The 112,459-nt window shown below is 70.1% G+C and carries 106 protein-coding genes and 2 pseudogenes (1 of these 108 running past the window's edge); 39 read left to right on the forward strand and 69 right to left on the reverse strand.

The window, feature by feature from the left end; translation table 11 throughout:
* Positions 1-129, reverse strand: the 5' end (the start) of a protein-coding gene (locus ACFPQ9_RS19970) for an ATP-binding protein (protein WP_380854657.1). 1,989 nt of this gene lie to the left of the window's left edge; the window shows 129 of its 2,118 coding nt (coding positions 1-129); the start codon lies at positions 127-129; its stop codon lies beyond the left edge, outside the window.
* A 241-nt stretch (positions 130-370) separates the two neighbouring features.
* On the opposite strand from ACFPQ9_RS19970, the gene gabT reads away from it, so the two are divergent.
* Both gabT and ACFPQ9_RS19980 read left to right on the forward strand, forming a co-directional pair.
* Positions 371-1,705, forward strand: coding sequence for a 4-aminobutyrate--2-oxoglutarate transaminase (gene gabT, locus ACFPQ9_RS19975; RefSeq protein WP_380854659.1), 1,335 nt, complete (start codon positions 371-373; stop codon positions 1,703-1,705).
* Between the two features lie 471 nt (positions 1,706-2,176).
* Positions 2,177-2,731, forward strand: a complete 555-nt coding sequence (locus ACFPQ9_RS19980) for a phosphatase PAP2 family protein (protein WP_380854661.1) — start codon at positions 2,177-2,179, stop codon at positions 2,729-2,731.
* Here ACFPQ9_RS19980 and ACFPQ9_RS19985 read toward each other — a convergent pair.
* From ACFPQ9_RS19985 to ACFPQ9_RS20020, 8 genes are all read right to left on the reverse strand, one after another.
* A complete protein-coding gene (locus ACFPQ9_RS19985) occupies positions 2,719-4,512 on the reverse strand; it encodes a chitinase (protein ID WP_380854663.1) in 1,794 nt (597 codons plus the stop codon). The genes ACFPQ9_RS19980 and ACFPQ9_RS19985 overlap by 13 nt on opposite strands.
* 172 nt (positions 4,513-4,684) lie before the next feature.
* On the reverse strand, positions 4,685-5,128 hold the full coding sequence (locus ACFPQ9_RS19990; RefSeq protein WP_380854665.1) for a hypothetical protein: 444 nt from the start codon (positions 5,126-5,128) through the stop codon (positions 4,685-4,687).
* 128 nt (positions 5,129-5,256) lie between these two features.
* Complete coding sequence (locus ACFPQ9_RS19995) at positions 5,257-6,684, reverse strand: NAD(P)/FAD-dependent oxidoreductase (RefSeq protein WP_380854667.1); 1,428 nt, start codon at positions 6,682-6,684, stop codon at positions 5,257-5,259.
* Positions 6,685-6,706: 22 nt separating this feature from the next.
* On the reverse strand, positions 6,707-7,507 hold the full coding sequence (locus ACFPQ9_RS20000) for an ABC transporter permease (protein WP_380854669.1): 801 nt from the start codon (positions 7,505-7,507) through the stop codon (positions 6,707-6,709).
* A complete protein-coding gene (locus ACFPQ9_RS20005; RefSeq protein ID WP_380854671.1) occupies positions 7,508-8,434 on the reverse strand; it encodes an ABC transporter permease in 927 nt (308 codons plus the stop codon).
* Positions 8,434-9,579: an ABC transporter ATP-binding protein gene (locus tag ACFPQ9_RS20010; protein ID WP_380854673.1), complete on the reverse strand. Its 1,146-nt coding sequence runs from the start codon at positions 9,577-9,579 to the stop codon at positions 8,434-8,436. The genes ACFPQ9_RS20005 and ACFPQ9_RS20010 overlap by 1 nt, the downstream gene beginning before the upstream one ends.
* 7 nt (positions 9,580-9,586) lie before the next feature.
* Positions 9,587-10,834 (reverse strand): polyamine ABC transporter substrate-binding protein, encoded by a 1,248-nt coding sequence (locus tag ACFPQ9_RS20015; RefSeq protein ID WP_380854675.1) that lies wholly within the window; start codon positions 10,832-10,834, stop codon positions 9,587-9,589.
* A gap of 83 nt (positions 10,835-10,917) precedes the next feature.
* Positions 10,918-12,453, reverse strand: a complete 1,536-nt coding sequence (locus ACFPQ9_RS20020; RefSeq protein ID WP_380854677.1) for a gamma-aminobutyraldehyde dehydrogenase — start codon at positions 12,451-12,453, stop codon at positions 10,918-10,920.
* 167 nt (positions 12,454-12,620) lie between these two features.
* On the opposite strand from ACFPQ9_RS20020, the gene ACFPQ9_RS20025 reads away from it, so the two are divergent.
* Complete coding sequence (locus ACFPQ9_RS20025; protein WP_380854679.1) at positions 12,621-13,205, forward strand: NADAR family protein; 585 nt, start codon at positions 12,621-12,623, stop codon at positions 13,203-13,205.
* A gap of 148 nt (positions 13,206-13,353) precedes the next feature.
* On the opposite strand, the gene ACFPQ9_RS20030 is transcribed toward ACFPQ9_RS20025, so the two are convergent.
* The gene (locus ACFPQ9_RS20030) at positions 13,354-13,758 is read right to left on the reverse strand and encodes a DUF4190 domain-containing protein (protein ID WP_380854681.1); all 405 of its coding nucleotides are present in this window, start codon (positions 13,756-13,758) and stop codon (positions 13,354-13,356) included.
* Between the two features lie 696 nt (positions 13,759-14,454).
* Here ACFPQ9_RS20030 and ACFPQ9_RS20035 point away from each other — a divergent pair.
* Together ACFPQ9_RS20035 and ACFPQ9_RS20040 are read left to right on the forward strand one after the other, a co-directional pair.
* Positions 14,455-15,516, forward strand: a complete 1,062-nt coding sequence (locus ACFPQ9_RS20035; protein ID WP_380854683.1) for an adenosine deaminase — start codon at positions 14,455-14,457, stop codon at positions 15,514-15,516.
* Positions 15,517-15,571: 55 nt separating this feature from the next.
* Positions 15,572-16,312: a glycerophosphodiester phosphodiesterase gene (locus tag ACFPQ9_RS20040; RefSeq protein WP_380854685.1), complete on the forward strand. Its 741-nt coding sequence runs from the start codon at positions 15,572-15,574 to the stop codon at positions 16,310-16,312.
* On the opposite strand, the gene ACFPQ9_RS20045 is transcribed toward ACFPQ9_RS20040, so the two are convergent.
* A complete protein-coding gene (locus ACFPQ9_RS20045) occupies positions 16,257-17,936 on the reverse strand; it encodes a sigma-70 family RNA polymerase sigma factor (protein ID WP_380854686.1) in 1,680 nt (559 codons plus the stop codon). The two genes, ACFPQ9_RS20040 and ACFPQ9_RS20045, sit on opposite strands and share 56 nt — an antisense overlap.
* A 263-nt stretch (positions 17,937-18,199) precedes the next feature.
* Between ACFPQ9_RS20045 and ACFPQ9_RS20050 the strand changes: the two genes are divergently transcribed.
* Entirely contained in the window at positions 18,200-19,363 is a 1,164-nt protein-coding gene (locus ACFPQ9_RS20050) for a serine hydrolase domain-containing protein (RefSeq protein ID WP_380854688.1), read from the forward strand.
* On the opposite strand, the gene ACFPQ9_RS20055 is transcribed toward ACFPQ9_RS20050, so the two are convergent.
* The gene (locus ACFPQ9_RS20055; protein WP_380854690.1) at positions 19,353-19,880 is read right to left on the reverse strand and encodes a hypothetical protein; all 528 of its coding nucleotides are present in this window, start codon (positions 19,878-19,880) and stop codon (positions 19,353-19,355) included. The two genes, ACFPQ9_RS20050 and ACFPQ9_RS20055, sit on opposite strands and share 11 nt — an antisense overlap.
* 124 nt (positions 19,881-20,004) lie before the next feature.
* Here ACFPQ9_RS20055 and ACFPQ9_RS20060 point away from each other — a divergent pair, with 124 nt between their 5' ends.
* Positions 20,005-21,354 carry a diacylglycerol/lipid kinase family protein gene (locus tag ACFPQ9_RS20060; protein ID WP_380854692.1) on the forward strand — a complete coding sequence of 450 codons (1,350 nt, stop codon included), beginning with the start codon at positions 20,005-20,007 and terminating at the stop codon, positions 21,352-21,354.
* Between the two features lie 20 nt (positions 21,355-21,374).
* Here ACFPQ9_RS20060 and ACFPQ9_RS20065 read toward each other — a convergent pair whose 3' ends face one another.
* Both ACFPQ9_RS20065 and ACFPQ9_RS20070 read right to left on the reverse strand, forming a co-directional pair.
* Complete coding sequence (locus tag ACFPQ9_RS20065) at positions 21,375-22,565, reverse strand: polyamine ABC transporter substrate-binding protein (protein WP_380854694.1); 1,191 nt, start codon at positions 22,563-22,565, stop codon at positions 21,375-21,377.
* A gap of 220 nt (positions 22,566-22,785) precedes the next feature.
* Positions 22,786-24,225 carry a gamma-aminobutyraldehyde dehydrogenase gene (locus tag ACFPQ9_RS20070; protein WP_380854696.1) on the reverse strand — a complete coding sequence of 480 codons (1,440 nt, stop codon included), beginning with the start codon at positions 24,223-24,225 and terminating at the stop codon, positions 22,786-22,788.
* Between the two features lie 180 nt (positions 24,226-24,405).
* Between ACFPQ9_RS20070 and ACFPQ9_RS20075 the strand changes: the two genes are divergently transcribed.
* From ACFPQ9_RS20075 to ACFPQ9_RS20105, 7 genes are all read left to right on the forward strand, one after another.
* On the forward strand, positions 24,406-24,924 hold the full coding sequence (locus ACFPQ9_RS20075; RefSeq protein ID WP_126903147.1) for an Lrp/AsnC family transcriptional regulator: 519 nt from the start codon (positions 24,406-24,408) through the stop codon (positions 24,922-24,924).
* Between the two features lie 19 nt (positions 24,925-24,943).
* A complete protein-coding gene (locus ACFPQ9_RS20080) occupies positions 24,944-26,317 on the forward strand; it encodes an aspartate aminotransferase family protein (protein ID WP_380854698.1) in 1,374 nt (457 codons plus the stop codon).
* A 214-nt stretch (positions 26,318-26,531) separates the two neighbouring features.
* Positions 26,532-27,272 (forward strand): ABC transporter ATP-binding protein, encoded by a 741-nt coding sequence (locus tag ACFPQ9_RS20085; protein ID WP_380854700.1) that lies wholly within the window; start codon positions 26,532-26,534, stop codon positions 27,270-27,272.
* Complete coding sequence (locus ACFPQ9_RS20090) at positions 27,254-28,717, forward strand: hypothetical protein (protein ID WP_380854702.1); 1,464 nt, start codon at positions 27,254-27,256, stop codon at positions 28,715-28,717. Before ACFPQ9_RS20085 ends, ACFPQ9_RS20090 begins: the two co-directional genes overlap by 19 nt.
* Positions 28,718-28,803: 86 nt before the next feature.
* Positions 28,804-29,223 carry a VOC family protein gene (locus ACFPQ9_RS20095; RefSeq protein WP_380854704.1) on the forward strand — a complete coding sequence of 140 codons (420 nt, stop codon included), beginning with the start codon at positions 28,804-28,806 and terminating at the stop codon, positions 29,221-29,223.
* Positions 29,224-29,260: 37 nt separating this feature from the next.
* Positions 29,261-30,382 carry an LOG family protein gene (locus ACFPQ9_RS20100; protein WP_380854706.1) on the forward strand — a complete coding sequence of 374 codons (1,122 nt, stop codon included), beginning with the start codon at positions 29,261-29,263 and terminating at the stop codon, positions 30,380-30,382.
* 185 nt (positions 30,383-30,567) lie between these two features.
* Entirely contained in the window at positions 30,568-31,215 is a 648-nt protein-coding gene (locus ACFPQ9_RS20105; protein ID WP_380854708.1) for an LAETG motif-containing sortase-dependent surface protein, read from the forward strand.
* Between the two features lie 215 nt (positions 31,216-31,430).
* Here the strand turns inward: ACFPQ9_RS20105 and ACFPQ9_RS20110 are convergent, their stop codons facing one another.
* The 7 genes from ACFPQ9_RS20110 to rlmN form a co-directional block, all read right to left on the reverse strand.
* The gene (locus tag ACFPQ9_RS20110) at positions 31,431-33,218 is read right to left on the reverse strand and encodes a DEAD/DEAH box helicase (RefSeq protein ID WP_380854710.1); all 1,788 of its coding nucleotides are present in this window, start codon (positions 33,216-33,218) and stop codon (positions 31,431-31,433) included.
* Between the two features lie 86 nt (positions 33,219-33,304).
* Positions 33,305-33,508, reverse strand: a complete 204-nt coding sequence (locus ACFPQ9_RS20115; protein WP_031013754.1) for a cold-shock protein — start codon at positions 33,506-33,508, stop codon at positions 33,305-33,307.
* A gap of 151 nt (positions 33,509-33,659) precedes the next feature.
* A complete protein-coding gene (locus tag ACFPQ9_RS20120; RefSeq protein ID WP_380854713.1) occupies positions 33,660-34,454 on the reverse strand; it encodes a maleylpyruvate isomerase family mycothiol-dependent enzyme in 795 nt (264 codons plus the stop codon).
* A gap of 24 nt (positions 34,455-34,478) precedes the next feature.
* Positions 34,479-35,498: an ABC transporter ATP-binding protein gene (locus ACFPQ9_RS20125; RefSeq protein ID WP_380854715.1), complete on the reverse strand. Its 1,020-nt coding sequence runs from the start codon at positions 35,496-35,498 to the stop codon at positions 34,479-34,481.
* Positions 35,499-37,166 (reverse strand): ABC transporter permease, encoded by a 1,668-nt coding sequence (locus tag ACFPQ9_RS20130; protein ID WP_380854717.1) that lies wholly within the window; start codon positions 37,164-37,166, stop codon positions 35,499-35,501.
* A complete protein-coding gene (locus ACFPQ9_RS20135) occupies positions 37,142-38,227 on the reverse strand; it encodes a thiamine ABC transporter substrate-binding protein (RefSeq protein ID WP_380854719.1) in 1,086 nt (361 codons plus the stop codon). The genes ACFPQ9_RS20130 and ACFPQ9_RS20135 overlap by 25 nt, the downstream gene beginning before the upstream one ends.
* Before the next feature lie 222 nt (positions 38,228-38,449).
* Positions 38,450-39,556: a dual-specificity RNA methyltransferase RlmN gene (rlmN, locus tag ACFPQ9_RS20140; RefSeq protein ID WP_380854721.1), complete on the reverse strand. Its 1,107-nt coding sequence runs from the start codon at positions 39,554-39,556 to the stop codon at positions 38,450-38,452.
* A gap of 289 nt (positions 39,557-39,845) precedes the next feature.
* Between rlmN and ACFPQ9_RS20145 the strand changes: the two genes are divergently transcribed.
* Complete coding sequence (locus ACFPQ9_RS20145) at positions 39,846-40,379, forward strand: hypothetical protein (protein ID WP_380854723.1); 534 nt, start codon at positions 39,846-39,848, stop codon at positions 40,377-40,379.
* Between the two features lie 592 nt (positions 40,380-40,971).
* Here ACFPQ9_RS20145 and ACFPQ9_RS20150 read toward each other — a convergent pair.
* The 6 genes from ACFPQ9_RS20150 to rpsB all read right to left on the reverse strand — a co-directional run bounded on the left by ACFPQ9_RS20150 (position 40,972) and on the right by rpsB (position 46,298).
* Positions 40,972-41,421: an SRPBCC family protein gene (locus ACFPQ9_RS20150; protein ID WP_380854725.1), complete on the reverse strand. Its 450-nt coding sequence runs from the start codon at positions 41,419-41,421 to the stop codon at positions 40,972-40,974.
* Between the two features lie 132 nt (positions 41,422-41,553).
* A complete protein-coding gene (locus tag ACFPQ9_RS20155) occupies positions 41,554-42,708 on the reverse strand; it encodes a phosphatidate cytidylyltransferase (RefSeq protein WP_380854727.1) in 1,155 nt (384 codons plus the stop codon).
* Positions 42,708-43,265: a ribosome recycling factor gene (frr, locus tag ACFPQ9_RS20160; protein WP_380854729.1), complete on the reverse strand. Its 558-nt coding sequence runs from the start codon at positions 43,263-43,265 to the stop codon at positions 42,708-42,710. Before frr ends, ACFPQ9_RS20155 begins: the two co-directional genes overlap by 1 nt.
* Before the next feature lie 177 nt (positions 43,266-43,442).
* Positions 43,443-44,201, reverse strand: a complete 759-nt coding sequence (gene pyrH, locus ACFPQ9_RS20165; RefSeq protein ID WP_380854731.1) for a UMP kinase — start codon at positions 44,199-44,201, stop codon at positions 43,443-43,445.
* A gap of 195 nt (positions 44,202-44,396) precedes the next feature.
* Positions 44,397-45,233 carry a translation elongation factor Ts gene (tsf, locus tag ACFPQ9_RS20170; RefSeq protein WP_380854733.1) on the reverse strand — a complete coding sequence of 279 codons (837 nt, stop codon included), beginning with the start codon at positions 45,231-45,233 and terminating at the stop codon, positions 44,397-44,399.
* Between the two features lie 159 nt (positions 45,234-45,392).
* Positions 45,393-46,298: a 30S ribosomal protein S2 gene (gene rpsB, locus ACFPQ9_RS20175; protein WP_380854735.1), complete on the reverse strand. Its 906-nt coding sequence runs from the start codon at positions 46,296-46,298 to the stop codon at positions 45,393-45,395.
* Between the two features lie 326 nt (positions 46,299-46,624).
* Between rpsB and ACFPQ9_RS20180 the strand changes: the two genes are divergently transcribed.
* Positions 46,625-47,221: a murein hydrolase activator EnvC family protein gene (locus tag ACFPQ9_RS20180; protein WP_380854737.1), complete on the forward strand. Its 597-nt coding sequence runs from the start codon at positions 46,625-46,627 to the stop codon at positions 47,219-47,221.
* A 64-nt stretch (positions 47,222-47,285) separates the two neighbouring features.
* Here ACFPQ9_RS20180 and ACFPQ9_RS20185 read toward each other — a convergent pair whose 3' ends face one another.
* From ACFPQ9_RS20185 to ACFPQ9_RS20200, 4 genes and pseudogenes are all read right to left on the reverse strand, one after another.
* Positions 47,286-47,843, reverse strand: a complete 558-nt coding sequence (locus ACFPQ9_RS20185; RefSeq protein WP_380855303.1) for a TetR/AcrR family transcriptional regulator — start codon at positions 47,841-47,843, stop codon at positions 47,286-47,288.
* A gap of 94 nt (positions 47,844-47,937) precedes the next feature.
* A complete protein-coding gene (gene whiG / locus ACFPQ9_RS20190; RefSeq protein ID WP_107902371.1) occupies positions 47,938-48,780 on the reverse strand; it encodes an RNA polymerase sigma factor WhiG in 843 nt (280 codons plus the stop codon).
* Positions 48,781-49,085: 305 nt separating this feature from the next.
* Positions 49,086-50,288 (reverse strand): DNA-processing protein DprA, encoded by a 1,203-nt coding sequence (gene dprA / locus ACFPQ9_RS20195; RefSeq protein ID WP_380855306.1) that lies wholly within the window; start codon positions 50,286-50,288, stop codon positions 49,086-49,088.
* 287 nt (positions 50,289-50,575) lie between these two features.
* A pseudogene (locus ACFPQ9_RS20200) lies at positions 50,576-51,217 on the reverse strand (ATP-binding protein); the annotation flags it as partial.
* Between the two features lie 71 nt (positions 51,218-51,288).
* Here ACFPQ9_RS20200 and ACFPQ9_RS20205 point away from each other — a divergent pair.
* From ACFPQ9_RS20205 to ACFPQ9_RS20250, 11 genes are all read left to right on the forward strand, one after another.
* Positions 51,289-52,350 carry a hypothetical protein gene (locus ACFPQ9_RS20205; protein ID WP_380854739.1) on the forward strand — a complete coding sequence of 354 codons (1,062 nt, stop codon included), beginning with the start codon at positions 51,289-51,291 and terminating at the stop codon, positions 52,348-52,350.
* 78 nt (positions 52,351-52,428) lie between these two features.
* Positions 52,429-54,069, forward strand: a complete 1,641-nt coding sequence (locus ACFPQ9_RS20210) for a recombinase family protein (protein WP_380854741.1) — start codon at positions 52,429-52,431, stop codon at positions 54,067-54,069.
* 235 nt (positions 54,070-54,304) lie between these two features.
* Positions 54,305-54,514, forward strand: a complete 210-nt coding sequence (locus ACFPQ9_RS20215; protein WP_380854743.1) for a hypothetical protein — start codon at positions 54,305-54,307, stop codon at positions 54,512-54,514.
* Positions 54,498-55,001: a DUF6879 family protein gene (locus ACFPQ9_RS20220; RefSeq protein ID WP_380854745.1), complete on the forward strand. Its 504-nt coding sequence runs from the start codon at positions 54,498-54,500 to the stop codon at positions 54,999-55,001. The genes ACFPQ9_RS20215 and ACFPQ9_RS20220 overlap by 17 nt, the downstream gene beginning before the upstream one ends.
* On the forward strand, positions 54,998-55,831 hold the full coding sequence (locus ACFPQ9_RS20225; protein ID WP_380854747.1) for a helix-turn-helix domain-containing protein: 834 nt from the start codon (positions 54,998-55,000) through the stop codon (positions 55,829-55,831). The genes ACFPQ9_RS20220 and ACFPQ9_RS20225 overlap by 4 nt, the downstream gene beginning before the upstream one ends.
* 307 nt (positions 55,832-56,138) lie before the next feature.
* Positions 56,139-56,351, forward strand: a complete 213-nt coding sequence (locus ACFPQ9_RS44695) for a DUF7848 domain-containing protein (RefSeq protein ID WP_465269582.1) — start codon at positions 56,139-56,141, stop codon at positions 56,349-56,351.
* Between the two features lie 659 nt (positions 56,352-57,010).
* Positions 57,011-57,205 carry a helix-turn-helix domain-containing protein gene (locus tag ACFPQ9_RS20230; protein ID WP_380854748.1) on the forward strand — a complete coding sequence of 65 codons (195 nt, stop codon included), beginning with the start codon at positions 57,011-57,013 and terminating at the stop codon, positions 57,203-57,205.
* Entirely contained in the window at positions 57,202-57,447 is a 246-nt protein-coding gene (locus tag ACFPQ9_RS20235; protein ID WP_380854750.1) for a hypothetical protein, read from the forward strand. The genes ACFPQ9_RS20230 and ACFPQ9_RS20235 overlap by 4 nt, the downstream gene beginning before the upstream one ends.
* 165 nt (positions 57,448-57,612) lie before the next feature.
* Positions 57,613-58,488: a hypothetical protein gene (locus ACFPQ9_RS20240; protein ID WP_380854752.1), complete on the forward strand. Its 876-nt coding sequence runs from the start codon at positions 57,613-57,615 to the stop codon at positions 58,486-58,488.
* Positions 58,489-58,756: 268 nt separating this feature from the next.
* Positions 58,757-59,449 carry a hypothetical protein gene (locus ACFPQ9_RS20245; protein ID WP_380854754.1) on the forward strand — a complete coding sequence of 231 codons (693 nt, stop codon included), beginning with the start codon at positions 58,757-58,759 and terminating at the stop codon, positions 59,447-59,449.
* Entirely contained in the window at positions 59,446-59,688 is a 243-nt protein-coding gene (locus ACFPQ9_RS20250; RefSeq protein ID WP_380854756.1) for a hypothetical protein, read from the forward strand. Before ACFPQ9_RS20245 ends, ACFPQ9_RS20250 begins: the two co-directional genes overlap by 4 nt.
* 4 nt (positions 59,689-59,692) lie before the next feature.
* Here ACFPQ9_RS20250 and ACFPQ9_RS20255 read toward each other — a convergent pair whose 3' ends face one another.
* Positions 59,693-59,851 carry a hypothetical protein gene (locus ACFPQ9_RS20255; protein ID WP_380854758.1) on the reverse strand — a complete coding sequence of 53 codons (159 nt, stop codon included), beginning with the start codon at positions 59,849-59,851 and terminating at the stop codon, positions 59,693-59,695.
* Positions 59,852-60,175: 324 nt separating this feature from the next.
* Between ACFPQ9_RS20255 and ACFPQ9_RS20260 the strand changes: the two genes are divergently transcribed.
* From ACFPQ9_RS20260 to ACFPQ9_RS20280, 5 genes are all read left to right on the forward strand, one after another.
* Complete coding sequence (locus ACFPQ9_RS20260) at positions 60,176-60,385, forward strand: hypothetical protein (RefSeq protein ID WP_380854759.1); 210 nt, start codon at positions 60,176-60,178, stop codon at positions 60,383-60,385.
* The gene (locus ACFPQ9_RS20265; RefSeq protein WP_380854761.1) at positions 60,385-60,606 is read left to right on the forward strand and encodes a hypothetical protein; all 222 of its coding nucleotides are present in this window, start codon (positions 60,385-60,387) and stop codon (positions 60,604-60,606) included. The genes ACFPQ9_RS20260 and ACFPQ9_RS20265 overlap by 1 nt, the downstream gene beginning before the upstream one ends.
* A gap of 3 nt (positions 60,607-60,609) precedes the next feature.
* The gene (locus tag ACFPQ9_RS20270) at positions 60,610-61,041 is read left to right on the forward strand and encodes a hypothetical protein (RefSeq protein ID WP_380854763.1); all 432 of its coding nucleotides are present in this window, start codon (positions 60,610-60,612) and stop codon (positions 61,039-61,041) included.
* Between the two features lie 515 nt (positions 61,042-61,556).
* Positions 61,557-62,252 carry a hypothetical protein gene (locus ACFPQ9_RS20275; protein ID WP_380854765.1) on the forward strand — a complete coding sequence of 232 codons (696 nt, stop codon included), beginning with the start codon at positions 61,557-61,559 and terminating at the stop codon, positions 62,250-62,252.
* Positions 62,249-62,563, forward strand: coding sequence for a hypothetical protein (locus ACFPQ9_RS20280; protein WP_380854767.1), 315 nt, complete (start codon positions 62,249-62,251; stop codon positions 62,561-62,563). Before ACFPQ9_RS20275 ends, ACFPQ9_RS20280 begins: the two co-directional genes overlap by 4 nt.
* A gap of 501 nt (positions 62,564-63,064) precedes the next feature.
* Here ACFPQ9_RS20280 and ACFPQ9_RS20285 read toward each other — a convergent pair.
* From ACFPQ9_RS20285 to proS, 15 genes and pseudogenes are all read right to left on the reverse strand, one after another.
* Positions 63,065-64,114, reverse strand: a pseudogene (locus ACFPQ9_RS20285) (ATP-binding protein); the annotation flags it as partial.
* Entirely contained in the window at positions 64,115-64,504 is a 390-nt protein-coding gene (locus tag ACFPQ9_RS20290; protein ID WP_380855309.1) for a YraN family protein, read from the reverse strand.
* 167 nt (positions 64,505-64,671) lie between these two features.
* A complete protein-coding gene (locus ACFPQ9_RS20295) occupies positions 64,672-64,980 on the reverse strand; it encodes a DUF2469 domain-containing protein (protein ID WP_003993268.1) in 309 nt (102 codons plus the stop codon).
* Positions 64,981-65,036: 56 nt separating this feature from the next.
* The gene (locus tag ACFPQ9_RS20300) at positions 65,037-65,549 is read right to left on the reverse strand and encodes an NUDIX hydrolase (RefSeq protein ID WP_380854769.1); all 513 of its coding nucleotides are present in this window, start codon (positions 65,547-65,549) and stop codon (positions 65,037-65,039) included.
* Positions 65,539-66,312, reverse strand: coding sequence for a signal peptidase I (gene lepB / locus ACFPQ9_RS20305; RefSeq protein WP_380854771.1), 774 nt, complete (start codon positions 66,310-66,312; stop codon positions 65,539-65,541). Before lepB (ACFPQ9_RS20305) ends, ACFPQ9_RS20300 begins: the two co-directional genes overlap by 11 nt.
* 194 nt (positions 66,313-66,506) lie before the next feature.
* Positions 66,507-67,469 carry a signal peptidase I gene (gene lepB, locus ACFPQ9_RS20310; RefSeq protein ID WP_380854773.1) on the reverse strand — a complete coding sequence of 321 codons (963 nt, stop codon included), beginning with the start codon at positions 67,467-67,469 and terminating at the stop codon, positions 66,507-66,509.
* Positions 67,357-68,448, reverse strand: coding sequence for a signal peptidase I (gene lepB, locus ACFPQ9_RS20315; protein ID WP_380854775.1), 1,092 nt, complete (start codon positions 68,446-68,448; stop codon positions 67,357-67,359). Before lepB (ACFPQ9_RS20315) ends, lepB (ACFPQ9_RS20310) begins: the two co-directional genes overlap by 113 nt.
* Positions 68,441-69,241, reverse strand: coding sequence for a signal peptidase I (gene lepB, locus ACFPQ9_RS20320; protein ID WP_380854777.1), 801 nt, complete (start codon positions 69,239-69,241; stop codon positions 68,441-68,443). Before lepB (ACFPQ9_RS20320) ends, lepB (ACFPQ9_RS20315) begins: the two co-directional genes overlap by 8 nt.
* A gap of 60 nt (positions 69,242-69,301) precedes the next feature.
* Positions 69,302-69,652: a 50S ribosomal protein L19 gene (gene rplS / locus ACFPQ9_RS20325; protein WP_018531094.1), complete on the reverse strand. Its 351-nt coding sequence runs from the start codon at positions 69,650-69,652 to the stop codon at positions 69,302-69,304.
* A gap of 133 nt (positions 69,653-69,785) precedes the next feature.
* Positions 69,786-70,619, reverse strand: a complete 834-nt coding sequence (gene trmD, locus ACFPQ9_RS20330; protein WP_380854779.1) for a tRNA (guanosine(37)-N1)-methyltransferase TrmD — start codon at positions 70,617-70,619, stop codon at positions 69,786-69,788.
* Positions 70,619-71,161: a ribosome maturation factor RimM gene (gene rimM, locus ACFPQ9_RS20335; RefSeq protein WP_380854781.1), complete on the reverse strand. Its 543-nt coding sequence runs from the start codon at positions 71,159-71,161 to the stop codon at positions 70,619-70,621. The genes trmD and rimM overlap by 1 nt, the downstream gene beginning before the upstream one ends.
* An 82-nt stretch (positions 71,162-71,243) precedes the next feature.
* The gene (locus ACFPQ9_RS20340; RefSeq protein ID WP_003973401.1) at positions 71,244-71,483 is read right to left on the reverse strand and encodes an RNA-binding protein; all 240 of its coding nucleotides are present in this window, start codon (positions 71,481-71,483) and stop codon (positions 71,244-71,246) included.
* 2 nt (positions 71,484-71,485) lie between these two features.
* Positions 71,486-71,905 carry a 30S ribosomal protein S16 gene (gene rpsP / locus ACFPQ9_RS20345; protein ID WP_093910092.1) on the reverse strand — a complete coding sequence of 140 codons (420 nt, stop codon included), beginning with the start codon at positions 71,903-71,905 and terminating at the stop codon, positions 71,486-71,488.
* A gap of 364 nt (positions 71,906-72,269) precedes the next feature.
* Positions 72,270-72,866 (reverse strand): hypothetical protein, encoded by a 597-nt coding sequence (locus ACFPQ9_RS20350; RefSeq protein WP_030953381.1) that lies wholly within the window; start codon positions 72,864-72,866, stop codon positions 72,270-72,272.
* 261 nt (positions 72,867-73,127) lie between these two features.
* Entirely contained in the window at positions 73,128-74,543 is a 1,416-nt protein-coding gene (proS, locus tag ACFPQ9_RS20355) for a proline--tRNA ligase (RefSeq protein WP_380854785.1), read from the reverse strand.
* Between the two features lie 199 nt (positions 74,544-74,742).
* Here proS and ACFPQ9_RS20360 point away from each other — a divergent pair, with 199 nt between their 5' ends.
* Positions 74,743-75,600: an SAM-dependent methyltransferase gene (locus ACFPQ9_RS20360; protein WP_380854787.1), complete on the forward strand. Its 858-nt coding sequence runs from the start codon at positions 74,743-74,745 to the stop codon at positions 75,598-75,600.
* Between the two features lie 31 nt (positions 75,601-75,631).
* Here ACFPQ9_RS20360 and ftsH read toward each other — a convergent pair whose 3' ends face one another.
* From ftsH to nsdA, 6 genes are all read right to left on the reverse strand, one after another.
* Complete coding sequence (gene ftsH, locus ACFPQ9_RS20365; protein ID WP_380854789.1) at positions 75,632-77,569, reverse strand: ATP-dependent zinc metalloprotease FtsH; 1,938 nt, start codon at positions 77,567-77,569, stop codon at positions 75,632-75,634.
* Between the two features lie 93 nt (positions 77,570-77,662).
* Positions 77,663-79,216: a signal recognition particle protein gene (gene ffh / locus ACFPQ9_RS20370; protein ID WP_380854791.1), complete on the reverse strand. Its 1,554-nt coding sequence runs from the start codon at positions 79,214-79,216 to the stop codon at positions 77,663-77,665.
* Positions 79,217-79,301: 85 nt separating this feature from the next.
* Positions 79,302-81,764 (reverse strand): [protein-PII] uridylyltransferase, encoded by a 2,463-nt coding sequence (locus tag ACFPQ9_RS20375; RefSeq protein WP_380854793.1) that lies wholly within the window; start codon positions 81,762-81,764, stop codon positions 79,302-79,304.
* A 28-nt stretch (positions 81,765-81,792) separates the two neighbouring features.
* Positions 81,793-82,131 carry a P-II family nitrogen regulator gene (locus tag ACFPQ9_RS20380; protein ID WP_003997576.1) on the reverse strand — a complete coding sequence of 113 codons (339 nt, stop codon included), beginning with the start codon at positions 82,129-82,131 and terminating at the stop codon, positions 81,793-81,795.
* Positions 82,128-83,474, reverse strand: coding sequence for an ammonium transporter (locus tag ACFPQ9_RS20385; RefSeq protein WP_380854795.1), 1,347 nt, complete (start codon positions 83,472-83,474; stop codon positions 82,128-82,130). Before ACFPQ9_RS20385 ends, ACFPQ9_RS20380 begins: the two co-directional genes overlap by 4 nt.
* A gap of 334 nt (positions 83,475-83,808) precedes the next feature.
* Complete coding sequence (gene nsdA, locus ACFPQ9_RS20390; protein ID WP_380854797.1) at positions 83,809-85,302, reverse strand: transcriptional repressor NsdA; 1,494 nt, start codon at positions 85,300-85,302, stop codon at positions 83,809-83,811.
* Positions 85,303-85,760: 458 nt separating this feature from the next.
* Between nsdA and ACFPQ9_RS20395 the strand changes: the two genes are divergently transcribed.
* Entirely contained in the window at positions 85,761-86,417 is a 657-nt protein-coding gene (locus tag ACFPQ9_RS20395; RefSeq protein WP_380854799.1) for a bifunctional DNA primase/polymerase, read from the forward strand.
* Between the two features lie 82 nt (positions 86,418-86,499).
* On the opposite strand, the gene ftsY is transcribed toward ACFPQ9_RS20395, so the two are convergent.
* Entirely contained in the window at positions 86,500-87,711 is a 1,212-nt protein-coding gene (ftsY, locus tag ACFPQ9_RS20400; protein ID WP_380854801.1) for a signal recognition particle-docking protein FtsY, read from the reverse strand.
* 105 nt (positions 87,712-87,816) lie between these two features.
* Between ftsY and ACFPQ9_RS20405 the strand changes: the two genes are divergently transcribed.
* Positions 87,817-88,788, forward strand: a complete 972-nt coding sequence (locus ACFPQ9_RS20405; protein WP_380854803.1) for an LLM class flavin-dependent oxidoreductase — start codon at positions 87,817-87,819, stop codon at positions 88,786-88,788.
* Positions 88,789-88,906: 118 nt separating this feature from the next.
* Here ACFPQ9_RS20405 and ACFPQ9_RS20410 read toward each other — a convergent pair whose 3' ends face one another.
* The 4 genes from ACFPQ9_RS20410 to ACFPQ9_RS20425 all read right to left on the reverse strand — a co-directional run bounded on the left by ACFPQ9_RS20410 (position 88,907) and on the right by ACFPQ9_RS20425 (position 95,220).
* Positions 88,907-90,322 carry a sugar porter family MFS transporter gene (locus ACFPQ9_RS20410; RefSeq protein ID WP_380854805.1) on the reverse strand — a complete coding sequence of 472 codons (1,416 nt, stop codon included), beginning with the start codon at positions 90,320-90,322 and terminating at the stop codon, positions 88,907-88,909.
* A 184-nt stretch (positions 90,323-90,506) separates the two neighbouring features.
* The gene (smc, locus tag ACFPQ9_RS20415) at positions 90,507-94,118 is read right to left on the reverse strand and encodes a chromosome segregation protein SMC (protein WP_380854807.1); all 3,612 of its coding nucleotides are present in this window, start codon (positions 94,116-94,118) and stop codon (positions 90,507-90,509) included.
* A gap of 236 nt (positions 94,119-94,354) precedes the next feature.
* The gene (locus ACFPQ9_RS20420) at positions 94,355-94,558 is read right to left on the reverse strand and encodes a hypothetical protein (RefSeq protein WP_030048901.1); all 204 of its coding nucleotides are present in this window, start codon (positions 94,556-94,558) and stop codon (positions 94,355-94,357) included.
* Positions 94,559-94,938: 380 nt separating this feature from the next.
* Positions 94,939-95,220, reverse strand: coding sequence for an acylphosphatase (locus ACFPQ9_RS20425; protein ID WP_380854809.1), 282 nt, complete (start codon positions 95,218-95,220; stop codon positions 94,939-94,941).
* Between the two features lie 152 nt (positions 95,221-95,372).
* Between ACFPQ9_RS20425 and ACFPQ9_RS20430 the strand changes: the two genes are divergently transcribed.
* Positions 95,373-96,530 (forward strand): CAP domain-containing protein, encoded by a 1,158-nt coding sequence (locus ACFPQ9_RS20430; RefSeq protein ID WP_380854811.1) that lies wholly within the window; start codon positions 95,373-95,375, stop codon positions 96,528-96,530.
* 71 nt (positions 96,531-96,601) lie between these two features.
* On the opposite strand, the gene ACFPQ9_RS20435 is transcribed toward ACFPQ9_RS20430, so the two are convergent.
* Together ACFPQ9_RS20435 and ACFPQ9_RS20440 are read right to left on the reverse strand one after the other, a co-directional pair.
* Complete coding sequence (locus tag ACFPQ9_RS20435) at positions 96,602-97,033, reverse strand: DUF7144 family membrane protein (RefSeq protein ID WP_380854813.1); 432 nt, start codon at positions 97,031-97,033, stop codon at positions 96,602-96,604.
* A gap of 199 nt (positions 97,034-97,232) precedes the next feature.
* Complete coding sequence (locus ACFPQ9_RS20440) at positions 97,233-97,823, reverse strand: flavodoxin family protein (RefSeq protein WP_380854815.1); 591 nt, start codon at positions 97,821-97,823, stop codon at positions 97,233-97,235.
* A gap of 107 nt (positions 97,824-97,930) precedes the next feature.
* Between ACFPQ9_RS20440 and ACFPQ9_RS20445 the strand changes: the two genes are divergently transcribed.
* On the forward strand, positions 97,931-98,332 hold the full coding sequence (locus ACFPQ9_RS20445; protein ID WP_380854817.1) for a winged helix-turn-helix transcriptional regulator: 402 nt from the start codon (positions 97,931-97,933) through the stop codon (positions 98,330-98,332).
* On the opposite strand, the gene mutM is transcribed toward ACFPQ9_RS20445, so the two are convergent.
* The 8 genes from mutM to recG form a co-directional block, all read right to left on the reverse strand.
* Positions 98,305-99,165, reverse strand: a complete 861-nt coding sequence (gene mutM, locus ACFPQ9_RS20450) for a bifunctional DNA-formamidopyrimidine glycosylase/DNA-(apurinic or apyrimidinic site) lyase (RefSeq protein ID WP_380854819.1) — start codon at positions 99,163-99,165, stop codon at positions 98,305-98,307. The two genes, ACFPQ9_RS20445 and mutM, sit on opposite strands and share 28 nt — an antisense overlap.
* Before the next feature lie 81 nt (positions 99,166-99,246).
* Positions 99,247-100,035 (reverse strand): ribonuclease III, encoded by a 789-nt coding sequence (gene rnc, locus ACFPQ9_RS20455; protein WP_380855312.1) that lies wholly within the window; start codon positions 100,033-100,035, stop codon positions 99,247-99,249.
* Positions 100,036-100,054: 19 nt separating this feature from the next.
* Positions 100,055-100,228 carry a 50S ribosomal protein L32 gene (rpmF, locus tag ACFPQ9_RS20460; RefSeq protein WP_003951102.1) on the reverse strand — a complete coding sequence of 58 codons (174 nt, stop codon included), beginning with the start codon at positions 100,226-100,228 and terminating at the stop codon, positions 100,055-100,057.
* Between the two features lie 2 nt (positions 100,229-100,230).
* Entirely contained in the window at positions 100,231-100,875 is a 645-nt protein-coding gene (locus tag ACFPQ9_RS20465; protein ID WP_380854822.1) for a YceD family protein, read from the reverse strand.
* Between the two features lie 138 nt (positions 100,876-101,013).
* Complete coding sequence (locus tag ACFPQ9_RS20470) at positions 101,014-102,159, reverse strand: cell division initiation protein (protein ID WP_380854824.1); 1,146 nt, start codon at positions 102,157-102,159, stop codon at positions 101,014-101,016.
* Positions 102,160-102,220: 61 nt separating this feature from the next.
* A complete protein-coding gene (coaD, locus tag ACFPQ9_RS20475) occupies positions 102,221-102,700 on the reverse strand; it encodes a pantetheine-phosphate adenylyltransferase (RefSeq protein ID WP_380855315.1) in 480 nt (159 codons plus the stop codon).
* A gap of 26 nt (positions 102,701-102,726) precedes the next feature.
* Positions 102,727-103,329: a 16S rRNA (guanine(966)-N(2))-methyltransferase RsmD gene (gene rsmD, locus ACFPQ9_RS20480; RefSeq protein WP_380854826.1), complete on the reverse strand. Its 603-nt coding sequence runs from the start codon at positions 103,327-103,329 to the stop codon at positions 102,727-102,729.
* Between the two features lie 79 nt (positions 103,330-103,408).
* Entirely contained in the window at positions 103,409-105,616 is a 2,208-nt protein-coding gene (gene recG / locus ACFPQ9_RS20485; RefSeq protein ID WP_380854828.1) for an ATP-dependent DNA helicase RecG, read from the reverse strand.
* A gap of 190 nt (positions 105,617-105,806) precedes the next feature.
* On the opposite strand from recG, the gene ACFPQ9_RS20490 reads away from it, so the two are divergent.
* Together ACFPQ9_RS20490 and ACFPQ9_RS20495 are read left to right on the forward strand one after the other, a co-directional pair.
* Entirely contained in the window at positions 105,807-107,642 is a 1,836-nt protein-coding gene (locus ACFPQ9_RS20490; RefSeq protein ID WP_380854830.1) for an HSP90 family protein, read from the forward strand.
* On the forward strand, positions 107,642-110,587 hold the full coding sequence (locus tag ACFPQ9_RS20495) for a tetratricopeptide repeat protein (protein ID WP_380854832.1): 2,946 nt from the start codon (positions 107,642-107,644) through the stop codon (positions 110,585-110,587). Before ACFPQ9_RS20490 ends, ACFPQ9_RS20495 begins: the two co-directional genes overlap by 1 nt.
* 5 nt (positions 110,588-110,592) lie before the next feature.
* Here the strand turns inward: ACFPQ9_RS20495 and ACFPQ9_RS20500 are convergent, their stop codons facing one another.
* Entirely contained in the window at positions 110,593-112,245 is a 1,653-nt protein-coding gene (locus ACFPQ9_RS20500; protein WP_380854834.1) for a DAK2 domain-containing protein, read from the reverse strand.
* Positions 112,246-112,459 lie beyond the last annotated feature (214 nt).

Consider the following 112,459-nt stretch of genomic DNA (forward strand, 5'->3'; position numbering starts at 1 on the left):
CGAGCCACCGGGCACCGGCGCCGCCGACGGCACGGGCGGCGCCGAGGGCCTCGGTGGTACAGCGGAGCGTGTTCGCGGCACAGGAGTCGCGTGTGTGCCCCGCGCGTCCCGCGTCCCGTCGCTGTCCATCGCCCTTGCCCCCTGACCAGCCGTTCCGTCCGTGCCATCCACCATCAGCGAGTCAATCTAGTGCCCTCCGAGGGGGAGTTCACCGCTTACACGGCCGGGTGTCTTCACGGACGCCATGTCCACCACGGACAACCGGCGCCGCCGACAACGCCCACATGGAGCATGCCCACCCCCCACTCCCCGCCCTAGCCTGCGAGAAAAGAAGCAAGACAAGCGTCAGCAAAACCCCCAGGAGCCCCTCATGAGCGCAGTTCCGCAGGAGCGCCGCGTCGTCACCGCCATCCCCGGTCCGAAGTCGCAGGAGTTGCAGGCCCGCCGTACCGCCGCGGTCGCGCAGGGCGTGGGCTCCGTGCTGCCCGTCTTCACCGCGCGCGCGGGCGGCGGCATCCTCGAGGACGTCGACGGCAACCGGCTCATCGACTTCGGTTCGGGCATCGCGGTGACCAGCGTCGGCGCCTCCGCCGAGGCCGTCGTACGCCGGGCGTCCGCCCAGCTCGCGGACTTCACCCACACCTGTTTCATGGTCACGCCGTACGAGGGGTACGTCGAGGTCGCCGAGGCCCTCGCCGAGCTGACGCCGGGCGACCACGCCAAGAAGTCGGCCCTGTTCAACTCGGGCGCCGAGGCCGTCGAGAACGCCGTCAAGATCGCCCGTGCCTACACCAAGCGCCAGGCCGTCGTCGTGTTCGACCACGGCTACCACGGCCGGACCAACCTCACCATGGCGCTCACCGCCAAGAACATGCCGTACAAGCACGGCTTCGGCCCGTTCGCGCCCGAGGTCTACCGCGTCCCGGTCGCCTACGGCTACCGCTGGCCGACCGGTGCGGAGAACGCCGGCCCCGAGGCCGCCGCGCAGGCCATCGACCAGATCACCAAGCAGGTCGGCCCGGACAACGTCGCCGCGATCATCATCGAGCCGGTGCTCGGCGAGGGCGGCTTCATCGAGCCGGCCAAGGGCTTCCTGCCCGCGATCCGCCAGTTCGCCGCCGACAACGGCATCGTCTTCGTCGCCGACGAGATCCAGTCCGGCTTCTGCCGTACCGGCCAGTGGTTCGCGTGCGAGGACGAGGGCATCGTCCCCGACCTGATCACCACCGCCAAGGGCATCGCCGGCGGTCTGCCGCTGGCCGCCGTGACCGGCCGCGCGGAGATCATGGACGCGGCGCACGCCGGTGGCCTCGGTGGCACGTACGGCGGTAACCCCGTCGCCTGCGCCGGTGCGCTCGGCTCCATCGAGACGATGAAGGAGCTGGACCTCAACGCCAAGGCCAAGAACATCGAGGCGATCATGAAGGCCCGCCTGGGTGCCATGGCCGAGAAGTTCGACATCGTCGGCGACGTCCGCGGCCGTGGCGCCATGATCGCCATCGAGCTGGTCAAGGACCGCGCCACCAAGGAGCCGAACCCGGAGGCCACCGCCGCCCTGGCCAAGGCCTGCCACGCCGAGGGCCTGCTGGTCCTGACCTGTGGCACCTACGGCAACGTGCTGCGCTTCCTGCCCCCGCTGGTCATCGGCGAGGACCTGCTCAACGAGGGCCTCGACATCATCGAGCAGGCCTTCGCCCGCATCTGAGGTCACAGCGAAACCACTGGTGGGAGCAGGGGTTCCCACCCCTGCAACCCCATGCGCCCCAGCCCTGACGACTCCGTCGATTCCGGGGCTGGGGCCGCCTTAGTCAGAGCGTGTGAAGAAGGTGTGCGAGGTGGATGTCAGGACGCGATTCCGTCTGTCTAACGCCTTCGCCCTGTCGTAGGTTCTAACCAGATGAGAGATACACCCCGCCCAGAGGGGACTCTGGGCGACATCAGGCCGCGGCCTCCCCAGCTTCGACCTGGTCGTGCCCTCGCGCACACACCCGGAGCTTCCGGCTCCGGATCTCCTCACCGATCGGACAGTCGCCCGCCCCAAACCCCCCGGGGCGCGCGGCCTTCCGATCCGGACGGCCGCCTCGGAACTACCCCCCCTGTTCCGGGGCGGCCGACCTCCCTCTTTCTCCTTCTCGGGCTTCCGGCCCTTCTCTTCGCGCTCATCACCTGGCAGGTGATGGCCGACGGCCGGCTGGTCGACCTCGACGAGGCGGCCAGCCGGGCCCTGACACACCCCGACCGTCTCTCCGAACTTCTCGCGGACCTCGGCAACGTGCCGGTCGCGGTGCCGGTCCTCGCGGTCGTCCTGGTGTACGTCACCCGGCGGCATCGCCGCACCGGTACAGACCACTGGTGGCGGCCGGCCGTCGCCGCGGCTGTGCTGATGGTCCTGGTCCCGGCCCTGGTCGTCCCTCTCAAGGTGTGGACCGACCGCCCCGGCACCCCGGCCGTGCCGCCCGCCACCGGCTACTACCCGTCGGGCCACACGGCCACGGCGGTCGTCGCGTACGGCGCCGCGGCCCTGCTCCTCCTTCCCTGGCTGCGCTCCGCGCCCGCCCGCCGCACCGTCCTCACCGTCTGCGCCGTCCTCAACCTGTGCGTCGCCTTCGGTCTGGTCCGGCGCGGCTACCACTGGCCACTGGACGTGGTGGCGAGTTGGTGCCTCGGCACGGTGCTCATCACGCTGCTCTGGCTGTACCTCGCCCGCGGCAGTCGTTCTCAGCCGAAGTAGCCGTCGAACGTCCGCTGGAACTCCCAGTTCGAGTAGCGGTCCCAGTTGATCGACCACGTCATCAGGCCGCGCAGCGTCGGCCAGGTGCCGTGGGTGCTGTACGAGCCGCAGTTGGTCTTCTTGGTGAGGCAGTCGAGCGTCTTGGTGACCTCGGCCGGGGGGACGTGGCCGTTGCCCGCGTTGGTCGACGCCGGCATGCCGATGGCGACCTGGTCGGGGCGCAGCGGCGGGAAGACGTTGTTCGCGTTGCCGGCGACCGGGAAGCCGGTCAGCAGCATGTCGGTCATGGCGATGTGGAAGTCGGCGCCGCCCATGGAGTGGTACTGGTTGTCCAGGCCCATGATCGGGCCCGAGTTGTAGTCCTGGACGTGCAGCAGCGTCAGGTCGTCGCGCAGGGCGTGGATGACCGGGAGGTACGCCCCCGCCCTCGGGTCCTGGCCGCCCCACTGGCCGGTGCCGTAGTACTGGTAGCCGAGCTGGACGAAGAAGGTCTCCGGGGCCATCGTCAGCACGAAGTCGTCACCGTACTTGGCCTTCAGGGTCTTCAGGGCCGAGATCAGGTTCACGATCACCGGGGTCTTCGGGTTCTTGAAGTCCGTGTCGTCGGCGTTCAGGGAGAGCGAATGGCCCTCGAAGTCGATGTCCAGCCCGTCGAGGCCGTACTCGTCGATGATCTTCGAGACGGACGACACGAAGGTGTCCCGGGCCGCCGCGGTCGTCAGCTGCACCTGGCCGTTCTGGCCGCCGATCGAGATCAGGACCTTCTTGCCGGCCGCCTGCTTGGCCTTGATCGCCGCCTTGAAGTCGGCGTCGGACTCGACGTTCGGGCACTCGGCCACCGAGCAGCGGTCGAAGCGGATGTCCCCGGAGGTGACCGAAGTGGGTTCGCCGAAGGCCAGGTCGATGACGTCCCAGCTGTCGGGGACGTCGGCCATGCGGGTGTAGCCGGAGCCGTTGGCGAAGCTGGCGTGGAGATAGCCGACGAGGGCGTGCGCCGGGAGGTCGGAGCCTCCGTCGTCCGGTCCCGCGATGGTCGTGGCGGTCACCGTGGCCGACTTCGCCGATTCGCCCGCGTCGTTCACCGCGGCGACCTGGAAGCCGTACGCGGTGGAGGGTGAGAGCCCGCCGACGGTCGCCGAAGTGCCGGTCACCGTCTGGACCTTGGCGCCGTCGCGGTAGACCGCGTAGCTCGTCGCGCCCGCCACCGGTGACCAGGACAGGGCGATGCTGGTCGCGGCGATCGTGCCCGTCTTCAGACCGGTCGGCGCCGCGGGCGGCTGTCCGGCGTCCACGCCGGGGCCGACCAGGGAGATGTCGTCGGCCTGGTAGGCGCCGGTGCCGTACCAGCCGTGGGTGTGGATGGTGACGCGGGTGGTGGACGGGCCGGTGCGGAAGGTGGTGGTGAGCTGCTGCCAGTTGGGGGCCGACTGGGTCCAGGTGGAGACGTCGGTGGTGCCGGTGCCGCTCGCGCCGAGGTAGACGTAGGCGCCGCGGACGTATCCGGACAGCGTGTACTGGGAGTCCGGTTTCACGGTCACCGTCTGCGCACACCGGGCGTTGTCGGACCCGGCCGGGGTGGCCTGGAGCGCCGACGTGCCGCTGCGGACGGGGGAGTTGACGGTCGTACCGGCCGTGCAGGTCCAGCCGTCGAGGCCGGACTCGAAGCCGCCGTTGCGGGCGAGGTCCGCGTCGGCCGCACGGGCGGCCGACGAGAGCGCGGTGAGACCGGGCAGGGTCAGTGCCGCGGCGAAGAGGAAGGCGAGGGATCTGGAGCGGTCCACAAGTGCCTCCGGGGCTGGGGGATTTGGAGGGGTGGAGCGCACTCAACTTGGTCCAGACCAATCCGGTTGTCAAGATATTCGGCGGCCGGGCAACGCCGTTAGGGGCGCGGGGAACTGCGCGACCAGCCATGATGCACCCGCAGCCGACGGACCACCCATCGCGGCACCTCCCTCAGTCGTCGGCCAAGCCGGCGGCAGCCTCATGCATGGCCAGCTCGAGCAGCGCCGGATCCGTCAGGGTCCCCGTGCCGTCCGGCGCGACCAGCCAGCGCACCCCGCCGGTGGAGCGGCCCGGGTACGGCACGACGATCCACGTGCCCGCCCCCGCCGTACGAATGCCCGTGCCGAGCCAGCGGGCGGCCGTGCCCGGCGGCACGAAGAAACCCATCCGGGAGTCGCCGAAGTCGACCAGGACCGGTCCGAGTTGGTCGATGATGCGGGTGAGGACATCGAGCGTGGGGTAGCCGAGCTCACCCGGCAGGATGAGCACGTCCCAGGCCTTGCCGGCGGGCAGCAGCGTGACCCCGAGGGGATTGCGCTCCCACTCCCAGCGGCAGGCCTCGGGATTCGGTGCCACGGACGCCAGCCACTCGACCGCCGTTTTCGCCCCTGTCATGACGGTGACCTCCCTTTCTGTCGTGGACGCCGTTCGCGTCACGAGGGAGAGGGAGGTCACCCGGCGGGCATTACGCGAGTTCTCGCGACCAGTTCAAAGTGTTCCAGGTCACATTCGCTCACGGCTCGTCAGCTGTCGAAGCCCAGCCCCAGCCTGTCCATCGCCTTCAGCCACAGATTGCGCCGCCCGCCGTGCGCGTCCGCACGGGCCAGCGACCACTTGGTGAGGGCGATACCGGTCCAGGCGAAGGGCTCGGGCGGGAACGGCAGCGGCTTCTTGCGGACCATCTCCAGCTCGGTGCGCTCCGTGCGCTCCCCCGCCAGCAGGTCCAGCATCACGTTCGCGCCGAACCGGGTCGCACCGACACCGAGCCCCGTGAAGCCGGCCGCGTAGGCCACCTTGCCCTGATGGGCCGTGCCGAAGAACGCCGAGAAGCGCGAGCAGGTGTCGATCGCGCCGCCCCACGCGTGCGTGAAGCGCACGCCCTCCAGCTGCGGGAAGCAGGTGAAGAAGTGCCCGGCGAGCTTGGCGTACGTCTCCGGGCGGTCGTCGTACTCGGCGCGCACCCGGCCGCCGTACGGGTAGATCGCGTCGTAGCCGCCCCACAGGATGCGGTTGTCTGCGGAGAGGCGGAAGTAGTGGAACTGGTTCGCCGAGTCGCCGAGGCCCTGGCGGTTCTTCCAGCCGATCGACGCGAGCTGCTCGTCGGTGAGGGGCTCGGTCATCAGGGCGTAGTCGTAGACCGGGACGGTGTAGGCCCGTACGCGCTTGACCAGGTTCGGGAAGATGTTCGTGCCGAGGGCGACCTGGCGGGCGCGGATCCGGCCGTACGGGGTGCTGACGGCCATGCCGGCGCCGTACGGCTTCAGGGTGAGGGCGGGGGTGTGCTCGTGGACGCGGACGCCGAGGTCCTGGCAGGCCCGCTTCAGGCCCCACGCCAGCTTGGCCGGGTTGACCATGGCGACGCCCCGGCGGTCGTAGAGGCCGGCCTGGAAGGTCGGTGAGTCGACCTGCGCCCGCACGGCCTCGGCGTCCAGGAACTCGATGCCGTCGGCGAGGCCCTTCTCGCGCAATTCCTTGTACCAGTCGCGCAGCTCCGACGCCTGGTACGTCTCGGTGGCGACGTCGATCTCCCCGGTGCGCTCGAAGTCGCAGTCCAGGGAGTAGCGGGCGACCGCGCTCTCGATCTCGTCGAGATTGCGGGTGCCCAGCTCCTCCAGCTTGTGGATCTCGTCCGGCCAGCGGGCGAGCCCGTTGGGCAGCCCGTGGGTGAGGGAGGCGGCGCAGAAGCCGCCGTTGCGGCCGGAGGCGGCCCAGCCCACCTCACGGCCTTCGACCAGGACGACGTCCCGCTGCGGGTCGCGCTCCTTGGCGATGAGCGCGGTCCACAGTCCGCTGTAGCCGCCGCCGACGACCAGCAGGTCACAGGTCTCGGCGGTGGTGAGGGCGGGCTCGGGGTGGGGTCGGCCGGGGTCGTCCAGCCAGTACGGGACCGGCTGGGCTTCGGAAAGGGATGTGTTCCAGTTGGTGCCACGACTCATGGCGCTTGGGGCCATGATTTCAACTCCCTACAGGGGTTTATGCCTTTTGCTTGGTACGGCGATTACTGATGGCCATGGAGACCAGGACGAACAGTACGGCGATGATGAACATGGCCGTACCGATGACATTGATCTGAACGGGCGTTCCGCGCTGGGCCGAGCCCCAGACGAACATCGGGAAGGTGACGGTGGAGCCCGCGTTGAAATTGGTGATGATGAAATCGTCGAAGGAGAGCGCGAAGGCGAGCAGCGCGCCCGCCGCGATACCGGGGGCGGCGATCGGCAGGGTGACCCTGACGAACGTCTGGACCGGGCCGGCGTACAGGTCCTGCGCGGCCTGCTCCAGTCTCGGGTCCATCGACATCACGCGTGCCTTGACGGCGGTGACGACGAAGCTCAGGCAGAACATGATGTGCGCGATGAGGATCGTCCAGAAGCCGAGCTGAGCACCCAGGTTGAGGAACAGGGTGAGCAGCGAGGCGGCCATGACGACCTCGGGCATCGCCATCGGCAGGAAGATCAGCGAGTTCACGGCGCCGCGGGCGCGGAAGCGGTAGCGGACCAGCGCGAAGGCGATCAGGGTGCCCAGCAGGGTGGCGCCGATCGTCGCCCAGAACGCGATCTGAAGGCTGACCGACAGCGAACCGCACATGTCGGAGACCCCGCACGGGTCCTTCCAGGCGGCCGTGGAGAACTCCTGCCATTCGTAGTTGAAACGCCCCTTCGGTTTGTTGAAGGAGAAGATCGTCACGACGACGTTGGGCAGCAGAAGATAAGCAAGCGTCAGCAGTCCCGCGATGACGACGAGATTGCGCTTGAGCCAGTTGACGACGGTCATTTAAACCAGATCCTCCGTGCCGGACCTGCGGATGTAGAACGTCACCATGACGAGGATGGCGGCCATGAGGATGAAGGAGAGGGCCGCGGCCGTCGGATAGTCCAGGATCCGCAGGAACTGCGTCTGGATGACGTTGCCGACCATGCGGGTGTCGGTGGAACCCAGCAGGTCCGCGTTGACGTAGTCACCGGCCGCCGGGATGAAGGTCAGCAGGGTGCCGGAGACGACGCCCGGCATCGACAGCGGGAAGGTGACCTTGCGGAAGGTGGTGACGGGCTTGGCGTACAGGTCGTTCGCCGCCTCGTGCAGACGTGGGTCGATGCGCTCCAGCGAGGTGTAGAGCGGCAGGACCATGAACGGCAGGAAGTTGTACGTCAGACCGCAGACCACCGCCAGCGGCGTGGCCAGCACACGGTCGCCCTCGGTCATGCCGAGCCAGGTCGTGACGTCCAGGACGTGCAGCGTGTTCAGGGCTCCGACGACCGGGCCGCCGTCCGCGAGGATCGTCTTCCAGGCGAGGGTCCGGATCAGGAAGCTGGTGAAGAACGGCGCGATCACCAGGATCATGATCAGGTTCCGCCAGCGGCCCGCGCGGAAGGCGATGAGGTACGCCAGCGGGTAGCCGAGGAGCAGACACAGGATGGTCGCCGAGCCGGCGTAGAGCACCGAGCGCAGGAACTGCGGGTAGTACTCGGACAGGGCGTCCCAGTAGGTCGCGAAGTGCCAGGTGACCTTGTAGCCCTCCTCCAGGGAGCCCGTCTGCACGGACGTGGAGGCCTGGTAGATCATCGGCAGCGCGAAGAAGATCAGCAGCCAGAGGATGCCGGGGAGCAGCAGCCAGTACGGCGTCCAGCGGCCCCTTTTGCGCGGCGGCCTGGGCTCTTCCGGAGTCGGCGCCAGGGGTGGCGCCTCGGTGACTGTCGCCATCAGACCGCCGCCTCGTCCTGGATGCCGGCGTCGATGTCCTGGGCGGCGTCGAGGCCGAAGGTGTGCGCCGGGTTCCAGTGCAGGACGACGTCGGCGCCGGGCACGAGCCGGGTGTCGCGGTCGATGTTCTGGGCGTAGACCTCGAACTCGGGACAGACGGGGCTGTCGACGACGTACTGCGTGGAGACGCCGATGAACGAGGAGTCCGCGATCTTGCCGGATATGCGGTTGCGGCCCTCGGGTATCTCGCCCGCGTCCTCTGCGGGGATGAGGGAGATCTTCTCGGGGCGCACGCCGACCAGGACCTTGCCGCCGGTCGTCGTCGGTGCGCTGCACCGCGCCGCGGGCAGGACCAGCTTGCCGCCGCCCGCCTTCAGCACGATGTCGTCGCCGTTCTTGGTGTCGACCTCGGCCTCGATGAAATTGGAGGTGCCGAGGAAGTTGGCGACGAAGGTGGTGCGCGGGTTCTCGTAGAGGTCGGTCGGGGAGCCGAGCTGCTCGACGCGGCCCGCGTTCATCACGGCGACCGTGTCGGCCATCGTCATGGCCTCCTCCTGGTCGTGCGTGACATGGACGAAGGTGATGCCGACCTCGGTCTGGATGCGCTTGAGCTCCAGCTGCATCTGGCGGCGCAGCTTCAGATCGAGGGCGCCGAGGGGCTCGTCGAGGAGGAGCACCTTGGGGTGGTTGATGAGCGCGCGGGCGACGGCCACGCGCTGCTGCTGGCCACCGGACAGCTGGTGCGGCTTCTTGCGGGCCTGTTCCCCGAGCTGCACCAGGTCCAGCATCTCCTCGACCTGCTTCTTCACCGACTTGATGCCGCGCCGGCGCAGGCCGAAGGCGACGTTCTCGAAGATGTCGAGGTGCGGGAAGAGCGCGTAGGACTGGAAGACCGTGTTCACGGGCCGCTTGTACGGCGGGAGCGCGGTCACGTCCTGTTCGCCGAGATGGACGGTGCCGCCGCTGGGCTCCTCCAGACCGGCGATCATGCGCAGGGTGGTGGTCTTGCCGCAGCCGGAGGCGCCGAGCAGGGCGAAGAAGGAGCCCTGGGGCACGGTCAGGTCGAGCGGGTGCACGGCGGTGAAGGAGCCGTAGGTCTTGCTGATGCCGGAGAGGCGGACGTCGCCGCTGGTGTCGTTGGTCATGGTGTGGTCACGCCCCTGTGAGCTTCGCGAACTTCTCTTCGTAGGCCGTCTCTTCCTTCGAGCTCAGTGAGCGGAAGGCGCGGGAGGCGGCCTGCATGGCCTTGTCGGGGAGGATCAGCGGGTTGTTCGCCGCGTCCTCGTCGATCTTCGCGAGCTCTTCCTTCACGCCCTCCACCGGACAGACGAAGTTGATGTAGGCGGCGAGCTCCGCGGCGGCTTTCGGCTCGTAGTAGAAGTCGATGAGCCGCTCGGCGTTCGTCTTGTGACGGGCCTTGTTGGGGACGAGCATGTTGTCGCTCGACGTCATGTAGCCGCTGTCCGGGATCAGGAAGTCGATGTCCGGGCTGTCGGCCTTCAGCTGTACGACGTCACCGGCCCAGGCCAGACAGGCAGCGAAGTCGCCGCTGCTGAGGTCGGAGGTGTAGTCGTTGCCGGTGAACCGGCGGATCTGCTTGTTGTCGACGGCCTTCTGAAGCCGGGCGACGGCGGCGTCGTAGTCGTCGTCGCTGAACTTCGCGGGGTCCTTGTCCATGTCGAGCAACGTCATCCCGATGGTGTCGCGCATCTCGGTGAGCAGCCCGACCCGGCCCTTGAGCTTGGGGTTGTCGAGCAGGTCGGAGAGAGTCTTCACCTCGACGCCGTCGAGCGCCTTCTTGTTGTAGGCGATGACGGTCGAAATGCCCTGCCAGGGATACGAGTACGCCCGTCCCGGGTCCCAGTCGGGGTCGCGGAACTGCTGCGAGAGGTTGGCGAAGGCGTGCGGCAGGTTGGACGGATCCAGTTTCTGGACCCACCCGAGGCGTATCAGGCGGGCGGCGAGCCAGTCGGTGAGGACGATGATGTCGCGGCCGGTGTCCTGGCCGGCGGCCAGCTGCGGCTTGACCTTCCCGAAGAACTCGTTGTTGTCGTTGATGTCCTCGGTGTACTTGACCTTGATGCCGGTCCGCTTCGCGAACTCCTCCAGCGTCGGATGCCGCTTGCCGCTGTCGTCCACGTCGATGTACTCGGTCCAGTTGGAGAAGTTGACCTGCTTCTCCTCGGCCGAGTGGTCCTCGGAGGAGGTGCCGCCCTCGGTCTTGCCGGCCGCGGGGATCCCGCAGGCACTGAGCGTGCCCAGTCCGCCCACCGCGAGCGCGCCGCCCGCGGAGGCGCGCAGCAGGCTACGGCGGGTCATGGCGGCCCGGCCGTTGCGCAGGCTGCGCCGCATGGCGGCCACTTGGGCCGGGGAAAGGCGGTCGGGCTCGTACTGCTCCATGCGCTTGGTGCCCTTTCGGGAGGGGGACGGCCGGGCGCGGGTCGGACGCCCGGCCGTGCCTGCTGATCTGGTGCCTGTCCGGTCTAGCGGTCCCCGAAGACGGTGCGGTGCCAGTCCTTCGCGGCGACCGCGGTGTTGTCGAACATGACGTGCTTGATCTGGGTGTACTCCTCGAAGGAGTACGCGGACATGTCCTTGCCGAAGCCGGACGCCTTGTAGCCGCCGTGCGGCATCTCGCTGATGATCGGGATGTGGTCGTTGACCCACACGCACCCCGCCTTGATCTCGCGCGTGGCACGGTTCGCCCGGTAGACGTCCCGGCTCCACGCGGAGGCGGCCAGCCCGTACGGGGTGTCGTTGGCGAGCCGGATCCCCTCATCGTCGCTGTCGAACGGGAGAACGACCAGGACCGGACCGAAGATCTCGGACTGGACGATCTCGCTGTCCTGGGCGGCGTCGGCGACGAGCGTGGGCAGATAGTACGCGCCGTTCTCCAGCTCTCCCTTCGGTGCGGCGCCACCGGTGACCACGCGCGCGTAGCCACGCGCACGCTCGACGAAGCCGGCGACCCGGTCGCGCTGGACGTGGGAGATGAGCGGCCCGAGGTCGGTGCCCGCGGCGAACGGGTCGCCGAGCCGGACGCTCTCCATCAGCGCGGCGGTGCGCTCGACGAACGCCTCGTACAGCGGCCGCTGCACATACGCGCGCGTGGCGGCCGTGCAGTCCTGCCCGGTGTTGATGAGCGAGCCCGCGACGGCACCGTGGGCGGCGGCTTCGAGGTCGGCGTCGTCGAAGACGACGAACGGAGCCTTGCCGCCGAGTTCGAGATGGATGCGCTTGACGGTGGCGGTGGCGATCTCGGCGACGCGCCTGCCGACGGCGGTGGAGCCCGTGAAGGAGGTCATGGCGACGTCGGGATGCCCGACGAGATGCTCACCGGCCTCCTTGCCCGTCCCGGTGATGATGTTGACGACCCCGTCCGGGATCCCGGCGTCGGTGGCTGCCTGGGCGAAGAGGAGCGAGGTGAGCGGGGTGAGCTCGGCGGGCTTGAGCACGATGGTGTTGCCCGCGGCGATCGCCGGCAGGACCTTCCAGGCGGCCATCTGGAGGGGGTAGTTCCAGGGCGCGATGGACCCGACGACACCGATCGGCTCACGGCGTACGTACGACGTGTGGTCCCCGGAGTACTCCCCCGCGGACTGCCCCTGGAGATGACGGGCGGCACCGGCGAAGAAAGCGGTGTTGTCGATCGTCCCCGGGACGTCGAACTCACGCGTCAGCTTCAGCGGCTTCCCGCACTGCAGGGACTCCGCACGGGCGAATTCCTCGGCGCGTTCGGCGAGCACGGCGGCGAAACGGTGCAGCGCGTCGGAACGCTCGCCGGGGGTGGCGCCGGCCCAGCCGGGGAAGGCGGCGCGGGCGGCGGCGACCGCCGCGTCGACGTCATCCGCACCGGCCAGGTCGTACGTGTACACCTCCTCGCCGGTGGCAGGGTCGACGACGGCGTGCGTACGCCCCGAGGTCCCCTTCGCCGCCCGGCCCGCGATGAACTGCGCGCCGTCCGCGAAGCGGTCCTGGGCCGGGAATCGTTCCGGGGTGACGGTGCCCGGGTTGTGCATGTCGCTCCCTCCGTGCCCCATCAGGGGCCGGCGTGGCTCAGGCTCGATTTGAGTGCCGATCCTGACAGAGCAGCAGGACTCCAACAAGTGATTCCGTTGTTGCCTTTTGGTTACGCGACGGAATCTGTCGACCAGGTGTCGAGTGGCTCCGGAAAACCGAGGACGGAATGTCGGTGGTGCGTGCCAGACTCGGCCATATGGCGAAGATCGATTCTTGGGATGTCCTGATTCAGGAGGTCCGCTCGGGGGCGAGAGTCAAGTATCTCCACTTCTGGGGACACCGACCGCAGCCCGACGGCCGTGTCGGCGCGAGCTGCCTGAGCCAGTGGTGGCCGTCCCCCTTCACGGTGTCCGGCGTGTCCTATGCGACCGCCGAGCACTGGATGATGGCGGAGAAGGCGAGGCTGTTCGGGGACGCGGACGCGGAGCGTCAGGTACTGGCCGCTGACCACCCCTCTTTGGCGAAGAAGGCCGGCCGGCTGGTGCGGGGGTTCGACGACGCGCCATGGGAACGGAAGCGTTTCCGCATAGTCGTCGAGGGCTCGCTCCACAAGTTCACCGCCCACCCGCACCTGCGGGCGTTCCTGCTGGGCACCGGGGACCGGGTGCTGGTGGAGGCGAGCCCGGTGGACAGGGTGTGGGGGATCGGCCTGGCAGCGAGGGACGACGGGGCCGGCGACCCGGAGCGCTGGCGGGGGCCGAACCTGCTGGGGTTCGCGCTGATGGAGGCGCGGGAGCGGTTGCGGGGGTAGGGCTGGAGCTGGTTCTCCACCCCCTCTGGAGTTCGTTCAGCCCGTCCGGCGTTTGAGGACGAGGCCGTTCAGGCCGACGCGGGGGTCCGAGGGCGGCAGCCCCCGGGGAGGGGACGGGTAGGGGCGGCGGGGGCGAGAGAACCCGACCTCAACGCCACGACCCCGTGGCCACGACCAACACCAGCACCCCCACCCCCAGGGCCACCCCCGCCACCCCACAGATGATCCCGGCCAACGCCTGCCCCGGATTCGTCGCCTCACCCCGCCTCGCCTTACCTCGCCCGACCGCCCCGAAGATCACGGCCAGCACCCCCACCACGATGGCCACCGGCCACAGACAGAAGATCACGGCGGAGATGATCCCGAGCACCAGCCCGGCCGTACCCATGCCATTGCTCGGCAACGGATGCATCCCGGACCAGCCGTAGTACCCGGGACCCTGCGCGGGATACCCGGGACCCCCCGCACCGGCGGCCGGATAACCGCCCGCCCCGCCCGGATAGCCGTACGGAACCTGCCCGGGCCCATCAGGCGCGATCGGCGGCGGAGGCACAGGCTCACCATGCGCGGCGTACGGAACGGATGCCGTCGGCGGCACAAAGGGATTCACCGGCGTGGCACCGGGCGGCGCGAACGGATTGCCCACCGAGCCGCCCGAGCCCACTGCCCCGGCAGAGCCACCCGCGCCACCCGAGCCGCCCACGGATTGCGCCCCCGGCGATGGATTCGCCCACGGCGGTGCAGGCGCACCGTCCTGCGGCTCGCCCGCCGGACCGGCGGACGGCATCGACGTGACCGTCCGCTGATCATGCACGGACGGCGCGGCCCAGACCGGAGTGTCGTTCGAGGCAAGGGTGTGCCCAGGCCCTGCGGGCTCACCAGGACTCGACGGCGCATCCGGGACCGGCGGCGCCCAGGGATCCGGATCCAAGGGATCCAATGGATCCAGGGAGCCATGACCCCCCTGCGGCACCGCCCCCGACGCGCCGGCCCCCGACCCCACCGCATCCCGCTTGTCGAGCGAGGTCTTCGACCCCTCCCCCGGTACCTCCGGTACTCCCGGCACTCCCGGCGTCTGCGCCTCGTCGGACATGCGCGGGACCCCCTCTGTCGTACGTCCCGTCATGCTAAGGCCCTGGCATCACCGCGAAGTGACCGGCCTACGATGATCCCCGAGTCACCGATCAGCCGATCACCGCGCCCCGCCGGCCACGAACCGGGCGGAAGGCGCCGTTCCCGGGGAGGAACCTTGACCGACCATCTCGTCGACGCCCGCGTCCCGCGCGATCTGCACGCCTTCATCGCCGGACTGCCCAAGGCCGAACTGCACGTCCACCACGTCGGCTCCGCCTCCCCCCGCATCGTCGCGGAACTCGCGGCCCGTCACCCCGACTCCAAGGTCCCCACCGACCCGGAGGCGCTGGCGGACTACTTCACGTTCACGGACTTCGCCCACTTCATCGACGTGTACCTGTCCGTCGTGGACCTGATCCGCACCCCGGAGGACGTACGGCTGCTGACGTACGAGGTGGCCCGCGACCTGGCCCGGCAGCAGGTGCGCTACGCCGAGCTGACCATCACGCCGTTCTCCTCCACCCGCCGCGGCATCGACGAGCGCGCCTTCATGGCGGCGATCGAGGACGCCCGCAAGGCGGCGGAGGCCGAGTTCGGGACCGTCCTGCGCTGGTGCTTCGACATCCCCGGCGAGGCCGGTCTGGAGTCCGCCGATGAGACCGCACGGCTCGCCACCGACGACCGGGTGCGCCCGGAGGGCCTGGTCTCCTTCGGGCTCGGCGGACCCGAAATCGGCGTACCGAGGCCGCAGTTCAAGCCGTACTTCGACCGGGCCATCGCCGCCGGACTGCACTCGGTGCCGCACGCCGGTGAGACCACCGGCCCGGAGACGGTCTGGGACGCGCTGACCCACCTGCGCGCCGAGCGCATCGGGCACGGCACCAGCTCGGCGCAGGACCCGAAGCTGCTCGCGCATCTCGCCGAGCACCGGATCGCGCTGGAGGTGTGCCCGACGTCCAACATCGCCACGCGCGCGGTGCGCACGCTGGACGAGCACCCGATAAAGGAGTTCGCGAAGGCCGGGATCGTCGTCACGATCAACTCCGACGACCCGCCGATGTTCGGCACCGACCTCAACAACGAGTACGCGGTCGCCGCCCGCCTCCTCGACCTGGACGAGCGCGGTCTGGCCGACCTTGCGAAGAACGCGGTGACCGCCTCCTTCCTCGACGAGCCCGGCAAGGCCCGGATCGCCGAGGAGGTCGACACGTACACGGCGAACTGGCTCGCGCCCTGAGCCACCCCGCCCCCGCACGTCCGCACACCGGCCCCCGCCCCACCACAATGTCCTCATGCTGAACGTGACCGCCGTGGCCCACCGCGGCGACCCCTATCGCGTCCGTGAGAACACCCTCGACTCCCTGCGCGCCGCGCTCGCCCTGGGCGCGGACGCGGTGGAGGTCGACGTGCGCCTCACCAGGGACGGCGTGCCCGTACTGCTGCACGACGAGACGCTGAAACGTCTGTGGGAGCAGGACCGGCCGCTGCTCGCGCTGTCCGCGGCCGAGGTACGCGGACTGACCCGGGGCGGGGTGCCGACGCTGGCGGAGGCGCTCGCGGTGTGCGACGGCAGCCGGGTGATGCTCGACCTGCCGGGCACGCCCGATGTGCGCGCGGCACGCCGGGTCGTGGACGTCGTGCGCGAGTGCGGTGCCCAGGACCGCGTGTACTACTGTGCCGGAGCCCCCGCGATGCTCGCCGTGCGCGCCGCCGACCCGGCCGCCGAGATCGCGCTGACCTGGACGACGCTGGCGCCACCGCGTCCCGGCCTGCTGGACGCGGTGCGCCCACGCTGGCTGAACTACCGCTTCGGCCTGGTCGACCATGCCCTTGCCGAGCGCGTCCACCGGGGCGGTCATCTGCTGTCCGTCTGGACCCCGGACACCCGGCGCTCGATCCGCCGCTTGCTGGACCTCGGCGTCGACTCGATCACCACGAACCGCCTCGACGTCCTCCTGGAGGCGCGGCTGCGGAGCGCTACACGCGGGACTTCTGAGGCACGGTCGCCGCGTCCTCGGGAGTCGAGCGGGTGACGTACTGCGGTACCGGGGCGTCGTCCCCGCCGGTGTCACGGACGAGGCCGTAGCGGGTCGCGCCCTCGGGCGGGCCGTGGGTGATGTCCTCGTGCACCGCGTCCCAGTCGGAGGGGAAGACGCTGAGTCCGTAGTCGGCGCCGCGCTCGTTCACCGTGAGGGTCACGCTGCCGTCGACGTAGAACCACTCGTTCTGCCACATCTGCTGGGTGCCGGGTGGCAGGACGGTGTAGCCGGTGGCCGTACTGCCCATGCCGGTGGCGGAGTCGTCGGTGTCGCTGACGCGGTCGTCCATACGGCGTCCGCCGCCCGAGGCGACGTGGAAGAGCCTGCCTTTCAGCCCGGTCCAGGCCGGCATGACCAGGCTGCCCGCCCGGTACTGCGGCGAGATCTGCCAGCGGACGAGGACATAGCCCCGGCCGGTGAGCGTGACGCTGTCGCCGCGGTGGTTCATCACGGCGTGCGCGCCGCCGGTGCTGGTGATGCCGGACTCCGGCCGACGGGGCAGGGCGGCGGGTTCGGTGTCGGGGTCCGGGGCCCGGTCGACGGCGTCGACGACCGTGCCGTACAGCTCGGCCTTCCGAGTCGGGGACGGTGAGGGCGTCCTCGACGGGGAGACGGGCGGCTTGGGCGTGAGGGCCGGTGGCCGGGCGGTGCTCGCGGCTGTGGGGGCGGCCGCCCTCGGGGGCGGCGCGTCGGGGGTCTGGGTGACGACGTAGGCGCCGCCCGCGACGAGCGTCGCGCCCGCCGTCACCGCGACGGCGGGCTGTGTGAGCGCGGCCATCACCTTGGCGGACCAGCCGACGGAGGCGGCCGTCGCCGCGGCCGCCGTCTTGCCGCCGAACGCCAGGGACAGCGTGAAGCCGACCGGGACAGGGACGAGCGCGATGCCGGCGAGGAGGCGTTCCGCCGGTACGACGGCCTCGCGGGTGTCGCCGCAGTAGCCGCAGCCCCTGATGTGCCGGGCCAGCCGCTTGCGCCAGACCGAGTCGGGGCGGCCGTTCCAGCGGGCGGTGACCTCGCGCAGGCCGGGGCAGGCGCCGTCCAGCGCCCGCACGATGCCGCGCGCGGTCTCCAGCCGCTCCTTGACGCGCTGCACGCGCACGGCGGCGTGCTGCCGGCTGATCCCGGCCGCGGCGGCCAGTTCACGCCGGGTCAGCTCGCCGGCCACCTCCAGCCACCACAGCGACAGCAGTTGGCGGTCCTCCTCGTCCAGCCAGCGCACCGCCTCCGCGACCTCGCGCCGCTGCCCCGCCAACTGGAGCCGCAGGACGGTCAGTTCGGCGAAGTCGGTGGCCTCGTGCGCGGCGGACTCGTCGAGTTGTGCGGGCTGTCCGCGGCGGGCGCGGTCCCGGATCTGCCGCATGGCGATGGCGACGAGCCAGGAGCGGAAGCTGTCCGGGTCCCGCAGCGAGCCGAGGTTGCCGACGGCGCGCAGCATGGTCTCCTGCACGACGTCGTCGACATCGGCATGGCCGTTCAGGGCCCGCCCGACCACGTTGTAGACCAGCGGCAGCCAGCCCTCGACCAGCTCGTCCAGCGCCCGCCGGTCCCCGGCCTGCGCCGCCGCGATGGTGGAGCGCCACTCGGAGATCGCATTCCGCTTCTGGTACGGGCGGGACATCGCAGGGCTCCCGAGTGTGGAGGGTGGGGACACGAAGGGAGACGGGAGACCGAGGGGGCGATAACACTTTTCGGCGCGGCCGCTCCCCACTCCGGCCCGCTCCACCGGTGGGCCCGTAAGGGCGATCCCCCACAACACCCTTGCTCCATACGGCACTTGCTCCGGGATCGCCCAGGGTCCGGACCCCTCCTCACCGACGATCCGGCCGGGCCAGTACCGCCCGACGATGATCACGGACCTCCCACCGACCTCAGGAGCACTCGATGCCCGTACGTCCGCTGCCCGCCCTGCTCACCTCCGCGCTCGCCCTGACGCTCACCGCACTGCCGCTGGCCGGGACGGCGTCGGCGGGGCCCGCGTCGCCCTCGTCCTGCTCCGCTCGGGCGGTCGAGGCCGCGTCGCCGGACGGCCCGGACGTGAAGGCCCTGTGCGCCGCGCTGGCGGGGCTGCCCGACAGGGACGCGACGGCCGCGCTGATCCGGGTGGGCGGCAGGGGGAGCTGGCACGGGGTGGCCGGTGTGCGGGACCTGGGGACCGGGGCGCCGGCGCTGGAGAACGCCCGCTTCCGCGCCGGTTCCACCACGAAGATCGTGACCGCGGCCATTGTGCTGCAACTCGCCGCCGAGGGGCGGATCTCGCTCGACGGGACCGTGCAGCGCTATCTGCCCGGCCTGCTCACCAGGGACTTCGCGCCCGTCACCGTACGGCAGTTGCTGAACTTCACCAGCGGCCTTCAGCCGGGGGCGTCCCTCGGCGAGGACGTGGACGACGGCTACCCGCACCGCTTCGAGACGCTGACCCCCGAGGAGGTGGTGGCCGCGTCGGTGGCGAAGGGCCCCGACCCGGACCACGCGCCCGGCGCGCATCAGCGGTACGGCAACATCCACTACACGGTGCTGGGCCTGCTGATCGAGAAGGTCACCGGCGACTCCTACGCCCATCAGGCGGCCGTACGGATTTTCCGCCCGCTCGGCATGCGGCACACCTCGTTCCCGGCGGGCCCCGACCCCCGGATCCACGGACCGCACAACCGCGGCTACGACTGGATCGACGGCGAACTGGTCGACGTGACCGAGTGGAACATGTCCGACCGGTTCGCGGCCGGCGATCTGATCTCCACGACGGCCGACCTGGAGCGGCTGCTGTTCGCGCTGTTCCGCGGCCAGGTGGTGCCCGAGCCGCAGCTGGCGGAGATGTTCACGGTCCCCGCCGTCGAGGGGGCCACGATGGGTGCGGCGCTGGAGCGCTTCGAACTGAACGGCAAGGAGATCTGGGGCAAGACGGGTGCCCGCCCCGGCTATCACACCGTGGTGGCGGCCACCCGTGACCTGTCCCGGACGGTCGTCTACTCCGTGAACTCCACCGATGCGAAGGGCGACGGCCTCGCCATCGCCCGGCGCTTCGCCTTCCCGGCGTTCAACCGCTGACGGCGACGGTGACCGGAGGCGTTGTAGTGAGCGCCTCCAGCTGCTTGATCCGCCGGCGTACGACGTACAGCGGGATCACTCCGAACACGCCGAAGGACATGTCGATCACCGACCACCAGAACGGGATGTCGCGGATCGGTCCGCAGATCAGGGCCAGCGGGATGATGCCGGCGCAGGCGATCATCCCGAACTCGACGACCCAGATGTTGCGGACGGGGTCGCGGTAGGGCCCGTAGAAGGCGACGGCGATGACGAGGTGGGCGAAGGCCAGCCAGTCCGTGCCGTAGAGCAGGAAGGGGTGGTCGGCGTCGGCGGCGTCGAGTCCGCGCCGGACCCGTTCGATCCAGTCCATGAGGCCGGGGAGGTGGTCCGGCACGGACAGGGCGCGCAACAGGTCCTCGGTCCAGCGCAGTTCATGGACGAGGGGGAAGGCCGTGGCGCCGCTGAGCACCAGGCAGACGACGAAGAAGGCCAGCCAGACGCGGATGCCCTTGAGCAGGGCGGCTCTGTCGCTCATGGCGGCAGCGTACGCTCATTGTTGAACACGTTCAAAACGCGTTTGGGCAGGGGAGCCCGGACCGGCGGCCGCCATGCGTCCCGCACCGGCCCGCCCTACGATGTCCGCCGACGAGGGAGGACGCATGGGCCTGGACCTGAGCGAACGGGCTTACCGGGGGCAGCGGTGGGCGGCACGGGCGGCACTGGCCGCCGCGGGACTCGCGGTGCTCGTGCCGCTCGCCTACGGCGGGGTCGGCGGCCTGTTGCTGCTGGTGGCCGGCGTAGCGGGCCTGGGGATCGGTGCGGTCGCGGTGTGGTGGACACTGACGCTGCGCGGGCCGTTGCGCTGGGCGGCGGGCTTCGTGGCCCTGGTCGTACCGGCCGCCGTCGTCGCGCTGTTCGCGGCCACCCTGTTCTGGGCGCTGCTGGTGTCCGTGGCGCTGTGGGCGGTGGCCGTGTGGTGCGGCCGGTACGCGCTGCGCGGCACGGGCAGCCCACGGGTGCGGGTGATGCGGGGGCGCAAGGCGGCGCCGCCGCGGCGGGCGGTCCTGATCATGAATCCTCGCTCGGGCGGCGGGAAGGTGGATCGCTTCGCGCTCAAGGAGAAGGCGGAACGGCTCGGCGCCGAGGTCGTCCTCCTCGACCCCGAGGAGCACCAGGACGTCACCGCTCTGGCCCGCAAGGCCGTTTCGGACGGCGCCGATCTGCTGGGTGTCGCGGGCGGGGACGGCACCCAGGCGCTGGTCGCGGCCGTCGCCGCCGCCTACGACATCCCGTTCCTGGTGATCAGCGCCGGCACCCGCAACCACTTCGCCATGGACCTCGGCCTCGACCGCGAGGACCCCGCCGCCTGTCTCGACGCGCTCGTCGACGGTGTGGAACTACGCGTCGACCTGGGGTTCGCGAGCGGGCGGCCGTTCGTCAACAACGCCTCCTTCGGGGCGTACGCGGCCATCGTGCAGAGCCCCGGCTACCGCGACGACAAGATCGGCACCAGCCTGGAGCTGCTGCCCGACCTGCTCACCCGCCAGCAGGGCCCGCTGCTGACCGTCCGCGCGGCGGGCACCACGCTCGACGCTCCGCACGCCGTGCTGGTCAGCAACAACCCCTACCGCACGGACGACCCGTTCGGGCTCGGTCGCCGCGACCGCCTCGACGCCGCCGTGCTCGGCGTCCTCGGCATCAGGGTGGACAGCGCGGCCGAGGCCGCCGCCCTGCTCCTCGACCCCGCGCCGCCCGGCCTGTCCATCCTGACCGCGACCGAGGTGGTCATCGAGGCCGACCGTGAGGAGATCGAGGCCGGCATCGACGGCGAGGCCCTCGTCCTGCCCACCCCGGTCCACATCCGCATCACCTCGGGCGCCCTGCGCGTCCGCGTCCCGCGCAAACGCCCCGGCGTGCCCCAGCGCGGCCCCCGCCTGGACTGGCGCCGGCTGCGCAAACTGGCGGCGACGGTGGGCCGTACGGCGGTGCACCGGCGGGGGCACTGGTAGCGCCTCTGGTGGCCGGCCGCCTACAACCCCGCGATCGCGTTCCACCGCTTGGCGAACTCCACCCGCTCCTCGGAGGTGATGTCCCGCGCGATGACGAGGCGTTCGCGCATCGCCTTGTCCGGGAAGATCAGCGGGTCCTCGGCCAGGGCGGCCGTCTCCTCGTCCTTGGCGGCGGCGAGGACGTCCCGGGCGGCGGGGACGGGACAGACGTAGTTGACCCAGGCGGCCAGTTCGGCGGCGACCTCGGGCTCGTAGTAGTAGTCGATCAGCCGCTCGGCGTTGGCCTTGTGGCGGGCGAGGTTGGGGACCATCAAGGACTCCGACCACAGCTCGGCGCCCTCCTCCGGGACGACGAAGCGGATGTCGGGGTCGTCCGCCTGGAGCTGGATGACATCGCCCGAGTACGCCTGGCAGGCCAGGACGTCACCGCTGGAGAGGTCCTTGATGTAGTCGTTGCCGGTGAAGCGGCGGATCTGGCCCCGGCCGACCTGCTTCTCCACCTGGTCGCAGACCGTGTGGAAGTCGTCCGCCGTCCAGCGGGTGATGTCGACGCCGTTGCCCTGCATCAGCAGCGCGAAGGCCTCGTCGAGACCGGAGAGCAGGGTCACCCGGCCCTTCAGGTCGCTCGCCCACAGGTCGGAGACTTGGCGGATCTCGCGGCCGAGGCGGCGGCGGTTGTAGGCGATGCCGGTGATGCCGGACTGCCACGGCACCGTGAACTTCCGTCCGGGGTCGAAGGCCGGTGAACGCAGCAGCGGGTCGAGGTACTTCGTCACGTTCGGCTGACGCGAGCGGTCCAGCTCCTGCACCCAGCCCAGCCGTACGAACCGGGCGCACATCCAGTCGCTGATGACGATCAGGTCACGGCCGGTGCGCTGGTGGTTCATCAGAGCGGGGCTGATCTTGCCGAAGAACTCGTCGTTGTCGTTGATCTCCTCGACGTAGTCGACGGAGATACCGGTGCGCTTCTCGAACGCCTGCAGGGTCGGCCGGCGCGCCGCGTTCTCGTCGTCCGTGTCGATGTACAGCGGCCAGTTGGCCCAGTTGAGCCGCTTGTCGGTGGCGGAGACATCGGTGGCGGCCCGGTCGGCGGGCGACACATAGGCGGGCCGCACACCGCATCCGGCGAGCCCGCCGAGCAGGGTGCCCGCACCGAGTGTGCGCAGCAGATTCCGGCGGGACAGCGGGGAGTTCATCGGAGGGAGGGCCATTGGCGCAGCATGCCGCCGCCGACCGGGACCGGGCAATCGACGCCCCGTCGAGCGGAACCGCGCGCGACAGACACCTTGTCGATCGGAAACACCGCAGCCCCGGACGGCACTTGACCCGTCCGGGGCTGCGGCTCGCTCAGGGGCGCGGGGCTGTGTCGTATGTGCGGCTACCGCCGCGTGTGCGCGGCCAGCCCCCACACGCCCGCACCCGAAGCACGACCTACGCGTCCAGAGACGTCATCACGTGCTTGATCCGCGTGTAGTCGTCGAACCCGTACGCCGAGAGGTCCTTGCCGTAGCCGGACTTCTTGAACCCGCCGTGCGGCATCTCCGCGACCAGCGGGATGTGCGTGTTGATCCACACGCAGCCGAAGTCCAGCGCCTTGGACATCCGCATCGCGCGCCCGTGGTCCTTGGTCCACACCGACGACGCGAGCGCGTACTCGACGCCGTTCGCCCACTGGACGGCCTGCGCCTCGTCCGCGAAGGACTGCACGGTGATGACCGGCCCGAAGACCTCCTTCTGGACGATCTCGTCGTCCTGCTTCAGGCCGGACACGACGGTCGGCGCGAAGAAGTAGCCCTTGTCGCCGACCTGGTGGCCGCCGGCCTCGACCTTGGCGTGGGCGGGCAGCCGCTCGATGAACCCGGAGACCTGCTTGAGCTGGTTGGGGTTGTTGAGGGGGCCGAAGAGCACGTCCTCGTCGTCCGGCCGGCCGGTCTTCGTGTCGGCGGCGGCCTTCGCGAGTGCCTGCACGAACTCGTCGTGGATGGACTCGTGGACGAGGACGCGCGTGGCGGCCGTACAGTCCTGCCCGGCGTTGAAGAAGCCCGCGACGGAGATGTCCTCGACGGCCTTGGCGATGTCGGTGTCCTCGAACACCACGACCGGCGCCTTGCCGCCGAGCTCCAGGTGGACCCGCTTGAGGTCCTTGGACGCGGACTCGGCGACCGACATGCCGGCGCGCACCGAACCGGTGATGGAGGCCATCGCGGGGGTCGGGTGCTCGACCATGAGGCGGCCGGTGTCACGGTCGCCGGTGATGACGTTGAAGACGCCCTTGGGCAGGACCGAGCCGATGATCTCGGCGATGAGGACCGTCGATGCGGGGGTCGTGTCGGACGGCTTCAGGACGACCGTGTTGCCCGCGGCGAGGGCCGGGGCGAACTTCCATACGGCCATCATCATCGGGTAGTTCCAGGGCGCGACCTGCGCGCAGACGCCGATCGGCTCCCGGCGCACGATGGAGGTCAGGCCCTCCATGTACTCGCCGGCCGAGCGGCCCTCCAGCATCCGCGCCGCGCCGGCGAAGAAGCGGATCTGGTCGACCATGGGCGGGATCTCCTCGGACCGCGTGAGGCCGATCGGCTTGCCGGTGTTCTCCACCTCGGCGGCGATCAGTTCCTCGGCGCGCTCCTCGAAGGCGTCCGCGATCTTCAGCAGGGCCTTCTGGCGCTCCGCGGGGGTCGCGTCACGCCAGGCGGGGAAGGCGCGCGCGGCGGCCTCCATCGCGGCGTCGACGTCCGCCTGCCCGGACAGCGGCGCGGTCGCGTACGCCTCGCCCGTCGCGGGGTTGACCACCTCGGTGGTCCGTCCGTCGGCGGCGTCCCGGAACTCACCGTCGATGTAGTTGCGCAGACGACGCAGCTCGGTGCTCACTGCCGGCCTCCTGTCAGGGTCTTCACTGGTTCTGGCTGTCCACTCTCTGAGACACCCACCCTAAACGCCGGGCCCACGTTTTCAACACCCCCACTAGCGCCACTTCTGCGAAATCCGTAGGACTCAGTCACGTAAACAACGAATTTCATCGCCCCGGCCTTGCGGAACTGTCGAGACGTCGTGCACAGTGACGTCGTGGCCAGTCGAAGCGCAGAGCACAGGGACTCCCGGGAGTCCAGGAACGGCGGCGGTCCCACGTTGGACGCCGTCTCCCTCGCCATCATCGAACAACTTCAGGAGGACGGCCGCCGGCCGTACGCCGCCATCGGCAAGGCCGTGGGCCTGTCCGAGGCGGCCGTGCGCCAGCGCGTCCAGAAGCTGCTCGACCAGGGCGTCATGCAGATCGTCGCCGTCACGGACCCGCTCACCGTGGGCTTCCGGCGGCAGGCGATGGTCGGTGTGAACGTCGAGGGCGACGTGGAGTCCGTGGCCGACGCGCTGACCGCCATGTCCGAATGCGAGTACGTGGTGATGACCGCCGGGTCGTTCGACCTGATGGTGGAGATCGTCTGCGAGGACGACGACCACCTCCTGGAGGTCATCAACCGACGCATCCGAGCCGTCCCCGGAGTGCGCTCGACGGAGAGCTTCGTCTATCTCAAGCTCAAGAAGCAGACCTACATGTGGGGAACCCGATAACCGTGAGGACCCGATAACCGTGAGCACCGACACCCCTCAGGACCTCAGCAGGACCGCGTACGACCACTTGTGGATGCACTTCACGCGCATGTCCTCGTACGAGAAGGCGCCCGTCCCGACCATCGTCCGGGGCGAGGGCACCTACATCTACGACGACAAGGGCAAGCGGTACCTGGACGGTCTCGCCGGCCTGTTCGTGGTCCAGGCCGGGCACGGCCGCGTCGAGCTGGCCGAGACCGCCTTCAAGCAGGCTCAGGAGCTGGCGTTCTTCCCGGTGTGGTCCTACGCCCACCCCAAGGCCGTCGAGCTGGCGGAGCGGCTGGCGAACGAGGCGCCGGGCGACCTCAACAAGGTCTTCTTCACCACCGGCGGCGGCGAGGCGGTCGAGACCGCCTGGAAGCTCGCCAAGCAGTACTTCAAGCTGGTGGGCAAGCCCACCAAGCACAAGGTGATCTCGCGCGCGGTCGCTTACCACGGCACCCCGCAGGGCGCCCTGTCCATCACCGGCCTGCCGGGCCTGAAGGCCCCCTTCGAGCCGCTGGTGCCCGGTGCGCACAAGGTCCCGAACACCAACATCTACCGCGCCCCGATCTTCGGCGACGACCCGGAGGCCTTCGGCCGCTGGGCCGCCGACCAGATCGAGCAGCAGATCCTCTTCGAGGGCCCGGACACGGTCGCCGCGGTCTTCCTGGAGCCGGTGCAGAACGCGGGCGGCTGCTTCCCGCCCCCGCCCGGCTACTTCCAGCGGGTGCGTGAGATCTGCGACCAGTACGACGTGCTGCTGGTGTCGGACGAGGTCATCTGCGCCTTCGGCCGCCTCGGCACGACGTTCGCCTGTGACAAGTTCGGCTACGTCCCGGACATGATCACCTGCGCCAAGGGCATGACCTCGGGCTACTCCCCCATCGGCGCCTGCATCATCTCCGACCGCCTGGCCGAGCCGTTCTACAAGGGCGACAACACCTTCCTGCACGGCTACACCTTCGGTGGCCACCCGGTCTCCGCGGCCGTGGGCCTCGCCAACCTCGACCTGTTCGAGCGCGAGGGCCTCAACCAGCACGTGCTCGACAACGAGGGCGCCTTCCGCGCGACCCTGGAGAAGCTCCACGACCTGCCGATCGTCGGCGACGTCCGCGGCAACGGCTTCTTCTACGGCATCGAGCTGGTGAAGGACAAGAACACCAAGGAGTCCTTCAACGACGAGGAGACGGAGCGCGTCCTGTACGGCTTCCTCTCCAAGGCGCTGTACGACAACGGCCTGTACTGCCGTGCCGACGACCGTGGCGACCCGGTCGTCCAGCTCGCCCCGCCGCTGATCTCCAACCAGGAGACGTTCGACGAGATCGAGCAGATCCTGCGCGGGACGCTGTCGGAGGCGTGGACGAAGCTGTGACCCCCGGGTGATCCTCCGCCGCCCTCGGCCGGAATGATCAACACACTGGCCCCGGTGCCGCCCGTTCGAGTGAGACACGGCGGCCCGGGGCCCTGTGCTGTCCCGGCTTCGGGCGACGGCTGCCTAGCGTGCCAGTGACCGATCAGCCCAGCCTTCGTTCCCCCGCACGGGGGAACGAGGAACGGGAAAACGGATCAGAACCGAGGTGTACGCCATGGTGGCCCCGCCGGACAACGACGTGCTCTGGGCACGCGCCCTGCACTACTCGTACAACGACGGCTCGCCCGCGCTCAGCGGCGTCTCGCTCGGTGTCCAGGAGGGCGAGATCCTCGCCGTCATCGGTCCGCGCGGCAGCGGCAAGACCGCCCTGCTGCGCTGTCTGTCCGGGCTGGCCCAGGCCGGGCGCGGCGAGGTCTGGTTCAACAGCGTGCCGGTGCACAAGATGGGCCCGCTGGCCCGCGAGCGGCTGCGCCGGGACCGCTTCGCCTGGGTCGATCCCACGCCGTCGCTGGTGCCCGAGCTGAACGTCTGGGAGAACACGGCCCTGCCGCTGATGCTGCGCGGCAGCAGCCGCCGTCGCGCCAAGACGGCCGCGCTGGAGTGGCTGGAGCGCCTGGACGTCGGTGAGGCGGCCCGCAAGCGCCCGCACCAGCTGGTCCAGGCGGCACGCCAGCGCGTCTGCATCGCCCGTGCGCTGGCCCCCTCGCCGACGGTGCTGTTCGCCGACGAGCCGACGGCGCCCCTGCACCGCGCCGACCGTGCGCACGTGCTGCGCACCCTGACCACGGCCGCCCGCTCGCACGGCATCACCGTGGTGCTGGCCAGCCATGACGCGGACACGGCAGCCCTCGCCGACCGGAGCGTGACGCTGCTGGACGGACGGCGTGTGAACACGGTGCAGCTGCCTCCGGTCACCGAGGCGGAGGGCCGGGCCGCGTGCTCGCTCTCCGTCTGACCCGCGGCGCCCACCCCGCCGTACAGCTGCGCCGGCTGCTCGTCGCGGCGGCGTCGGCGGGCACGGGCTTCCTGCTGCTGTCCGCGCTCGGCTACGCGATGTCCCACCCGGACTCCCCCGGCGCGGCCACGCTCCGGCTGGCCTGGTGCGCGCCCCCGCTGGCCGCGACGATCCACCTCGCGGTGGCGGTGGCCCGCACGGACCCGGGTACCAAACCGCGCCCCGGTCTCGCCGCACTCGGCCTGGGACCGGGCCGTCTCATGCTGATCTCGGCCACCACCACGGCCCTGTCCTGCACGCTCGGCTCGATGCTGGCCCTGCTGGTCTTCCTGCACCTGCGGGGCGACCTGACGGGCATGCCCTTCGACGGCGCCGCCGCCCAGTTCCTCGCGGCGGACACCCCGCTGCCGCTGCCGGCCGCGCTGACCCTCCTGTCCCTGGCACCGGCGCTGGCGTCGGCGACGGTCGCCCTGCTGCTGCGCCCGAAGAACCCCGCGCCCGCCACGGCGAAGGCCACGGCACAGCGGACGCACGGCCGCTTCGGGGCGTTCGGCAGGTCGGCGGACCGCGAGACGTTCGGGGCGTACGGACGGTTCGGCGCGCGCTTGCGGGATGCCGTACGGGGCGCCGCACCCGCCGCGGAGAAGGACGCGGCGCCCGCCGCGGAGAAGGACGGTGCGCCCCCCGCGAAGAAGAACGCCGTGCCCGCCGCGCAGAAGGACGGTGCGGACGGTGCTCCGCAGGCGCCGGACAGCGCCTCGGCCGCCGCGCCGGCCGTGGCGGACGCCGGCGGGCCGACGCCGGACGATCTGACCGGCTTCCCGGTGCCGCGCAAACCCCCCGCGGGTCTCCCCTGGGGCATCACCATCCTCACCGCGGGCCTGGCCGTGGAGACCTACGCCGGCCGCACCGCCGCCGGCGACCCGCTCACCCTGCCCACGGCCCTGCCGACCGGTCCCGCCGCGGTCCTTCTCGGCTGGGTTCTCGCCGCCGTCGGCCTCGCCCTCGCCGCCCCCGGTCTCACCCATCTCAGCGGCCGGCTCCTGCAGTCCGTACGGCCGGGGCCGGTCCGGCTGCTGGCGGGCCGCGGCCTCATGGCGGAAGCCAGCCGGATCGGCCGCCCCCTCGGCGTCGTGTGCGCCGTGGCCGCCGCCGTCCACGCCATGGCCCCCCTGTCCGGCTCCGCGGCCACCGCCGCCATCGGTCCCCTCTCCGCCCTCGGCGCGATGGTGGTCGGCGGCGCGACCGTGACCACGCTCCTCATGGCCGCCCTCGAGGCCAGGCAGGCCCGCGCCGACACCACGGCCGCGCTGCTGCGCCTCGGCGCGCCGACCACCCTGCTCCGCGGCGCCGCCGCCCTGCGCACCGGCGTCCTGCTGGCCGTCTTCTGCCCGCTGACCCTGATCGTGGCGGAGCTGGCCGCACTGCCCCTGAAAAGCTCGTGAGAAAAAATCTCCACCGGACGATGAGTTCCGACCGGACCCCCGGTCTACCCCACCGAACAGCAACCACCCCGATGGGAGAGACCACGATGAGCGCCCCCGCCTACCAGCAGATGATCTTCGTGAACCTGCCCGTGAACGACCTCGACGCGTCGAAGAAGTTCTTCACGGAGCTGGGCTACTCGATCAACGCGCAGTTCAGCGACGAGAACGCGACGTCCGTCGTGATCAGCGACACCATCGTCGCGATGCTGCTCACCAAGCCGTTCTACTCGACCTTCACCGACAAGGAGATCGCGGACGCCACGAAGACCAGTGAGGTGCTGGTCTGTCTGAGCGCCGAGAGCCGCGAAAAGGTCGACGAACTGGTCGAGAAGGCGGTCGCCGCCGGCGGCACCGCCTCGCCCAGGACCCAGGACATGGGCTTCATGTACGGCCGCGCCTTCGACGACCTCGACGGCCACACCTGGGAGGTCGTGTGGATGGACCCGTCGGCCGTCCAGGGCTGACAACAGCCGTGCGGCACACGGTGCCTAGCATGGGCGGGTGCAGACGATGCCCGCCCATGCGGCCCACCACGACGACCGTGAGATAGAGACGCTGGAGGAGTTCGACGCGACCGTCTCGGCGCGCGGCTCCCTCGCCGGATTCCGTGTCCAGGCAGTGGACCTGACGGACCGTACGCGCGAACTGCTCGGTACGGACACCACCGGTGCCGTCTTCCTCGGCTGCCCGATGCGCGAGGAGGCGGCCGCGAAGGTCCGCGCCGGCGGCGCCCTGGTCTTCCCGCCGGTCCCGGACCTCCCCTTCGACCCTTACCGGGGCCTGGTCTACTCCCCCGACGAACTCTTCGCCTCCCTCGCGGACGGCTACGAGAACACACCCGACGCCCACGCCTACGCCTGGTTCCAGCGGACGAAGGCCGACCGCGACGTCTACGCCGGCATGCTCCGCGCGATCCACGACGACTCCGTCTCGGACGCGCTCGACGAACTCCTGACCGGCGCCCGGGTGGTGGGCGTCATGGGCGGCCACGCGATGCGCCGCGGCACGCAGGCGTACGAGGGTGCCGCGCGGCTCGGCCGGGAGCTGGCCCGCGCCGGTCTCACGGTCGCCACCGGCGGCGGCCCGGGCGCGATGGAGGCCGCCAACCTCGGCGCCTACGCCGCCCCGCTCGACGACGACATACTCACCGACGCCCTCCGACTCCTCGCCAAGGCACCGGGGTTCACACCCTCCATCACCGACTGGGCGTCGGCGGCCTTCGAGGTGCGGGCCCGCTGGCCCAGGGGCGGTCGCTCCGTCGGCATCCCGACCTGGTTCTACGGCCACGAGCCGCCGAACCCGTTCGCCTCGCACATCGCGAAGTACTTCGCCAACGCCACCCGCGAGGACGGCCTGCTGGCCCGCTCGAACGCGGGCGTCGTCTTCCTGCCGGGCGCCGCCGGGACCGTACAGGAGGTCTTCGACAACGCGACGCCGAACTACTACGAGTCGCGCGGTGAGCCCACCCCGATGGTGCTGGTCGACCGCGCGCACTGGACGGAGCGGCTGCCGGCCTGGCCGCTGCTCAAGTCCCTAGCGCGGGAACGGTCGATGGAGGCCCGGATCGCCCTGGTCGACCGGATCGAGGAGGCTCCGGAGGCCTTGAAACGTCTGGGCGGTTAATAAGACGGCAAAGCCAACACAGAGGGGCTGCATACGCGTTGACAGTGCTTATGCCACGCTTATAAACCTGTGAGTCTCCTGGGGTCGGTGATGCCTCATGTCACCGGCTCTTCCGAACCCCCCTCATCGGTGCAACTTCCGTAAGGACAAACGTGTCCATAAACCGCCGTACAGTCGCGCGTTCCGTGCGCGCCCTGGGTGTCGCCTCCGCATCGGCCGCGCTCGCGCTCGCCGTCTCGGGCACCGCGCTCGCCTGCGACATCAGTGAATTCTCCGCCGAAGCCAAGTGCGACGGCGACAAGGGCATCATCACCGTCACCGACGTGGACCCCAGCGGTGTCCCGGCGACCGTGACGGTGTACCTCCAGAACAACGGCGCCGACCTGAAGAAGGTCGGTGAGCAGGAGGTCAAGGGCTCCCGCGAGGGCGTCACCATCACCTTCGCCGAGAACTGGAAGCCGGACGCCGAGTACCGCGTCCACGTCAAGGCCGCCGGCTATGTCGACGAGGACATCAAGCCGAACCTGACGACCCCCTCCACGGCCTGCAAGAAGGAGGAGCCGCCGGCTCCGTCGGACACCCCGACCCCGTCGGCCCCCGCCTCGACCCCGGCCGAGGAGACCGACTCGCCGGCCCCGACCCCTTCGGAGAGCGACAGCACTCCGCCCGCGAGCAGCGTCCCGTCCCCGGCGGCCGGTGACTCCAACCTCGCCGAGACCGGTGCGAACTCCAACACCGGCCTGATCGCCGGCATCGCGGTCGGTCTGGTCGCGCTCGGCGGCGGCGCGGTCTTCTTCGGCCTGCGCCGACGCGGTGCGAGCAGCGACCGCTGACGCACCGGCACAACAGCACCCACGTGGCCCGTCCCCGCTCCCGGGGGCGGGCCCACGCCGTTCCCGCCGATGCCGCCACCGAGGTCCGGGGTGCGGACGTACGGCGCGCTACGTGCCCGGGTCCGGGGTGCGGACGTACGGCGCTACGCACCCGGGATCCGGGTTGCGGACGATCGGCTCTACGTACCCGGGACCTCGGTGGCGGGCGTACGGCGCTACGTGGCCGAGGCTCGGCGACCGCCTCGGCGGTCGGAGTTGCGGCCGCCGGTCGCGCCGGCGTCGCCCGGGCCTCCGCCGCTCTTCGCCCGTCGGCCTGATCCGCCGCGGACAGCCTTGCCGGAGCCGGAAGCAGAGCCAGGACCAGAGCCAGAGCCGGAACCGGCGCTGGCGCCTGTGCCGGTCGCCGCACCGGCCGTGGACCGGCGGTCGGAGCTGCGGCGTCCCGTCCTGACCGCATCGCCCGTCGCCCCGCCGGAAGCCGCCCGGCGAGCGGATCCTCGCCCGCCGGTCGCTGAGGCGCCGCCGGACCTGGACGTGCCGCCCGTCGTCGGTGCCCCGGTCGTGGACCGGCGTTCGGCGCCTCGGCTCCCCGTCCTGGTGGCCGTGCCGGCCGCCGCCCTGGCCTCGCCGCCATTGCGGCGTCGGCCGCCGGACCGTCTGCCCGTCTTCCCGTCGGTGCGGGACACCGTCACTGCCACGGGCTGGGGGATCTCGATGGTGACGGCCACGCCGGAAGGCTCGCGCGCGCCGGTGATGGCGGCCAGTTCCGGGTCGCTGGAGGTGACACGGGACGTCCGGGGGCGGATGCCCGCGTCCGACATGAGCCGGGTGACGTCCCGCTTCTGGTCGGGCAGGACCAGCGTGGCCACGCTGCCGGAACCGCCGGCGCGGGCGGTACGGCCGCCCCGGTGCAGGTAGTCCTTGTGATCGGTGGGGGGATCGACGTTCACGACGAGGTCGAGGTCGTCGACGTGTATGCCCCGGGCGGCGACGTTCGTGGCCACCAGGGCGGTGACCTGGCCGCTCTTGAACTGCTCCAGCGTGCGATTGCGCTGCGGTTGGGAGCGGCCTCCGTGCAGCGCCGCCGCGCGGACGCCGACGGCCAGCAGCCGCTTGGTCAGCCGGTCGGCGGCCCTCTTGGTGTCGAGGAAGAGGATGACCCGCCCGTCACGGGCCGCGATGCGCGTGGTGACGGCCTTCTTGTCGGTCTCGTCCTGGACGTGGAGGACGTAGTGCTCCATGGTCGTCACCGCTCCCGCGGACGGGTCCACGGAATGCACCACGGGGTCGGTCAGGAACCGCTGCACCAGGCGGTCGATATTGCGGTCCAGCGTGGCCGAGAAGAGCATGCGCTGCCCGTCCGGCCGTACCTGCTGGATCAGCTTGGTGATCTGCGGCAGGAAGCCCATGTCGGTCATCTGGTCGGCTTCGTCCAGCACCGTGATGCGCACGTCGCCGAGCACGCAGTCGCCGCGTTCCAGGAGGTCGTTGAGCCTGCCGGGGGTCGCCACGAGCACCTCGGCACCGCGGCGCAGCGCGGCCGCCTGCTTGGTGATCGACAGCCCGCCGACCACCGTGGCCAGCCGGAGGTTCACGGCGGTCGCGTACGGCGTCAGCGCGTCCGTCACCTGCTGGGCGAGCTCGCGCGTGGGCACCAGCACCAGAGCGAGAGGCGCCTTGGGCTGTGCGCGCAGACCGGCCGTGCGGGCCAGGAGCGCCAGGCCGAAGGCGAGCGTCTTGCCGGAACCGGTGCGCCCGCGTCCGAGCAGGTCACGGCCCGCGAGCGAGTTGGGCAGGGTGGCGCCCTGGATGGGGAAAGGGGTGGTCACGCCCTGCGCGGCGAGGGTCTTCAGCAGCCCCGCCGGCATGTCCAGGGCGGCGAAGTCCTCGACGGCGGGAAGTGCGGGTGTCGTGCTTTCCGGCAGCCGGAATTCCCTCGGCGGCGACGCGGACGGTGCGGGCGACGAGGCGCGCCGGTTCGGCTTCTGGGGCCTGCGGGGCATGCGGCTATCTGCCTTCCTGAAACAGCACAAACCGGGGTCCGCACCATGGCGGTGCGGACCCCGGTGAGCGGATACGCGTCCGGCTATCAGGCGGGGACGATGTTCTCCGCCTGCGGGCCCTTCTGGCCCTGCGTCACGTCGAAGGTGACGCGCTGGCCTTCCTGGAGCTCACGGAAGCCCTGGGTCGCGATGTTCGAGTAGTGGGCGAAGACGTCGGGGCCGCCGCCGTCCTGCTCGATGAACCCGAAACCCTTTTCAGAGTTGAACCACTTCACGGTTCCCTGTGCCATGACCTTCTCCTTCTGTAGGCAGAGGCCCCATCCGGAGATGCCGGAAAACTAATAATGCGCCCGATGGAATGCATTCCGTCAGGCGCACATAGGTTCATGGGTACCACAACTGCAATACCGAAACCCTAGCACAGCACCGTTTCACTCGGCACTAGAAACTGGCCCGCTCCAGCCAGAAGTCCAGCAGCTCCCGCTCGCCGAGCACCTCCAGCTCGGCGCTGTCCAGCGGCAGCCGACGGTAGAAGGCGAGCAGTAGGGCGGTGAGCGGCCCCCGCAGCGCGACCGTCGCCCGCTCATGGCCCCGCCGCCAGGCGATCACGTCCCCGGAGACATCGATCAGCCACTCGGCTGCCTCGAGCCCGGCGGTGCTGTCCGTGGCATGCAGATGGATGCTCCCCTGCCGACGCAGATCCCTTGTCGGATCGTCCGGCAGGTTCCGCTGGGCCCACTCGATGATCTGGAGCCACTCGTCGATCGCGTCCGCCGCCACGTCGGGGGCGACCTCGTAGGACAGTCCGGCGGCGAGGGTGGCGTCGGCGCGGTGGATGGTGAGCTCGTGGGCCATACGGCGGGCCCAGAACCCGGCGCTGTGCACCCCGGCCCAGCCCCACACCTTGGTGTCAGGACCGGCCTCGCGCAGTGCGGCCACGACCATCTCGCCGGTCTCCGCGAGCCAGGCGTCGAGGACGGCCGGGTCGCCCCGCTCGTCCGGGCCGTCGTGGAGCGGGACCGTCGCCTCCGGGATCTCCTCCTGCGCCCGCGTCCGCACCATCAGCTCCACCCAGCGCAGGGCGCCGCCCGTGTGCCGTACGAGCTGTTCCAGCGACCAGTCCGGGCAGGTCGGCACCGTGGTCGACAGATCGGCGCCGGAGGTCACCACGGTTCTCAGCAGGCCGACCTGGTGGGCGATCTCGTCGCAGTAGCGATCATGGGCGAGGAGTGTCATGTCCGCACCCTATGCAGGGCGTGATCAGCCCAGCACGACAATTTCGGCCGCGTCGAACGAGACCCCGACGGTGTCCCCGACCTCGGGGGCGTCCCGCAGCGCACACGCCGCCTCCAGGCGTGGGGCGTCCTCCGGCTGAAGGTGCACGGCGACATGGGTGCCCTTGAACGTCCGCGCGGCGACGATGCAGCGCAGCCCGGCGTCGGGGGCGACGAGCCGTACCCCGGCCGGTCGCACGAGCAGCGTCCGCGTGCCCTCGGCGGCGCCCTCGCCGACCGGCAGCTTGCCCCAGGGCGTGTCCGCGGCCTCCCCGGCGACCGTGCCCTCGACCACGTTGTCGAAGCCGAGGAAGCGGGCGACGAACTCGTCCACCGGCCGCTGCCACACCTCCAGTGGCGTCCCGGTCTGAGCGATCCGCCCGTCCCGCATCACGACGACCCGGTCGGCGAGCGCGAAGGCCTCGCCCTGGTCGTGCGTCACGGCCAGCACGGTGGTGCCCAACCGCCCGAACAGCTCCCGGAGTTCGACGACGAGCCGCTCCCGCAGTGAGCGGTCGAGCTGCCCCAGCGGCTCGTCCAGCATCAGCAGCCGGGGCCGCGGTGCCAGCGCACGGGCCAGCGCGACCCGCTGCTGCTCGCCACCGGACAGCGAGGCGACGGCACGCCCGGCCGCCCCCGGCAGTCCGACCAGGTCGAGCAACTCCCGTACGCGCTCGCCCTGTTCGGCCCTCGACGCACCGTGCATCCGCGCCCCGAAGGCCACATTGCCGCCGACGTCACGCTGCGGGAACAGCTGATGGTCCTGGAACATCAGCCCGACGCCCCGCTTGTGCGCGGGCACCCCGGCCTGGTCATGCCCGTCGAGCGAGACCCGCCCGGCGTCGAGGGGCTGCAGCCCCGCCACGGCCCGCAGCAGCGTCGACTTGCCGCTGCCGCTCGGCCCGAGCACGCACACGATCTCGTGCTCGACGACATCGAGGTCGACGGCGTCGAGCACGGCCGGCCCACCGAACCGTACGGTCGCACCCGCCAGGCTCAACAGCATCTAGAACTCCCCCGTCCGATCCGTGCGGAGCCGCTCAAGGACCAGCAAGGCCACCGCGCACACCACCATCAACACTGTCGAAAGGGCCATCGCCTGGCCGTAGTTGAGCTCGCCGGCCCGCCCAAGGAGCCGGGCGACGGCGACCGGCAGCGTCGGGTTGTCGGGCCGGGCGATGAACACGGTCGCCCCGAACTCCCCCAGTGACACCGCGAAAGCGAACCCGGCCGCGATGAGCAGCGCCCGCCGCACCATCGGCAGATCGACCTCGCGCCAGACCCGCCACGGCGAGGCCCCCAGCACCGACGCCGCCTCGCGCAACCGCTGGTCCACGGCCCGCAGCACGGGCAGCATGGTCCGTACGACGAAGGGCACTCCGACCAGCGCCTGGGCCAGCGGCACGAGGATCCACGTACTTCTGAGGTCCAGCGGTGGCTCGTCCAGCGCGATCAGGAACCCGAATCCGACCGTCACCGCCGACACCCCGAGCGGCAGCATCAGCAGGGCGTCGAAGCCCCGGACGAACCGCCCCGCGTCCCGCCGCGTCAGCGCGGCCGCCGCGAGACCGCCGATCAGCGCGGCGATGAGGGTGGCGACGACGGCGTACTGGAGCGAATTGCCGATCGCCTCGATCGGCGCGACGAGGAAGACACCACCGTCGGCGCCGGTCAGCGCCCGGTAGTAACCGAAGTCGGGGGCGTCGAACGACCGCTGCACCAGCACGGCGAGCGGCAGCAGCAGAAGTACGACGATGACGGCCAGGACACCGGCAAGGAGGGCCCACTGCCCCGCACCGCGCGGCCGCCGGGCCGTGACCGACGCGTCCACCAGCCGCAGGGCACTCTCCCGCCGCCGTACCGTCCAGGCGTGCACGGCGAGGATCGCGGCCACGGCCAGGAACTGGATGATCGTCAGGACGGCGGCCGTGGAAAGGTCGAAGATCTCGGAGGTCTGACGGTAGATCTCCACTTCGAGGGTGGAGAAGGTCGGTCCGCCGAGGATCTGCACCACACCGAAGGAGGTGAAGGTGAACAGGAAGACCATGAGCGCGGCGGCGGCCACGGCGGGCGCGAGCGCCGGGAGGGTGACGGTTCGCCAGGCCCTGAAGCGGGACGCCCCGAGCATCCGAGCGGCCTCCTCCTGCCGCGGATCGAGCTGGGCCCACAGCCCACCCACCGTCCGTACGACGACGGCGTAGTTGAAGAAGACATGCGCGAGCAGGATCGCCCACACGGTGGTGTCGAGCCGTACGCCCCACAGCTCGTCCAGCAGTCCGCCGCGGCCGACGAGCGCGAGGAACGCCGTACCGACCACGACCGTCGGCAGCACGAAGGGGACGGTCACCACGGCCCGCAGGACCTGTTTGCCGGGAAAGTCGAAGCGGGCGAAGACATAGGCGCCGGGCAGCGCGATCAGCAGGGTGAGCGCGGTGGAGGCTAGCGCCTGCCAGGTGGTGAACCACAGGACGTGGCGGATGTCGGGCTCGGCGAGCACCTCCGTGAGGCGCCCGAACTGCCAGACCCCGTCGACCTTCAGACCGCGCGCGACGATCGCGGCGACGGGGTAGGCGAAGAAGACCGCGAAGAACACGACGGGCACGGCGATGAGGCCGAACCGCACCGCCGCACCCCTCTTCGGCCGGGTGGCTACTTCAGTACGAGCGAGGTCCACGACTTGACCCAGTCGTCACGGTTGTCGGCGATCTTCGCCGGGTCCATGGTCTCGGGGTTCTTGGCCTGCGGGCCGTACTTCACGAACTCCGGCGGGACCTGGGCGGCCTCCCGCACCGGGTAGACGAACATGTTCAGCGGCATGTCGTCCTGGAAGGTCTTGGTCAGCAGGAAGTCGAGGAGCGCCTTGCCGCCCTCGGTGTTCTCGGCGTTGCTCAGCAGGCCCGCGTACTCGACCTGCCGGAAGCAGGTGCCGGCCGCGACACCCGTCGGCGCGCTGGTCGGCTTCGGGTCGGCGTAGATCACCTCGGCGGGCGGCGAGGAGGCGTACGACACGACGAGCGGCCGGTCGGCCTTGGCCTTCTTGCCACCGGCCGAGCCGGAGAACTCCTCGTTGTAGGCCTGCTCCCAGCCGTCGACGACCTTGACGCCGTTGGCCTTCAGCTTCTTCCAGTAGTCCTCCCAGCCCCCGTCGCCGTACTTGGCGGCGGTACCGAGGAGGAATCCCAGCCCCGGCGAGGAGGTGGAGGCGTTCTCGGTGACGAGGAGGTTCTTGTACGCGGGCTTGATCAGATCGTCGAACGAGCTGGGCGGGGTCAGCTTGTGCTCGCTGAAGTACGCCTTGTCGTAGTTGACGCAGATGTCGCCGGTGTCGACGGGAGTGACCCGGTGCTTGTCCTGGTCGACGCGGTACTCGGGCAGGATCATGTCGGAGCCCTCGGGCTCGTACGACTGGAACAGCCCGTTGTCGAGCGCCCGGGACAGCAGGGTGTTGTCGACGCCGAAGAAGACGTCGCCCTGCGGGTTGTCCTTGGTCAGGATCGCCTTGTTGACGGCCTGCCCGGCGTCGCCGTCCTCCAGGACCTTGACCTTGTAGCCCGACTGCTTCTCGAACGCGGCGAGGACGCCCTTCGAGACGGCCCACGAGTTATGGCTGACGAGAGTCACGGTCTTGCTGCCGGACTGCGGGCTGTCGCCGCCCGAGTCGGACGACCCGCACGCGGACAGCGTGACGAGGCCGAGCCCGGCGACGAGGACCGTGGCCTTCTTGGTGATGCTCACTTGATTCCTCCTGGGGTTGACCAGGAAGAGACGCGGCCCTGCCCGGGAGCCCTCTCATCGGCTCCCGGGCAGGGCGCAACAGCTTGAGTGATGACCGAACTTCCTACCCAGAATGACCTGGGCGAGGTTCAGAGGGTCTGCGGCCCGGTTGCCGCACTCTCAGCGCTGTGGCGCTCCCCTGTCGGAATATGAAGATGTCCGTACGGCGCTCAGACTACCGCTCTACCGCTCGGTCGCGGCGAGCTGCCCACACGCTCCGTCGATCTCCTGACCACGGGTGTCCCGAATGGTCACCGGTACACCATGGGCGGCGATGGCCTCGACGAACGCTTGCTCGTCCTCGGGCCGGGAGGCGGTCCACTTCGACCCGGGCGTCGGATTCAGCGGAATCAGGTTCACATGCACGGGCTTGCCCTTGAGCAGCCGCCCGAGCCGGTCACCGCGCCAGGCCTGGTCGTTGATGTCCCGGATGAGGGCGTACTCGATGGACAGCCGACGGCCGCTCTTCTCGACGTACTCGAACCCGGCGTCCAGCACCTCGCGCACCTTCCACCGCGTGTTCACGGGCACGAGGGTGTCCCGCAGCTCGTCGTCGGGAGCGTGCAGCGAGATCGCGAGCCGGCACTTGAAGCCCTCGTCGGCGAACCGGTGGATGGCCGGGACGAGACCGACGGTCGAGACGGTGATCCCGCGCTGCGACAGCCCCAGCCCGTCGGGCTCGGGGTCGGTGAGCCGGCGAATCGCCCCCACGACCCGGTTGTAGTTGGCGAGCGGCTCGCCCATCCCCATGAAGACGATGTTGGACAGCCGGGCGGGCCCCCCGGGCACGTCCCCGTCCCTGAGTGCCCGCATCCCGTCCACGATCTGATGCACGATCTCGGCGGTGGACAGATTGCGATCGAGCCCGGCCTGTCCGGTGGCACAGAAGGGACAGTTCATCCCACATCCGGCCTGCGAGCTGATGCACATGGTCACCCGGTCCGGGTACCGCATCAGCACCGACTCGACGAGCGTCCCGTCGAACAGCCGCCACAGCGTCTTACGGGTGTCGCCCTGGTCGGTCGACAGATGCCGTACGACGGTCATCAGCTCCGGGAACAGCTCCTCCCGCAGCTTGGCGCGCGAGGCGGCGGGGATGTCGGTCCACTGCTCGGGGTCGTGCGTGTACCGCGCGAAGTAGTGCTGTGACAGCTGCTTGGCACGAAACGGCTTCTCCCCGACCGCGGCAACAGCGTCCTTACGCTCACCGGGCGTGAGATCAGCAAGATGCCGCGGCGGCTTCTTGGCTCCGCGGGGGGCGACGAAAGTGAGTTCTCCGGGTGCAGGCATAACCCGTCCAGTGTGGCAGATCAACTCTGGGGCCCAGGCCGGACCGGGGTGGGGGTGGTCACCTGTGGGTGCCGACTGTCAGCGTCGGTCGGCTTGGCGAGGGAACGGGAGAGCCCTCTCGGGTTGGGGGAGGTATGCGCTGATTCGCTCAAGGCAGGTCGGCAAGAATCACGGGTGATCATTGTTTGACGCGCTGTAGCGCTGCGCGCATCACCAGTTCTAAGCTGCCCGCCGGGATGGTCACGGTGCCGGAAAAGATCAAGGTGCACCGAATGTAGTGGAGTTGCGCATGACGGCATCCGCAGCCGAATCGCCGGGCGAGAGCGACTTTGGTACACAAGGGGGCGGTGGCGCCACCTTGATTGAAGACCAGATCGGAGAGGTGGCGGCAAGGAGCCCATCGAATGCCGCTTTACATAAACAGGCTTTCGGGAAGCTTGGCATGTGGTTTCTCTTTGCCGTGATTTTCGCTGTCCTTCCAACTCTGGGGGAATGGCTGAACAGCCGACAGTTCAAAGAGCCGACTCATGCAGGATTTTTTGAATTGGCTGCCAGAGCAGATCTATACGTGGTGTCCATGGGGCTTGCGGCCTCTGCGATCTCACAGGCGTTGATGAGGAAGCGCGGGAGCTTTCCCCCGGCTCTGAAATTCTGGAGCAGCGTCAACGTACTGGCGTTGGCCTTGACTGCCTTCTTGGCCGCCACGGCTGACAGCTCAGAAATGGATCCAAGGACAGTCGGAAGCCAGTCGTTTATCATTCTGATTTCCACTTTGGTCAGCGCCGGCAGCAGTACTTACATCTGCGAGCGGGAGAACCTCTGATGACCGTCGTGGAAGTCGTTTCGTGGGCTGGAACCATTACTGCCTCAGCCCTCTCGCTCGTCGGATTGCTCGTGACTCTGGTCTCCTCCGTGGCGAGGACACGAGCGAAGCGAGAGGCTGTTCGCGTTATGCGGAGAACAGTCGCAGGAGGGGTGGTGCATTTCAGCGCTTCCGAGGGCAGGTCAATTCTGATTGGATCCAATATCAAGGGGACCGTGTCCACGGGCGACAACGCTTCGATCAGCGGTGACGATGTACGCCAGGACGGGAATCATCAAGATGATGATTCGTCTCCGAATGACGACTAGTCGCCTATGACCCTTTCCGCCGGAACTGAGGTCGGCCGGGAACTTCGATCCGGCGATGACACCGCGGGCGCACGCCCACCTGACGGCCGGCAGCGGCGAGCGCGCCGGGCCCTGGGGCGGTGCCCCTCGGCACGGCCCAGGAGCCTGACCGCCCGGAGACGGCCCAGCGGGCACAAGACGGCCCCTACTGGCGAGGGCATGGCCAGTGGGAGACTTCTTCGCGCCCGGAGCACCTCAGTTCTCCGGGCAGTGACCCGCCCAGCTGGACCAGGGAAGATCACTCCCTAGTCCGTCGTCCCCTCCAGCCGGTCCTTCAGGAGTTTTTCATCGCGCGGTAGTTCCTTGCGGACCTGGGGGCGGACGACGAGGGGGATCAGGACCTTTCCGAGGCCGTGACCCTCGAAGTCGATGTCGATCGTCACGCGGGAACGCCGGCCGTCGTCGAGCGGCTCGATGGAACCATGGGTGCGGGGCCGTACAGGGCCGTCGATCCCGTGCAGGTCCCAGCTGTACGGAGGGTCGAGCTGGTCGAACCGCACGGTCATGGGCATCTGGCGGTTCCCGATCCGCCGGGTGACCCGGACTCGGGAGCCGGCGTGGATCGGACCCTCGTCCAGCGATTCGGCCGAGACGGCGCTCAGCTGCCATTCCGGCAGGTGAGAGGGATCTGTGAGGTACGCGTAGACATCGGCTGGGGTCCGGTCGACGTCGATGATCTCTCGGATGGCGGTCATGGTGACCCCCTTTTGAGTGCCTGTGCGGGCGTACGTTTCGAGTGCCTTTGCGGGCGTATACCGAAATCGTCCCACAGGCCGAGGGGCCCCCGCTCTACGAGAACGGGGGCCCCTCCGGCACAGATCGAATCGTCAGCCCGACCCGACGAACAGCACCAGCAGCAGCCACACCACCGGCGCCGTGGGCAGCAACGAGTCCAGCCGGTCCATGATCCCGCCGTGGCCCGGCAGCAGCGTGCCCATGTCCTTGATGCCGAGGTCACGCTTGATCATCGACTCGCCGAGGTCGCCCAGCGTGGCACTGGCCGCGACCGCGAGGCCCAGGAGCAGGCCCTGCCACCAGCTGCCGTCGTCGATGAGGAACTGCATGCACAGCGCGCCCGCCACCATCGCGAAGCTCACCGCACCGAGCAGGCCCTCGCGGGTCTTGCCGGGGCTGATGCGCGGGGCGAGCTTGGTCTTGCCGAAGCGCCAGCCGACCGCGTACGCGCCCGTGTCGCTGACGACCGTCAGGAGCAGGAAGGTCAGCACGCGCCAGGGGCCGTCGTCGGCCGTGAGCATCATGGCGACGAAGGTCGCGAGGAACGGCACGTAGAACGCCGCGAAGACGCCGGCCGTGACGTCCTTGAGGTAGCCCTCCGGCGGCTCGGTCATCCGCCAGACCAGTACCGCCAGCGCGGTCAGCGCCATCGCCACCCAGGCGCCCTCGGCACCCCGGACATATCCGGCGACGACCATGGCCGCGCCGCCAAGGGCGAGCGGCACGAGCGGAGCGTTGATGCCCTTGCGCTCCTCGAGCCGCTTGGTCAGCTCCCACAGACCCACGACGACGGCGACCGCGACGACACCGACGAACACGGCCTTGACGACGAACAGCGACGCGACGATCACCACGCCGAGCCCGACGCCGACCCCTATGGCCGCACCCAGGTCGCGCCCCGCGCTCTTCTTCTGCTGGGGCGCCGGCGGCGGGGCGTCGGGCATGGGCTCCGGATTCTGCGACGCCGCCTCGAAGGGCCGCGCCTGCGGCGTGTCATGAGACCGCGACTGCGGTGGCCGGCTGCTGAACAGGGGGCCACTCAGCCGAGCGGCCCCCCGGTCGTCATCCTGGTCTCCGCCATACGCGGGTACGTCGGGCACGATGGGCATGGGGCGAGTGTGAGGCGCCTCAGGCGCATCGTACGCGGGACCCGCCGGGGCAGCCCCCTGGACTGGTCCACGCTCGGAGGTCCCCCAGTACCCGGCCTGCCCGGCCCCGGGCGGCGCCCCCCAGGAAGAGTCGTTCATCAGACCTCGAGCAGCTCGGCTTCCTTGTGCTTGAGGAGCTCGTCCACCTGAGCGACGTACTTGTGCGTGGTGTCGTCGAGCTCCTTCTCGGCGCGGCGGCCCTCGTCCTCGCCGGTCTCGCCGTCCTTGATCATCTTGTCGATGGCGTCCTTGGCCTTGCGGCGGACGGAGCGAATGGACACGCGCGCATCCTCGGCCTTGCCCTTGGCGACCTTGATGTAGTCGCGGCGGCGCTCCTCGGTGAGCTCGGGGAACACCACACGGATGATGTTGCCGTCGTTGCTCGGGTTGACACCGAGGTCGGAGTCGCGGATCGCCTGCTCGATGTTGCGCAGCGCGCTCTTGTCGAACGGGGTCACGACCGCCATGCGCGGCTCCGGCACGGAGAACGAAGCCAGCTGGTTGATCGGCGTCGGCGCGCCGTAGTAGTCGGCCACGATCTTGTTGAACATCGCCGGGTGCGCCCGGCCGGTACGGATCGCGGCGAAGTCCTCCTTGGCGACCACGACGGCCTTCTCCATCTTCTCCTCGGCCTCGAGGAGGGTCTCTTCGATCACCACTTGCTCCTGCGTCTTGAGTAAGGCCCGGCTGCGGTTCCTCGGTGGGGGCGGCGGCCGGCTGCGTCGCGTCTTCTTCCTGCACGGTTCCCGACCGGCAGGACATTGTCCATCCCCCCGGTCAGGGTCCGCTCCGTCCGTCCCCCGGACGGGTTCGTTCGTGGAGTTGTCGAAGCGTCAGCCCCGACCGCCCTGCTCACCCACAAGCGTGCCGATCTTCTCACCCTTGACGGCGCGGGCGATATTGCCCTCCGCAAGAAGCTCGAAGACAAGGATCGGGAGCTTGTTGTCGCGGCACAGCGTGACCGCCGTGGCGTCGGCGACCTTCAGGTCGCGCGTGATGACCTCGCCGTAGCCGAGGGAGTCGAACTTGACGGCGTCCGGGTTGGTCTTGGGGTCGGAGTCGTAGACCCCGTCGACACCGTTCTTGCCCATCAGCAGCGCCTCTGCGTCGATCTCCAGGGCGCGCTGGGCGGCGGTGGTGTCGGTGGAGAAGTAGGGCATGCCCATACCGGCGCCGAAGATGACCACGCGGCCCTTCTCCAGATGCCGTACGGCCCGCAGCGGGATGTACGGCTCGGCGACCTGTCCCATGGTGATGGCCGTCTGGACCCGGCTGTCGATGCCCTCCTTCTCCAGGAAGTCCTGGAGGGCGAGGCAGTTCATGACGGTGCCGAGCATGCCCATGTAGTCGGAGCGGGCCCGGTCCATGCCGCGCTGCTGGAGTTCTGCGCCGCGGAAGAAGTTGCCGCCGCCGATGACGACCGCGACCTGCGCGCCGTCACGCACGACGGCCGCGATCTCACGGGCGATCTTGTGCACCACGTCCGGGTCGACGCCGAGGCCCCCGCCACCGGAGAAGGCCTCTCCGGACAGCTTCAGCAGAAACCGGCCGCGTACTTTGCCGTCGTCGCTCTTCTGGGCCTTGGTGGTCATCGAGATCCCGCCTTTGTTACGTGGTGCACATACGAAGAAGGCCACTGCCGGCTCGGGTGTGTTTCGCATCCCATGCGCGGCAATGGCCTCCTCGTCAGATCTGCTGTCGTCCGTCACGCGCGCGTGCGCGGTGGCGGCGTCCGCCAACGACTGCCTTCGACCCTATAGGGACGGAGCGTCGATCGCGGTACGGACTCAGATGCCGACCTTGATGCGCGAGAAGCGCTTCAGGGTGACACCGGCCTCGTCCAGAATCTTCTGGACGGACTTCTTGTTGTCGAGCGCGTAGGGCTGACCGAGCAGCGTGGCGTCCTTGAAGAAGCCGTTGAGGCGACCCTCGACGATCTTCGGCAGGGCGGCCTCGGGCTTGCCCTCGGCGCGGGTGGTCTCCTCGGCGACGCGGCGCTCGGACTCGACGACCTCGGCCGGCACGTCCTCCTTGGAGAGGTACTTCGGCGCGAAGGCGGCGATGTGCTGGGCGACGCCCTTGGCGACCTCGGCGTTGGGCTTGTCGAGCTCGACGAGGACACCGATCTGCGGGGGCAGGTCGGGCATCGTGCGGTGCATGTACGCGAGGACGAAGCCGTCGGAGTACTGCGCGAAGCGGTCCAGGACGATCTTCTCGCCGAGGTTGGCGTTGGCCTCGTCCACGAACGCCTGGACGGTCTTGCCGGCCTCGATCTCGGAGGCGAGCAGGGCGTCGAGGTCGGCCGGGGAGGTCGCGGCGACGTGCTGCGCGATCTGGTTGGCGACGGCCTGGAACTTCTCGCCCTTGGCGACGAAGTCGGTCTCGCACTTCAGCTCGACGATGACGCCGGAGGAGTTGTCGTCGGCGATGACGGAGACCACGGCGCCGTTCTCGGCGGAGCGGCCCTCGCGCTTGGCGACGCCCTTCTGGCCCTTGATCCGGAGCGCCTCGACGGCCTTCTCGACGTTGCCCTCGGCCTCGTCCAGCGCCTTCTTGCAGTCCATCATGCCGGCGCCGGTGAGCTCGCGGAGCTTCTTGACGTCAGCGGCGGTGTAGTTCGCCATGAGTCTGTGAATCTTTCTCGAAGTCTGGAAGATCGAAGATCTACGGGGTCTACGGACCCTGGAGTAGCCGGGGCCGCCGACCTTCCGTCGACCTACGGGTGAACGGCGGGGGCGGAGTTCATGTCACCGCCCCCGCCGTCAACACTGACGCTGACGGTGTCAGGCCTGCTCGCCCTCGGCGGCCTTCTCGCCCTCGGCGGCGGGAGCGGCCTCGGCGGCAGGGGCGGCCTCGGCGGCCGGAGCCTCGGCGGCGGGAGCCTCAGCCGGCTTCTCGGCAGCCTCGTCGGCCTTCTTCTCGCCCTCGAGCAGGTCGCGCTCCCACTCGGCGAGCGGCTCGCCCGCGGCCTTCTCGCCCTTCTCGCCGGTGGCGACGCCGGAACGGGCGATGAGGCCCTCGGCGACGGCGTCGGCGATCACACGGGTGAGCAGGGTGACGGAGCGGATCGCGTCGTCGTTGCCCGGGATCTTGTAGTCGACCTCGTCGGGGTCACAGTTGGTGTCGAGGATGGCGACGACCGGAATGTTGAGCTTCCGGGCCTCGCCGACCGCGATGTGCTCCTTCTTGGTGTCCACGATCCAGACGGCGCTGGGCACCTTCTGCATCTCGCGGATACCACCGAGGGTCTTCTCCAGCTTGGCCTTCTCGCGCGAGAGCACGAGAAGCTCCTTCTTGGTCAGACCGGAGGAGGCGACGTCCTCGAAGTCGATCTGCTCGAGTTCCTTCAGGCGCTGAAGGCGCTTGTAGACGGTCGAGAAGTTGGTGAGCATGCCGCCCAGCCAGCGCTGGTTGACGTAGGGCATGCCGACGCGGGTGGCCTGCTCGGCGATGGCCTCCTGCGCCTGCTTCTTGGTACCGACGAACATGACCGTGCCGCCGTGGGCGACGGTCTCCTTGACGAACTCGTAGGCGCGGTCGATGTACGACAGCGACTGGAGCAGGTCGATGATGTAGATGCCGTTGCGCTCGGTGAAGATGAAGCGCTTCATCTTCGGGTTCCAGCGACGGGTCTGGTGACCGAAGTGGACGCCGCTCTCCAGCAGCTCCCGCATCGTGACGACGGCCATGGCCGTATCTCCTTGAATTTCTCGGTTGTGCCGCGGGGACCGGACGGCTCCCGCGCCTGACGCCCACATGCGCCGTGCCACTAGGGACCGAGGGGCGCTGACACGGACCGTTTCCGGTGGCCGTGTCGGGGCGTGCGAAGTCGACCCGGTGACCCGGATCGCCAGAAGAAGTGTACGGGACCCGCGGGGTACCGGGTGACGCCGCTGTCCACAACCCAGGAGTTATCCACAGATACCGGCCATGATCGGCAGAGGTGGGGGACGGTTCTCGCATGCGAGCGATGCGATGTGTGAGAGCGGCGAGGGTGGTCAGGTCATGCGGTCGGATGGTGGGGCGACTGGTATTGCTGCTGCTCCTGACGACGATCGTCCTGCTGGCACCGGTCCCGCGGCTGACGTCAACCGCCGTCGGCGGACCCACCGCACCGGACCCGGCCAATCCGGCCAACCCGGCCCCCACGGTGCCGTCGGTCGGCCGGGCATGGCCCGTGGGCGTACGGCCTCCGATCCTCCGCGGCTGGGAGCCACCGGCGACCCCGTACGGCCGAGGCCACCGAGGCGTGGACCTGGCGGCCCCGGCCGGGACGTCGGTACGGGCCGTTGCGGCGGGACGGGTCTCGTTCGCGGGCCGGGTGGCAGGGAAGGGGGTCGTGTCGGTGGAGCTCCCGGGCACGGGTGATCCACCCTTGCGGACGACGTACGAGCCGGTGCGGGCCGTGGTGGACAAGGGCGACGAGGTGACGGCGGGACAGGTCGTGGGGACGGTGGAGGCGACCGGGTCGCACTGCACGGAGACCTGCGTGCACTGGGGCCTACGGAGAGCCGACACCTACCTGGACCCGCTCTCACTCCTCCCTCCGTGGCTGCTGCGCAGGGGGCCGTCGAGACTGCTGCCGGTCCTCGGGGTGCCGCTGCCGTCTTAGCCGACGGGCTGCTGAGCTGTTGCTGTTGAGCCAGGCGTGGGGGCGTACGGCACCCCCACCGGCGTCAGCCCCGAACGCCCCGCAACGCCATGGCCACCGCCGCCTCAGTGATCGCCGTCGGCTCCTCCGCCGCGCCCAGTTCGATCCTCCGCACGGCTGCGTCCACGACGCCCTGAAGCAGCATCGCCGCCAGCCGGGGCTCCGTGTGCCCCATCTCTGCCAGCGCCTCGACGATCATCGCGACGAGCCCGCCGTGCGCCGCCCGGATCTTCTCCCGTGCGCCGGCGTCCAGCTCGCTCGCGGAGATCGCGACCACGGCCCGGTGCCGCCGGTCCCCCACCAGCGAGAGCTGCTTGCGCACGTACGCCTCGACCTTGTCCTCGGCTGTGGCCGCATGCTCCATCGCCAGCGAGACCTCCGCGGCCCACACCGGGAAGTCGACCTCGCACAGTTCCTCGACCACGGCGGCCCGCGACCGGAAGTACTCGTAGACGGACGACCGCGCGAGCCCTGTCCGCTCGGCGAGAGCCGGGAAGGTCAGCGCCTCCGTCCCGCCCTCGGACAACAGGGATCGCGCCGCGTCCAGCAAGGCGGCTCGCTGCATCGACCGGTGCTCGGCCACGGAGGCCGCTCGAATCCTTGGCACGTCAACCACTTTACGGACGTGCCCTCGCGGACGGGAGCCTCTCCGCGAACCCCACATGCATCAGGCCAGGTCAACGACCGAAGCCGGCCAGTTTCGCCCGCAACTGCAGCACCGACTTGGTGTGGATCTGACTGACCCGGCTCTCGGTCACTCCGAGCACGTTCCCGATCTCGGCGAGGGTGAGCCCCTCGTAGTAGTACAGCGTCACCACGGTCTTCTCCCGCTCCGGCAACGTGTTGATCGCCCGAGCCAGAAAGCGCCGCAGCTCCCGGTCCTCGGCCACCTCCACCGGATTGTCGGCGGCGGTGTCCTCCAGCGTGTCCATGACGCTCAGCCCGTCGCCGCCCTCGCCCCCGACGTGCAGCAACTCCTCCAGCGCCACCACGTTCGCCAGCGACAACTGGCTGAAGACCGAGTGGAGTTCGTCCACCGCGATACCCATCTCGACGGCCACCTCGGCCTCCGTGGGCGTCCGCCGCAGCCGCGCCTCCAGGGTGGCGTAGGCCCGCTCGACGTTCCGCGCCTTCTGCCGCACCGAGCGCGGGATCCAGTCCAGCGCCCTGAGCTCGTCGATCATCGCGCCCCGGATCCGCGTGATCGCGTACGTCTCGAACTTGATCTCCCGGTCGATGTCGAACTTCTCGATCGCGTCGATCAGTCCGAACACCCCGGACGACACGAAGTCCGCCTGCTCCACATTGGGCGGCAGACCGACGCTGACCCGGCCCGCCACGTACTTGACGAGCGGTGAGTAGTGCAGGATCAGCTGCTCGCGCAATCGCTCGTCCCCCGTCGCCTTGTACGACCGCCACAGCTCGTCGAGTGTCGAGGGAGCGGGCGGCCGCACGCTGCCACCGTCACGAGCGGCTGGGGGGACCGCCGCCCGGTCGGACCCGGAGGTGTGCTGGGGCATTCGTTGCCTTGTGCCGTTCTGCCGTGAAGTGGGGGTGCTTTGGGGGAGCTGTCGGTCTGATGTCGCTCTGGTGCCGTTCTGGGGACCTTCCGGTGTCGAGGTGCCGGTCTGCGCCGGAATCCTCGTGAGCGTAGCGTGACTGAAGTGTCGCGGTGCGCGAAGGGCGGAGCGCAAGCCGTACGCAGATACGTTCCGCTGGACGCCCCGCCGGGTCATGCCGGTCGCTCTAAGTGATCACCCGAACACCCCAACTGGGGGAATTCACAAGGCCATCCGTGTTCCCCCGTACGGCCGAACACGCTCGGTCAACATCTGCTTCGACCGGCGCGAACGGAGATCATCGCCTGGCGTGTCAACTTCCAGCCGTCGCCGTGTCGTTCGACGTAACCGAGTGAGCGGAGTTCGTACAGCCTCGCGATCGCGTCGTCCTCGGTGGTCTGCGCACCGCGCGCGACCTCGCCGGCTCCGGCAGCGCCGCGGCCCGGCAGCGCGGCCAGGACTCGGCGGGCCGCAGGCTCCAGCAGATCACGCGGCAGGACGGGCCCACGCCGCTCCGGGGCCAGCTCCCCCATGTCGCCGACGAGCTCGACGACCTCGGCGGCGTCGGTGACGAGGACGGCGTCTCCGCGCAGGAGCTCGTGGATGCCCGCGGACAGGCCGCTGGTGGCCGGTCCGGGGACTCCTATCGTGTGACGGCCCAGCCGCTGTGCCGCCCGGGCGGTGACCAGTGAGCCGCTGCGATGGGCGGCCTCGACGACGACGGTGCCCCGTGTCAGCGCGGCGATGACCCTGTTCCGCACGATGAATCTGCTCGGCGTCGGATGATCCCCCGGCGGCAGTTCTCCGATCACCAGTCCCTGTTCCGCGATCCTGTTGATCAACTGGGTGTGCCCGCGCGGATAGGGGCGGTCGACTCCGCAGGCGAGCACGGCGACCGTGGCGCCGCCGGCTCCGAGGGCTCCCCGATGGGCGGCGCCGTCGACTCCGTACGCGCCCCCGGACACGACCACCCATCCCCGCTCGGCGAGCCCGCCGGCGAGGGTGGCTGCCATGTGGGCGCCGTACTCGGTGCAGGCGCGCGCTCCGACGACGGCCACGGACCTCAGCGCCCACATCCGAAGACTGGCCCGCCCGCGCACCCACAGCCCCATGGGCCGGGCGTCCCCGAGATCGTCGAGCTGTCCGGGCCACTCCACGTCCCCCGGACCCACGAACCGCACCCCCGCCTCTCGCGCAACGGCGAGATCCACTCCGGGCTCGGCCCGCGCCCCGCGAGCCCGCAGCCCCTCCCACCGCTTGAAACTCACCCCGGGCAAGGGCTCCACCCCCTCCCGCAGCCGCCGCACCACTTCCCCCACCCCGAACTCCCGCACCCACCGCCCGACGACTTCGTCCCCGGGCTCGACGACACGGCTGAGGAAGACGCGGTCGAGCAGTGCGCCATGGCCCCGCCCACCGGAATCGGCACGACTTCGCTCATCACCCGTCGCCGATCCGTCCATTCCCATCGCCGGTCCGTCCACTTTTTCGCGGTCACCCGGGTCGGCACGAAGATCCGCCTGCCGCGCTGAGCCGCGGACGGCTGCCCCTCGGCGCCCCAGGATGTCCTCCTTGGCGCATTCGGGGTGCCGCATGCCGACCAGCGGTTCCGAGCCGTCCGGGAATGCTGCTTCGGAGTGACCGCCGCCGGCATCCGCCCCTGAGACACCGCCCGTGGCAGCGCGATTGTCCTCGCCCTCTGTCACAGGGCTCACGGCCACCTCATCGCCGTCACCGTGATACTCCCCGCGGCTGCTCATGTTCCGATTCCCTCCAGCACCGCGCCGCGCCGGACGCCCGTGCGTAGTTCGAGGGCCCAGTTCACGTCGTTCGCCGAGGGCCGGGCACGAGCCGCCAGGTCGGCCAGGGTCCAGGCCACGCGCAGGACCCGGTCCAGGCCGCGCGCAGTGAGGAGGCCTCGATCGAGGTCCTCCTCGGCCTTTCGGAGGGCTCCCGGCTGAACGTGCCAGCGGGTGCGCAGCTCGTGTCCGGGCACTTCGCTGTTGGTGCGCCAGGGTGTTCCCTCGTAGCGCGTGGCCGCTCGTTCGCGGGCTGCCTTGACACGTTCGGCCACCGTCGCCGTCGTCTCCGCGCCGGTGTGGAGCTGGAGCAGTTCGGCGCGGGCGACCGGCTCGACCGTCACCCGAAGGTCCACGCGATCCATCAGCGGGCCGGACAGCCGGGCTCGGTATCGCTTGATCGAGGAAGGCCTGCACTCGCAGATGTCGTCGCCCCGGCCATGTCGGCCGCAGGGGCATGGATTGGCCGCCAGAACCATGAGGAACCTCGCGGGCATCCGCAGTATCCCTGCCGCTCGGGCGATCACAACGTGGCCGGATTCCAGTGGCTGACGCAACGCGTCCAGGACGCTGCTGTGGAACTCTGCGGCCTCATCGAGGGAGCGGGACCTACTCCGGTCATCGGATCGGACCCACAAGGGGTCTGACCAGGACCGAGAGGACAACGGCAATGGAACTCACCTGGCACAAGGACTCGGCCGGTAGCTACTACGCAACGCACGACGGGCGCCGTATCGCCACGGCACGCAAGGACGGCAACGCATGGAGCGGGTCCGTCGTCGGCCTCGGTCACGGCTTCACTGGCCGTCGACTGACGGACGTCAAGGAGCTTACTCACCGGCACGTCGAGCGCATCTACGGCGAGGGTGAGTGGACGCTCTTCCCCGTCCGGGACATCCGTCCCGGCATGGTGCTGGGGTGCGACACCTGGAAGGACGGAGAGCGGGAGGTCGTCTCCGTCGACGTCGACACGGACGCGCAGACGGTAGACGTCGAGCTCTCCTCTGAGTCCTCCCGTGAGCTCGGCTTCACCCTCGATGTCACGTACGCCGTGGGTGAGTACGTCCGCGTCAAGGTTCAGCCCGAGCGCGAGGCGTCCGTGAGCGTTGGGGACGTCGTCGAGTTCTACGACTGCACGGCCACGATTACCGCCGTTGGTCGTGAGTGGGTGACGTTCGTCCGGCAGGACGGCACGACCGGCCGTAAGCCGGTGGGTCACGACTTCCGGGTGATCCGGCACGACGAGCCCGAGGGCAAGGGGTCCGCTCCGTGCGACGCTCGCCGTTCCGGGTGGGAGCGTCCGGGCCCTGGCAGTCACCGCCTCCCCTGCACCCTTCCCACCGGTCACGACGGACTGCACCGGGACGCCTTCCGTGCCGAGTGGCTGGAGTCCGAGGCGGGGCAGGTGCTCGACCTTCGCCCCTTCACTGCCATCGTCGACATGATCGCCGGTACGGGCGTCCTGATCTCTCCTCCAGTGACCGAGGACGTCACCCTGTCCGAGGGCGGCGCCTCCCTTCACGACTCCCTGTGCGCCGATGCTCTCCGCCGACTCCTCCCCCTCGGCGTCGAGGCGCTCGCAGGAGAGGACGGCGGACTGTCCCTCGAAGGCGTCACGCGCGACGGGCGGAAGGTGTTCAGCCTCTACGTCTCGGACTGCATCACGGCTGAGCCGTCCTTCGAGGAGGTGGCCGCATCCGTCGAGGCCCTTCGAGAGGCCGCCGGTCTCTGAGCCGCTCGGGGAGCGGGCGGACAGTCGTCCGCTCCCCCTTCCGTACCCTGAACATTCGGTAAGAGGAGAGAACGAAGCATGGCAAGGGTCCTGGGAGCGCTCCGTCTGTCGAGGGCGTCTGACGAGTCGACGTCGGTAGTCCGGCAGAGGGTAGCCATCCAACGGTGGGCGGACAGTCGAGGACACACGGTCGTCGGCTGGGTCGAGGACGTGGACGTGTCCGGCGCCATCGCCCCGTGGGAGCGGCCGGAGCTCGGCGAGTGGCTGCCGTCCACCATCGGCAAGGACGTGAGCGAGGTAGAGCGGCGCCTCGCATGGGAGGCGAGCCGCGCCGACGAGTGGGACATCCTGTGCGGGATGAAGCTCGACCGCATCTCGCGTCGAGTCCTGCACATCGCTCAGCTCGTCGAGTGGGCCGGCGAGCATGACAAGGAGATCGCGGCGGCAGAGGACGGCTTCGACCTGTCCTCGCCGATGGGCAAGATCCTGTTTCAGCTCATCGCCGCATTCGCAGAGGGCGAGCTCGAAGCGATCAAGTTCCGAGCCAAGTCCTCGTACGTGCACCTGATGAAGTCGGGCCGGTGGCGCGGCGGCTTCGTGCCGTACGGCTACCGGGCAGAGAAGGACTCCGAGGGGGACGGGTGGAAGCTCGTACCCGACGAGTACGGCACGGAGACGGCGAAGACCCTCCGGGAGATTGTCCGGCGCATCGTCGAGGACGGCGAAGCGATCAATGCCGTATGTCGGTGGCTGAACGAAGAGAAGGTTCCGAGCTCCCTGGACGCTCAGCGCATCCGTGCGGGCAAGGAATCGAAGGGGGCTCTCTGGCGCGTCGGCAACCTGAACAAGATGCTCCGCTCTCACACGCTCCTCGGCCGAGTCGAGATGACCGAGGAGGTCACGCTCCCGGACGGCACAAAGGAGAAAAGGACTCGTCTCGTACGGGACGCCGAGGGGCTCCCTCTCCAGCGGGCGGAGCCGCTCCTCAGTAAGAAGGAGTGGGACGCGCTTCAAGCGAAGCTCACGGAGAACTCTCGACCGCACGCCGGGCACCGCTACGACAGGAGCCCTCTCCTCCGTGTGGCGTTCTGCACCTGTGGCCGTCCCCTCTACCGGAACAACGGCCGGTCGGCGATGTACTACCGGTGCAGCTCCCGGAACATCTCTGGCGCCGAGTGCGGACAGAACGAAGCGATCCGAGCCAAGCACTTGGAGGAGGCCATCGAGGAGGCGTTCCTCCGTGCCGTGGGGCACGCGCAGATCATCCGACGTACCTACCGCCCCGGAGTCGACCACACGGCGGACGTGGCCGAGGTGACGCGCGCCCTGGCCGAGCTCCGCGAGGACCGCGAGGCGGGGCTCTACTCCTCGGAGCTCGGTAAGAAGGAGTACCGGGAGGAGTACCTCCGGCTCGAAGCGAAGCGCGAGGCGCTCGCCGCCATGCCGGTTGTGCCGGACGGGTGGGAGGAGATCCCGACCGGGCAGACCTACGCGGACAGGTGGGCCGAGCTCTCCGCTCCGGCCGAGAAGAACAAGGAGCTCCGCGAGGCAGGCGTGAAGGCGATCGTTCACCGGGAGGAGCTCCCGAAGGAGCTCCCCTTGATGGAGCTCGGCGAGACCGAGGGCACCGTTCGTCACACGCTCGGGAGGGTTGAGCTCCTGCTCCCGAGGGACCTCTACAACCGCGTACGCGGCCTCACGGCCGAGCACACCATCTGAGCCACTCGCTCACTCTCCGCTCAGCCGGCCGTCGACCGAGCGTGACCGAGCCCCGTTCCCTCACTTCGAGGGGCGGGGCTCTCCTCGTTCCCCTCGAAGCTCTGTGCGCCCCTCTGGGCGCCCCATTTCATGCAAGGACGTGCATACCCGCGTTCTTGGGTAGACGGCCCTGGGTGGCCCTCGTACGGTCGTTGTCGACGGGCCCGACAGGGGCCGACAGACCAGGGGGTTACGCATGTCTGAGCGTGCAGGACTTACCCGACTCACCGGCAACGGGAACGGCGAGTGCGGGCAGGGTGACTGCCCGAACGTCTACCGCACGGAGAGCGGATCGTTCGTGGTGCAGGGCGACGTGTCCAACGCCTTCACGCCGCCGCATGGCGAAGGGCTCGTAGAGATCCCCGAGAGCGTTCTTCGGGAGGCTGTCCGTGCTCTTGGATGGTGACGACTGGCAGGCCAAGTTCCGCGACTTCCAGACGGAAGCATGGCGACTGGAGACCCTGCCCCAGTACCTCGTACCGCAGGAGGCCGAGGAGTTCGAGGCGTTCAAGGCGGGGGCCAGGTTCCCCGGTCCGTACGAGGACTCATGGACGGACATGGTCCGCACTCGGAACGTGGGCCGCGTCCACATCGTCCGGCGCCCGTTGAGCGACTACCTGCGCTTCGAGTTCGAGCGGTACTACCAGCATCAAGCACCGGCGGGAGAGGACATCCGCATACTCGACCTGACGGACCGGCCCAACCCACTGCCGGACAACGTCGGCGACTACTGGATGTTCGACCGCTCGACGGTCGTCCTGATGCACTACGAGGACGACGGCAGGCAGATCGGCCGAGAGCTCTACGAGGGCGACCCTGCCCCGTTCATTGAGTACCAGCGTCTCGCCGTAGCCGCGTCGGTCCCCTTCCTGGAGTACGTGAAGAGCGAGTGACCTTCGAGCCCGAGGAGCTCGGCAAGTCCCGGCAAGAGCTGGGCTCCATGCTCCGCGAACTACGCAAGGCGGCCGGTCTCTCCGGGGACCGGCTCGCCGCGCGTTGCGCCATGTCTCAGTCCAAGGTGAGCCGGATTGAGAACGGGCAGACCCGACCGACCCTCGTCGACATCGAGGCGCTTCTGACCGCCCTCGAAGCTCCGCCGGAAGTGGTGGCGGAAGTGGCCGCCCTCGCCCGGACGGCGAACACCGAATGGCAGGACGCACGGGGGCTCCGCCGGAAGGGGCTCGACAAGAAGCAACGGGAGTTGGCGGGGCTCGAAGCGTCCTCGGCAGAGTTCCGGTTCTTCTTGCTCTCGATGATCACCGGCCTACTCTCAACCCCGGAGTACATCAGGGCGAGCCTGGCCCACATCCCCGGCGATCACAGCAAGGCCATCGCCCGGAAGCTGGAGCGACAGGAAGTCCTGTACGACCGCTCGAAGCGGTTCACGTTCCTACTGACCGAGCAAGCGGCACGCTCCCCGTTCCTGGCCCCTCACGCCATGGCCGTACAGCTTGACCGGCTCGCCTCCCTCACGCACCTGCCGAACGTCCGCCTCGGCGTGATCCCTCTGGACACTCCGTTGCCAGGGTGCCCCTTGAACACCTTCACGATCTACGACGACCGGTTGGCCACGGCGGAGATGTCCACGGGCGTGATGGTGTTCCGCGACCCGAGGGACGTACGGGCGTACGTCGAGGAGTTCGCCGCGTACGAGGGGTGCGCGCTCTTCGCCGAGGAGGCGAGAGCGAAGCTCGCCGAGTGGTCCGCCGCCTGCCGTGCGTGAGTTCATGCCACAACGCGACTGAACCGCCACCCCTCCCGGATCTCAGGCGATGCTCATCCCGAGACATGGAGCCGGGGAGGTCACGCAGGATGAGCGCACCGAAGACGACGATGACGGGACCGGTACACCTGACAGGCCCGGCCGTAGAGCCGGACCCCGTGGCAGGGTGCCGCGAGTGCCTCGGCATCGTCGTGACCCGAACCAACGCCCGATCAGTCGGGGACTACTCCAAAGCGTCCGATGCGAACGTTGCCCTTCGGACCCACCTTCGGGAAGGGCATGGGGCCGAGTGATGGTCCGCTCCGTCATGCGCTTCGTGGCGCACCGGATCACGCAACACCCGGACACTGACGTCACCTTCGAGGCCGAGTGCCTGACGTACGCGTGCGGCTGGACTGCCACGCCTTCGACGGAGGGGCAAGCGGTTGACGTCGAGTGCATGAGCCACACAGGCCGGACGGGGCACGCAGGGTTCCGGCGCCTGTGCACGTCCTTCGCGTTCGTGGTGCGCGAGGAGTAGAGCTCCGGCGCTCCTCGGGACGGCGAGCAGGACTCCGAGGCGTGTCGGTCACAGAGCCCCTGTCAGCCTCCCCGTGGTTGATGGGGGCTCTGCCTTGCGTGAGCGGAGAGTGCTCGCCGGCCTTCCGGAGAGTGACACCGTGACCTGCGCCCGACAGGTGACCGGCGTCACGTCGAGGTGATGGAAACTTTCGGGTCGCTCACTGCCACCAGTAAGTAGGGGACTTCACTCCCTGACCGGTAAGTGATCGGCGTCACATCGAGTTGACCCGGACTTTCGGCCCGCTCACTGCCACCAGTAAGTAGAGAGTTCTCCTCGCTCGCCTGACCTGACGGTCGGGCGTTCTTCTTTTGGGCCCGTCGCCAACGTCGGCGCCGTCCCCCTTGAACCTTCAGTGCGCGGTTCCTCCTCCTGCCGCGTCCTCTCGGGTTGAGCTCCGGTCCACTCCGCCGGAACGCTCCCCACCGGCTCCACCCTCGCCCTCCAAAGTCACGGGGACGGCGAGGGCGGAGCCGTCCCTCAGACTTCCTGCCCTCGCGCGTGGGGCAGGGCAAGGCCCTGACTGTCGACTCCTCCTTGGTCGGCGGTCGGGGCCTCTCTTCTTGGACCACACGACAACGGCGGCGCAGTACGCCGCCCTACCGAAGGGAGGCACGACAGTGCCGTACGAATTCCGAGCCGAAGACTGGCTCACCACCGCGCAGGCCGCCGAGCTCCTTGGGCTGTCCGCTGGATCGCTCCGAGCACGTCGCTCCGAGGGGCGTGAACGCCTGCCTCACATCCGAGTCGGTAACACCGTGCTCTACCAGCGCGCCCCCGTCGAGCGTGCCGCCGAACGAGGTGCTGGCCAGTGAGTCGACGCGAGAACGGTGGACCCTGGGTCAACACCAGCCACGCCGCCGACTGGCTGAGCCAGCCTCGCGGACAGGTCCGGGCGTTCGCCTTCCATCTCCGCATGGAGGGGAAGTTGCCGGGCGCCTGGGACTACGACCCAAGCATGAGACCCAAGACGGCACTCGACCAACAGTTCATCTTCGACAACTGGCCGGAGTGGGCCGAGGCGTGGTCTGCCTGGCGCTCCCGCGTGGGCAAGTAACCCACCCCCAAGCCGCACACGGCTGCACAGCAGCCACTCCCGAGCCTCATGGTCCCGATGACCGTGAGGCTCTTCCCGTGCCCGTACAGCGGCACACAGAGCCTCGCCGAGAAACGGCCGGCTCGCGCGCGTGCGCGCAACCACACCACAGGAGGTAACCCCAAGATGGCTACTGCCAAGACCAAGTCCCTGTCCTTCGCCGACGTCGTCGCCGCCGAGGAGTTGAAGGCCGCCGAGAAGGCGGCCAAGGCCCGTGACGACCTGGCCAAGCTCCGCGACGACATCGAGCGTTGGGAAGACGAGTACAACGAGGCCGCCGGTCGCGTGTCCGCCATGCGCAACCGCTTCGCCCGAGGCATCGAGACCGCCACGGCGCAGGAGTTCGCCGAGGCCCTGGCCGCCGAGGAGCGCGCGAAGCTGCTCGCACACAAGCACATCGAGAGCACCGACCCGGACGGCAAGGACCCCCGCGTCAAGCGCGCCGAGCGCGCCCTCCCCCCGTCTGACAAGAAGGTGGCCAAGGCTGTTGCCGAGGCCCTGGCGAAGGTGAACGTCTTCCCTGCTGCTCAGGTGTTCTCGACCTACGCCGACCCTCGCGACCTGACCCCGGCCGAGGGTGACGCCCCGGTCCTGATCGTCTCGCAGCCTGAGAGCTCGTACGACGGCACGTTCAACGATCGCCAGTACAAGCGGCACCCGTTCATCTCGGGCGTCACGCTCTCCGCCGATGTCGTGCTCACCCTGTACCGGCGCCCCGAGCACCGCGACATCGTGCCCGAGCGGATCGTCAAGGCCGTGGCCGAGGCGAACGGCGAGATCCTGAACCCGAGCTCGATCAACGTCCTGTCCACGGTCCTCGGCAACGGCCTGGAGAAGGACGAGGTTCGGTTCACCGTGACGAAGATCGACAACCCGGACGCCTCTCCGGAGCTCCGGCAGCGTCACGCCGACTGGCACGCCTCGCGCCGGACCACCCTCACGGAGTCCGGGCCGCAGACCGGCATGGACGCCTACGCCCGCAGCCTGGGCGCGCAGTTCTGATCGTCCGCTGAATCTCTCCCCGAGTGGTCCGCCTCGGGGAGGGGTTGAGCGGTTCGACCCGAGCCGCCACACCAGGAGGTAAGTCCATGCTCGTCGCCCTGTACCTGTCCACGATCCTTGGCGCGCTCGTCGTGCTGTGTCAGACCCTCGTCGACCTTGCCCTGACCTCTGGCCCCAACGCCTGACCAACACCCCCAGCAACGCCCCCTCGGCCCGTACGTAGGCCCTGGGGGCGTTTGTCGTCGTACCCAAGGAGGAGTCCAACCCCGTGTCCAGCAGTACCCCGGCGGCAAAGAGAGCCGCTGTCGTCACCCTCGCCGTTGCCCTGACCGTTGTCATGGGAGCCGCGTTCGTCGCTTCGTTCTCCGCCACCGTGGGCGCGTTCTCCGCCCTCGGCCTCCCGCCCATTCCCGCGTACTGCGCCGCGATCCTGCCGGACGGCGCGACCGTCGTTGCGATGCTGGCCGTACTCACGCTGAAGGCGGACCCCGTGGCCCGCCGCCTGGCTGTGGCCTCCGTCGCCCTGTTCGCCCTCTCCTCCGGCCTGAGCAACGCGTCCGGCGCCCTCGGCGTCACTCCGCATCACGTCGTGCCTGAGCGCGTCGAGGGCGTTCCCGTGTGGCTGGCTCTGGCGTTCTCCGCGATCCCCGTTGCAGCCCTGGCCCTCTCCGCCGAACTGACCGGCCGTACCGTCGTTGCCCTCTTCCCTGCCGTCGAGGGCGTGCCGATACCCGAGGCGAAGCAGTCCACCGGCAAGGGCAAGCGCCGGAAAGGGAAGGGTCCGACCCTCCCGCCCCGGCGAACCGATGACCAGGTGATCGAGCAGGCTCGTACCGTCGCCGCCGACTTCCGCCGCACCGGTCGGCGAGTCACCGCCTCCGGACTGCAAGAGTCCCTGCGCCTGTCGTGGGAGCGTGCCGTACGCGCTCAGGCTGCCCTCGAAGCCGAGGGGCTGGCGTGAGCAAGAGGCAGTACGTCGAGGCGTCCAAGCTGACCGCCGAGGAGCTTCGTTCGCTCCCTGTCGGCACGGTCGTTCAGGTCTCCCTCGGCCTCGGTCAACGGCTCCTGATGAGACACACCGCAGACGGTCGGTACTGCCCCGTGAGAGGGTCCGGCCTGAGCGTCGGGGCTCTCGTCGAGGTGGCCGAGTTGCTGGCGCCCCGGTCACTCTCCGCTCAGCCGGCCGTCGACTCCGAGTGACCGATCACCCGGTGACGTGCTCCCATCTGACCTTGATGGCGTACGCGTCCCTCTGCATCATCTGGTAGTAGTCGTAGCCCTGATCGATGTCGTTGAACTCCTTGACGCACTCCTCGCCGGTCTCGATGTTCTTCCACGTCACTCGGTACTTCGTTACGGCCACGGACTCTCCTCGGCTGGTCAACGGATCGAGACTGACAACGCCGCCGAGTGCCGCACGGTTCCGGACCGCACGGCACGATGCGCGAAGTTGACGGCGAACCGCCCGATCATGTAAGAACTCCCTTCCGCCTCATTCGAGGCGCACCGTAGCTCCCGCCGTTCAGCGGCGGTAGAGCTGGCCACTCCGAGAGAGGCCGCCATCCCGAGGGGCTGGCAGGGGAAGCCGAGGGCACCCCGAGCGCGAACGGACGCGCGACCAACCATCACCGCGCCACAGGCGTAGCTGCGCGCTGCCCTGTGGCCTCTTGAAGGAGGTCGCACACCCGTGCCCAACATCTTGACCCTGAACCTCGCGCAGCTCTCCGAGGCGTACGCCGAGGCCATCGAGGCCCGGCGTCGGTACGAAGCCCTCCGGGCTGAAGACAGCTTCGAGGCGAACGACGAAGCCAACGAGATGTCGTACTACTGGCCGCAGGTCTGGGAGCTGTTCGAGCGCATCGGCCTGTCGGTCGATGGCGAGGGGGTGTCCGCCTGATGCCGACCAACAACCCCGCCGCCTCTTCTTGGGTCGGCTACGAGTCTCAGTACCTCACGCTCCCCGCGAGCGAGCCGTTCCGGCTCTCCCCTCGGAAGCTGGCCCGGAAGTGCTCCATCCCCTCGGCCGAGTTCGAGTCCGGACTCCGCTCCCTCCAAGAGGAGGGGTTCCTCCGGCGCCTCGGTTACGACACCTGGCAGCTCTCCCGGCCGGTGCGGTGACCCGTGCTTGAAGACCTGTTCCCCAAGATCGAGGAGAACCGAATCAGGCTGCGGAAGCGTGGGTACGCCCTGGCGGCCGAGCACTACCCGCCGACCGGACAGGCTGCCCAGTGGTACGCCGACGTCATCCAGTGCGTACCGCGCAGCGGCCAACTGGTGGCGAAGCAACTCGCCCGGCTCTGCGGTGACGACTCCCGCGTGACCGTGCCGTGGCGCTCACTGGCCGATGCCGTGGGCGTCCGGGACAGTGCCGGTCGAGAGCGCGCCTACACCGAGCGAGGCGTTCAGGTGCTCGTCGAGTCCGGGTGGCTGACGGTCGAGACGATCGGCGTCAAGCGCGGAGCGAAGACGACGTTCAGCCTGAAGCCCGGAGACCGGGCCACGGAGTGGCTGGGCTGGATCGACGCTGACGACTGGCTCGATGACGTGGCCTGAGAACTTTTGGCCAGAGTAAGAGAGCTCGGCGTCAGCCGGTCCACTCCGAAGTTTTGGCCAGAGTAAGAGTCCGCCGCCTGTCGAGAACTTTTGGCCAGAGTAAGAGTCCGCCGCCTGTCGAGAACTTTTGGCCAGAGTAAGAGCCTCACACCTGAGACCTACTGACTACGGCCTCGGGTCGGGCGGAGCCCTCCCCTCGATGCCGACGACAGGCGTACTGACGCACGGCGTAGGTGGCACTGACAAGCCGGGCCCGAAGGGGCCCGAAGCCTCGCCCTACTCGATGGGGCCGCTTACGCGGCCCACCTGTCGTAGATCCCAACGGCGAAGTGATGAGGGGCCCGTCAGGGCCCCCCTTCGTAGAGCCGCCCTACTTCCTGGGCCGCGTACGCGGCCACTTCCCGAAGACCCTCACGGCAAGCCACTTGCTCGCCGTTGCTACCTCGCCGAGGACCGCCGGTCGCTGGCGCTCCCTCGCGGTAGCTCAACCCCAAACCCAAGGAGGACGAACCCGTATGTCCCTGACCTGTGAGACCTGCCCCAACCTGATCGAGCGCACCGGTAAGCGTGGCCCTGCTCCTCGGTTCTGCGACTCCTGCAAGGGCGAGCGCAAGCGCACGCGGCAGCGTGCCAACTACGTGAAGAAGGGGCCCGCGAAGGAGCGCCCTGGCGCTCGCAAGTACACCGAGGGCTGGACGTCTGCGAACGGCCAACTCACCCTCGTTCGCCGGATCGTCGGCGACAAGGGCCGGGCATGGTTCGAGTGCGCTTGCGGTGGCGTGGCGAAGGTGCTGCACATCAAGAACGTCCGCACCGGCCTGACGCAGAACTGCGCTGAGCGGGACTGGCACGCCGACCCGAGGGCCGGACGCTTCAAGGGCGAGCACGCCGCCTACGCCACCGTTCACCACTGGGTGGCCCGAGTGAAGGGTTCGGCATCCTCGCACTCCTGCCACGGCTGCGGAGCTCCGGCCGAACAGTGGGCCTACATGCACGGCACTGCCGACGTGAAGGCGGACGCCGAAGGGAAGGACGCCGGGTCGCCGTTCGCCCCGGACGTCGAGCAGTACGAACCGATGTGCCGTAGGTGCCACAAGGCATGGGACAGGGCGAAGGGCAAGGGGGCCGGACACGGCCTCTCCCTGGCTCACATCGCCCGTTGGGCTGCTACCCACGACGATGACTCGAACGGCTCGGAGGTGGCCGCGTGAGTGACCTCTACTGGCGGCACTCCTGCGAACTGAACCCTGACCCCGACTTCGACCCGGAAGCGGAGGAGTGCGGCGGGTGTGTCCGTGACCAGTCCTTCGACCTGTCCTCTCCCTTGTGGGCCGAGGAGTCCGAGGCGCCTCCGTCCGACCGTCCCGAGGCCGTGACTCACGAAGGGGCCGAGGGGCCCGGCAGGACCCCTGTCGACGGCTTCTGTCTGGAGTGCGGCGAGCCCCTGCCCGAGGACTCCCACGCCAAGCGGATGTACTGCGGCGACAAGTGTCGGAAGCGGTACGACCGGCGCCACAACTGAACCTCCGCCCGGATCGACCCTGCCGAGCCTCCGCCAATCCTGGGGGCCGGTGGGTCGTCCTGGCGCTCTGGCTCGTACAAAGGCACCCCCACCCCTGACAGTCGGCCGGCTCACAGTCCGGACGATGGGGCGCATCCGGTCTGACCTGCGGATTCGGGGGGTTCCTGGGGCTGTCCGGGCACCTGTCCGGATTGGCCCTACGCGGTGGCAAGATCCCTGCCGGTAAGACGCAGCGGTGCGGAAGAACGGCCCCAAGGGGTCATCCCCCACCCCTACGGCCCGAGTCGGCGCACGTCGACAGCCGCTCGACCGGCCAGGAACGGCGTCACGGCCACGCTCGCAAGCGATCACGCACGCCTCGGCCCAACTCCTCAGCCACACACGGACAGCCGCTCAGGCAGGCGCACAGCAACGCACACAGACACAGAGCCCCGGCTCTTCCTGGCCACATCGACTCGGGAGGGTCGGGGCTCTTCCGTCATTGTGAGCTCGGCCACATCGGGCGGGCTTGGGCTTGACAAGATCCCCTGCCCTCATGAGAGAAACGAGCTCGGCACGGAGTAAGTGCGAATCCCTCGCTTCGTCGAGGAACAGCACGCCGTTGTGCGACAGGGACGCCGCGCCCGGCCGGGGAAGGCCGTTGCCCCCACCGACGAGGGAGGCCATGGTCGCCGAATGGTGCGGAGCGCAGTAAGGCGGCTTGTCGATCAGCGGGTGACCGGGCGGAAGGATCCCTGCCACCGAATGGACCGCCGTGACCTCGAGCGACTCCTGTCGGCTCAGCTCCGGCAGCAGACCTGTAAGCCGCTCTGCCAGCATCGTCTTGCCGGCTCCGGGCGGGCCCTTGAAGAAGACGTGATGCCGCCCTGCCGCAGCCACCTCCAGGGCGGCTCGGGGCACATTCTGGCCCGCCACGTCCGCAAGGTCCGGAGCGTGAGTGCCCGTGACCGAGCCGAGCCCGGTGCCCGGGAGCGCCAGACCGGCGAGGAACGGGTCCGGGCGGATCTCGCCCGGGACCAGTTCCTCGTCCGGCACGGGTTCATCGGTGAGGACTGCGATGAGCTGGCGCAGACTCCGCACGCCCAGCACCGAGACACCCGGTACGAGGGAGGCCTCCGGCACTGCGCACTCGGGGACGACCACCTGCTCGTACCCCGCGTCCGCCGCGGCGAGCACCGCCGGCAGGACGCCCCGCACCGGTCGGACGCGTCCGTCGAGGCCCAGCTCCCCGATCATCACGATGTCGGCGAGCACACGAGGGTCGATCCGCTCGGCCGCTCCGAGGACCGCCGCGGCGACGGCCAGGTCGAAGCCGCTGCCGCTCTTCGGCACGGACGCCGGGCTCAGGCCCACGGTCAGCTTCTTCTGCGGCCACGCCACACCTGAGTTCACTACCGCCGCGCGTACTCGGTCCTTGCTCTCCGTCAGGCTCTTGTCCGGGAGGCCCACCAGTGCGAACGTCGCGACCCCGGGCTCCAGGTCCGCCTGGACCTCGACCACGACTCCCTCGACGCCGACCAGCGCCACCGAACATGTACGGGCGAACCCCATTCAGGCCACCCCCCGCGCGTGCTCCAGGACAGGGGCACCCCGCTCGGGCAGGAGAACGCCGATCAGGTCGATACGGACACCACCCGGTGGTGCGCCGCCGTGGGTGTGGAGCCAGCTCTCCGCGAGGCCCCGCAGGCGCTGCGCCTTCTCCGGGGTCACTGCGGCCATCGGATGCTCGTAGGCACCCTTCCTGCGTGTCTTGACCTCGCAGACAACCAGGACCTCGCCGTCCTGCGCCACGATGTCGATCTCACCGCTCCTGCCGCAGCGCCAGTTGCGTGCCAGGATCGTCATGCCGGTCTCGACCAGCCGCCGCGCGGCCAGCGTCTCGCCGTACCTGCCCAGCGCGCTGCGTGCGATTCCCCTGGTCGCGGTCGTATTCGGGCCCATGTCCCGGCCAGGGCCCACGCTCGTCCCTGGGTCCCGATTCGTGTTCTTGCTCGTGCTCATGTCGGCACCACCTCCGGCGCCAACAATGCGAGCAGCTCAGTGAGCTATTGGATCTTGGTGGACAAGTCCGTGACTGTGGATAACGTCCTCACCCCCGCGAGTGAACGTCACCCGCTCGGAAGTTCCAGATCGCTCTTGTTGAGCTCCTCGATGTTCACGTCCTTGAACGTGAGCACTCGAACCTGCTTCACGAACCGCGCCGGCCGGTACATGTCCCACACCCACGCGTCCGCCATGGACACTTCGAAGAACACCTCACCCTGGACCGAGTGCACCTGCATCTCGTAGTCGTTGGTCAGGTAGAAGCGCCGCTCGGTCTCGATCACATACTTGAACAGACCGACGACATCGCGGTACTCCCGATAGAGCTTGAGCTCCATCTCGGTCTCGTACTTCTCGAGGTCCTCGGCGCTCATGGCATGTTCCCCTTCAGCCGTGCGATCCCACCATTGTGCGCCAGTCCCGTCAGCACCTAGACAATTTCAGGGTCAAGGGTCACGGGCCCGGCGGGGGGACCTTCGTCGAGCAGTGTGCGCAGCAGCTCGGCGAGTTTGGTCGGATACACCGTCTCATGCGCTCGGGCAAGTTCCTGACACGTCCACCAGCGCGCACCGGCGACACTGCGCCGCTCCAGCTCGGTGAGGCCCGCGGCCCGGGTCACCGTCTGTGTCGTACGTGCCAGGTAGTACCACTCGTCCTGGTCCCAGCGGCGTCCCGCGAACGGGAACGAGCACATCCGCCGCCACAGCACGGGGCCGAGTTCGACCTCCGTGATGCCGGTCTCCTCCGCGAGTTCCCGCAGTGCGGCCTCTGCTCGCGTCTCGTCGCCCTCCAGTCCCCCGCCGGGCGTGAACCACCAGTTGTCGGCCGGGTCCTCCGGCTCATGGCCGTACAGGAGCAGGATGCGGTCGTCGGGGTCGAGCAGCACGACCCGGGCGACCTTGCGCAGCCCGTCGTCGTGCCCCTGCACCGCCTCAGCGGGCACCCGCGGGCTCCGTCCGCGCGCGGGAGCGGCCCGCGAGCCGCTTCTCGACGGGGCCGTACGCCCCGCCGGCCAGGACCAGCACGCCGCCCACGACGATCAGTGCGACGACCGTGCGCAGCGGCCCCTGCGCGGACAGCGCGCCCAGCTGCTCGAAGCCCGTGGGGCGCTCCAGCATCCCGCTCATGGGCCACACGACGGCGTCCACCCGGGCCGAGACGGCGCTGCGCGCCACGGTGCCACTGGCAGCGTCCGTGAGGTGCGCCGAGGAGTCCAGGGAGCCGCTGCGCTCGTCACCGAGGAGGAAGAGCCGGCCCTCGGGCACGGACACCGTCGGGAAGTTCTGGAGCTGGGACAGGTCGTCCTCGGCGAGGTACGGCTCGTCGATCTTCTTGCCGTTGACGGTCAGCTTGCCGTCCGTGACGGCGACCTTGTCACCGCCGGTGGCGACCACACGCTTGACGACGGGCGCGTTGGTCACCCAGGCCTTGTCGGTGAAGACGACGACGTCGCCCCGGCGGATGTCGTCGCCGTCGATGCGCTCGGCCAGAACCCGGGCACCGGCGCCGATCGTCGGCGCCATCGAACTGGTGGGCACGGTGTACGGCCGGTAGACCACCGCTCCCCAGGCGAACCCGCCCAGGAACAGCACCAGGCCCAGCGCCACGGCCAGCCCGGACAACCGCTGTCCGGTCCGGCTGCCCGCCGGGCCCCTGCTCGCGCCACCGTCACGCGGCGCCGTACGCGTCGTGCTCTCGCCACCCATGGATCCGCACCCTACCCGGCGGTACCGACAGGGGGCAGCCCCTCCCGAGCACCGGGCCCACCGGCACGGCAAAGCTTTCCCCAGCCCTGGGCGCCGACCGGAGCCCGGTCAGGGGCCCGAAGGGGGCTGGCCTCCGGCGCGTTCGCCGGGCCCGCAGCCGGACGCCCCCGCGGTCAGCGGTCAGCGGTCAGCGGTCAGCGAGTCTGCGCCACCGCGGCCCGACGCCGACGCCAGAGCACGAACGGCACCGCACCCACCAGCGCGATCCCCTGCGGCGCGACCGTGAGGGCGGCGGAGCGGGCGTTCAGGTTCTGCTCGAAGGTGTCCGGAACCGGCAGGGTGTCCCAGCGGTTGATCGGCCAGGCGATCACGATGGCACGGCCGACGACCTTGTCGACGGGGACCATGCCGTTGTTCACGTCGGACTGGTTGTAGCGCGAGTCCCGGGAGTTCTGCCGGTGGTCGCCCATCACCCAGATGAAGCCCTCGGGGACCTTCACCTTGAACTGGCCGCCCTGGTCGTCCTGACTGCACGGCGTGTTGCCGGGGTACACGTACGGCTCGTTCAGCGCCTTGCCGTTGACCGTCAGCGGGCCGGTCTTCTTGCATTCGATCGTGTCGCCGCCGACACCGATGACGCGCTTGATGAGGTCCTTCTCCTCGGCGGACGGCATCAGGCCGATCCAGCTGAGGAAGGTCTGCAGGGCGTTGGGATCCGGAGTCGGCTCGCCCGCCAGCCAGTTGTCGGGGTCGTGGAAGACGACGACCTCGCCGCGCTCGGGCTCGGAGCCGAACCAGGGGGTGAGCTTGTCCACCAGGACTCGGTCACCCTGCTGGAGGGTGTTCTGCATCGAGTCGGAGGGGATCGAGAACGCCTGCACCAGAAACGTCTTGATCAGCAGCGCGAGGACGAGCGCGATACCGATCAGGATGGGCAGCTCCTTCCAGAAGGAGCGTTGCTTCTTGGGATTGGAGGCCGCCCCGGGCCCCGGGCCATCGGTCGGCGGCTGTCCGCCCGACCCTCCCTCTCCGGTCGATCCGGGCTCATTCCCGGAGGTCACGGCGCCGTCCGCAGCCGGGTCGGCTGCTTCCACGGGGTGTCCGCGGTGCTCCTCGCCGTCGTGCCCGGACCGTGCGCCAACCGCCACATCCCCCACGCCAACTCCTTACTCCGTGCCGCTGCCTGCCCCATAGACGACGCAGGCCCACCACTCCCATAACGAGCGGGAGTTCCGCAGGGGTCGGGAGCTGGATCGTTCCGTTCGAATCGTCGGAAGCAACCCTATGCGACAGCCGGGGGGACGCGGTCGACCCCGTCCCCGAGTCGGCGACCGTAGCGTACGTATTCGGCTCCTCCAGGGTGGTCCAGTGACCGAGCGGCCAGGCGATCCACATCGCCCGTCCGACGACCTCCTCCTCGGAGACCGTGCCGCCGTAGTCCTGGTCCTGATGGGCGCGGGAGTCCGCGGAGTTGGCCCGGTGGTCACCCATCACCCACAGGCGTCCCTGCGGAACGGTGATGTCGAACTTCGCCTCGGAGGGGGCGTTGCCGGGATACAGATAGTCCTCGTTCAGCGGAACCCCGTTGACGGTGACCCGTCCCTGCGTGTCACAGCACTTGACCCGGTCGCCGCCGACGCCGACGACGCGCTTGATCAGATCCTTCTCGTCGTCGGACGGCAGCAGGCCGATGAAGGTGAGCGCCTCCTTGACCTGTTTGACGACGACGGGGTCCTCCTTCTTCACCGTCGTCTGCTCGTCCTGGAGCCAGCCGCCGGGGTCCTTGAAGACGACGACGTCACCGCGCTGCGGCTTCGAGCCGAACCAGGGGGTGAGTTTGTCGACGAGGACGCGGTCGCCGATCTGGATCGTCGCCTCCATGGAACCGGAGGGGATCACGAAGGCCTGGACGAGGAAGGTCTTCAGGACCAGCGCTATGAGGACCGCGACGCCGACGAGGAGGGGTATCTCCTTGATCGCCGAGCGCCTGCGCCGTCGTTTGACCTTGCGCTGGAGCTTGCGTCGCTCCGCGCGCGTGCGGCCGCCGGCGGGGCCGGACGCGCGCCGGGCGCCGGTGGGCAGGAGATTGTCGGCGGGGCTGCTGGGCACGCCGCGGGGCTTGCCACGGTTACCCATGCGCGCCCGCCCCACTGGATGCCATCGCCTCCGGGGCGCTCCGGCCGGGGCCCGCTCCTGGCTCGCGCGGCGCTGCGGCCGCGGAATCGGCCTCGGTGGCGGGCACGCGCGCGTAGGCGTCGGGACGGTGCAGTCGGGTCCAGTGCGCGGTCGGCCAGACGATCCAGTCGGCACGGCCGATGACACCGTCGACCGGGATCATGCCGCCACCGGGCGCGCCCAGATGGTCGCGGGAGTCGCTGGAGGCGCTGCGATGGTCGCCCAGGACGAAGAGGCTGCCGTCGGGCACGACGACGTCGAAGCGCACCGCCGACGGGCTGTCGCCGGCATACAGGAATGTCGACTCGTCGACCGACCGGCCGTTCACCTGGATCCTCCCCTCCTTGTCACAGCAGACCACGTGGTCTCCCCCCACACCCACAATGCGTTTGATGTAGTCGGCATCCCCGAAATACCCGGTTCCGTCGAACACCACAACATCACCGCGTCGCGGATCGGCACCGAAACGGTACGCCAACTTATTTACGAGAACGCGGTCCCCGATCCTCAATCCGGACTCCATGGATCCGCTGGGAATCTCGAACGGCCGCACCACGAACATGTTGAGCAGCAGCAGAAACACGAGCAGGACCAGCAGGGTCAGGCTGATCCGGCCGCCCGGCAGCCACTCGGTGATCCGCGCCACCAACGCGAAGCGCGACCGTCCCTCCGAGCCCTCCGGGTCCGAGGTCTCCTCGGAGTCGGAAGGGCGGGAGGAGCGGTCGCGCTCCGTCGGCTGTGCTTCGGTGTCCATCGAGGCCAGATGCTATCCGGCCGCGCTGTGGACCCCGCGGGGGCGAGCCCCCTGAAGCGCTCAGTTCTCGCGCTTCTCCTTGATCTTCGCAGCCTTGCCGCGCAGCTCGCGCAGGTAGTACAGCTTGGCGCGACGCACGTCACCCTTGGTGACGAGCTCGATCTTCTCGACGATCGGGGTGTGCACCGGGAAGGTGCGCTCGACGCCGACGGAGAAGGAGACCTTGCGGACCGTGAAGGTCTCGCGCACGCCGGCACCCTGGCGACGGATCACAACGCCCTTGAACTGCTGCACACGGGAGCGGTTGCCCTCGATGACGCGGACGTGGACGTTGACGGTGTCGCCGGGGCGGAAGGCCGGGACGTCGCTGCGCAGCGACGCGGCGTCGACGGAGTCGAGCAGGTGAGACATTTCGTCTGCTTTCTTCGCTGATGCCACAGGTCATCAACGGAACTAGATGTTCGGTGAGAGTGTCGTGAGCGTCGGGGCGGGCGTCGTGTCCCCCTGTGGCAGGGGCGCACGCCGGACGGCGCACAACAGCGGCCTATTCTTCCACGCCCTCGGTCCTGCGCCAAAATCGGCCGAAGGGCTCCCCTTCCGGGTCGGGCATCCAGCCCAGGATGGAGAGCATCTCGCGGTCCTTCTTGTCGAAGGCCTTGGGGTCGCAGCGCTCGATGAGGTCGGGCCGGTTGGCGGTCGTACGCCGGAGCGCCTCGTCGCGGCGCCAGCGGGCGATCTTGCCGTGGTGGCCGCTGAGCAGCACGTCGGGGATACCGCGGCCGCGCCACTCGGGCGGCTTGGTGTAGACGGGGCCCTCCAGGAGACTCGCCATCGCGCCGGGCGCGAAGGAGTCGTCGCGGTGGGACTCGGCGTTGCCGAGGACGCCCGGCAGCAGTCGCGCCACGGCTTCCGTGATGACGAGTACGGCCGCCTCGCCGCCGGCCAGGACGTAGTCCCCGATGGACACCTCGTGGACGGGCATGCGGGTGGCGTACTCGTCGATGACGCGGCGGTCGATGCCCTCGTAGCGGGCCGGCGTGAAGATCAGCCAGGGGCGCTCGGAGAGCTCGACGGCGAGTTCCTGGGTGAAGGGGCGGCCGCTGGGGGTGGGCACGATCAGCGTGGGCGCACCGGCGCCTCTCTCGTACCCCTCAGCCAGCACGGAGTCCAGCGCTTCGCCCCAGGGGTCGGTCTTCATGACCATGCCGGGGCCGCCGCCGTAGGGCGTGTCGTCGACCGTGTTGTGACGGTCGTACGTCCAGGCGCGCAGGTCGTGCACCTGGACGTCGAGCTGCCCACGCGCGCGTGCCTTGCCGACCAGGGAGACGTTCAGCGGCTCCAGGTACTCGGGGAAGATCGTGACGACGTCGAGGCGCATTACGACTCTTCCCGGGACGACGCGATCTCCGCCCGGTCGTCGATCAGACCGGGCGGCGGGGTGATGACGGCCTTCTGCTCCGCCAGGTCGATCTCGGCGACGATCTCCTCGACGAAGGGGATCATCACCTCGCTCCCGTCGGGCCGCTCGACGATGAACAGGTCCTGGGAGGGCAGGTGCGAGATCTCGGTGATCCGGCCGACCTCGACGCCGTCCGCGGTCACCACGTCCAGGTCCATGAGCTGGTGGTCGTAGTACTCGTCCTCCTCCTCGGGCAGCTCGTCCGGGTCGACCTCGGCGATGAGGAGGATGTTGCGCAGCTCCTCGGCGCCGGTGCGGTCGCGCACGCCCTCGAAGCGCAGCAGGAGGCGGCCGCTGTGGACACGGCCGGTCTCGATGGTGAGCGGGCCCGCGGAGGCGGGATCGGTGGTGAGTACGGCGCCGGGGGCGAGCCTCACCTCCGGTTCGTCGGTGCGTACCTCGACGGTGACCTCGCCCTTGATGCCATGGGCACGGCCGATCCGTCCGACTACCAGCTGCACGTGTCCAATCTCCTGTCATACGACTGCGGGCCGGGGACGGCCCAGTGGCCCTCCCCGGCCCGAGCCGGTGCTGTGTTCGGCGTCAGCGGACGTGGTCCACGTCGACGAGGTCGACGCGGACACCGCGGCCGCCGATGGCGCCCACGACGGTACGCAGGGCACGCGCGGTGCGGCCGTTACGACCGATCACCTTGCCGAGGTCGTCGGGGTGGACCCGGACCTCCAGCACGCGCCCGCGGCGCAGGTTGCGGGATGCGACCTGCACATCGTCAGGGTTGTCGACGATGCCCTTCACGAGGTGCTCGAGAGCCTCCTCGAGCATGCTCAGGCCTCGGCCGACTCGGACTCGGCGGCAGCCTCGTCCTTCTTCTCCGCCTTCTTCTTCTGGGTGATCGCCTCACCCTTGCCCTCGTCGTCGCCGCTGAGGGCCTCGAACGACGGGCGCGCCTTCTTCGGCTCGGCGACGAGCAGCGGAGCCGGGGCGGGCTCGCCCTTGAACTTCTGCCAGTCGCCGGTCTTCTTCAGAATGGCGAGGACGGGCTCGGTCGGCTGCGCGCCGACACCCAGCCAGTAGGCCACACGGTCGGCGTCCACCTCGATGACCGACGGGTTGTAGGTCGGGTGGTACTTGCCGATCTCCTCGATCGCACGGCCGTCACGGCGGGTGCGGGAGTCGGCGACGACGATGCGGTAGTGAGGCGAACGGATCTTGCCCAGACGCTTCAGCTTGATCTTGACTGCCACGGGAGTGGGTTCTCCTGGTTTTGACGTGGTTGGGCACGGCGAGAAGGCCGCGTGGGGTTGCGGTACCCGAGTGCCCGATGGACGCGTCAGCCGGAGGAGAGAGGGGTCCTGTGCGGCTGTCGAGTACAGCTAGCCATTGTGCCACACCCTGCGGGTCGCCTTTGGCCGAGGGCGGTGAGCTGTGCTCGGGCATGACTGGGAGGCACCCGGCGTTTCGGGTGCCTCGGAGGTCGGCCGCGCAGCCCGGCGCCTTCGGGGTGCCGCCTGCGCGAGTCACAGCGGCACCCCGACGCGTCCGTCAGCGTCCCGTACGCCATACGTGCCGACCGGCAGCCACGAGATGCCGGTGCCCGACGAGGCGTCGTTACGCCGCTCCGACCACCTCGGGAATCCGGAACGGCTTTCCGCAGCCGCCGCACACGATCGGGGCCTGGGCCAGGACCGAGGGGACGACGCGGACGTTGCGGCCGCAGTCGCAGACCGCCTTGACGCGGACGCCGCCACCGGAGGAGCCGTGACGGGCGGCCGGGCCCCGGAAGGTCCGGCTCGTGTCGGCGGAGGTCGCCGCGGTGTGGGCCTTCAGTGCGCGCTGGAGGCGTTCGATCGTCGGGCGGTACCGCCGCTTGGCCTCGGGGTTGAGCGTGACCAGGGAGAAACCGCTGCTCGGGTGCGGCTCCTCGGGGTGGTCCAGGCCCAGTTCCTCGGCGATCGAGAGGAATCTGCGGTTGTGGTACCGGCCGGCGCGGGAGGTGTCGCGGACGCCGCGCGAGGCGGCGATGCCATGGACTGCCTCATGAAGCAGTCGCTCGAAGGAGAGCTCGTGACCGCACGCGGACGACGACTCCCCGATCAGGGACTCTGGCGCGGCGAGATCCGGCAGCTCGGGGTGGTACCGCTGAATGTCGGCCCACGCCTGTGCCAGCTCTGCGGCGAGAACAGGTGGTGTCTGTGTCGTGCTCACGTAATGACAACGAGCCGGAGTGCCGCTGTGTTCCGATTCCGGGGCATCCCAAATAATTTGCACGTACCCGTCAGTTGCGAATGATGCGCCACGACGAGGGCGGGTGCGCCGATCTGCGGAGAAGCCTCACAGCTCGTACCAAGCTGGTGCGTAGTCTGACGTACGCCCCGGCGCGTAGCCCGTGTCCACCTGGCGGGCCGTGTGTGGTTCGCGATTGCGCAAGGGGCGTTTCGGCCGCTCTCGCTTCCCACGGGCGTCATCTCAATAAGCGCGCGCGACGACCGCGACGTTACCGGGTGCGTCGTCGGCGTCCGGCACCGACCCGTCCTCGGCGACCAGACACCGTACGGTCACGGCGTGCTCGGCCAGTCTGGCCTCGCCTTCTTCGCCGAGCGTCGCCCACGGCAGACGCGCCCAGCCGCCGGCGCCGGCCGCCTCGATCGCTTCCTCGGTCGTCGACACGTCCGACGTACGGGATGCGCGTCGCTCGCGCGACTGGCGCAGCAGCAGCGCCTGGTCCTCCTCCAGGACCGTGGGGATCAGCCAGGCCAGGGCGTCGAGCGCGACCGGCTCCTTGCCGCCGGGGATCCGCCGCGCGAGCATCGCCGTGCCGCCGTCAAGGTCACGGGGCCCGACCTCGATCCGTACCGGTACGCCCTTGAGTTCCCAGTCGACCGCGCGGCGCCCGAACGGCGTGTCCGTGCGGTCGTCGACGTGGACGCGGACGCCCGCCTCGCGCAGCCGGTCGCCGATCTCGCGGACCTTGGCCAGAACCGGCTCGTCCCCCTTGATCGCGAGGACGACCGCCTGGACGGGCGCGAGCCGCGGTGGCACCCGCAGTCCGTCGTCGTCGCCGTGGGCCATGATCAGGCCGCCGACCATGCGGGTGGAGGAGCCCCAGGAGGTCTGCCAGACGTACTCCTCGCGGCCCTCCTTCGACAGGTAGCGGGTGTGGAAGGCCTTGGCGAAGTTCTGGCCGAGCTCGTGGCTGGTGCCCATCTGGAGGGCCTTGCCGTCGCCCATCATCGCTTCGAGGGTGAGGGTGTTGATCGCCCCGGCGAAACGCTCGCTCGCGGTCTTGCGGCCGAGGACGACGTCGATACCGAGGACATCGACCATGAAGTCGGCGTAGACGTCCTTGTGGATGTACGCGGCGTAGTCCCGGGCGTCCTCGCGGGTGGCGTGCGCGGTGTGGCCCTCCTGCCAGAGGAACTCCGTCGTCCGCAGGAACACGCGCGGGCGCATCTCCCAACGCACCACGTTCGCCCACTGGTTGATCAGCAGCGGCAGGTCGCGGTAGCTCTGCACCCACTTGGCGAAGTAGTCGTTGATGATCGTCTCGGAGGTGGGCCGCACGACGACGGGCTCCTCCAGTTCCTTGCCGCCGCCGTGAGTGACGACTGCCAGCTCGGGGGCGAAGCCCTCGACGTGCTCGGCCTCGCGCGTCAGATACGACTGCGGGATGAACAGCGGGAAGTAGGCGTTGGAGGCACCGGCGCGCTTGATGCGGGCGTCCATCTCGGCCTGCATCCGCTCCCACAGCCCGTACCCGTACGGCCGGATCACCATCGTGCCGCGCACCGGACCGTTGTCCGCGAGCTCGGCCTTGTTGACGACGTCCTGGTACCAGCGCGGGAAGTCATGTGCCCGTGGCGTAAGAACGGGTGCCTTTGCCATGGCCAGATGGTACGGGCCCATGTTGCCGGAATGTGAATTTCGGCCACGGACGCCCGGAACCCGCAAGCAGGGCCCCGAGACCCCTGGACGCGACGCATGGCGCGGAGTTACCTGGCATACGGGGGAGCGTGAGCGCATCGTCACAGGGCGCTACGGCATCGGGCACAGTGACAACTCTCGGCGGAATGGGGCGCTTTACATGACACCTACGCTCGTGCGGCGGCACCTGTCCCCTACGGGCGCGACACCCCGTGTGGACCCGTGTGCACGCGCGCGTGACTGGTCCGAGATCCAGGAGCGGATGCTGGTGCCGCTCTACGAGGCCGTCTACGAGCGACTGGAAGTGGGCCCGGGTACCCGGCTGCTGGGCCTCGGCTGCGGCAGCGGGCTCGCCCTGCTGATGGCGGCTTCCAGAGGCGCGGCCGTCACCGGTGTCGAGTCCGGCTGCCCCGAACGGCTGACTCTCGCACGGCAGCGTCTGCTGCCCGAGACGTGGGACACGCGCGCGCGTGGCGACGTCCGGCTCGTCGACGGCTCGCCCGGGGACGCGGCCGGCGCACAGACGCCCGCGTACACCCTGGTGACCGCGTTCGAGCCGATCGGGTGTCTCGCGGGTGACTCGGAGGGTCTCGGGGAGGCGCTCGCGGCTGTCACTCCGCTCGCCGAGCGCGGGGCGCCGGCGGTGCTGGCCGGCTGGGGTCCGCCGGAGCGCTGCGCCACGTCGTCGGTGCTGCGGGTCGCGACGAAGCTGGCCGATCCCCTGCGCAGCACGGGGAGTTGGCGCCCGGCCCTGCGTGACGATCTGGAGGAGGTCGCCCAGCGCGCGGGTCTGCGGCCCGACGGTTCGGGGCGGGTCGCCTGCCCGTTCGGGTACGCGGACGTCGACAGTGCCGTACGGGGGCTGCTGTCGACGGGGTTGTTCGACGCGGCGATCCGGGCGACGGACCAGGTCCAGGTCGACAAGGAGCTGGCGGAGGCACTGCATCCGCACCAGCGGCCGGACGGCACGGTGTGGATGCCGAACGTGTTCCGGTACCTCATCGCGCGCGTGCCCTGAGCCGGGGCGCGCAGCCTCGCCGGGCTTCGCGCTACTCGGTCTCGTCCTTCTTCAGCCGGGTGATCCCCGCGATCCGGTACGCGTCCGCCTCCTCCAGCGTCTCGTGCTCCAGCAGGGCCTCCGCGAGCGCGTCCAACCGGCCGCGGTGGTCGCGGAGTTTGCGCAGGGCCTCCTCGTAGCAGTCGTCGACGATCCGGCGCATCTCGGCGTCGATGACGTCGAGCGTCCGCGGTGCGGCGGAGAGCCCGTACGCCTGCTGGGCGTCGCTCGGCAGCGCGGAGAGCCGGCCGACGCGTTCGCTCATGCCCCAGCGGGCCACCATGCCGCGCGCGATGTTGGTGACCTGTTCGAGGTCGTTCTCCGCGCCGGTCGTGACGACGCCGTAGACCACGTCCTCGGCCGCCATGCCGCCCAGGGCGCCGATGATCCGGCCGCGCAGGTACTCCTCCGAGTGCGCGTACCGCTCCACCTCGGGGGTCGACATCGTCACGCCGAGCGCCCGGCCGCGCGGCACGATGGTGATCTTGCGGACGGGGTCGGCGCCCGGCTGGAGCATGCCGAGCAGGGCGTGCCCGCTCTCGTGGAAGGCGGTGCGGCGGCGGTCCTCCTCGGGCATCACGAGGGTGCGTTCGGCGCCCAGCTGCACCTTCTCCAGGGCCTCGGAGAGGTCCGCGGCGGTCACCTGCTCCTGGCCCCGCTTGACGGCGAGCAGAGCGCCCTCATTGGCGAGGTTGGCCAGATCCGCACCTGTCATGCCGGGCGTCTTGCGGGCGAGCTGGACGAGGTCCACGTCCTCGGCGAGGGGGATGTCGCGGGTGTGGATCGCCAGGATCGCCTCGCGGCCGCGGCGGTCCGGCGGGGAGACGTTGACCACCCGGTCGAAGCGGCCGGGCCGGGTCAGCGCCGGGTCCAGGATGTCGGCGCGGTTCGTCGCGGCGATCACGATCACGCCCTCCGAGCCGGAGAAGCCGTCCATCTCGGTGAGGATCTGGTTCAGGGTCTGCTCGCGCTCGTCGTGCCCGCTGACCGAGGCGCCGCCGCCGCGTACCCGTCCGATGGTGTCGATCTCGTCGATGAAGATGATCGACGGCGCCACCTTGCGGGCCTCGGCGAACAGTTCACGCACGCGTGATGCGCCGACTCCGACGATCATCTCGATGAACTCGGACGCGGAGGCCGAGAAGAACGGCACGCCCGCCTCGCCGGCCACCGCCCGTGCCAGCAGCGTCTTGCCGGTGCCCGGCGAACCCGCGAGCAGCACGCCGCGGGGCATCTTGGCGCCCATCCTGCGGTAGGCGTCGGGGTGCTCCAGGAAGTCGACGACGTCGTCCAGTTCGCCCTTGACCTCGTCGATGCCGGCCACGTCGGCGAACGTCGTGCGGTGCTTGCCCGGCAGCAGCTCGACCGGCTTGGGCGGCGCCTTGCGTCCGAACATGCCGCCCGCGCCGCCGCGGCCGCCGGCGAAGCGCCGGGCGATGAACAGCCACAGCGCGACAATGATCACGAGCGGCGCGAGTGAGATCAGCAGGTTGACCAGTACGCCGCGCTGCTTGACCACCGGCTGCGCGGTCACGGTGACGTCGTGGCTGCTCAGCGCACGCCAGAGGTCGTCGTCGGCGAAGGCGGGGCGCTGCGTCTTGAACTTGGTGTACTTGCCGTCGCCCTCGGGGTTGTCCCTGGAGCTCTTCAGCTCGCCCTGGATGGCGTCGCCCTTGGAGTAGATCTTGGAGACGTTGCCGTCGTCCACCTGCCGGCTGAACTCCGTGTAGGAGATCGTCGGCTCGTTGCCCTGGTCGAGGTACGTCAGTCCGACCCAGGCCAGCAGGAACACGATCACCGCGGTGGCGAGCAGGCTCCACCAGCGGCCGCGTGGACGCCGGCCGCCCGGCTTCCTGGGCGGCTCGTCCGGGGTGCCCTCCGTGCGCCACGGCTGGTCAGGGGCCTTGCGCGGCGGCGCGGCATTGCTCATATCTGGACGTTACGGCAGAGCGCGGGCCACGGCACGCGCAAAGGGCGCCCCTCGTGGAGAGGGACGCCCTCGGCGACGTGGAGCCGTACCGGCTCAGCCCATGAACTTCTTGAACTCGTCCGGCAGCTCGAAGTCCTGCCCGGCCTGCTGACCCGGCAGCCCGAGGGCTCCCCCGGCCTGAGCGGCGGCGGCCCGGCGGGCGGCCTCCTCCTGCTCCTGCTGCTTGCGCTTCATCGGGTTGCCGGAGCGCTGCTTGCCCTTGGCCTTCTTCGGCTGCTTCTTCGTGCGGCCCGGACCGCCGCCCATGCCCGGCATCCCCGGCATCCCCGGCATGCCGCCGCCCTGGGCCATGCGGGACATCATCTTGCGGGCCTCGAAGAACCGCTCGACGAGGTTCTTGACCGCGCTGACCTCGACGCCGGAACCCTTGGCGATACGGGCGCGGCGGGAGCCGTTGATGATCGTCGGTTCCTGGCGCTCGGCCGGGGTCATCGACTTGATGATGGCGGCCGTGCGGTCGACGTCCCGCTCGTCCAGGTTGTTGATCTGGTCCTTGATCTGCCCCATGCCGGGCAGCATGCCGAGCAGCTTGCTGATGGAGCCCATCTTCCTGACCTGCTCCATCTGGGCCAGGAAGTCGTCGAGGGTGAAGTCCTGGCCCTTCTTGGAGGCCAGCTTCTCGGCCATCTTCTGGGCTTCGGCCTGGTCGAAGGTCTTCTCCGCCTGCTCGATCAGGGTGAGCAGGTCACCCATGTCGAGGATGCGGGAGGCCATCCGGTCCGGGTGGAAGGCGTCGAACTCGTCGAGCTTCTCGCCGTTCGACGCGAACATGATCGGCTTGCCGGTGATCTGGCGGATCGACAGGGCGGCACCACCGCGGGCGTCACCGTCGAGCTTGGAGAGCACCACGCCGTCGAAGCCGACGCCGTCGCGGAAGGCCTCGGCGGTGTTGACCGCGTCCTGACCGATCATCGCGTCGACGACGAACAGGATCTCGTCCGGCGAGACCGCGTCACGGATGTCCGCGGCCTGCTGCATCATCTCCTGGTCGATGCCCAGGCGGCCGGCGGTGTCCACGATCACGATGTCGTGGACCTTGGCCCTGGCGTGCTCGATGGAGTCCTTGGCGACCTTGACCGGGTCACCGACGCCGTTGCCCGGCTCGGGCGCGTAGACCGCGACACCGGCGCGCTCGGCGACGACGCTCAGCTGGTTCACGGCGTTCGGGCGCTGGAGGTCGGCGGCGACCAGCAGCGGCGAGTGGCCCTGCTCCTTCAGCCAGCGGCCGAGCTTGCCCGCGAGCGTGGTCTTACCGGCACCCTGGAGACCGGCCAGCATGATCACGGTCGGCGGCTGCTTGGCGAAGCGCAGGCGGCGGGTCTCGCCACCGAGAATCGTCACGAGCTCGTCGTTGACGATCTTCAGAACCTGCTGGGCCGGGTTCAGCGCCTTGGAGACCTCGACGCCCATCGCACGTTCCTTGACGTTCTTGATGAACGTCCGGACGACGGGCAGCGCCACGTCCGCTTCGAGGAGTGCGATGCGGATCTCGCGCGCGGTGGCGTCGATGTCCGCCTCGGAGAGCCGTCCCTTGCCGCGCAGGTTCTTGAAAGTCGCTGAGAGGCGATCGGAGAGAGTATCGAACACGGCGCTCGCGGTCCTCGGGGTCGGTGGCAGCTGGGAATCGCCCTCCAGGGTATCCCGGCGGCACAGGTTGCCGGGATCCCCGGGTTCACCCCCGCAGCGTCTCCTCCAGCTTGCGTGCCACGGCCGCCGCCTCCTCACCGGGCAGCGGGGCCCCTCCGGGCCCTGTGACATAGAACGCGTCGACGGCGTTGGCGCCCAGTGTGCTGACGTGTGCGCTGCGCACCCGCACGCTCGCGTCCTCCAGGGCCCGGCCGATCCGGAACAGCAGCCCGGGCGCGTCCTGGGCGCGCACCTCGATGACCGTGGCCAGCCGGGAGGCGGCCGGATGCACCGTCACCCTCGGCGGTGGCGCCACCACGCCCCGGCGGCGCGGATAGGCCGCGTCCCGCTCGGCGAGACGGCCCGCGATGTCCAGGGAGCCGTCCAGGGCACGTACGAGGTCGGCGCGCAGCCGGGTGGCCTGCGGCAGGGAGCCGTACTCGGCGGCGACCCGCCAGTTCAGCAGCAGGACGGAGCCGTCGACGCCGTCGGGCAGGTCCAGCGCCCGCAGCTCCGCGGTGCGCACGGTCAGGCGGTGCATCGCGAGGACGCCGGCCACGGCGGGCAGCACGCCCGGCTGGTCGGGGACGGCGATGAGGAGTTCCACGCCGAGCGGCTCGGGGCCGCCCGGGCCCTGCTCCTGCGTCGGCGGCTCGGTCTGGGCGCGCAGCGCCAGTACGGGGCTGCCGGTGGCGATCGCCTCGATGGCGAGCCGCTCCTGCTCGGCGGTGGGCGCGGCGGCCTCGGGCTCGTCCGGGTCGTCCCCGGCGAGCACGGCCGCGACCCTTTTCACCAGGTCGGCGACGAGCGAGCCGCGCCAGGACGACCACGCCGCCGGACCGGTGGCCAGGGCGTCCGCCTCGGTCAGGGCGTGCAGCAGCTCCAGGGTCCCCTGCGAGCCGACGGCCTCGGCGACCGAGCGCACGGTGGCCGGGTCCTCCAGGTCGCGCCGGGTGGCCGTCTCGACGAGCAGCAGGTGATGACGTACGAGGGTGGAGAGCACGGCCACGTCGTCGCGGTCGAAGCCGATGCGCGCGGCCACGTCCTTGACGATGATCTCGCCGGCCACCGAGTGGTCGCCGGGCCAGCCCTTGCCGATGTCGTGCAGCAGCGCGGCGACCAGCAGCAGGTCGGGGCGGTGGACGCGGCGGGTGAACTCGGAGGCACGCACGGCCGTCTCGATCAGGTGCCGGTCGACGGTCCAGATGTGCACGGCGTTGCGCTGCGGCCGGCAGCGCACTCGCTCCCAGTCGGGCAGGAAGTGCGTGATCAGCCCTTCCGCTTCCAGGGCCTCCCATACGTCGACGGTCGGCCGGCCGGAGCCCAGCAGGGTGACGAGCTGCTCACGCGCTTCGGCGGGCCAGGGCGCGGGCAGCGGGCGCACGGTGGCCGCCAGCCGCCGTACGGCGTGCAGGGAGAGCGGCAGCCCGGCCTGGGCGGCGGCCGCCGCGGCCCGCAAGGGGAGCACGGGGTCGCGATCGGGGCGTGCGGCACGGGCGAGCACGACTTCGCCGTCCTGCTCCACGACGCCCTCGGCGAGCGGGGAGCGCTCGGCGGTGGGCTTCCCGCCGGCCAGCATGGCGCGCAGCCGCGGCCGTACGGCGCGTGCCCGCAGCACGCGCCCCACTTCACGCCAAGTGACGTCACTGGCGTACGAGATCACCCGTGCCGCCTCGTACACCTGCCGCAGCAGGGTGTCCGCGTCGAGCAGCCCGAGCTCGGCGGCGACCTGGTCCTGTTCCTGGAGCGAGAGCCGGTCGGTCGCCCGCCCGGTCGTCAGATGCAGGGCGTCACGTACGTCGAGCAGCCGGCGCCGGGCGTCGTCGAGGCCCTCGCGCGGGGCGTCGGCCAGCCAGGACGCGGCGACGGCGCGCAGGATGGTGGCGTCCCGCAGACCGCCGCGGGCTTCCTTGAGGTCGGGTTCCAGGAGGTACTGCAGCTCGCCCTGGCGCTCGGCGCGGTCGGCGGACAGCTCCTGGAGTTCGGGCAGCCGCTTGGGGGCCTGGTTGCGCCAGTCGGCGAGGACCGAGGTGCGCAGCCCGGCCGTGAGGCCCAGGTCACCGGCGATGTGCCGGGCGTCCAGCAGGCCCAGCTGGACCTTGAGATCCTCGCCGGCCGTCTTGCGGGCCTCGGCCGGCGTGCGCACGGAGTGGTCGAGGGCGAGCCCGAGGTCCCACACCGGGTACCAGATGCGGTCGGCCAGCGCAGCCACGGCCTTGCTGTCGCCGCTGTCGTGCAGCAGGAGCAGATCCAGGTCGCTGCGCGGGGACAGCTCACCGCGGCCGTACCCGCCGACCGCCACCAGGGAGACACCGCGCATCCCCTCCGCGCCGGCCGCGGAGGCACCGGCCGCGAACAGTCCGGTCAGCCACTCGTCGGTCAGCTCCGCGAGGGCGGCACGGCGCGGCGGCCCGGACCGCGCCCCCTCGGTGAGGAGACGCAGCCGGGCCGCCGCGTAGCCGCTGGGTCCCGAGTCCTCTGCATCCTTGGAAACGTCCGTGCTCGTCACCCAGCGACTCCTGTTCTGTTTCCCTGCCTCAGAGCGCGTCGGGCCCGCGCTCGCCGGTCCGTACCCGTACGGCCGTCTCGACCGGCAGGGACCAGACCTTGCCGTCACCGATCTTGCCGGTGCGGGCGGCCTTGACGATGACGTCGATCAGCTGCTCGGCGTCGTCGTCCTCGGCCAGGACCTCGATGCGGATCTTCGGGACCAGGTCGACGGTGTACTCGGCACCGCGGTAGACCTCGGTGTGGCCCCGCTGACGACCGTAACCGCTGGCCTCGGTGACGGTCAGACCGTGGACTCCGAAGGCCTGGAGGGCTTCCTTGATCTCGTCGAGCCGGTGGGGCTTGACGACGGCGGTGATGAGCTTCATGCGTCCACCTTCTTGCTCGCGGCTGCCGCGACGGGGGCCGGGGCGGCGGCGGTACGGGCGGCGCCGCCGCCGGCGCCGCTGAAGTCGTATGCGGTCTCGGCGTGCTCGGCCTGGTCGATGCCGGCGACCTCGTCGTCCTCGGAGACCCGCATGCCGATGGTCTTGTCGAGGATGAAGGCGAGGATCGCGGAGACGATCAGCGAGTAGGCCAGGACCGCGAAGACACCGGCGCACTGCTTCCAGAACTGGGTCAGGCCGCCGCCGTAGAAGAGGCCCTCGACCTCGGACTGGCCCTTGCCGCTGGCGAAGAAGCCGATCAGCAGGGAGCCGACGACACCGCCGACCAGGTGGACGCCGACGACGTCGAGCGAGTCGTCGTAGCCGAGCTTGTACTTCAGGCCCACGGCCATGGCGCACAGCAGACCGGCGATGGCGCCGACCGCGATGGCACCGAGCGGGGAGACCGCGCCGCCGGACGGGGTGATGGCGACCAGACCGGCGACCGCGCCGGAGGCGGCGCCCAGCGTGGTGAACGCGCCGTGGCGGATCTTCTCGTAGATGAGCCAGGCCAGCATGGCGGCGGCGGTGGCGACCTGCGTGTTGACGAACATCAGCGCGCCGACGCCGTCGTCGTTGCCGAGCCACGAGCCGGCGTTGAAGCCGAACCAGCCGAACCACAGGAGCCCGGCGCCGAGCATGACCAGCGGGAGGCTGTGCGGGCGCATCGGGTCCTTCTTGAAGCCGACGCGCTTGCCGATGACGAGGATCACACCGAGAGCCGCGGCACCGGCGTTGATGTGGACCGCCGTACCACCGGCGAAGTCGATCACACCGAGCTCGAAGGCCCAGCCGCCGGCGCCCCACACCCAGTGCGCGACCGGGAAGTAGACGACCGTGGCCCACAGCGCGATGAACAGCGCCCACGCCGTGAACTTCACCCGGTCGGCGAGCGCACCGCTGATCAGGGCCGGCGTGATGATCGCGAACATCAGCTGGAAGACCATGAAGACGAAGATCGGGATGGTGTAGCCGTCCCACAGCTCCGTCAGGCCGATGTTGCTGAGGCCCACCCAGTCGGAGTTCCAGCCGATGAGGCTGCCGGAGTCGGTGCCGAACGCCATGGAGAAGCCGTAGAGCACCCACAGGATGGTGACTATCCCCAGGCTGATGAAGCTCATCATCAGCATGTTCAGGGTGCTCTTGACGCGGACCATGCCTCCGTAGAAGAAGGCCAGGCCCGGGGTCATGAGCATCACCAGGGCGGAACAGATGAGCATGAAGCCTGTGTTGGCGGACGACAGCGTGGGTGCGTCCGCCGCAAGCGTGATGGCGGCTGATGCCATCGGCGTCTCCTCGTCATTGGTACGGCCCCGTGCGGGCGAAGCCTGAGCGGATTGAGGGGTGGGCCGGTTATGCGCCAAGAGATTGGCGCAGCGCCGTTTCGGTGGAAGCCCCTCGTTGTTTCGCCGCCGTGACGAAGGCGCCCTGCGTGTTACGCCTCGATGAACTGCCGGATGTTCGGCCGCCTGATCGTTATCGTGGCGCAACCTTCATTGAAGGGAAGAAGCCGGCCGCGGTCGGCCTTCCGATGACCTGGCATGGGGGAGCCGAGTCGGGCAGTTCGGGAGGGCCGGCCGCGGCCGGGGTTCTGGGGTTCCAGGGGATCGCCCCTGGGGGTCAGACCGCCTCGGCGGTCTCCGGGAGCTCGACGGCGAGCTTGTCGGTGAGGTCCACGACCTCGGCGAGATCCCCGAAATCGCGTACGGCCGTGTCGACCGTCTTTCGAATACGAGTGTTGACGCGTTCGGAGCGCACCTTCTTGGCGATCGCCATGGCCCGCTCGGCGTGGACCGCGCTCTGCTCCGGCTCTTGCCGCAGCAGATGGACCGTGGCCAGACCGATGAGGTTCAGCGCATACGACCGCTGGTGCTCGCCGTCCTTCGCGAACAGGTCCACGGCCTGCTGCATCAGCGGCTCGGCCAGCGAGGCGTACGTCGGGCTGCGCCCCGCGACATAGGCGAGGTCGCGGAAGGAGTGGGAGTTCTCGCCGTACAGCTCGGCCTCGGAGAAGAAGCGGATCCAGTCGGGGTCCGGCTCGTCCCACTCGTCGGACTCGGCGAAGGTGTCCTCGGCCATCCGCACGGCCCGCTTGCACTTGCCGGGCTGGCCCATGTTGGCGTACGCGCGGGCCTCCATCGCATACAGCATCGACTGGGTGCGCGGGCTCGCGCAGTCCCGGCTGCCGTACTGCGCGAGGTGGATCAGCTCCAGGGCGTCGTCGGGCCGGCCGAGGTGGATCATCTGGCGGCTCATGCTGGACAGGACGTACGAGCCGAGCGGCCGGTCGCCGGCCTCCTTGGCGGCGTGCAGCGCGAGGACGAAGTACTTCTGCGCGGTGGGCTGGAGTCCGACGTCGTACGACATCCAGCCGGCCAGCTCGGCCAGCTCGGCGGCGACCTTGAACAGCTTGCGGGTGGTGGACTCCGGCTGTGGTTCCTGGAGGAGGTCGGTCACCTCGTGCAGCTGGCCGACGACCGCCTTGCGGCGCAGGCCGCCGCCGCACTGGGCGTCCCACTGCCGGAACATCACGGTGGTGGACTCCAGCAGGTCCAGCTCGGGCTTGGAGAGCCGGCCACGCGCGCGTGAGGACGGGACGGCGCGGGGCTCGTGGTACGGGGCGGGCGGCGCGGGGACCAGCCAGCGCTGCATCGGCTCGATGAGCGCCGGGCCCGCGGAGAGGGCGAGCGAGCTTCCGAGGAAGCCGCGCCGCGCCAGCATCAGGTCGCTGCGAGAGAACTCGCTGAGCAGGGCCACCGTCTGCGGACCCGTCCAGGGCAGGTCGACACCGGACACGGAGGGTGACTGACGGGGGGCGCGCAGACCGAGGTCCTCGACGGAGACGACACAGCCGAAGCGCTCGGAGAACAGCTCGGACAGGATCCTGGGGATCGGCTCGCGGGGGTTCTCACCGTCCAGCCAGCGGCGTACGCGGGAGGTGTCGGTGGAGATGTGGTTGGCACCCAACTGGCGGGCCCGGCGGTTCACTTGGCGGGCGAGTTCGCCCTTCGACCAGCCGCTGCGCACGAACCAGGACATGAGGAGCTCGTTCGGGCGCTTGTCAGCGTGCGATGTGCCACTGGCACTCGTACCGCCTTCGCTGTTGCCGCTCACTGGAACGCCCCCATCCCTTGGACCACTTGTCACCGAGTGCGCCAAGCCCTATCAGAATGCCGGTAAATACGGTCGCCCGTCCGGCAGTTCTCACCCTTCGAACGGAAAGCCGACTTGCCTGCGGCATACCCACGAGCGCATGTGCCCCGAAGCTCCGTGCACTCACGGTAATCCTACGATCACGGCTCCAGCCATGGCGATCCCTGAATCGCCACCATTCGCCACCCCTTCGAATGAACTAACGGTCGCCTCCACGCGATTCACTTGACATAGGACGGCCGGAAGTGGGCGGAGCGAAGCACTCAGGGGCGCGTGTCGCCCGGCCCACCACCCGGGGCACTCCGAAGCGCCGCGTGGACCGAGCGGCGCAAAACGGGTACCCGACCGTCGAGGAACACACAGAGTCACGTTCCGCATTCGCGTCGTAACCACCGGCGCGCTGGACCGTTGGAGGGGGCATGGGCTTCACGATCGGCGGCATCCGGGAGATGCGATCCGGCTCGCGGCGACGCGGCCGCGCCTCGGAGTGCACCGCCGTCGCCGAGTTCACCGGACTGTGGGGCTGGGACACGGTGCCCGGCGCGCGCGCCGCCGCGGGCGCCTGCTCGTGCGGCCGGTCCGACTGCGGCGCGCCCGGCGCACACCCCCTGGAGTTCGCGCCCCAGGTGCCGGCCGGCGCCACGCTCGACGAGGTCTCCAAGGCGTGGTCGGAGTTCCCGGGCGCCGCGGTCATGCTGCCGGTCGGGCGGGCGTTCGACGTCATCGAGGTGGCCGAGTCCGCCGGACGCCGCGCGCTGACCCGGCTCGAACGCATGGGCCTGCCCCTCGGCCCGGTCACCGCCACCCCCGACGGCCGCGCGCACTTCTTCGTCGCCCCCGGTGCCGACGCCGAGCTCCCGGAGATCCTCTACCGCATGGGCTGGGACGACCCGACCCACCTCGATCTGCGCGGCCTCGGCCCCGGTGAGCACATCACGGCCCCGCCGTCCGACCGGGGCGGACTGGGCCCGGTGCGCTGGCTGAGGCCGCCGGCCCTGGACACGGCGACAAAGCCACCGGCGGCCCGGCTGCTGCTGGGCACGCTGGCCTACGTGGCACACCGGTCGCGCGCCTAGACGTACATAGCGAAGCGCCCGTCCCCCAACTGCACCTTGGGGGGCGGGCGCTTCTTCGTGGCAGGTCGCCTTGGGCGGATGGTCACTCGCCGATAAGGGCGTCAACGAACGCCTCCGGCTCGAACGGCGCCAGATCGTCGGCGCCCTCTCCCAGCCCGATCAGCTTCACGGGCACACCCAGCTCGCGCTGCACCGCGACGACGATGCCGCCCTTGGCGGTGCCGTCCAGCTTGGTCAGCACGATGCCGGTGATGTCGACGACCTCGGCGAAGACCCGGGCCTGCACGAGACCGTTCTGGCCGGTGGTGGCGTCCAGGACGAGCAGCACCTCGTCCAGCGGCGCGTGCTTTTCCACGACCCGCTTGACCTTCCCGAGCTCGTCCATGAGGCCGGTCTTGGTGTGCAGGCGCCCGGCGGTGTCGATCAACACCACGTCGGAGCCCATCTCCTTGCCCTCCTTCACCGCGTCGAACGCGACGGAGGCGGGGTCGCCGCCCTCCGGACCGCGCACGGTGTGGGCGCCGACCCGCTCGCCCCAGGTCTGGAGCTGGTCGGCGGCGGCGGCGCGGAAGGTGTCGGCGGCGCCCAGGACGACGCTGCGGCCGTCGGCCACGAGGACGCGGGCGAGCTTGCCGGTGGTGGTGGTCTTGCCGGTGCCGTTGACGCCGACGACCATCACGATGCCGGGCTTGCTGGCCTCGGGCTCGGTCTTGACCACACGGTCCATGTCGGTGCCGACCAGCTTCAGGAGCTCCTCGCGCAGCAGGCCGCGCAGCTCCACGGGGGTGCGGGTGCCGAGGACCTTCACGCGCTCGCGCAGACCCTCGACCAGTTCCTGGGTGGGGGCCACGCCGACGTCGGCGGTGAGCAGCGTGTCCTCGATCTCCTCCCAGGTCTCCTCGTCGAGGTGCTCGCGCGACAGAAGCGTGAGCAGCCCCTTGCCGAGGGCGGTCTGCGAGCGGGAGAGCCGGGCGCGCAGCCGGACCAGGCGGCCGGCGGTGGGCTCCGGCACCTCGATCTCGGTCGGCGGGAGCTCTTCGACGACGGGCGGTTCCTCGACGGCGACCCCGGTAGAGCCGTCGGGAAGGTCCACCTCCTCTATGGTCCGGCGCTCTTCGTCGCGCGGTGTCTCGGCCTCGTCGCCGACGTGCGGCTCGGCCGGTGGGGCGGTGATGTCGGGCGCGGCGGGCGGCGGCGGGGGCAGCTGCTTCTTACGGCGTGTGCCGACGATGAGCCCGCCGAGCGCGCCGAGCACGACCACGGCGATGACTACAGCAAGGATGACGATGTCCATAACCCGTCCAGTATCGGCCATGGAGTGGGGCGACACCCCTCTGGATGTCTGACACACCGTCAGCTAACGTCCGCCTTCATACCCGCCCGGTGAAGGGGGACCCCCATGCCCGTCTCGGTCGTACGTTTCAACCTCGTCGAGCCCGACGCGACCCCCGCCTCGCTCGCCGCCCGCTACCGGGCGGCCCTGGAGATGGCCGCGTACGCCGACGAGCACGGCATCAGCACAGTGCAGACGGAGGAGCACCACGGCGCGGCCAACAACTGGCTTCCCTCCCCCTTCGCCTTCGCGGCAGCGGTCTTCGGGGCGACGAAGCGCCTCGCGGTCACCGTCTCGGCGATCATCGGCCCGCTGCACGACCCGCTGCGGCTCGCCGAGGAGATCGCGGTCCTGGACCTGCTCAGCGGCGGCCGGCTGGTCACGGTCGCCGGGATCGGGTACCGGCCCGAGGAGTACGCCCTGTTCGACGTCGCGTGGAAGCGGCGCGGCCGGCTCCAGGACGAGCTGCTGGAGACGCTGCTGAAGGCGTGGACCGGCGAGCCCTTCGAGTACCGGGGCCGTACGGTACGGATCACCCCGCGCCCGTTCACCGACCCGCACCCGCTGCTGCTGGTCGGCGGCTCCTCGAAGGCCGCCGCCCGCCGGGCCGCCCGCCTCGGTCTGCCGTTCTTCCCCAGCGCGCATCTGCCGGAGCTGGAGGCGTACTACAAGGAGCGGCTGGTGGAGTACGGCACCGAGGGCTGGACGATGATGCCGGCCGCCGAGACGCCGCTGCTGCACATCGCCGAGGACCCGGACCGGACCTGGGCCGAGCACGGCCGGCACTTCCTGCACGAGGCCCGCACCTACGCCTCCTGGCAGTCCGGCGAGATCCGCTCGGCGGTGAAGTCGGCGGCCACGACGGTGGAGGAACTGCGGGCCGAGGGCGTGTACCGGATCGTGACGCCAGAGGAGTGCGCGGCGCTGGGCTTCGACAACTACGTACTGCACCCGTTGTCGGGCGGGATGCCCGTGGAGGAGGGGTGGCGCAGTCTCAGGCTGTTCTGCGAGCGGGTGCTGCCCGCGCTGGATGCCTGACCCGCCGTACACGGCACCGCCGCCCCGGCTCGGGCAGTGGCCGAGCCGGGGCGGCGGCGGGGATACGGGGAGAGGGGCAGCGGGGACTTGGCCCTTCCCCCCGGGTTTCGGGGGCCGGTCAGCCCATTTCCTCCAGCTTCTTGCCCTTGGTCTCGGGCACGAACTTGAGGATGAACGGGATGGAGAGGAAGGCGAACACCGCGTACATGACGTAGGTGAGCGACAGGTTCCAGTCCGACAGGTCCGGGAAGGTGATCGTGATCAGCCAGTTGGCGATCCACTGGGCCGAGGCGGCCACGCCCAGGGCGGCGGCGCGGATCTTGTTCGGGAAGACCTCGCCGAGCATGACCCAGACGACCACGCCCCAGGACAGGGCGAAGAACAGGACGAAGGCGTTGGCGGCGATCAGCGCCACGTAGCCCTGCGCGGTCGGCAGCGGGTCGTTGCCGCTCTGGAAGGAGAAGGCCCAGGCGGCCGCCGCGAGCGAGATGCCCATGCCGACGGAGCCGATGAGGGCGAGCGGCTTGCGGCCGATCCGGTCGACGAAGATCATCGCGATCACGGTGCCGATGATGTTGATGATCGAGGTCTCGAACGAGTAGAAGAACGAGCTCGACGGGTCGACGCCGACGGACTGCCACAGCAGGTTCGAGTAGTAGAAGATGACGTTGATGCCGACCAGTTGCTGGAAGACGGAGAGGCCGATACCGATCCACACGATCGGCAGCAGGCCGAACTTCCCGCCCAGCAGGTCCTTGAACGTCGACTTGTGGTCGCTGCGCATGGCCTGGTCGATCTCCGCGACCCGGGCGTCGAGGTCGATGTCGCCCTCGACGTCCGCGAGGACCTTCTTGGCGTCGGCGGTGCGTCCGACGCTGATCAGGTAGCGCGGGGACTCGGGGATCGCGAAGGACAGCAGGCCGTAGATCACGGCGGGTACGAGCATCACGCCGAGCATCCACTGCCAGGCTTCAAGGCCCGCGATGGTGCCGCGTTCCTCGCCGTCGGCCATGTTGAGCAGGGCCCAGTTGACCAGCTGCGAGATGGCGATGCCGATGACGATGGCGGCCTGCTGGAAGGAGGCGAGCCGGCCTCGGTAGGCGGGCGGGGCGACCTCGGCGATGTAGGCCGGGCCGATGACCGAGGCCATACCGATGGCTATACCGCCGAGCACACGCCAGGCGGCGAGGTCCCACGCGGCGAACGGCAGACCGGAACCTACGGCACTCACGGCGAACAGCACCGCCGCGATCTGCATGACGCGGATCCGGCCGATGCGGTCGGCTATGCGGCCGGCGATCGCGGCGCCGAGGGCGCTGCCGAGCAGGGCGCTGGCGGCGACGGTGCCGGTGACACCCGAGCTGAGGTCGAACCGGTCCTGGATGCCGCCGTTGGCTCCGTTGATGACGGAGCTGTCGTAACCGAACAGGAAGCCGCCCATGGCGGCCGCCGCGGTGATGAAGATGACGTGCCCGAGATGTTCGGGGTGGGCCGCCTTGGCTCCTGGTGTGGACGCCTGCGCTGTGCTGGTCACGTGTACTCCTCGGGCACCGGCAACGCTGCCGGGTGAAGGCAAAAGCAACTTCGCTGACCCTATGTCTTCAGATTCCGAAGTCAAGGGGTCGAAGATGTGACATGAAAGGGCCCAAGTGAAGGGAATGTGTTCAACTCTTGAATGAAAGCGTAGAGGGCGACGTCAGTGCAGCTTCTGGCTGACGTCAGCGCAGCTTCTGGCTGATGACCTTCGAGACGCCGTCGCCCTGCATGGAGACGCCGTACAGCGCGTCGGCGACCTCCATCGTGCGCTTCTGGTGCGTGATCACGATCAGCTGGGAGGCTTCCTGCAGCTCCTGCATGATCCGGATCAGCCGCTGGAGGTTGGTGTCGTCGAGGGCGGCCTCGACCTCGTCCATGACGTAGAACGGGCTCGGCCGGGCCTTGAAGATCGACACCAGCATGGCCACGGCGGTGAGTGAACGCTCACCACCCGAGAGCAGCGACAGCCGCTTGACCTTCTTGCCCGGCGGGCGCGCCTCGACGTCCACCCCCGTGGTGAGCATGTTGTCGGGGTCGGTCAGGATCAACCGCCCCTCACCGCCCGGGAACAGCCGGCTGAAGACGCCCTCGAACTCCCGGGCCGTGTCCCAGTACGCCTCGGTGAAGACCTGCTCGACGCGTTCGTCGACCTCCTTGACGACCTGGAGCAGATCGGCGCGGGTCTTCTTCAGGTCCTCCAGCTGCTCGCTGAGGAACTTGTGCCGTTCCTCCAGCGCCGCGAACTCCTCCAGGGCCAGCGGGTTGACCTTGCCGAGCTGCTGGTAGGCCCGCTCGGCGGCCTTGAGCCGCTTCTCCTGCTCGGCCCGCACGAACGGCTTGGGCTGGTTGCGCGGGTGCTCGGGGTCATCGGGCAGCTGCTCGCCCTCGGCGGCCAGGGACGGCGGCACGAGCTGGTGAGGGCCGTACTCGGAGACGAGCCCGGCGGGTTCCACGCCCAGCTCCTCCAGCGCCTTGGTCTCCAGCTGCTCGATCCGCATGCGCTTCTCGGCGCCGAGGACCTCTCCTCGGTGCACGGAGTCGGTCAGCTTGTCGAGTTCGGCCTTGAGGTCGCGGCCGGTGTTCCGGGCGGCCGTCAGCTCCTGTTCCCGCAGGGCCTTGGCGGCCTCGGCCGCGCCGCGCTCCTCCTCCGCGCGGGCCAGGGAGACCTCGACGTGCGCCAGCAGCTGCCGGGTGCCGGAGGCGACCGCCTCCGCGACGGCCGCCTCATGACGCAGCCGTGCCCGCCGCTGCTCGGCACGCGCGCGTGCGTCCCGCTCCGCCCGGGCGGCGCGGTCGAGGGAGTCGGCGCGGCCGGCGAGTCCCTTGACGCGTTCCTCGTGCGTACGGACCTGGAGGCGGGCCTCCATCTCGGTCTGACGGGCGTTGGCACCGTCGGCCGCGAGACGATCCCGTACGGATGTGTCGGGCTCTTCCTCGACCGGCATCTCCTCGGCGACGGCGAGCCGTTCGGCCAGCTCCTCGACCTCCATCAGGGCCTTGTCGAGGGCTTCCTGCGCCCGCGCGGCCGCGGCGACGGACCGCTCGGCCTCTCCCGCGGCACCGCGCGCCTGCCCGGCGAGCCGGCCGAGCTGCTGCGCCACGGACGACTTCTCCCGGTCGGCCGCCCTGCGCCGCTCCCCCAGCTCCTCGACGAACGCCGCACATTCCTTGCGCCGCTCGGTGGCCCCGTGCTGCGCCTCGGTGAGTTCCTCGCAGCGCACGGCCAGCTCTTCGAGTTCGGCGGCGGCCTCGTCCACGGAGGCCTGCACTTCGAGGAGGCTGGGTGCGCCCGCGGAGCCGCCGTGGGCGAAGTGGGCGCCGAGGAGGTCGCCTTCGGCGGTCACGGCGGTGAGGTGGGGGTGGGCGTAGACGAGCTCTTCGGCGTCTTCGAGGGTGCCTACGACGACGATGCCGTGGAGGAGGCGTCGGATCGCGGGCATGAGGTCGGCGGGAGCGCGGACCAGGTCTGCGGCGGGGCGCCCACCGGGGCGTGCCGTGTCGGGCAAGTGGGCGGCTGACGGCTCGCCGTGGCTGGTCGCGTAGTTGGCCGCGCCCCTTTGGGGCGCGTCTTCGGCGCCCCCTGCCAAGAGCAGTGCCGCCCGGCCGGCGTCCTGCTTACGGAGCAGGCGGATCGCGTCTGCCGCCGCGGACGGTGACGTCACCGCGATCGCGTCCGCCGCCGCTCCGAAGGCCGCCGCCAGTGGGACCTCGTACCCCGGCTGCACGGTGAGCAGTTCCGCCGCCGGGCCCAGCAGTCCGCTGATACGATCTTTCGCCCCCAGTAGCGCCCCGGTCCCGTCCTTCCGACGCAGCCCCAAGGCCAGCGCCTCATGCCTGGCCTGGATCGCCGCGCGCTTGCGTTCCGCCGCCGTGGCCGCCTCGCGGGCGGCGGAGAGGGCGGCCTCCGCCTCGGCCAGCTGCACCTTCGCCGCCTCGTGCTGCTCCGCCAGCTCCGCGTCGCCGGCGTCCAGTCCGTCGACCTCGGCCTTGAGCGCCTCGTACTCCTCCTGAGCGGCGACGGCACGCTCCTGGGCCTCGTCCCGGGCGGCGGCCAGCCGGTCGACCTCGGACTGGGCGGCGGCGGCACGCGAACGGGCCGCGTTGACCTGGCCGTTCAGCCGGGCCAGGCCCTCGCGGCGGTCGGCGATGGCGCGGGCGACGTCCTTCAGCCGGCGTTCTTCCAGGCCGAGCTCACGCTCCAGTTCGGCGCGGTGGGCGACCGTGTCCTCCAGCGCCCGCTCGGCCGCTTCCAGGGCCGCCTCCAGCTCGGCCTCCTGCTCGCGGATGCGGGCGGCCTCACGCTCCATGTCCTCGGGGTCGCGGCCCCGGCGCTCCTCCGGCGGCGCGGACGTGGCGCTCTTCACGCGCGCGTCGGCCAGCGAGATCGTGCCGCGCACCCGCTCGGCGAGCTGGGACAGCTCGTACCAGGTCTGCTGGGCCCGCTGGAGGCGCGGGGTGAGCCGGCGGACCTCGTCCTCCAGCTGGGCCTCGCGCTGCAGCGCCTTCCTCAGCTCCTGCTCGGCGGCCTCCTTGCGCTCCTTGAGCGCGGCCTCGTCGGCGACCTCGGTCCGCAGCGCCTCCCGCAGTCGTACGAGATCGTCGGCGAGCAGGCGCAGACGGGCGTCGCGCAGGTCGGCCTGGATGACGGCGGCCCGGCGGGCGACCGCGGCCTGGCGGCCGAGAGGCTTGAGCTGCCTCCTGAGTTCGTCCGTGAGGTCCTGCACGCGCGCGAGGTTGGCCTGCATCGCGTCCAGCTTGCGCAGCGCCTTTTCCTTGCGCTTGCGGTGCTTGAGGACGCCGGCCGCCTCTTCGATGAAGGCGCGGCGGCCCATGGGGTCCGCGTGCAGGACGGAGTCGAGCTGGCCCTGTCCGACGATGACGTGCATCTCGCGGCCGATGCCGGAGTCGGAGAGCAGTTCCTGGATGTCGAGGAGCCGGCAGGTGTCACCGTTGATCTGGTACTCGCTGCCGCCGTTGCGGAACATGATCCGCGTGATGGTGACCTCGGAGTACTCGATGGGCAGTGCCCCGTCGGAGTTGTCGATGGTCAGCGACACCTCGGCGCGGCCCAGCGGCGGGCGGCCGGTGGTGCCGGCGAAGATGACGTCCTCCATCTTGCCGCCGCGCAGCGACTTGGCGCCCTGCTCGCCCATGACCCAGCTGAGCGCGTCCACGACATTGGACTTGCCCGAGCCGTTCGGACCGACGACGCACGTGATACCCGGCTCGAACCGGAGCGTGGTCGCCGATGCGAACGACTTGAACCCTCGGAGGGTCAGGGCCTTGAGGTGCACGCCGGTGGACTCTACCTTCCGGGGAAGTCTCGCTCCATGAACGCACGGTTTCACCGGTGAACGTGCAGGGCACACCAGACGTTAAAGAGGGTGAAAGGATGCGCGGGGAAAGAAAGAAGGGACGCCGAAGCGTCCCTTGCAACTTCTCGCGGCTGGCAGACCCAGCCGTTTGACAACTTAGCGGTTGATACGGGCCGCCCAACCACTGCTGTTGCTGTTGTGGAGCGATGCAGTGATCAGGTGAGCGCAGGCTCCGCCTGGTGTGCGTCGATGCTCTCCATGATCCTGTCGTGAGAAGCGGCAGCCGTCAGCGCGTCGTTCTCGGCCTGGATCCGTCCGAGCTCGGATTCGAGATCCTGGACACGCTGCTGGAGCCGTCGCATCTCGGCGAGGAGTCGAGGGTCGGAGCCGCCGACGTAACCGAGAAGCGCCTTTGCCATGATGGATGGTCCTCCACACTGAGTGACCGACCGATGCGGTGTGGGTCGTGAGGGAATCGCACCCGCGGTTGCTTGGCAGGCCTGGAGTTGTGCTGCCGTTCAGCCACGCCAAACAGCTAGGGTGCGCGGGGCTTTCAGCGTCTCACCAAAAAGTTTGACGGTCAACACGATCACGCCCCGTTGGCGGGCAAACCCGGGTGCACACGGCCACAAACGGCTACGCGGCGACTCCTGCGGGCCCCACGGGGCGTGGCGATCATCCTTAAGGGCGGAGCCTGCCACCACGAGCCGTTCTTGGCAACCACCTGCCCATTTCTGCTCGGGGCAGTTGCCGGTGGCAGGTCCCTCCGCTTACGCCTGGGGGGCTTTACAGAAACGACTCAACGGATGGCGAAGCCGTCGTAACCCCCGCGAGGTGTGTCCCAGATCTCGGTGACACCTTCCACCCGCCCGGGCGTGTCGCTGCCCTGAAGCCAGTCCAGCAGTCCCTCACAACCGCCCCGGGGGCCCTCCGCGACCACCTGGACCCGGCCGTCGTCCAAATTGAGAGCAAAACCACTCAGGCCGCCGATCTCCAGGGCCTTGGCCCGCGTGAACCAGCGAAAACCCACACCTTGGACGCGTCCACGCACCCAGGCGACCAACCGCACATCCTCGCTCATGACTGCAACCTAACGGGCCAATGTCTCTCGGGGCACTCCTTCCTCTGGCGCCATGCGGTACCGTCCCCACCCAATGAATCTCATATGAAACTCACTCGATCGTGTGAGTTCTGTGAGGACGTTGAGACCGCAGGGACGAGGAAGGCCAGGACATGGGACGCCACCGACGCTCCGCCGCCGGACGCGCCGCCACGGGCCGCGCCACGGGGGTCACACATACAGACGGCTCCTACACGGAGGGCCACGACCCGCTGGACTCGTACACCGGCGGCCGGCCGGTGAGGGGCATCGCGCCGTATCTGCACCAGGAGGAGCAGGAGGCGTACGCCGAGGCCTCCGCGAGAAGCGACGCGTACCTCTTCGCCACGGAGGAGGACTACGCGCGGTTCAACGACACCACCGCCTTCCCGGTCGACGAGACCGGCGCATTCCGGAGCGAGGGCTTCACGCCCGACTCCGGCGCCCGGCGTCCCGGGGGCTCGCACCGCCGCCGCAAGAAGAAGGCCGCCGCACCGGTGAAGACCGGGCTGCTCGGCGTCTCCGCGGCGGTCGCCATCGGCACGGTCGCGGTGGCCACGGGCGTGGTGCCCGGCATCGACAACTACCAGCTCGGCGGCGGCAGCGGCACGGACCGTACGCAGGCGGCCGGCTCCCCGACCAACTCCCCGGCCGAACAGGGCGGCACCTCGGGCAGCGCGGACCGGGACGACAGCGGCGGTACGACGAGCCGCGACATCCGGCGGCCCACCTCGCCGGCTCCGTCGACCACGTCGGCCGCGCCGACGAAGACCCCGTCGAAGAAGCCGTCGGCCACGCCCAGCAAGAAGCCGGACCAGACGCCTTCGCGCAAGGCCACGAAGGCGCCCGAGAAGCCGGCGAACAAGCCGCCGAAGTCCGACGAGAAGACGAACACCCCCGTGACCGTGTCCGCCGAGGCCGCCGCCGCGGCCGAGGTGCTCAGGCTCGTGAACGAGGAGCGCGCGCAGGCGGGATGCAGTCCTGTCGCGGCCAACAGCGCGCTCTCCGGTCTCGCCCAGGACTTCAGCGAGGCCATGGCCGATCTGGGCTTCTTCGACCACACCGACCCGAACGGGGCCTCCCCGTGGGACCGGGCCGCGAAGGCCGGCATAACCGACCTCGGCGGCGAGAACATAGCCCGCGGCCAGGCCGACGCGGCCGCGGTGATGGAGGCCTGGATGAACAGTCCGGGCCACAAGGCCAACATCCTGAACTGCGACTTCAAGACGCTCGGCGTCGGCGTGCACATCGGCGCCGGCGGCCCTTGGTGGACGCAGGACTTCGGCTACTGAGACAACCGCAGGTCAGAGAGCCAGGACAGCGGACGGGATGCGGGCCGGGGAGGTTGGTGGGCTGAGGTGTGTCACCGACCGCCGTCTGTTCCGACCTGGAACCTCGTCAGCGCAAAGATGATCAAGAGGTCAAGCGTCATGATGGGGATGGCCCACAGCGGGTAGTACGGAACGAACATGAACTGGGTGATCAGGCTGATCCCTGCCGCCGCCACACCGGCTCCGCGCCCCCAGCTCTTGTTTGTCACGACCCCCAGGCCGGCGATGACGAGCGCCAGGCCGACCACGATGTGAATCCAGCCCCAAGCGGCGAGGTCGAACCGGTAGGCGTACTGGGACGCCGCGAACAGGTTGTCGTCGGCGATACCCGAGGCCCCCATGAGAATGCTGAGCGGCCCGCTGAGCATCATCACGGCTCCGGCGAAGAGGGACGCGCCGCTGAGCCTTTCGCTGCCGCCTGACCCTCCGTGTCCTCTCTGTGCCTCGTTCGGCATCACTGCCATGGCCGCCACCTTCCTGTACGGCGCGGTCACCGACGCGCAACGCCCATGCCACGCCGACCACGCTCCACTGTCAGGATCACCGCGATCCTCCGGCACCGCGAGTGCAACCATCACGAGGGACTGTGGCGGGTCAGGCCTCCGGCCCTGCGCTTCTTCGGCCACTGGGCGCCCGCGCACGGGCGCCCGTGCGGCCGGTCGCCTACGCGGCGACCGCGGCGCGGCCCAGGGCGAACGTCCTCGCTGTCTCGGTCACCCGGCGGCCCAGGTGCTCCGCCGTCGCCACGTCGGCCTTGTGGACGGCCTCCGGGCCCTGGTCGGCGTTGGTCTGGGCGGCGGCGCCGGCGAAGAAGCCGAGGCGGTTGATGTCGTTCTCGGAGGCGGCGCTGTTGTTCCAGCCCGGGAGCAGACCGAGGTTGACCCAGTGCATGCCGAGCTGGCCGGCCAGGATCTGGAAGAACTGCAGGGTGTGCAGCTTGTCGCCGCTCTTGGACGCGGAGTTGGTGAAGCCGGCGGCCAGCTTGTCCGTCCAGGCACGCTCGGCCCAGCGCTTCGAGGTGGCCTCGGCGAAGACGTGGAAGGCGCCGGACGCGGTGCCCATGTAGGTCGGGGAGCCGAACACGATGGCGTCCGAGGCGTCGAGGATCGCCCACTGCTCCTCGGTGATCTCGTCCACCTTGATCAGATGGACCTCGGCACCGGCCTCGACGGCACCGGTGCGGACGGCCTCGGCGATGACGGCGGTGTGGCCGAATCCGGAGTGGTAGGCGATGGAGACGACGGGGGTGGTCACGTAGGTACTCCTGAAATAGGCAGCTCACTGGCGATGACCAAAGGAAAGCACTAACTTCTAGTTAGTGCAACCTGCCAGTTAGCGCTGCGTTCGAGTACGCTTCAGTCATGGACACCACGCAGGAGCTCATGGAGGCGCAGGACCTCCCGTACAACGTGTTCGCCAAGGCCTGTCCCTCGCGCGTCACGCTGGAGCACGTCACGGGCCGCTGGGGCGGTCTGACCATGAGCGCCCTGTACGAGGGTTCGCTGCGCTTCAACGAGCTGCGCCGCCGGGTCGACGGCGTCAGCGAGAAGATGCTGTCCCAGACGCTGCACGCCCTGGAGCGGGACGGCCTGGTGCGCCGCGACGCCCAGCCGACGAATCCGCCGAGGGTCGACTACGAGCTGACGCCCCTCGGACGGGGGGTCGCCGAGCGGCTGCTGAGCCTCATCCACTTCGTGGAGGGGCGGATGGACGACGTGCTCGAAGCACGCCGGAACTACGACGAGACGCGCGGCGCCCTCTGACACCTCGGGCAGAAGTAGCTGGACCTGTTCATCCAGGGCCGCCGGCGCATCGGCGTACCGCACCGCTTGCAGGGCAGCCCCTCACGGCCGTACGCGTCGAGTGAGCGGTCGAAATAGCCCGACTCGCCGTTGACGTTGACGTACAGGCTGTCGAAGCTGGTGCCGCCCACCGCGAGGGCCGCGTTCATCACGTCCCGTACATGGCCCAGGAGTTCCTGGGAGCGGGGGCGGGTGAGGGTGGCGGTGGGGCGCTCGTAGTGCAGACGGGTGCGCCAAAGGGCCTCGTCCGCGTAGATGTTGCCGACGCCGCTGATCAACGACTGGTCGAGCAGGGCCCGTTTGATGGTGGTGCGCTTGCGGCGCAGCGCCTGGTGGAAGGCCTCGTCGTCGAAGAGCGGGTCGAGCGGATCGCGGGCGATGTGCGCGATGACGTCGGGCAGCCCGTCGGGGGTGTTGTCGTGCAACGACAGTCCGCCGAAGGTCCGTTGGTCCACGAACCGCAGCTCGGTGTCGAGCGCGTCCGCGAACCGCACCCGGATCCTGAGGTGCTTCTCGTCCGGCGCGGTGTGCGGCTGGACCAGCAGCTGACCGCTCATGCCGAGGTGCGCCAGGACCGACTGGGCGGTGTCCTCCAGGGGCAGCCACAGGTACTTGCCGCGGCGGCTGGGTACGCCGACGCGGTGGCCCTTGAGCCGGTGCGCGAAGTCGTCCGCGCCCGCGATGTGCCGCCGTACGGCCCGCGGGTGCAGCACCTCGGCGTCGGCGACGGTGCGATGGGCGACCCAGCGCTCCAGGCCGCGCCGGACCACCTCGACCTCGGGCAACTCGGGCATGGGATCCCCCGTACACACCGTGCGGACATGGGCCGAGCGCCCGCCCCATGGCGGGACGGGCGCTCGGATCGCGCTGTTCGGTCAGGCGGAGGCCGACGACGCGTCCGCGTCGGGCTCGGCGGCGTTCTCGGCCGCCTTCTTGGCGCGCTCGTCCGCGGCGGCCTTGATGGACCGCCACGCGGATTCAGCGGCCTGCTGCTCCGCCTCCTTCTTGCTGCGGCCGGTGCCGGTGCCGTACGAGACGCCTCCGACGCGGGCGGCAGCAGTGAAGGTCTTCTCGTGGTCGGGGCCGGTCTCCGTGACCAGGTACTCGGGCACGCCGAGTCCTTCGGTCGCGGTGAGCTCCTGGAGACTGGTCTTCCAGTCCAGGCCGGCTCCGAGGTTCGAGGACTTCTCGATCAGGGGGTCGAACAGGCGGTGCACCAGCTCCGCCGCCGAGTCCAGGCCCTGGTCGAGATAGACCGCGCCGATCACCGCTTCCAGGGTGTCGGCGAGGATGGACGCCTTGTCCCGGCCGCCCGTGCCCTCTTCACCACGGCCGAGCCGGATGAAGGAGCCCAGGTCGAGCCCACGGCCGACCTCCGCCAGCGCACGCGAATTGACCACCGCGGCCCGCAGCTTGGCCAGCTGGCCCTCGGGCAGGTCGGGGTGGGTTCGGTACAGCGTGTCCGTGACCACGAGACCCAGGACGGAGTCCCCGAGGAACTCCAGCCGCTCGTTGGTCGGCAGACCGCCGTTCTCGTACGCGTAGGAACGGTGGGTCAGCGCACGCACCAGAAGGGCGGACTCGAGCTTGTACCCGAGCCGCCCTTCCAACAGCGTGTGGGACGAGGCCTGGTTGTCCGCTGCGTTCTTCTTCGGCGTGGACACAGTGCCTCTCACCAGCCGCTCAGACCTCGAGGACCTGGCGCTTGTTGTAGGTGCCGCAAGACGGGCACGCGATGTGCTGCTGCTTGGGCTCGTGGCAGCGCTCGCACGCAACCAGAGTGGGGACCGCAGCCTTCCACTGCGACCGGCGGTGGCGCGTGTTGCTGCGCGACATCTTCCGCTTCGGAACAGCCACGGCTACTTCTCCTGCTTCTCGTCGACGCCCGCTTCCGCTTCGGCGCCGCTCATCTCGTCCTTCTCGCCGTCTCCGAGTGAACCGGCGAGTCCCTTCAAAGCCGCCCAACGAATGTCGACGGCGTCATGGTGGTGGTCCGGGTCGTCCGCCAGCCGGGCTCCGCACTCGGAGCACAGGCCGGGGCAGTCTTCCTGGCACACCGGCTGCATCGGCAGTGCGAGCACCACCGCATCGCGCAGCACGGGTTCGAGGTCGAACAGGCCGTCCTCGAGAAAGAGCCTGTCCTCGTCGTCCTCGGCGTCGTCGCCGGGTTCCGCGTGGACGCGGCCCCGGTCGTCGGCGTCAGGGTACGAGAACATCTCCTGGAAGTCCGCTTCGACGTCGAGCTGAAGCGGCTCCAGACACCTTACGCACTCCCCCTCGGCCTGTGCACGGGCGGTGCCTGTGACAAGCACCCCTTCCATGACCGACTCGAGCCGGAGTTCGAGCTCCACCGGGGCGCCTTCCGGCACTCCGACGACTCCCTGGACACCGAAGTCCTTGGGGGCGTCGACCGTACGGGTCAGGCGCTGCAGCGCACCGGGCCGCCGGCCCAGCTCGTGTGTGTCGAACACGAGAGGGTTGCGGTGGTCGAGGCGGGCTGTCACGCCGTTCCTGCTTTCGATCTGCTGAGCTCAGGGGGGCACTGCCCTGCGGTGTTCCCGGGCAGCGTTGATCGCGGACGTACGCGCGACCGAAGAGCCAGGATACTGGACCTTTCGCTCACGGCCCAATCCGGTGGTCCCTTACTGGCCGCGCCCCTGTTCGTACGCCCTCAGCTGCTCCGGTGTGATCATGCTCGTGTCGAAGAGGCTGGTCTCGTCGAGGGCGTACGACTGCTGGGCGGCCTGCTGGGGCTGCTGCTGGTCGTAGGCCGCCTGCTGGGCGTCGTAGCCCTGGAAGGGGGCACCTCCCGCCGGAGCGTAGCCGGAGGTGGGGGAATAGGGGTCGGCCTGCTGGTAGCCGTACGGGTCCTGCTGCTGGGCGTAGGCCTGCTGCTGCGGGTAGCCGCCGTAGGTGTCCGTCTGCTGGATGGGGGCACCTCCCGCCGGAGCGTAGCCGGAGGTGGGGGAGTACGCCGGCTGCACGGGCTGCGGGTCGTACTGCGGCTGCGCCGGTACGGCCGTCGCCGGCTGCTCGGCCGGGGCCGCCGGGACGGCCGGGGCGTCCTGCTCCGCGAGCGCGGCGAGGTCCGCGAGGTAGTCGGCGTCGCTGGAGTGCTGGACGCTGCTCAGATCGTCGGAGAGGGCGCCGAGGTCGTCGGTGGCGATCCGGCCGTGCAGCTTCTGCCGGCCGCGGCCGACGGCCTCCAGGGTCTTGGCGAGGACGGCCTCGAAGGCGCCGAGCTTGGCGTCGACGTACTGGTCGGCCGTGCGGCGCAGGGTCTCCGGGTCGTGGCTGCGCTCGGGGGCGTCCTCGTCCTCGTAGCCCTGCTCGTCGAGGCCGGGACCGGTGCCGAGGAGCTTCTCGCGGCCGCGGCCGACGGAGCCGAGGGTCTTGGTGAGGACGACCTCGAAGTTGGCGAGCTTGGAGTCGACGTAGTCGTCGGCCTCCGCACGGACGTCCTCGGCCTCCTTGCGGGCCTCGGCGAGGATGCGGTCGCCCTCGGCCTGGGAGCGGCGGGCGACCTCGGTGTCGGAGATCAGCGAGCCGCGCTCGGCGTGCGCCTGCCCGATGATGCGCTCGGCCTCCTGGCGGGCCTGCTCGACCATCTGCTCACGGTCGCCGATCAGCTCCTGGGCCTGGGCGAGGGAGCCGGGCAGAGCCGCGCGGACCTCTTCCAGCAGGGAGAGCAGTTCGGCGCGGTTGACCACGCACGAGGCCGACATCGGCATCGACCGGGCACCTGAGACCGCCGCGACGATCTCGTCGAGCTTGTTCTGTACGTCCACCGTGTGCTCGCCACTCTCTACAGCTGTGATGGAGACGGACGGAACGACTGTAGCCGCCCGTTCAGCCTTGGCGCAGACGCTTGTTGAGGGCCTCGAGGACCACCGGCGGCACCAGGTGGGACACATCGCCGCCCCACGTGGCGACCTCCTTCACCAGCGAGGAGGACAGGAAGCTGTAGGTGGGGTTGGTCGGCACGAACAGCGTCTCCACGCCGGACAGGCCGTTGTTCATCTGCGCCATCTGCAGCTCGTAGTCGAAGTCGCTGACCGCGCGCAGGCCCTTCACGATGGCCGGGATGTCGCGCTGCTTGCAGAAGTCGACGAGGAGGCCGTGGAAGGCCTCGATGCGGACGTTCTCGTACTCGGCCGTGACCTCGCGGATCAGATCGAGGCGTTCGTCGACCTCGAACAGGCCTTTCTTGGCCTTGTTGATCATGACTGCGACGTAGACCTCGTCGTACAGCCTGGAGGCGCGGGAAATGATGTCGAGGTGTCCGTTGGTGATCGGGTCGAACGACCCGGGACATACGGCGCGGCGCACTTGTGATCCCTCGCTCTCCGGTCCGGTCATCGTGCGTCTTCGCACGTAGAGGCGTTGTCGCCCATGGCGGCGCGACCGTACCAAAACGTTCCCTCGCCGTAGCGACGGGCCCGGAGCGCCTCGAATCCGTCCGGCCACCGGAATTCTCCGCCTCTGGTGCTGCGCTCCACGGTGACGAGGGCCTCCGGCGCTAGCCAGCCCCCCGAGCGGAGTGTGAGCAGAATCTCGCGAAGATCGTGATCTGTGACTCGGTACGGCGGGTCGAGGAAGACGATGTCGTACGGGTCGGTCGGCGCCGGGGTTTGGATGATCTGTTCTGCTTTGCCCGCGCGGACCTCGGCGCCGGGGAGGCCGAGGTTCTTGACGTTCTCGCGGACGACGCGGGCCGCTCTCGCGTCGGCCTCGACGAGGAGGGTGTGGCCGGCGCCGCGGGAGAGTGCCTCCAGGCCGACGGCGCCGGAACCGGCGTAGAGGTCGAGGACCCTCTCGCCCTCCAGGGGGCCGCCGAGCAGGGACTGCCAGGTGGAGAAGAGACCTTCGCGTGCGCGGTCGGAGGTGGGGCGGGTGCCATTCCCTGGCGGGACGGCCAGGCGACGTCCGCCGGCTGCGCCGGCGATCACGCGGGTCATCTTTGGTCCTTGGTCGTGGGCGGCTTTAGGTTCAGTGTGGCCGGTCGCGCAGTTCCCCGCGCCCCTGGGTTGGCATCCGTCACCCCTTTTCCAAGAACTGCTCCCTCTCGTCGTCCAAGAGGGCGTCCAGAGCCGTCCGCAATCCGGGAAGCCGCGTCAGCTCCGGGTCGGCGGCCACCAGCCTCGCCGCCTCCTCCCTCGCCTCCGCGATGATCTCCTCGTCCTCGATGACCGCCAGGACCCGCAGGCTGGACCTTGCCCCGGACTGGGCCTGGCCCAGGACGTCGCCCTCGCGGCGTTGTTCGAGGTCGATGCGGGAGAGTTCGAAGCCGTCGAGGGTGGCGGCGACGGCGTTCAGGCGCTGGCGGGCCGCGCTTGCCTCCGGCATCTCGGTGACCAGGAGGCACAGGCCGGCCGCCGAGCCACGGCCGACGCGGCCGCGCAGCTGGTGGAGCTGGGACACGCCGAAGCGGTCGGCGTCCATGATCACCATCGCGGTGGCATTGGGGACGTTCACGCCGACCTCGATGACCGTCGTGGCGACCAGCACGTCCGTCTCACCGGCGGCGAAGCGGCGCATGACGGCGTCCTTGTCGTCGGGGTGCATCCGGCCGTGCAGGACCTCGACCTTCAGCCCCTGGAGCGGCCCCTTGGCGAGCTGGTCCGCGACGTCGAGGACGGCGAGCGGCGGGCGCTTCTCGGCCTCGTCCTCGGGGGACTTCTTCTTGCCGGCCTTCTTCGGGTCGTCCTCCTCGTCCCCGATACGGGGGCAGACGACGTACGCCTGATGGCCGTTGCCGACCTCCTCACGCACCCGCTCCCAGGCGCGGGCCAGGAAGTGGGGCTTGTCCGCGGCCGGGACGACATGGCTGGCGATGGGTGAGCGGCCGGCCGGGAGCTGGTCGAGGACCGAGGTCTCCAGGTCGCCGAAGACGGTCATCGCGACCGTGCGTGGAATGGGCGTCGCCGTCATGACGAGCAGATGGGGCGGCTGCTTGCCCTTGCCGCGCAGGGCGTCGCGCTGCTCCACGCCGAACCGGTGCTGTTCGTCGACCACGACCAGGCCGAGGTCGTGGAACTGCACCTTGTCCTCGATCAGCGCATGCGTGCCGATGACGATCCCGGCCTCGCCGGTGACCAGATCGAGCAACGCCTGCCGGCGGGCGGCGGCTCCCATGGAACCGGTCAGCAGCACCACCTTGGTCGCCTGCTCGGCCCCGCCCAGCATCCCGCCCTCGGCCAGCTCGCCCATCATCTCGACGATGGAGCGGTGGTGCTGCTGGGCCAGCACTTCGGTGGGCGCGAGCATGGCGGCCTGTCCGCCCGCGTCGACGACGGCGAGCATGGCGCGCAGGGCCACCATGGTCTTCCCGGATCCGACCTCCCCTTGGAGCAGCCGGTGCATCGGGTGTTCGGTGGCCAGGTCGTCGAAGATCTCCTTGGAGACCTTTCGCTGGCCCTCCGTGAGGGTGAACGGGAGGCGGGCGTCGAAGGCGGTCAGAAGGCCGTCGGGGCCGGGGCGGCGGGCGACCGCGGGGAGTTGGGCGTCGGCGAGGCGGCGGCGGGCGAGGGCGACCTGGAGGACGAAGGCCTCGTCCCACTTGAGGCGGGAGCGGGCGTCGTCGATGTCGGCCTTGGTGTGCGGGCGGTGGATCTTGAGGAGGGCCTCGGGGAGGGTGACCAGGCCGCGGCCCTCGCGGAGGGTGTCGGGGAGCGGGTCGATCGCTTCCTGGGCGCTGGGCAGGACCGTCTGGATCGCCTTGCCGATCTTCCAGGACTCCAGCTTGGCGGTGGCGGGGTAGAGAGGGATGAGGGCGCCGGCCCAGGTCTCGACGGTTTCCTCCGAGTCGCCTCGCAGCAACTCGTACGCCGGGTGTGCCAGTTGCAGACGGCGGTTGAACACCGACACCTTGCCCGCGAACATCGCGCGGGTGCCCGGCAGCAGCTCCTTGTGGGGCTTGTGAACGCCGTTGCCGAAGAAGACCAGTTGGAGGCGCCCGCTGCCGTCGGTGATCGTGACTTCGAGGCGCTGGCCCTTGCCCCGGGGGGCCTTGCTGGAGGCGAAGGAGTGCAGGCGGGCGTCGGCGACCATGGCGACCACGGTGACGTGCTCGTCCATGGGAAGGTCGGCGAGGTGGGTGAGCTGGCCGCGCTCCTCGTATCTGCGGGGGTAGTGGTGGAGCAGGTCGCCGACGGTGTGCAGGCCGAGGTGCTCGGCCATCACCTTCGCGGTGGGAGGGCCGAGCACTTTCTTCAGTGGTTCTTCCAGTGCGGGCACGAGATCCATTCCACACCACGGCACTGACAAAGCCGTAGAGGCGGTTGCGCCCGTCCCGGTAAACGTCGCGGAAACCCCTGGTCAGACGGCTCGCTTCGGCCCTAGGATGACGCGCTCCGGCCATCCTTTCGCGGTCACCGCCTCACCGGGACCGCCCGACCCCGCGCCGTCCCGCACTCCCCCCAACGGCGCTGCGACGATGGACTCCCAGACCTCACAGTCATCCCAGGCCCCTCAGCCGTCCCAGTCACCTCATACGTTCCAGGTCGACCTGCGCGGTCTGGTGGACCTGCTCTCCCACCACCTCTACTCCAGTCCGAAGGTCTATCTGCGCGAGCTCCTGCAGAACGCCGTCGACGCCATCACCGCCAGACGCGCCGAGGAACCGGGCGCGCCCGCCGTGGTGCGGCTGTACGCCGAGTCGGGCGCCTTGCGGGTCGAGGACTCGGGGGTCGGGCTGACCGAGGCGGACGTGCACAACCTCCTCGCGACGATCGGGCGCAGCTCCAAGCGCGCGGAGGGGCTTCAGGAGGCCCGGTCCGACTTCCTGGGGCAGTTCGGCATCGGTCTGCTGGCCTGTTTCGTGGTCGCCGAGCGGATCCGGGTGGTCAGCCGCAGCGCCCGCACTGCGGACGCGCCGCCGGTGGAGTGGACGGCGGCGGACGACGGTTCGTACACCGTGCGGACCCTGCCGGACGACGCCAGGGCCGAACCCGGCACCACCGTGCACCTCGTGGCGCGGGCCGGCGCCGCCGAATGGCTGGCCGAGGAGCGGGTGCTGGCGCTGGCGCGGGACTTCGGCTCGCTGCTGCCGTACGACGTCCGGGTCGGCGGCGAGGCGGTCACCGACCTTCCGGCGCCCTGGGACCGGACGTACCCCTCCCCCGCCAACCGCCGGGTGGCGCTCGCCCGGCACTGTCAGGACCTTTTCGGCTTCACACCGCTGGACTCGGTCGAGCTGAACGTGCCGCTCGCCGGGATCCGCGGGGTGGCGTACGTCCTGCCGGCGGCGGTCAGCCCGGCCCAGCGGGCGGGTCATCGCGTCCACCTCAAGGGGATGCTGCTGACGGAGCGGGGCGAACAGCTGCTGCCCGACTGGGCGTTCTTCGTGCGGTGTGTGCTCGACACGGACAGCCTGAGGCCCACGGCGTCGCGCGAGGCGCTGTACGAGGATGAGACGCTGGCCGCCGTACGGGAGGCGCTGGGGGAAAGGATTCGGTCCTGGCTGACGGGGCTCGCGGCCGGTGATCCGGAGCGGCTGGCGGCGTTCCTGTCCGTGCACCACCTGGGCGTGAAGTCCCTCGCGCGGCACGACAAGGAGATGCTGCGCACGATGCTGCCGTGGCTGCCGTTCGAGACGTCGGACGGGCGGCTGTCCCTGGAGGAGTTCGCGCAGCGGCACGCGGTGGTGCACTTCACGCGGACCGTCGAGGAGTACCGGCAGGTCGCGCCGATCGCCTCCGCACAGGGCGTCGGCGTGATCAACGGCGGTTACACGTATGACAGCGAGCTGATCGAGGCGCTGCCGTCGGTGCGGCCGGGGACGGTCGTCGCCGAGCTGGACGCGGACACGGTGACCGCCCATCTGGACGCGGTCGACCCGGCCGTGGAGCTGGCCCTGTCGGGCTTCCTGGCGGCCGCGCGGGCGAAGCTGGACCCGCTGGGCTGTGACGTCGTCCTGCGCGCCTTCCATCCGCTGTCGGTGCCCGCGCTGCACTTGGACGACCGGGCCGCCCGGCACGAGCAGGCGCGGGCCGAGGCTCAGGAGCAGGCCGACGACCTGTGGGCGGGCATCCTCGGCTCGCTGCGCGGCAGCGCCCCACGCGCGCGTCTCGTGCTGAACCATCTCAACCCGCTGATCCGGCGGATCGGTTCGCTGGGTGATCCGGAGCTGATCGGCACCGCCACGGAGTCCCTGTACGGACAGGCGCTGCTGATGGCGCAGCGCCCGCTCAGGCCCGCGGACTCGGCGCTGCTGAACCGGGCCTTCATCGGTCTGCTGGAGTGGGCCACGAACGGCGAGGGAGGCCGCTGATGAGCGAGATCACCGACTTCGACTCGTTGCGCCGGGCCATGGCGGAGAACGGCGAGGAGCCGGAGGGTCCCGCCCGCAACGCGCGCGCGGAGCAGCTGCTGGCCGAGGCGGAGAAGCTGAACATCCCGCTGGCCGTGATCGAGGCGCTCGGGCATCAGCTGAAGGTCTACAACTACAGCTCCGAGAAGGGGAAGATGTTCGTCCCCTTCGCGCGTCTGCTGCGCATGTGGGACGAGCGGCCCGAGGACTTCGACGAGTACGAGACGCACGCGCTGCACTGGGTCTTCAAGTGGATGTCGTCCGGCATGCTCGACCAGCCGCACGTCCCGCTGGCCTCGATCGAGAAGTGGCTCGGCGAGATGGAGCACCGCTACCGGCTCGCGGGGCACTCCGAACGGGCGGTGCGTGGCGCGGAGTTCAGCGTGGCCGCGCATGTCGGCGACGTGGCGCGGGCGGAGCGGGCGTACGGCGCCTGGCTCGCCGCCGACCGGGACGCCATGGCCGACTGCCACGCGTGCGAGCTGCACGGGCAGGGGTGGTGGCAGGCCGAGCGGGGGCGGGACGCCGAGGCGATCCGGCTGTGGGGTCCGGTGCTGGAGGGCGAGTTCACCTGCGCCCACGAGCCGCACACGGTCCTCGCGTCGTCCCTGACGCCGCTGCTGCGCCTCGGCCGCGTGGACGAGGCCCGCGCCCACCATCTGCGGGGCTTCCGGCTGGTGCGGGCCATGGAGAGCATGCGCGGGGCGTACGCGGACCATGTGGAGTTCTGCGTGCTGACCGGCAACGAGGCGCGCGGTCTGGAGCTGCTCGCGGAGCGGCCGGCGTACTTCACGGACGACGGGCATCCGCGCAGCAAGCTGGAGTTCATGACGGTGGTGGCGCTGCTGATGGACCGCCTGGGCGCGCTGGGGCTGGGCGAGCGGCAGGTGCCCGGTCCGGCGGGCCGCACCTGGACCGCCGGTGAACTCGCCGCCCACGCGCGCGAGGAGGCGCTCGCCCTGGCCGCCCGGTTCGACGAGCGCAACGGCACGGCCCACATGAGCGAGCGGGCCCGCGCGCGCATGGCACAGGAACCCCTGGTGGAGCGACTGCCGCTCGGAGTGCGTACGACGGCCCGGCCGACGCCGGTCGTGCCCGCGCCGGCCGCGGCCGGGTCCCCCGAGGACACCCGGCCCGACCTGCCGGCGCTGATCGCCGAGGCACGGCGGCTGTCGGACACCCTTCAGCCCAACGCCGTCGAGGCATGGGCGGCCGTCGCACGGGCCGCCGAGGGCGTCGAGCTGGACGCCCGCGACCGCGCGGAGATCGCCGACCACCGGGCGATGGACCTGGGCCCGGAGGGCATCGCCCTGTTCGAGGAGGCCGCCGGGCTGTACGCGGAGGCGGGCGACCCCGGGGAGGCGCTGGCGGCACGCGCGCGTGGGGCGTACGTACGGGCCCTGACGGGCGAGGTGTCCGAGGCCCTGACGACGATCGCCGGCCTGTACGACCGGGCGCTCGCGCTGTACGCCGACGACGGCACGGGCGTACGGCAGACGGCGGCCGTGCTGATGAGCCGGGCGCGGATCCTGATGCGGCGGGTGCACGAGGCGGAGGGCGCGGTGCCGCAGGGCCTGTCGGCCGACGCCGAGACCGCCGCCCGAGAGGTACTCGCGCTCGTCGACGGGCAGTCCGTGGGCGACGTACGGCTGGCCTCGCGGATCGCGGAGGCGCAGGCCATGCTCGCGGAGCTGGCGGCCCTCGCGGGGGACGTGGAGGGGGCGGCGGAGCTGTTCGCGCGGGCCTCGGCGGCGTTCGTCGGCGCGGGGCTGCCGTGGTTCGCGGTGGAGTACGAGGCCCGGCTGGCCGGGCTCGCGCACCATCTCGGCGACACCGCGGAGGCCGAGCGGGCGCTGCGGGCGGCCCTGGAGCACGGCGGGCCGCATCTGGAGGCCACGGGCCGGGCCCAGCTGCACCTTCAGCTGGCCGAGGTGCTCGGTGGCCGGGGGCTGTGCGAGGAGGCCGCGGAACACGCCCTGGAGGCGGCGCACTGGGCCGACGAGGCGGGCGAGAGCCGCACGCTGGGCGCCTGGGCGCGGCATCAGCTGGGCGGGTTCCTGCTGCGGCAGGGACGATTCGCCGAAGCCGCCGAGGTGCTGGAGTCGGCGCTGCCGGACCTGTCCGCCGAGACGCACGGCGACGGGGCCGTCGTCCAGACGCAGTGGTGGCTGGGCGACTGTCTGAGCGAGCTGGGCGAGCACCGGGCGGCGGCCGAACGCCGCTTGCAGGCCGCCGAGATCGCCCGGCACTGGCCCGAGCAGCACGACCACGCCACGCTGGCCCATCTCGCCGCCGAGTCCCTCGGCCACGCCGGGCTGCACGCCGATGCCGATCAGGCGTACGCGCGCGCGGGCGCGCTGTGGCGCTCCGTCGGCAACGTCCACGGCCTCGTCCGGTCGCTGCGGGCACGCGCGTGGCTGGCGCTGCGCGAGGACGACAGGGAGAACGACGACGGGGAGAACACCGCGTCCGAGCTGATGGCGAGCGCCGTGGAGGAGTGCCGGGCGGCGCTGGAGGCGGTCGACGACGAGGAGGCGCGCGAGCGGCTCGTCGCCGAACTCGGCCACACCCACCGCCAGTTCAGCGACCTGCTGGCGCGTTCTGCGGCGGAGGACGCCGAGGACGAGTCGATCCAGGGTGCGCTGGAGGAGGCCCTGTCCCAGGTGACGCGGGCCGTCGAGGTCTTCGCCACGCTCGGCGCCGACGCCCTGCACAGCCGTACCGGCGCCGAGCTCGCAGCGGGCTGGCTGGCGGCCGACCTGAGCCGCCCGGCCGAGGCGGCGGCACGCGCGCGTGCGGTGCTGCGGGCGTACGACGGTGCCGGTGAGGACGACGAGACGGTGCGGGAGCGGCGGGCCGAGGCGGAGCAGATGCTCCAAGTGGTGGCGGAGCAGGAGACGCCGTAAGACGCTCACTCCACGCCGATGAGGAGCACGGCCCCCTGCCGGCCGCCCCGGTACACCACCGTGTCGACGGCGAGGTAGGACTCACGCACGCGTGCTTCGAGGTGCTCGGCGATCGTCTCGGGCGCCTCGTCGCCGAGGACGAGGGTGACGAGTTCGCCGCCCGCGGAGAGCATGCGGTCCAGGACGCCCTCGGCGGTGGCGGTGACGTCCGTGCCGATCACGGCGACGTCGCCGTCGATGAGGCCGAGGACGTCTCCGGCCTGGCAGATGCCGGCCATGGTCCAGGACTGGCGTTCGGCGACGGCGACCTCGGCGTAGCGGGTCGCGCCGGCCGCCGAGGTCATCGACACGACGTCCTCGTCGAAGCGGCGGTCCGGTTCGTGCACGGCGAGCGCCGCGATGCCCTGGACCGCGGAGCGGGTGGGGATCAGTGCCACGCGGATGCCCTCCGTGCGGGCCTGCTCGGCCGCGGCGGCCGCGGTGTGCCGCAGTTCGGCGTCGTTGGGCAGCAGCACGACCTCGCGCGCGTGGGCCCGCCGCAGGGCCTCGACCAGCTCCCCGCTGGCGGGTGGCTCCCCGGGGCGGGCGAGGACGGTGGTCGCGCCGGCCTCCCCGTACAGCCCGGCCAGGCCCTCGCCGGGCACGACGGCGACGACGGCCCGCTGGACCCGCTCCCGGGGCAGCCGCTCACCGGTGGTGTGTGCGTCCCCGGCCCCGAAGTGGGTGATCCGGATCCGGTACGGCCGCCCGGCCTCGACGCCGGCTTCCACGGCGGCCCCGGCGTCGTCGACGTGCACATGGACGTTCCACAGTCCGTCGCCGCCGACGATCACGAGCGAGTCCCCGAGGCCGTCCAGTCGCTCCCGCAGCCGCGCCACGGCCGCGTCCTCGGCCTCCAGGAGGTAGATCACCTCGAAGGCGGGGCCGCCCGCGGCCGGGTCGTCCCCGCACTCCTCGACCTCGGTCGCCACGCGGGGCTCCACGCGCGCGTACGTCCCGGGGACCGGTGACACCGCCTCCCCCGTGAACGTCTCCACCAGCGCGCCCAGCACCGCCAGCAGCCCCCGTCCCCCGGCGTCGACCACTCCCGCGCGCTCCAGGACCGCGAGCTGTCCGGGCGTCGCTGCCAGCGCCGTACGCGCCCCTTCGTAGGCGGCCCGCGCGACCGCGCCGCAGTCGTCGCCGGCGTGATGGGCCGCGTCGGCGGCGGCCGAGGCGACCGTGAGGACGGTGCCCTCGACGGGGTGGGCCACGGCCTGGCGGGCGGAGTCGGCGGCCTGTCGCAGGGCGAGGCCCAGACCCGAGCCGTCGGTGTGAGGCGACTCACCGTCGGCGAGCACCTGGGCCATGCCGCGCAGGAGCTGCGCGAGGATCGTCCCGGAGTTCCCGCGGGCGCCTATGAGGGCGCCGTGCGCCATGGCGCGGGCGGCGTCCGCGAGAGTGGGTTTGCCCACGTCGTAGGCGGTGAACACGGCCTCCACCGCGGCGACCGCCGACTCCACGGTCAGGTAGAGGTTCGTCCCGGTGTCCCCGTCGGCCACGGGATAGACGTTGATCGCGTCGATCTCCTCACGGGCGCGACCGAGCGACTCCAACGCGAGGCCGCACCAGGTGCGCACCGCGAGAGCATCGAAGAATGTCTGCGGCACCTGCGCCACCTGCGCCTCCTTGAGCGGCCGAACGTGGCACGCAGCGTAGACCCAGGGCCGGTGGGCGCCGGAAGAGGGCCGGGAGCGGGCCCCTGAGCAGCCATGGTAGTTTCGTTCCACTGGCGCAGTCGTTGTATGCTGCTCCGGTTGCCCGATCCACATCGGGCCATTCCCCTGGCAACGCCACTCAGATCTCTGATCCTTGATCTTGATCCCGGCCTGC

Source organism: Streptomyces coerulescens (assembly GCF_042657965.1).
Classification (GTDB): Bacteria; Actinomycetota; Actinomycetes; order Streptomycetales; family Streptomycetaceae; genus Streptomyces; species Streptomyces coerulescens.

What these genes read in the sequence shown, in the direction of transcription:
- ACFPQ9_RS20210 (WP_380854741.1), top strand. Translation starts at nt 52,429, where the DNA reads ATGGCAAGGGTCCTGGGAGCGCTCCGTCTGTCGAGGGCGTCTGACGAG.
- ACFPQ9_RS20000 (WP_380854669.1), bottom strand. Translation starts at nt 7,507, where the DNA reads ATGACCGTCGTCAACTGGCTCAAGCGCAATCTCGTCGTCATCGCGGGA.
- ACFPQ9_RS19995 (WP_380854667.1), bottom strand. Translation starts at nt 6,684, where the DNA reads ATGGCCCCAAGCGCCATGAGTCGTGGCACCAACTGGAACACATCCCTT.
- ACFPQ9_RS20490 (WP_380854830.1), top strand. Translation starts at nt 105,807, where the DNA reads ATGGACTCCCAGACCTCACAGTCATCCCAGGCCCCTCAGCCGTCCCAG.
- ACFPQ9_RS20010 (WP_380854673.1), bottom strand. Translation starts at nt 9,579, where the DNA reads ATGACCAACGACACCAGCGGCGACGTCCGCCTCTCCGGCATCAGCAAG.
- ACFPQ9_RS20385 (WP_380854795.1), bottom strand. Translation starts at nt 83,474, where the DNA reads ATGGCATCAGCCGCCATCACGCTTGCGGCGGACGCACCCACGCTGTCG.
- ACFPQ9_RS20205 (WP_380854739.1), top strand. Translation starts at nt 51,289, where the DNA reads ATGGAACTCACCTGGCACAAGGACTCGGCCGGTAGCTACTACGCAACG.
- ACFPQ9_RS20360 (WP_380854787.1), top strand. Translation starts at nt 74,743, where the DNA reads ATGACACCTACGCTCGTGCGGCGGCACCTGTCCCCTACGGGCGCGACA.
- ACFPQ9_RS20020 (WP_380854677.1), bottom strand. Translation starts at nt 12,453, where the DNA reads ATGCACAACCCGGGCACCGTCACCCCGGAACGATTCCCGGCCCAGGAC.
- ACFPQ9_RS20290 (WP_380855309.1), bottom strand. Translation starts at nt 64,504, where the DNA reads ATGGGCCCGAATACGACCGCGACCAGGGGAATCGCACGCAGCGCGCTG.
- lepB (WP_380854771.1), bottom strand. Translation starts at nt 66,312, where the DNA reads ATGGGTGGCGAGAGCACGACGCGTACGGCGCCGCGTGACGGTGGCGCG.
- ACFPQ9_RS20015 (WP_380854675.1), bottom strand. Translation starts at nt 10,834, where the DNA reads ATGGAGCAGTACGAGCCCGACCGCCTTTCCCCGGCCCAAGTGGCCGCC.
- ftsY (WP_380854801.1), bottom strand. Translation starts at nt 87,711, where the DNA reads ATGGACATCGTCATCCTTGCTGTAGTCATCGCCGTGGTCGTGCTCGGC.
- ACFPQ9_RS20145 (WP_380854723.1), top strand. Translation starts at nt 39,846, where the DNA reads ATGACGGCATCCGCAGCCGAATCGCCGGGCGAGAGCGACTTTGGTACA.
- ACFPQ9_RS19990 (WP_380854665.1), bottom strand. Translation starts at nt 5,128, where the DNA reads ATGACAGGGGCGAAAACGGCGGTCGAGTGGCTGGCGTCCGTGGCACCG.
- ACFPQ9_RS20115 (WP_031013754.1), bottom strand. Translation starts at nt 33,508, where the DNA reads ATGGCACAGGGAACCGTGAAGTGGTTCAACTCTGAAAAGGGTTTCGGG.
- ACFPQ9_RS20055 (WP_380854690.1), bottom strand. Translation starts at nt 19,880, where the DNA reads ATGAGCGACAGAGCCGCCCTGCTCAAGGGCATCCGCGTCTGGCTGGCC.
- mutM (WP_380854819.1), bottom strand. Translation starts at nt 99,165, where the DNA reads ATGCCCGAGTTGCCCGAGGTCGAGGTGGTCCGGCGCGGCCTGGAGCGC.
- ACFPQ9_RS20420 (WP_030048901.1), bottom strand. Translation starts at nt 94,558, where the DNA reads ATGGCAAAGGCGCTTCTCGGTTACGTCGGCGGCTCCGACCCTCGACTC.
- recG (WP_380854828.1), bottom strand. Translation starts at nt 105,616, where the DNA reads ATGGATCTCGTGCCCGCACTGGAAGAACCACTGAAGAAAGTGCTCGGC.
- ACFPQ9_RS20435 (WP_380854813.1), bottom strand. Translation starts at nt 97,033, where the DNA reads ATGGCAGTGATGCCGAACGAGGCACAGAGAGGACACGGAGGGTCAGGC.
- proS (WP_380854785.1), bottom strand. Translation starts at nt 74,543, where the DNA reads ATGGCAAAGGCACCCGTTCTTACGCCACGGGCACATGACTTCCCGCGC.
- gabT (WP_380854659.1), top strand. Translation starts at nt 371, where the DNA reads ATGAGCGCAGTTCCGCAGGAGCGCCGCGTCGTCACCGCCATCCCCGGT.
- ACFPQ9_RS20150 (WP_380854725.1), bottom strand. Translation starts at nt 41,421, where the DNA reads ATGACCGCCATCCGAGAGATCATCGACGTCGACCGGACCCCAGCCGAT.
- ACFPQ9_RS20380 (WP_003997576.1), bottom strand. Translation starts at nt 82,131, where the DNA reads ATGAAGCTCATCACCGCCGTCGTCAAGCCCCACCGGCTCGACGAGATC.
- pyrH (WP_380854731.1), bottom strand. Translation starts at nt 44,201, where the DNA reads ATGACCACCAAGGCCCAGAAGAGCGACGACGGCAAAGTACGCGGCCGG.
- ACFPQ9_RS20025 (WP_380854679.1), top strand. Translation starts at nt 12,621, where the DNA reads ATGTCGGTGGTGCGTGCCAGACTCGGCCATATGGCGAAGATCGATTCT.
- lepB (WP_380854775.1), bottom strand. Translation starts at nt 68,448, where the DNA reads ATGGGTAACCGTGGCAAGCCCCGCGGCGTGCCCAGCAGCCCCGCCGAC.
- ACFPQ9_RS20265 (WP_380854761.1), top strand. Translation starts at nt 60,385, where the DNA reads ATGCCGACCAACAACCCCGCCGCCTCTTCTTGGGTCGGCTACGAGTCT.
- ACFPQ9_RS20240 (WP_380854752.1), top strand. Translation starts at nt 57,613, where the DNA reads ATGGCTACTGCCAAGACCAAGTCCCTGTCCTTCGCCGACGTCGTCGCC.
- ACFPQ9_RS20050 (WP_380854688.1), top strand. Translation starts at nt 18,200, where the DNA reads ATGCCCGTACGTCCGCTGCCCGCCCTGCTCACCTCCGCGCTCGCCCTG.
- ACFPQ9_RS20040 (WP_380854685.1), top strand. Translation starts at nt 15,572, where the DNA reads ATGCTGAACGTGACCGCCGTGGCCCACCGCGGCGACCCCTATCGCGTC.
- lepB (WP_380854777.1), bottom strand. Translation starts at nt 69,241, where the DNA reads ATGGACACCGAAGCACAGCCGACGGAGCGCGACCGCTCCTCCCGCCCT.
- ACFPQ9_RS20275 (WP_380854765.1), top strand. Translation starts at nt 61,557, where the DNA reads ATGTCCCTGACCTGTGAGACCTGCCCCAACCTGATCGAGCGCACCGGT.
- ACFPQ9_RS20340 (WP_003973401.1), bottom strand. Translation starts at nt 71,483, where the DNA reads ATGCTCGAGGAGGCTCTCGAGCACCTCGTGAAGGGCATCGTCGACAAC.
- ACFPQ9_RS20060 (WP_380854692.1), top strand. Translation starts at nt 20,005, where the DNA reads ATGGGCCTGGACCTGAGCGAACGGGCTTACCGGGGGCAGCGGTGGGCG.
- ACFPQ9_RS20495 (WP_380854832.1), top strand. Translation starts at nt 107,642, where the DNA reads ATGAGCGAGATCACCGACTTCGACTCGTTGCGCCGGGCCATGGCGGAG.
- ACFPQ9_RS20155 (WP_380854727.1), bottom strand. Translation starts at nt 42,708, where the DNA reads ATGAACGACTCTTCCTGGGGGGCGCCGCCCGGGGCCGGGCAGGCCGGG.
- ACFPQ9_RS20425 (WP_380854809.1), bottom strand. Translation starts at nt 95,220, where the DNA reads ATGAGCGAGGATGTGCGGTTGGTCGCCTGGGTGCGTGGACGCGTCCAA.
- ftsH (WP_380854789.1), bottom strand. Translation starts at nt 77,569, where the DNA reads ATGAGCAATGCCGCGCCGCCGCGCAAGGCCCCTGACCAGCCGTGGCGC.
- ACFPQ9_RS20065 (WP_380854694.1), bottom strand. Translation starts at nt 22,565, where the DNA reads ATGGCCCTCCCTCCGATGAACTCCCCGCTGTCCCGCCGGAATCTGCTG.
- ACFPQ9_RS20120 (WP_380854713.1), bottom strand. Translation starts at nt 34,454, where the DNA reads ATGACACTCCTCGCCCATGATCGCTACTGCGACGAGATCGCCCACCAG.
- rsmD (WP_380854826.1), bottom strand. Translation starts at nt 103,329, where the DNA reads ATGACCCGCGTGATCGCCGGCGCAGCCGGCGGACGTCGCCTGGCCGTC.
- ACFPQ9_RS19980 (WP_380854661.1), top strand. Translation starts at nt 2,177, where the DNA reads ATGGCCGACGGCCGGCTGGTCGACCTCGACGAGGCGGCCAGCCGGGCC.
- rlmN (WP_380854721.1), bottom strand. Translation starts at nt 39,556, where the DNA reads ATGCCTGCACCCGGAGAACTCACTTTCGTCGCCCCCCGCGGAGCCAAG.
- ACFPQ9_RS44695 (WP_465269582.1), top strand. Translation starts at nt 56,139, where the DNA reads ATGCGCTTCGTGGCGCACCGGATCACGCAACACCCGGACACTGACGTC.
- ACFPQ9_RS20215 (WP_380854743.1), top strand. Translation starts at nt 54,305, where the DNA reads ATGTCTGAGCGTGCAGGACTTACCCGACTCACCGGCAACGGGAACGGC.
- whiG (WP_107902371.1), bottom strand. Translation starts at nt 48,780, where the DNA reads ATGCCCCAGCACACCTCCGGGTCCGACCGGGCGGCGGTCCCCCCAGCC.
- dprA (WP_380855306.1), bottom strand. Translation starts at nt 50,288, where the DNA reads ATGGGAATGGACGGATCGGCGACGGGTGATGAGCGAAGTCGTGCCGAT.
- ACFPQ9_RS20125 (WP_380854715.1), bottom strand. Translation starts at nt 35,498, where the DNA reads ATGCTGTTGAGCCTGGCGGGTGCGACCGTACGGTTCGGTGGGCCGGCC.
- trmD (WP_380854779.1), bottom strand. Translation starts at nt 70,619, where the DNA reads ATGCGCCTCGACGTCGTCACGATCTTCCCCGAGTACCTGGAGCCGCTG.
- rpsB (WP_380854735.1), bottom strand. Translation starts at nt 46,298, where the DNA reads ATGGCCGTCGTCACGATGCGGGAGCTGCTGGAGAGCGGCGTCCACTTC.
- ACFPQ9_RS20095 (WP_380854704.1), top strand. Translation starts at nt 28,804, where the DNA reads ATGAGCGCCCCCGCCTACCAGCAGATGATCTTCGTGAACCTGCCCGTG.
- rplS (WP_018531094.1), bottom strand. Translation starts at nt 69,652, where the DNA reads ATGTCTCACCTGCTCGACTCCGTCGACGCCGCGTCGCTGCGCAGCGAC.
- ACFPQ9_RS20430 (WP_380854811.1), top strand. Translation starts at nt 95,373, where the DNA reads ATGGGACGCCACCGACGCTCCGCCGCCGGACGCGCCGCCACGGGCCGC.
- ACFPQ9_RS20395 (WP_380854799.1), top strand. Translation starts at nt 85,761, where the DNA reads ATGGGCTTCACGATCGGCGGCATCCGGGAGATGCGATCCGGCTCGCGG.
- ACFPQ9_RS20295 (WP_003993268.1), bottom strand. Translation starts at nt 64,980, where the DNA reads ATGAGCGCCGAGGACCTCGAGAAGTACGAGACCGAGATGGAGCTCAAG.
- ACFPQ9_RS20180 (WP_380854737.1), top strand. Translation starts at nt 46,625, where the DNA reads ATGGTGGGGCGACTGGTATTGCTGCTGCTCCTGACGACGATCGTCCTG.
- ACFPQ9_RS20005 (WP_380854671.1), bottom strand. Translation starts at nt 8,434, where the DNA reads ATGGCGACAGTCACCGAGGCGCCACCCCTGGCGCCGACTCCGGAAGAG.
- ACFPQ9_RS20405 (WP_380854803.1), top strand. Translation starts at nt 87,817, where the DNA reads ATGCCCGTCTCGGTCGTACGTTTCAACCTCGTCGAGCCCGACGCGACC.
- ACFPQ9_RS20085 (WP_380854700.1), top strand. Translation starts at nt 26,532, where the DNA reads ATGGTGGCCCCGCCGGACAACGACGTGCTCTGGGCACGCGCCCTGCAC.
- ACFPQ9_RS20110 (WP_380854710.1), bottom strand. Translation starts at nt 33,218, where the DNA reads ATGCCCCGCAGGCCCCAGAAGCCGAACCGGCGCGCCTCGTCGCCCGCA.
- tsf (WP_380854733.1), bottom strand. Translation starts at nt 45,233, where the DNA reads ATGGCGAACTACACCGCCGCTGACGTCAAGAAGCTCCGCGAGCTCACC.
- ACFPQ9_RS20045 (WP_380854686.1), bottom strand. Translation starts at nt 17,936, where the DNA reads ATGTCCCGCCCGTACCAGAAGCGGAATGCGATCTCCGAGTGGCGCTCC.
- ACFPQ9_RS20445 (WP_380854817.1), top strand. Translation starts at nt 97,931, where the DNA reads ATGGACACCACGCAGGAGCTCATGGAGGCGCAGGACCTCCCGTACAAC.